Here is a 115,343-nt window from a genome sequence, read left to right on the forward strand (position 1 = left end):
CTTCGCGAACAAATCCTGCGGATCACGACCAGCCAGAAGCTGGTCCAGCATGGCCTTGTCGATCGCCATATCGATGGTCCTTCCTATCCATCTCTATGGCCTCGCGCACAAAATATCTGACAGTCCCTCTCACTGGCACCCCACCGCGGTCCCTGCGCGATCTTCAATATGTTCCAGGAACTTGGACACCGCCCGAGAGTTTCATGCGGGAGTGAACGGTCATGCCAAGCTGTTCCGGACAGCCGAGGATACGCGGACTGACCAACTCTGCACAGCAGATGAACCAAATCCAACGTGCGGCTCAAGCAATCGAGCCGTCGCCCGCGCCGACATGCCCCCTGTCCAGCGCGCGGCAAAAGCGAACCCACGAATCTCCCGATAACGCATTGATCAGGGCAGACCGATGCTGGCAGCACTCCCGCGCTTGACTATCAGGGATACTCTAAGAACAGTCGTTCGTTCAGGTGACGATAGATCCCGTGCAAAGCTGACAAACCCACTCGACGCATGGGCGAACCAGCTCGTCTCTGCCGCGCTCGCCGAAAATTGCCACACGATAAGCTGGTTCTATCAACACAGGTAACTTTTCGATCTGACGGCCAAACCGCCCCATCGCATGATCATCGAACAGAAGCCCGACGCCTAGGCCGTCTCGCACCATCTCGGCCAGAACATCGCCAAATTGCACGCGCGCGCCGATCTTCACTGGATAGATGCCGGCCTTTTCCAAAGAGCCGAGCACCCAGGACCGTGTGCGGGGGGTGGTGGGGAGGATGAAGGGGGTCTTATTGATGGCGTCAATGTCATCGCCCAGGTCGCGGGCGATGTGGGGCGCGGCGAAGAGACCGCAGGGGATGACCGAGAGGACGCGGCTATCGGCCAGATCGGGCGGCGGCAGCCCGCCGGTGTAGATGGCGAGATCGGCCTGGCGGGCACGGATCATGTCGAACATGCGGCCGCGCTCGTTCAGCACCTGGAATTCGAGCGACACCTCTGGAAAGCGCCGGACCAGTTCCGGCAAGGCGGGCTTGATGATGCTGTCGAGCAGATAGTCGCCGGTCAGAACCTTGAGCTTGTAGGGCCGCCGACCGCTCTCTTCCGGTTTCCAGCGCCGCTGCTGCGCGAGCAGGTCCTGCGCGCCGGCGAGCATGACCTCGCCATCCTCCGACAGAAAGGCAGCCGCCCCGCGCCGACGCTGAAACAGCACCTTGCCCACGCTCGCCTCCAGTGCCCGGATCTGCTTGCTGATCGCGGGCTGACTGATGCCGAGCCGATCGGCCGTCTTGCGGAAATTGCCGTCCACGGCCGCTTCCACGAAGATTTCGAGCTGCCGGAACGTGAAGGTCATGGCAAAGATATAACCGATCGTTCTTATTTGTGATAGCCTGCTGGGCCGTTGCTTGGCATCGCGCAGCTAACGCATCTCCCCAGTCGATAACCGACCGAAAAAAAGGGGAGAGAGAATGATCACGAGACGAGGGCTGCTTGCCAGCAGCACCGCGCTGCTGCTTGCTTCGATCGCCGTGCCAGCGAGTGCGCAGGAGGCCGAAACGGCCGCAGCAGCCGACGCGCCGGACGACAGCGGCGACATCGTCGTGACCGCGCAGTTTCGTGGACAGCGCCTGCAGGATACGCCGATCGCGATCACTGCCGTCAACGAAGCGATGATCCGCGACAAGGGCCTCGATCGTATCACCGACATCACCAACTCGGCGCCGAACGTCGTCATGAAGCCTTCGGGCTCGATCTACGGTCCCGCCGCGACCCTGTTCATCCGCGGCGTCGGCCAGATGGACTCCAGCTTCGCGGTCGATCCCGGTGTCGGCCTCTATGTCGATGACGTCTATCGCGGCATCACCTTCGGATCACTGCTCGACCTGCTCGATCTCGACCGCGTCGAAATCCTGCGCGGCCCGCAGGGCACGCTCGCAGGCAAGAACTCGATCGGCGGTGCGGTGAAGATGTTCACCAAGGCACCGACCGGCGACGGCCACGGCTATATCGAAGTCACGACCGGCTCGTTCCGCCGGATCGACGCCAAGGGTGCGGCTGACTTCACCATCGTGCCGGACAGACTGTTCGCCCGCGTCTCCGCCGTGACGCGGCACCGCGAAGGCTATCTCAAACGGCTCGACTATAATTGCACGCATCCGGGGCAGACCCAGGCGCCCACCGCGAGCGCGACGGACAGGGACTGCATTGCCGGTCGCGAGGGCGGTCAGGACTATACGGCCGCACGCCTCGCGCTGCGCTGGCTCGCGACCGACACGATCGAGGTCAACATCGCCGCCTCCCGCCTGGTCGATGACAGCGAGCCCACGGCAACCAAGGCGATCTCGCTCAATCCGGCAGCGGCCACGACGCCGGGCTTCCCGGATCGCTCGGTGTTCATCACGCCGCCCAATTCCTACACCAACTATTCCACCTATCAGATCCAGGGCTTCACCGATCCGCCGGCGCTGCTTGGCCAGCCGGGGGCGGGAACGCATCCCGCCATCGTCTATCCGACCAACAACCGCATCCGCGCCTGGGACATTGCGGGCACGATCGACATCGAACTGGCCGACAGGCTCAGCCTCAAATCGATCACCGCCTATCAATATACGGACGGGCGCTACAGCACGGACGCCGATACGACGCCGTTCGGCATCAGCGGCAGCATGAACCGCCAGCGCTACAAGCAGTTCACGCAGGAGCTACGCCTCAACGGCAGCATCGGTTCGCTGCTCGACTGGACGCTGGGCGGCTATTATTTCAACGGCAAGGGCTATCTCTTCACCTACAACATCATCTCGCCGGGCCTTCCTAACGAGACGGTGAACCTTGCCGACGACTATATTCCGACGACGAGCAAATCGGTGTTTGCGCATGGCGTCTGGCACGTCACCGACCGGCTCAACGTGACCGGCGGTATCCGCTACACGAACGACGAGAAGAGCTATTCCTTCCAGCGGCTGAACCCGTTCGTGCCGACGCTGCCTGCCTATACTTCCGCCGGCAAGATCAACGGGCTCAAATCGACCTTCAAGGGCGACCGATGGGACTGGCGCGTCAACGCCGACTATAAGCTGACCGACCAGATCCTGGCCTATGCCCAGTTCTCGACCGGCTATCGCGGCGGCGGCGTCAATCCGCGTCCCTTCGTCATCGAGCAGGCGCTGCCCTTCGGCCCCGAGACGCTGAACGCCTATGAGATCGGCCTCAAGACCGATCTGTTCGACCGGATGGTGCGGCTCAACCTGTCCGCCTTCATCAACGACTATAAGGACATGATCTTCAGTAACACGGCGCCGACCATCGTCAACGGCGTCGTGCTGAGCGCCGCCAACGGCACGCCGGTGAATGCCGGTGACGGCCGCTTCAAGGGCCTGGAAGCCGAACTGGCGCTGCGTCCAGCCGACGGCCTCACCATCGATGCCAATGTCAGCTATCTCGATTTTCAGCTCAAGCGCATCGGCGCGAGCGGCGCCACGATCACCGGCATCACGCTCGCCAACATCGCGCCCTATGTGACCAAGTGGAAAGCGGCGGGCGGCATCCAGTACCGCTTCGACATCGGCGATATGGGATCGCTCTCGCCCCGGCTGGACGTGGCGTATCAATCGTCCTTCTATACGAATATCGACAATAATCCGGCCTCGCTGACGCCCGGCTACACGATCGCCAATGCGCGTCTCAGCTGGCAGTCGCCGGACAAGGACTGGGAAGCGGTGCTTGCCGTCACCAACCTGTTCGACAAATTCTACTATCAGAACACGTTCCGCGGCCCCGCGATCTCGTCCGTCACCGGCCAGCCCGCGCCGCCGCGCGAGTGGTCGGTGAGCCTGCGGAAGAGCTTCTGACGGTCCGTGAGAAAGACAGCGCTCCTCCTGGCGGCCGTGGCGTGGAGCCCGGCCGCCCTTTCCCAGACCGATGCGCGCGCGGCCGCAGCGGAGGTTCTGCCGCACCCCGCGCCGGCCTATGAAGGCACGCTCGGGCGGACGATCGAGACATCTTCGCCGGCCCGTTATGCGCCGCTCGCGAAAGCGCCGAAGGGCGCGCCGAACATCCTGCTGATCCTGACCGACGATGTCGGTTTCGGCGCCTCCAGCACCTTTGGCGGCCCGGTGCCGACGGCCACGTTCGATAGGCTGGCGGCAACGGGCGAGCGCTACAATGCCTTCCACACGACGGCGCTGTGCGCACCGACGCGCGCGGCGCTGCTCACCGGGCGCAACCCGCACAAGGTCGGCTTCGGCACGATCACCGAGATGGGCACGGGTTATCCGGGCTACAACACGATCCTGCCCAAGAGCGCTGCGACGATCGGCGAGATTTTACGGCAGAACGGCTATGCGACGGCCTGGTTCGGCAAGAACCACAATACACCGGAGTGGGAGCAGAGCGCGGTCGGCCCGTTCGACCGCTGGCCCGACGGCCTCGGCTTCGACTATTTCTATGGCTTCATGGGCGGGGCGACGAGCCAGTATGCGCCGGCCCTGTTCGAGAACCGCACGCCGGTCGAGCGGCCTGTCGGCGACCCCGATTATATTCTCGACCGAGACCTCGCCGATCATGCGATACGCTGGCTGAAGACGGTGGACGCGGCGCAGCCGGACAAGCCCGTGCTGCTCTATTATGCGCCCGGCACCTCGCACAGCCCGCACCATGCGCCAAAGCACTGGATCGCCCGCTTCAAGGGCAAGTTCGACATGGGCTGGGACAAGATGCGCGAGGAAAGCCTCGCGCGGCAGATCAGGCTCGGCGTCGTGCCCAGGGGGACGAAGCTGACGCCGCGACCGGCCTCCATTCCCGCGTGGGACTCTCTCTCGGCCGATCAGAAGCGGCTCTACGCGCATATGATGGAAGTCTATGCCGCGGCGCTTGCTCATGCCGATTTCCAGATGGGGCGGCTGCTCGACGAGCTGAAGGCGCAAGGGCGGCTGGAGAATACGCTCGTCATCTACATTCAGGGCGACAATGGCGGAAGCGGCGAGGGCGGCCCGACCGGATCGATCAACGACATCGCTTCCATCAACGGATTCCGCGCCGATCTCCCCACGATGTTGAAAGCCATGGACCGGCTGGGCGGGCCGGATTTCTACAATAATTATCCGGTCGGCTGGGCCGGGGCGATGAACTCCCCTTTCCAGTGGACCAAGCAGGTCGCATCGCATCTGGGCGGCGTTCGCAACGGGATGGTCATCAGCTGGCCCGCGCATATCAAGCGGCCGGGCGGTGTGCGGCCGCAATTCCATCATCTCGTGGACATCGCGCCGACGCTGTACGAGGCTGCCGGGATCAAGGTGCCGACCAGCGTCAACGGCGTCGCGCAGATGCCGCTCGACGGCGTCAGCATGATGTACAGCCTGGACGCGCCGGATGCGCCATCGCGGCGCACACACCAGCTGTTCGAACTGCAGGGCAATGCGGCGCTCTATGCGGACGGCTGGTGGGCCAACAGCAAGCCGACGCGCGCGCCCTGGGACTTTGCGGGACCGGGCGGTCTGCCGACGGACGGGGTGTGGGAACTCTACGACATCGCGCAGGACTTCTCGCAATCGAGCGATCTCGCGGCGCGTTATCCCGACCGGCTGAAAGCCATGCAGGACCGCTTCTGGGCCGACGCGGCGGCCGGGCAGGTTCTGCCGATCGACAATCGCTCCTTTGCGCGCTGGAACACGGCCAATCGTCCGTCGCTGCTCGGCGAGCGCACCAGCTTCCGCTTCGGTCCTTCGCCGCGCCGCATCACGGGCGGCGCGTTTCCGGACCTGAGCGGGCGAAGCTGGCAAATCACGGCAAGCATCGAGATCGGCCGAGCGGATGCGGGCGGGACCATCGTCATGAATGGCTCCAATTCCGCCGGCTGGTCGCTGGGACTGGATGCCGGGCGGCCGATCTTCACGTATAAGGCGTCAGACGCGCCGGGCGATCTCACCCGATTGAGCACGCCGGCGCCGCTGGGGGAGGGCAGGCATAAGCTGCGGCTGCTGTTCGAGACGGAGACCCCGAAAGGACCGGGCGTCGCAAAGCTGTTCGTCGACGGCGTGGCGGCCGGAGAGGCGGCCATCCCGCATGTCGTGCCGGTATTGCTGCCGGACAATGCCACGATCGGCTGGAGCTTCGACATGATCGATGCCGGAACGCCCGCCGGGCCGTTCGACGGCACGATCCGCGACGTGACGGTCGACCTGCCGGGCGGCGAGAAGAAATGATCCGGCTGGGCGGCGGAACCTTCTGGATGGGCTCGTCCGACCATTATCCCGAGGAGGGGCCTGCGCGACGGGTGCATGTCGACCCGTTCGAGATCGACGCGGCGCCGGTGACCAATCGCGACTTCGCGGCGTTCGTCGCGGAGACGGGCCATGTGACGCTGGCGGAGCAGGCACCCGATGCGGCGCTCTATCCGGGCGCGGACCCGGCTATGCTGCGCGCGGGATCGTCCCTGTTTGTACGGCCGGACCGGCCGACGCCGCCGACCGATCCATTTGCCTGGTGGCACTTCTCGTTCGGTACCGACTGGCGGCACCCGCATGGGCCGGACAGCGGGATCGGCGGGATCGAGCATCATCCGGTCGTGCATGTCGCTTATGCCGATGCGCAGGCTTATGCCGCCTGGGCCGGCAAGCGCCTGCCCACGGAGGCGGAATGGGAATTTGCGGCGCGGGGCGGGCTGGATCGGGCGGCCTATGCCTGGGGCGAGGAACTGGCGCCGGGCGGCGCGATGCTCGCCAATTACTGGCAGGGCGCCTTTCCGCACCAGAACAGTCTGGCGGACGGCTATGAGCGGACCTCACCGGTCATGGCCTATCCGGCCAATGGCTATGGCCTCTACGACATGATCGGCAATGTCTGGGAATGGACGGCCGACTGGTATCTGGACCGGCGGGGCGAGGCGGCCTCCAAGCCCTGCTGCGTGCCGCGCAACCCGCGCGGGGGCAGCGAGGAAGCCAGCCGCGATCCGCACGATCCCGGCCATGCCTTCGGGCGCAAGGTCCTCAAGGGCGGGTCGCATCTGTGCGCCGACAATTACTGCCGGCGCTACCGCCCGGCCGCCCGCTATCCGCAGACCATCGATACATCGACCTCGCACATCGGCTTTCGCTGCGCGCGCAGTCCGGCCGACGAGGCGAGCAAGGGGAGAGAGCCATGACGAGACATTTCCGGACGCTGGGAAGCTCCGCGCTGGCCCTGACGCTGGCGCTCCAGTCCGTCGCTGGGGCGGCGCAGGGTGAGGCCAGGGACTGGCGGCATTTCCCCAAGCCGATAACGGCTCCCAAGGGCGCGCCCAATGTACTGCTGATCATGACCGACGATGTCGGCTTCGGATCGACCAGCACCTTCGGCGGGCCGATCCCGACGCCGGTGTTCGACGAACTGGCCGCGAAGGGCCTGCGCTACAATGCGTTTCACACCACAGCGATGTGCTCGCCGACGCGCGCGGCCCTGCTGACCGGGCGCAATGCGCATGCGGTGGCGAGCGGGTCGATCACCAATGTGGCGGTGGACGAGGCGGGCTATACCTCGGTCATCCCGAAGAGCGCGGCGACGATCGGCCGGGTGCTGCGCGACAACGGATATGACACCGCCTTCTTCGGCAAGAACCACAATACGCCGACCTGGCAGACGGGGCCTATGGGGCCATTCGACAATTGGCCGAACGGTTGGGGCTTCGATTATTATTATGGCTTCAACGCGGCGGCGGAGGATCAGTATCGCCCGGCGCTGACCGAGAACCGCAACGCCATCGAACCGCCCGCCGATCCGGACTATATCTTCGACAAGGACATGACCGATCATCTGCTGAACTGGCTGCGCGTCAAGCAGAGCCAGAAGCCGGACAATCCCTTCTTCATCTATCTCGCACCCGGCACGATGCATTCCCCGCATCAGGCGCCGGACGACTGGATCGCCAAGTTCAAGGGCAAGTTCGACATGGGCTGGGACCAGATGCGCGCGCAGATCTTCGCGCGGCAGAAGGCCATGGGCGTGATCCCGAAGGGCGCGAAGCTGACGCCGCGGCCCGACGCGGTGCCGGCCTGGGCAAGCCTCAGTCCCGAGGCCAGGCGTACCTATACACGGCAGATGGAAGTGGCGGCCGCGCAGCTCGCCTATTTCGACCATCAGACCGGCCGGATCATCGCGGAACTCAAGGCCAGCGGGCAGTATGAGAATACGCTGATCATCTATCTGCAGGGCGACAATGGCGCGAGCATGGACAGCCGGCGCGGCGCCGTGCAGGAATTGCAGAGCCTGATCGGCATCGAACCGACCGAGGAGGAACTGATCGCCACCGGCGAGCAGAACGGGACGCGGCACAGCTATTCCAACTATAATTCCGCCTGGGCCTGGGCACAGAACGCGCCCTTTCCCTGGGGCAAGCAGATTGCCTCGCATCTGGGTGGTCTGCGCGACGGCCTGGTGATCAGCTGGCCGAAGCGGATCAAGGCGCAGGGCGAGGTGCGCAGCCAGTTCCACCATGTCATCGATGTCGCGCCGACCATCTATGACGCGGCCGGCGTCACCGCGCCGGAACAGGTGGACGGCGTTGCGCAGCAGCCGATCGACGGCGTATCAATGCTCTACAGCTTCGACAATGCCACCGCACCATCGACGCGCACGGAGCAATATTTCGAGATGCTGGGAAACCGGTCCTTCTACAAGGATGGCTGGCTCGCCTCGACAACCCCCGGCGGCCCGCCGTTCGGTCGCCCGGCCAAGCCGCTCGATCCGCTGAGCTTCAAATGGGAACTCTACAATCTGACCGTCGATTACTCACAGTCGACCGATCTGGCCGCGAAGAATCCGCAGAAGCTGGCCGAACTGCAGGCCGGGTTCGATGCCGCGGCCAAGCGCTACAATGTCTATCCGCTGGCGGCGGACCTGATCGGCCGGGCCGGGCCGGGCAATCGGCCGTCCCTGCTCGACGGGCGCGATCGCATGGTCTTCCGTCCCGGCGAAACGCGCTATCCGCAGGGCACATTTCCGGGGCTAGCGCCGGGCTGGAACATGACGGCGTTCCTGACCATTTCCGATGGAGCCGCACAGGGGCCGGTCGCGATTGCCGGTGACGAGGCGGGCGGCGCGGGCCTCTTCATCGAGGAAGGACGCCCGATCTATCGCTACAATGCGACGGCACGGGGCGCGGAGCGCTTCACTCTCGGCGGCGCGCCGCTCGCCCCCGGCGATCACAGCATAACCATCGCAGTGACTGCGATGCCCTTCGCCGGGCCACGCGCGGCGCGCCTCGCTATGCTGGTGGACGGACTGGAAGTGGCCGCGCGGGACATACCGACATTTTACGCGGTTCGTGGCGGCGGCGTGGTCGGTCGCTATGGTGTGCGAACCTTGCTGCCCGATTTGCCGAACCCACCCGTGCGAGGTCTTGCAATCGACCGGGTCGAGTTCACGCGAGGAACCCGCTAGGGCGAGGGCAGTACGAGGCCGAAGCTGGGCTTCGGCGCGTCGAACGGCTGTCACCGGCCGCAGTGCCCGCTTCGCCCGCCGGCAGCGCGACGGGCGCACTTCGCTCCAGTCTGATGACGGTGACCGCGTCGCTGACATGGACGGTGGGCTGGTGGATGAGGACGCCATTGCTGATCTCGATCCACTCCGCCTCGGCTCTGCCATTGATGGCGAGCACGAAGCTCATGCTCGTCCGCGAAGAGAATGATTTCCCGTTGACCGGTTCCTGCCAGTCAGCCTGGCTACGTCAGGTGGCCGCGGCGCCGGCCCCAAACCCGAAGACCTCCGGTCCACTTTCGTTGATGGTCGTGCGGCGCATGTCGCGCTTGTAGCGGTAACGGTCGAACGGCGTGGCGCTATGCATCGAGCAACGGTTGTCCCAGATCACCATGTCGCCCGGGCGCCACTTGTGCGAGTAGATGTACTCATCCCGGGTTGCAAATCTGTACAACTCGTCCAGTAGCTGTTGGCCCTCCTCCTCGCCCCAGCCGACAATGCCGACGGCATGCCAACCCAGATAAAGTGTTTTCCGACCGCTCGCGGAGGTGCGCACGAGCGGATGTGACATGCGCGGATAGGACTTGCGCATCTCGTCATTCGCGAACTCGACGCCGTTACGCTGAAGCGCGCGGAACAGATCGTGCTCGGCCTTGAGGTTTTCGATCTGGTCCCTGGTCTCTCGCGGGAGGTCCTCATAGACGGCGCGCATGTCGATATAGTCGGTATTGGCGCCCTCGGGCGGCGTCACATAGGCCAGCAGAAGCGACCATTTCGTCGGCAGCGCGTTGAACGGGCTATCGGTGTGGAAGAGTTCGAAATCCGTTGGTTGAGGACCGTTGGGATTGGGTGGCTTGATCTCGCCATCGGCCCCAAGATTGCCGACATCGAAAATCTCCGGTGCGATCCGCTTGCCCGGCGGCGGCAACTCGAGCGGTCCGAAGGCGCGGCTGAAGCGGAGGTGATCCGCATCGCTCAGGCTCGCGTCGCGGATAACGCAGACCCCGTATTTCGCCATCGCGTCCTCCACGAATGCAATCGTTTCGGATGTGATCGGCGCTGAGGTGTCCAAGCCAACAATCTCGCCGACAAACCGAGCGTGAAGCTGGGTGATTTGCATAGTCGCGCCCTTCTTTCCCTGCCACCCTCTGTTGGCAAACCCGGTTCTTCATTTGCAGGCTGCCGCCTTCGCCGGGCGTGAAAATAGTGCTGTCATTTTGAGCGCCATCAGTGGCGGTACGCCGATCACTGCCGCAGCGCTGCCTCGCCGCTCAGGCACATTCCCGCCGAGCTCGCTACCCTCGATTGGCGACGACTTCGGGCGCGATTGCGCCCATGAACCCGGCATCTTGTCGCAATTAACAGCACTATTTTCACCCCTCCCCAACATCCCAATCCGTCAATCGGAGAAAAATGGGTGCCGAAAGCACATGCGACCTGCCCCTGGAATCGAGTGGGGCGCAGTCAGCGATGGCGGATGCACCTCATGGGAGGATGGATATGGCGGCGGGTAGCAAAGGTCATGCACGCAATCTGAGCAGGGCTGTCTGCCCGGCGCTTCTGGGAAGCGTTTCGGCACTGGCCTGGGTCGTTCCGGTTCATGCCCAGGCCGTTCCGGCTACCGCGGAAGAGACGCGATCCGTCGATGGCTCGCCGTTGCCGGCCACGTCGGAAGTGATCGTGATCACCGGCACGCGCATCGGCGGCGAAGCGCCTGTCGGCACGGCGCTGGTGCAGATCGACCAGGAAGATATCCAGGCAACCGGCCTTACCAGCGCGGCCGACTTGCTCAATACCGTGCCATCGATCCTGAAGCTGGGCAGCGGTGACAACTATGCCGGCGGTCAAGCGCAGCAGGCGAACACCATCAACTCGTTCAACTTCAACAAATCGCCGAACATTCGGGGTCTGGGGGTGGGTGCGACGCTCAGCTTGGTCAATGGTCACCGCGTTCCATACGAAGGCGGTAACATGAACTCCTTCGACGGCGACAATTATCCCGTGCAGATGATCCAGCGAATCGACGTGGTGCAGGATGGCGGTTCCGCTCTCTACGGCGCCGATGCGATCGCCGGCACGGTCAACTACATCCTGAGGCGGCCGGAGGACACGCTCGAGGCCTATGGCGGCTATCGCAAGAATGACGGCCAGGAAGCGTGGTTCGTCACCGGCATCGGAGGTCTGCGATGGGGCGAGGGCAGTGAGATGGAGGGAGGGATCATCGCCTCGTATCAGCACTCCTATCAGAACCCTTTCAAGGCATCGACGCGGCCCGATCTCTACAATGATGATCTTTCGCCCTACGGCGGACCACCGCCATCGCTCTACGCCGCTCCCGGCAATGTCGTCGTCAACGGCAGCTACTACGGAATCCCGGCCGGGCAGGACGGAAGAAACCTGACACTTTCTCAGCTCAAGTCGACGCCCAACTACTTCAATACCTGGACGGGTATCGAGGTCATTCCGGAGGTCGAAGCGGATCGCGTCTCGGTCAATTTCGAGCAGAAGGTCACCGATTGGCTCCGACTATTCGGTGACGCGCTTTACGTCCGTCGCGCATTCGCAATCAACGGGCCGAATTCCTCGACCAGCAACCGCGTGACCAACTTCGGTCAACTGCCCGGAATCCCCAACACCAATCCGTTCAGCCCCTGCAACCCGAGCCACTATCCGGGTGGTATCGTCACCGGCCCCGCAAACCTCGTGGCCGCCTGCCAGGCCGGCTCGCTCGCCGTCGCTTATAGTACGGTCTATGATATCGGCTCGCCGAGCAGGAAGGGGACCACTGAAACCTGGACTTATGGCGGCGGCGCCGACATCGATCTTCCCTTCGACTGGACGGTCACGCTGTCTGCCTTTGCCGGGACGCACGACGCCCCATCTGTCACCACGCAGACCGGCGGTGCGCCGGCGCCGGATTTCGCTACCTTCAATTTTTTCTGTGACCCGACGTCGTTCCAATGCACCGATCCGGCGACCGCCCAGTCGATCCTCGCACGGTCGATCAATCTGGTGAATCGAACGAAATATGACATGCAGGTCTATTCCGCGACGGCCAACGGCCCGCTATTCTCGCTGCCCGCTGGCGAGGTCAAGCTGGCGCTGGGCTTCGAGCAGTATGAGGGATCGCTGCTGAACCAGAATAATTTCGGCGGTAACAACTTCAATCCGCGCAGCATCTCGTCCTTCTTCGGCGAGTTGTTCGTTCCGCTCGTGAGTCCGGAAGCGAACATCCCGGGCATTCATGAACTCGAGTTCAACGTTTCCGGGCGGCTTGACGAGTATAGCGATGCCGGCTCGACGACCAATCCCAGGATCGGCTTCAACTGGTTGCCGACGCAGGGGCTGAAGCTTTTCGGAAGCTGGGGCACCACCTTCCGGGCACCGGGCCTGGCCGACAACGATCCCTTCTCGCAGACCGGCGTGATTCCGATCGTCGCCTCCGGCGCGCAAATTTCGCCAGCGATCTGCGGCGCCTGCCAGGCCATTCCGTTCGGGGCAATCTACCAGCCGATCGGCGGCGCCAATCGGAACCTTATGCCAGAGACCTCCGAGACTTATGCTTTCGGCGCCGACTGGACCCCGGACTCGGTGCCAGGCCTCCTCATATCGGCCAAATATTGGTGGATCAGCTACGAGGCGCAGATTTCGACGCCGGCGTTCAACGTGGGCAGCGTGAACGCGATCAACCAGCAGATTTACAATTCGCAGATCATCTACAACCCTGCACTTTTCCCGGCCCTCGCCGCCAACAACCCGACCGCGTTCTTCGGCGATTTTCCGACCATCAAGGCGAATAATCCGGCTTGTGCCGCGGTGATCGGCCAACGTGTCACCACGCAGGCGCTCTATGATTCGATGGTCACCTGCTACAACACAGGTGGCGAGACCGGCGGGTTGTTCGGCCCGCCGACGGCGCCTGGCAACGTGTTCGCTCTGGTCAGCGGCCGCCGGATCAATGCCGGCAAGACCGTCGGCAGGGGGATCGACTTCACCATCGCCTATACGTTCGACACCGGTATCGGCACCTGGGACCTGGGAGCCGTGGGATCCTACACGCTCGGCTGGAAGGTTTCGCCGCTTCCGGGCGCGCCGGCGGTCGAAGAGGTGAATGATCTCGGTTTTCCGCTGACCTTCCAAGCACGCGGACAAATCGGCTGGAAACGCGATTTCGGCTTCGGCCGCCTGTTCGTGAACAGCTTCGTCAACTATCGGAATTCCTATGAGATTGACGCCGCGCAACTGCCGATCGGGGTCAATGCCTCTTATGCGAAAATCGATTCCTACACGACCGTCGACCTGAGCTTCGGGTTGGATACCGGCAGCGCGCTCGATTCATGGCTGGCGGACGACATGACCCTGATCGTGAGCGTGCAGAACCTGTTCGATGTCGATCCGCCTCTGGTGGTCAATCAAAGCGGCCTCGCCGGCAGCGCCATCAGGTTCGATCCCACCTATGGCAGCCCGCTCGGCCGCGTCTTTCAGGTTCAGCTCGGCAAGAAATTCTAGGTCCCGCCTCGCAATGAGAGAGGACCTGACCGGCAGGCGGGAGAGGATCATGACGCGCGCCATGGGTTTAGGAGCCGCTGCCTGCTTGCAGCTCTTGGCGTGCGATGCCGCGACGGCCGGGACGTCGCGAGCCGTGTCGCTCGCCCCGCCGCAGCTTTCGGGCGCCGGGCCTGGTGCAGTGGAGGTCTCGGCCCATCCCACCCCGCTTTCGCTGCTCGAGGATGAGGATCCGGTGCTCGCCGCCAACAAGCGCCTCGTGTTCGATGCCTGGCGCGGGATCGTCAACGCCGGCCATGTGGAATTGGCGGATGATCTGCTCCGCGAAGACTATATCCAGCACAGCCCGGTCCTGCCGACGGGGCGCGCGGCCTTCAAGAAAGTGTTCTCCGCCGTGGAGCGGCGCGAGATTCCGGAACTGGTTTCACCTCCTCTCGTGACGATCCTCGCAGAAGGCGAGCTGGTAGTCATGGCACTGCGCGAGGAATTGCCCCAACCCGGCGGTGAGGGGCACTACACCACGACGCATTTCAACCTGTTCCGTATCGAAGACGGACGTCTTGCCGAACATTGGCATTCGGTTCAGGCCGCGCCCGGCCCCCACCTGCCCTCCGCCGCGGAAGGTGGGCCGCAACCGGTAACCGGTGTTTCGGGCAGCGCCCAATTTGCTCTGTTGCAAGCAAAGGACGCGGCGCTGGCGGCCGACAAACGCCTCGTCTTCGATGCGTGGCGATCGGCAGCCGATAGGGGAAGCGCGGGAGTGGCCGATCGGTATGTCGGCGAAACCTATATCGAGCATGATCCCAATGCCGCTGCACGGCCGGAGGTTGCGCTTCAGGGACCACTCGTCGCGATGATCGCGCAGGGCGATCTGGTGGTGATGGTGACGGCGCGCGAGCATCCCCACCCGAGCCGTGCGGGGGAGACTTATACGACCACCTGGTTCGACATGTTCCGGATCAAGGACAACCGGCTGGCGGAACACTGGAACGGTGACGTCAAGTCAGGCGGTCCGGCCGCGAAATACGGCGGTTAGATTGCCGGTGCAGGAAGGGACTGACGTGAACGAGATGACGGCGGACCGGCCCTCGGTTCGCGAGGTATCGACACCGGACGAGGCGGCCTGGCCGCCGCTGCGCCAGGCCTATGTCGCGGCGTGGATCCTGGCGGCAGTCCAAATGTGTGCGATGCTCAACAATGGCGTGATGATGCTGTTGGTCGAACCGGTGAAGCGCGATCTGCAACTGACCGACATGCAGATGAGCTACCTGCTCGGCTTCTCCGTGGTGCTGTTCTACGCCTTCATCGGCATCCCCGCAGCGCGGCTGGTGGACCGCTACAACCGCAAATGGCTGATGACCTGGTCGATCGCGCTCTGGAGTCTCGCAACCGGGGCGTGCGGTTTCGCGCAAAGCTTCTGGCAGTTCTTCGCGGCACGGTTCTGGATCGGCACCGGGGAGTCGATCAACGGCCCGCTCTCCTATTCCTTGCTGGCGGACTATTTTCCCCCCGAGAAACTGCCCCGGGGGATCGCGATCTACAATGTCGGTATGCAGGCGGGCGTCGCGCTGTCGTTGTTGTTCGGCGCATTCGTCCTTCACATATTGTCCGGTACGCCCGACCTCGACGTTCCGTTTCTGGGGAGGGCCGCCGACTGGCAAGTGCTGTTCATCCTTACGGGCGTGCTGGGGGTTCCGGTGGCCTTCCTCATGGTCAGCGTCGCCGAGCCGCGCCGTCGCAACTCGGGTGCTGTATCCCCGATCGACGACAAACGTCGCGGCGCGGGGCTTCGGCAGGTGCTGGCGTATCTGTGGCGCGACCGGCGGCTCTACGGACCGATGTTTCTTGGCCTGTGCTTCACCTCCATCCACATGATGGGCCTGGGCGTATGGAGCGCCGCCTTCTATTCGCGGACCTACGGTTGGAATCCGGCGCAGATCGGTTTCTATCAGGGCGTGCTCAGCCTGGCGCTCGCGGGCCCGGGCCTGTTCGGGGCGATCTGGCTGAACGACTGGTTCCGCAAGCGCGGCCATGCCGATACCAACATGCGCGTCATGGCCATCGGCTTGACGGCCGCCGTTCCTTTCATGATCGCCGCGCCGCTGATGCCGTCGCCGTGGATGGCGCTCCTGATGTTCGCTGTGGGTCCGACCATCATGCTCATGGCCGCGCCCTCGCTGAACACCGCACTCCAGATCATCACGCCAAACGAGATGCGGGGGCAGATGACGGCGATCTACCTGTTCATCGTTCTCGCCGCCAGCCAAGCTATTGGACCCACCTGGTTTGCGTTCCTGACGCAATATGTGTTGGGTAACGAAGCGCTGCTGCGCTTCTCGATCGCCATATCGGCCGCGATCCTGTTTCCCGCGACCGCGATTGCCTATTGGCTGGGTCTGAGGCCCTACCGCGAGCGCATCCTGACCATGCGGACACAGGGCGCCAGCGTATAATACGGTCCCGAGCAGCGTGCGGTAATGTGACCACTATTTTTGCGCACTCGAAGCGCAAGAACCGGTCCCGCTGGCAACACCGACCAAAGGGATCGAGGAATGGCAAACAAAGGTGCAACAATCGTCATCGTCCATGGTGCCTGGGTCGGCGGATGGCGCTGGCGGGGCGTGGCGGACATCTTGATCGAGCGCGGTCATCAGGTGTTCACTCCGACCCTCACCGGCCTTGGCGAGCGCGAGCATCTGACGAGCCGCGCCGTCAACCTCTCGCTGCACGCGCAAGATATCGCGAATGTCGTCACCTATGAACGGCTGGAGAATATCCTGCTGGTCGGACATTCCTATGGCGGCATGCCGATCTCGGCGGCGGCGGAACTCATACCCGAGGGCGTCGTCCAGTCGATCATGTACATGGATGCCTTCTTTCCCGAGGACGGCGAGAGCCTCAACGATCTCGTTCCGGGAGAGCCGCATTTGCCGGCGGATTCCGATGATTATCTGGTTCCGCCGCCTCGCTCCAATCTGGTGGGATTCAACGCTCATATGGATCCTGCGGCGCGTGCAGCCTATGAGGATCGCCGAACGCCGCAATCCGTCTTTTGCTTCGCTGAAAAGGCGCGCCTCACGGGCGCACGCGACCGGATTCCCCAAAAGACCTACGTGCTGGCGACAGGGTATAAGAACGACACCTTCGCCCCGGTTGCCGAAAAATTACGGCGGCGTGAAGGATGGCGTGTGGAAGAAATGCCTTACACCCACGACCTGCAGCACGTCGCGGTCAAGGAAACCGTCGATATGATCGAAAGCGCGCTTCCGAAATAAGAGCGAAGCCGATCATCCCATCGTTCGCGGATTGTAAGCACTATTTTCGCGTCTCGATGGTGAGCAGATATTTTCGCAGTTGAGTTTGAACGAGCCCTAGGGCGGTGATCGCAGGCGCGAAGCTGCCCGTAGGTCGCCCGAAGCGGACGGTTCCTGCCGTCGAGGAGAACCCGTGGAAAGTGTAGCAGCAGCGGCATCGCGCCATATCTTTGTCGAGAGTTTCATCCGCTATTCGGAGCGTGCTGCGGATGGCGGCTGGATCGAAAAGAACGGCAGCTACTCGTTCGGGATGGAGGACCATGCCATGCATGTGCGAAACGCGCGCATGGCGGAAACGTCATTCGACACCCACGGCTTCGCGCTCGTAAAGCATCCTGTCGACATCGATTTCGCTGACATGGCCGATGTTGAAAAACGCTACTATCCCCAGGTCTCGCGGATTGTGAAGGAAATGACCGGGGCCAGCGAGGTCTTCCCCTTCCTCGGCATCTTGCGCGGCGGTGAGGATGCGAAGGGTGGTGGCCCTGCGCTCAGCGCTCATGTCGATTTCAACGAGCCGGCGCTCCGCGAGTGGGCGGCCCGGCTGATGCCTGATCGGGCGGATGAATTTGCCGGAAAGCGCCTCGTGAACATCAATGTATGGCGCGGCACTATCCCGGTTGAGAACATGCCGCTCGCGGTGTGTGACGCGCGCAGTGTCGAGAAGGGGGACTTCCTGCGTGTCGCCCTCGGCGAACCCCAAGGAGGGTTCGCCGAGGGCATGCCGGCGGGCCTGAACATGGCCTATAGTTCGAAGCACGAATGGTACTACTACCCCGATATGCAGCCCCACGAGGCACTGGTGTTCCGGCTCTTCGATACCGGAAACCCGGATTGGAAGATGTCCGGGCATACCGCATTCATCGACCCGACAAGTGACCCGGCCTCGCCCAAACGGCAGAGTTTCGAGGTCAGGACCATCGCGGTTCTTGGCGAATGACCGTGACGGCGAGGCCATTCGCTAGCTGCCGGCAGGAAGAGTCATCCGCTCGCGGCGCCCTGCGGAGCGCCGATACGGAACTGGGCCTCCTCCAGCCGGACCAGCCCGGCATGTCCGTCCTGCTGCCACGGGTCGTCGGCAAGGCGTGCGCGCACCTCTTCCTCGCTATCCGCCAGGAAGACGAACAGCACGTCGCTGGAATCCTGAAGCAGACCGGCCATCGCGATGATGCCCTCTTCTTCCAGCCGGCCCATATAGGCCGCGTGCTGCGCAAAGCCGTCCTGTTCCTGCGCGAGCTTCGAATGATCCCAGGCCTCCATGCGCTTCACGAGGGCGACGAACGTCTTCTTCATGAGAAACCCCTTCCGTTTATCCATTAGGTCGCAGAATATTGATGGTATTTGAAGAAATCAATAGAATCTCGGAGAGAATGAAATGAAGGTCTTTGTATTTGATTGGACGGCCTATGGGGAAAGCATAGATAAATTCCGCGTAAACGGTAAAATTCCTCGGCTAGTAAGGGAAAATTTTGAGTCAGAAGTTGCAATCAATACTTACAAGAATCACATTAAAGCTTGGGTTGAACTCGAAAAGCAGGGCTTTGACGGCGTCGCGATCAACGAACATCACGGCACGCCATTCGGGCTCGGCAATTCGCCGAACCTCATGGCCGCGGCACTTTCTCAACTCACCGAGAAGCTGAAGATTCTGGTCTATGCCAATTTGCTGCCGATCCATGAGCCGCTGCGTCTGGCCGAGGAACTGGCGATGCTCGATTGCATGACCAACGGCAGGCTGATCGCGGGTGTCGCCCGAGGCGCGCCGCGTGAATACAACATCTTCAACGTGCCGATGAGCGAATCGCGCGGCCGCTTCAATGAAGCCTTCGACGTGATGCACGGCGCCTGGACCGAGGATCGCTTCTCCTTCGATGGAGAATTCTACAAATATCGCGACGTATCGATCTGGCCTCGTCCTGTGCAACAACCCCATCCGCCGATCTGGGTGCCGCTGACCGGGTCGAAGGAGACGATCGAATGGGCGGCCGCCCATGATGCGACGATCACGCCCGGCGTGTTCGCGGGCCCGATGCGCGAGGACACAATCCGCTATTTCGCGGAGTGCCAGGAAAAGCACGGCCGCAAAGTCCAGTCCGACAAGATCTGTATCATGGTGGATTGTTACGTGGCGGATTCGAAGCAGCAGGCCGTCGACGAATATGGCGAATATCTGATGTACCTGTTCAACACGCTGCTCGGCTACGACCAGGTGTGGCAGGACGAGGTCAACAAGAAGGGATATTACAGCTCGACCGCCTTCGAGCACCTGCGCGAGGGCACAAAGGGCACGCTGGCCGAGGACGGCACCGTCTTCAACGAATGGACGATGGATACGGTGCGCGCCGCCGCCGAACATATGCCGATGGGTACTGCCGACCAGGTGGTCGAACGGATCATCGCCGAATGCGACGATGCCGGCGCGAACAATGTCCTGCTGGTCTGCAATCGCGGCCATATGCCGCATGAAATGTACCTCAACCAGATCCGGCGGATCGGCAAGGAGGTCCTGCCGAAGCTGCAGGCGCATCATGTGACGTTCGTGCCGCACGCCGAGCAGCGGCTGGCGGCCGAGTAGATGCGGATGGGACCTGCGTGGGGCGCCTCCGCATGACCGATCCAACCTTGGCCTTGGCAGACGGGGAGGGGCCGAGATCGGCAGCGTCCGGTGGCGGACATCCGCTGCTGCGCGCCGGCTACAAGCGGTGGGTCGTTTTCGTCCTGCTCCTGGTTAGCATCGTCAACTTCGCCGACCGGGCTATCCTCGCTGTCCTTGCCCAACCGATCAAGGAAGACCTCAACCTCACGGATACCGACCTTGGGCTGCTCCAGGGCCTTGGCTTCGCCATCCTCTACTCCGTCCTCGGTGTGCCGCTGGGCATGCTGGCCGAGCGGGTAAACCGGACGCGGCTGATCGCGATATGTGTCGCCATTTGGTCGCTGATGACCATGGCTTGTGGCTCGGCGACGGGCTTCTTCACGCTGTTGCTTGGCAGGATCGGCGTCGGGATCGGCGAGGCTGGCGTGCAGCCGCCGACGTCGTCGCTGCTGTCCGACCATTTCCGGTTCGACAGGCGGGCGTCGGTTTTGGCGATTGTCATGCTTGGCGCGCCCTTCGGATTTCTGCTGGGCCAGTCAGTCGGAGGCTGGGTGGCTTCGGCATGGAATTGGCGCGTTGCCTTCTATGTGATGGGTGTTCCGGGCATCCTGATCGCCCTGCTTGTCTGGCTCACCTTGCGCGAGCCACCGCGCGGGCTCGCGGACGGGAACACGGCGGCCTCCCCGGCGCCGTCGCTCGCGACAGTGGTTCGCTACCTGCTGGGCAAGCCGACATATCTGCATCTCCTCGCCGGCGGCACGATCTCGGCCTTTGCCTTGAACGCGATCGCCATCTTCGTGCTGCCCTTCTATCTGCGCGGTTTCGACATGCCGCTGGCGGTGCTTGGCGTAGTCTTTGGCGTGGTCACTTTCACGTCCAACGGGATCGGAATGCTGCTGGGCGGGTTCGGGTTCGACCGGCTTTCGAGGAGGGACGTCCGGTGGGCCTTGTGGGGCCCCGCCGTCGCCCTGCTCTTGTGCATTCCGGCCTATTTCGGGGCCTTTGTAAGCCGTGGGATCTATGCTTCGCTGGTTTGCGTGTGGCTCGGCAATCTCGTGCTTATCAGCTACCTCGCGCCGACCGCCGGTACCATGCAGAATCTGGTAGGGTCACGCATGCGCGCTACGACCTCGGCGCTAACCGCTCTGGTGAGCGGCCTCTTCGGCGCGGGTCTGGGCCCGACAGCGATCGGAATGGCCAGCGACTTCTTCGCCGCAAGGTCGTTTGCCGGCGCCGATTTCATTGCCAGCTGCCCGGGCGGGCGAGGGCCGGGTGGGACGGGCACGGCGCTCGACATGGCCTGCCGGTCGGCGTCAGCCGAAGGACTGCGCAATGCCTTGATCAGCGTGCTGGCGCTCTTCCTTTGGGCAGCAGTTCACTATCTGCTCGCCTCGCGCCACCTGAAGAACGATCTCTATGATGCGGATAAAGAGGCCTAGGATTGGCTCAGATCGGTCGATTCTTGCTCATCGCCAACATGACTCGCGAAGATTCCTGTTTGGCCCAGTCTAATCTAGCTTTGTCTGCCGGATCCATTTCGGCCAGCAGCCGCCGAAGCAGATCAAAATACTCAGCTTGCATGCCCGCAGCCAGGCGCTCGACGAACAAGGGATGAAAGCGCGCTTCATAGGCCGCGACACAGCGTGAAAACAGATCGATGATCGGACTGTTCGCGAGTTGCGAAACATATTGAACAAGCCGCAGCAGATCGTAGCGGTCGATCAGGTCACCATGCTGAATATGATCGAGCAACGTCATGAGCCGCTCTCGCTGCTCCCCATTTGCGCGGCTTATCGCCAGCGCGGGTATGAAGCGATTGAGTTCGAACAGAATCGTGCCTGCCACCATCGGGTCCATCTGGCGACTGATGAGGAACGCGACGACTAGTCGGATGCTGCCTGGCCCGCGCACGTCCCGCACGATGAGGCCATTTCCACGGCCCCGGCGGCATTCCACCAGACCATTATCCTGCAACTGCCGGATCGCCTGGCGCAGGGTCGCCCGGCCTACGCTGAACCGTTCACACAGGTCCCATTCCGACCCCAGTCGCTGGCCGGCGCTCGCGCTGCTAAGGATTTGTGCGGAAATCTTGCGCGCAACGAGGGTCGAGAGCGTGCGATCGTCGGCCATTCGCGTGGTCTCGATCCCGGGCGGCTCGAGTGGGGAGCTCTCTCGCTGAAGCCGATTATCCAGCCTTTCACCGAGTGCTGCGGCTGCGGTCATGGCCGCATCGACATCGCCCTTTTCCAGCGCCTCGCGCATCAATTCGCTGTCGCTTGCAGCGCGGCTTCCCCCTTCCGGCGGCGTGCATTCGGAGTCTAGGAATTCAGTGGTGAGATCGTTGAGACATTCGACAAAAAGTTGGGTGGCAGGTTCGCCGGTGAGTTCGGCGATGGCAGCGCATATCTGCAAATGCCCGCCGAGCCCATCGTCACCATTGCAGGACAGCAGTTCCGCGATCCGCGACGCATCGGGTTCGGCCGACACGGCAAGGCGGGCTGCCATCGGGTCCACCGCGTCGCGGGCGTCCTTCAGCTGTGCGAGCGTTATCCCCGTCATGCGAAAATAGTTGGCCAATTCCGTGCCGATTGCCTGAGCCTCGGGCTGAGCCACGATAAAGCCCCCACACGGCCCCGGGCGCAGGCGGCCCAGTCCTCTGCGTTCCAGCAGTCCGACCGCTTCGCGTGCAGCGGCCCTGCCAACGCCGTAGCGATCCGACAGCTCGCGCAGCGACCCCATTGCGCCACCGGTCGGCACGCTGTTCGACGCAATGTCGTCTTCAATCCGCCTCGCCAGCTTTTCAGCCAGCCGGGCTGCAGCACCATCTTCGTTCGTGGATGCCGAGTAAATTCTCTCCGCGGTACTCATCCGATCCTCTCGGCGCGGATTGAAGCCCTTGTGAACCGCAGTTGCAAGCCAAAAACCTGTTTGGCGCCAGTATATTTTCGTGATGAAATGTCAGTACTATTTTGCTGTTCCAACCTCTCTTTTGGGAGGGCCTCCAAGGCATTTAAGGGACTCGCATCGGCAGGATGGGCGGCGTTCACCCGCTCCGTGAAATTCGCATATCCATCGCCTTGTTGCTGATGCCGCCGAGCCGCTCCAGACTTTTTGGCCGATGGTATATTTGATGGTGGGCGGGGACTACAGCACCTTGCGTCCACACAGCAGTCGTGTTGCAGGTTGGCACCCGCCGAGTTAACAACTGCCCACGCCAAGGGCGTATGGACGACGAAGCGAAGTTATCTAGCGGCCTGAAAGCGGGGAGCGGGTCAGATGTCACCACGGACCACGCGAAACTTTGCAGATCCGGCCAGATTGGGGTTCTCGCCCGCGCTTTGAGGATCTTGGGCGCGCGCCGGCTTGCCAGGTCGTCCAAGATTGGCAATGCTCTTCCGCTGACGACCCCAAAACTGCCTGGAGAGTCGGCCAATGGCCTGGATGTCGATTGCTCCGCGCGCTGCGACAGAGGCGCGACATGTGGAAATGCTCGTCGAGCATCTCGACGATGAGCTTTTTGATGCAACTCTGCTTGATATGTTTCACGAGATCGCGCCCGTCGCTGAAGTGAACGGTTTTTGCCTGGAGGACCGGGCGCGCGACCCACGGCCCGTGGGCTGGTGTGGACTGCGGGCCGGCACCGCTCGGCGCGTCGAACGCTACACGCATGGTTTCTATCGACTCGATCCCACTCTGCAGTCGCTTCCTCCCGCTCGTCAGCGACGTGACACGCTGATTCACATTCTGGCGGCCGAAAGTGTGGGTAACGACGTCTATCGCCGCACATGCTTCGAGGAACCTTCCTTCAGTCAGAAAGTCTCGATCGCGCAAGGCGGTTGCAACGATTCCTGGACGATCATGAACATCTATTTCGGAGAGCCCTGTAGCCGCTCCAGCACCATTCAGCAGGTTGTCGACTTCGGCTTGCTGGTCGCGCCTTTCCTCCGGCGGCGTGCCGTCGCTCCGTCCGCCGTAAAAAGCTCCGAGCGCGTCGATGATCGGGTGGACCGACGCTTGCAACGCCGCTTCCCCCTCTTGACGCCGCGCGAGCGTCGCGTGTGCGCCTTGACCATGATCGGCAAATCTTCTGGAGAGATTGCCACCACATTGGGTATTCGCCCCGGAACCGTCCTTACCTACCGTCGACGGGCTTACGACCGTCTGGGCGTCAGCAGCGCTGCTGCTCTCGTCGCCGAGATACTCTAGGTCGGATCGACATTCAGCGCTCGCCATCATCTGAACGTCGATCCGCCCTAGATCGGGGCTGAATCGGCGTCAGGTTGCTGGTCCGGTGCCGCAAGGCGGAACGCATCGATCTGATTGGCCCGCGCGGCTATATCGACCAGCTTGGGAAACATCGAGAGATCGACGCTGAAACGCCTGGCAGAATAGATTTGGGGGATCAGGCAGCAATCGGCGAGGCTGGGATGATCGCCGAAGGTGAAGGCGCGGCCATGCCGATCAACCAGTTGTTCCAGCGCCGCGAAGCCAGTCTCGATCCAGTGCGCAATCCAGGCCTGTATCGTCGCTTCGCTGGCATGCACGTTTGCTCGCAACGCGCTGAGCACGCGAAGATTGTTCAGGGGATGAATATCACACGCAACAAGCTGTGCCATGGACCGGACAATGGCACGGTCATAGCTCTTGGCTGGCAGCAATGCTGGTTCGGGCCAACGCTCCTCAAGCCATTCCATGATCGCCAAGCTCTGCGTCACATGGTCGCCGTCGATCGCCAGCGCAGGAACCAAGCCCTGAGGCGAGAAATTGAGAAAAGCGCTGGCGCGTTGGGCGCCGGTCCGAAGATCATGTGTCACCTGACCATAGGTCAGGCCTTTGAGGCCCAGAGCGATGCGAACCCTGTACGAGGCCGTCGATCGCCAGTACCCATGCAGGGTAATGGTCATGTCACAGCAGGCTGCACGACTGCGCGGCACTCGCCAAAGCCGATACTTGCAAATCCCTCTCGCTCAGCCCTCGCGCGCAAGATGATCTCGTCGCCATCCTCCACAAATGTCCGGGTTTCCCCCGTCGGCAAGGTTACTGGCTCCGCCCCTCCGCTGCTGATTTCCAGCAAACTGCCAAAAGCATCGCGCGTCGGCCCGGAAATGGTGCCTGTTCCGAGCAAATCTCCGGGATTGAGATTGCATCCGTTGGAAGCGTGATGCGTCACAATTTGGGCGGCGGTCCAGTACATATGTGAGGTCTTCGTCCGGCATAGCCGCTTCGGAGAGATGCTGTTCGCGCGCATGCGCTCAGTGCAAATCAGGACCTCCATATCCAGAGCTAGACCGCCCTGATGTTGATCGCTTTCATCCCAAAGATAGGCAAGCGGTCGCGGCTCACCTTCGGAACGCGCTGGCTGCGCCTGTCGAAACGGAGCCAGCGCCTCGGGCGTAATTATCCAGGGCGAGATCGTTGAATGGAAATTCTTGGAGAGGAAAGGCCCGAGTGGCTGATATTCCCACGCCTGGATGTCGCGTGCGGACCAGTCGTTCAAAAGACAGAAGCCGCCGATGTGCTTCGGGGCTTCGCCGATCGGGATCGGTCGGCCCAGCTCATTTTCGCCGGCGATCCAGATGCCCAACTCCAGTTCGAAATCAAGCCGCCGAGAAGGACCGAATGTGGGCTCCTCCTGCCCGGCCAGTTTGAGCTGGCCATTTGGCCGGCGCACTGGCTGTCCGGACGGTCTGATCGATGAGGCCCGGCCATGATAGCCGATCGGGATATGGCGATAGTTCGGCAGGAGCGGCGCATCGGGCCGAAACAGGCTGCCGACATTGAGGGCGTGGTGAATGCCCACATAGAAATCCGTATAGTCACCGATGGTTGCCGGAAGTCCCAGCGTGCAGTCCGCGCCCGCGACAAGATGGGGCAGAAGCGCCGCCTCGTAGCCCCTGTCGCTCAGAAGGAAGGAAAGCCGGTGGCGCAAGCGGCGTCGTGCGGCGGGCGTGAGCGCAAGAAGGTCGTTCAATGTGGCGGACTGGAGGACGGCGATCAAATCTGCATCGACAAGGCCGAGATCGGCGACGGCCGCGAGGTCCAGAATCTGCTCGCCGATGGCCACGCCGATACGAGCGCGGTCGTCGCCACGACGAAAGATCGCATAAGGGAGATTTTGCACGGGGAAGTCCGAATGACCGTTGGCCGAAGCGACCCAGGCGACCAGGGCGGGATCATGTGTTTCATCGATATTGCAGGTCATGCCGGTAGCACCGCCTTTTGAAATCTGGACCAGCAGTCATCATAGTTTGACTGCAATGTCGGTGTTTCCATTGCCCAGGCCGTAGGTCGGATGACGGCGCGGCTCTCGAACATGAATGCCAACGTATTTTCGATCTTGTGCGGCGCGAGGGGGGCAGCGACGGCCCGTTCATAGCTTGCGCGATCGGGGCCGTGGCTGCTCATCTGGTTGTGCAGCGATGCGCCGCCCGGCGCAAAGCCCCCTTCCTTGGCGTCATATTGCCCGTGGATGAGTCCCATGAACTCGCTCATGACATTGCGATGGAACCAGGGGGGACGAAACGTGTCCTCGGCAACCATCCAACGGGGCGGAAAGATCACGAAATCCACATTGGCCGTACCCGGCGTATCGGTGGGCGACGTCAGCACGGTGAAGATCGAGGGATCAGGATGGTCGTAGCTTACCGTGTTGATTGTGTTGAAGCGCGTCAGATCATAGCGATACGGCGCCAGATTCCCGTGCCATGCGACCACGTCGAAAGGCGAGTGATCGAGCGTGGTGGACCAGAACCGACCTTGGAATTTCTGGATAAGCTCGACGGGCTCATCCTGATCCTCAAACCATGCAGTCGGCGTTTCAAAGTCTCGCATATTTGCCAGGCCGTTGGAGCCGATCGGTCCCAGATCCGGCACCCTGAAAAGGCTGCCGTAATTTTCACAGACATAGCCCCGCGATGGACCTGCCACCTCGATCCGAAAGCGGACGCCGCGCGGAATGACCGCGATGTGCAAAGGCGGAGCTTCGACAATGCCGAACTCGGTCACGATCCTGAGCGTGCCCTGCTGCGGGACGATCAGCAATTCGCCGTCCGCCGACATGAAGATGCGCTGCATGGAGCAGTTGCAGGCGTAGAGATGAACCGCCATGCCGACGCCGTCCGCGACATGCCCGTTGGCAGCGTATGAGATCATCCCGTCGAGGAAGTCGGTTTTATCTTCCGGCATGGGGAGCGGATCCCAACGAAGGCGGTTAGGCGACGCTGGTTCAAGAGCGGATGGTGCTGCCGAGAGCCGATCGAACCCCGGCAGCATCGCAAACCGACCATGACCGGCTGTCGGGCGCAGTCGATAGAGCCAGCTGCGGCGGTTTTCCGCTCGCGGCGCTGTGAAGGCCGTTGCGGAAAGCTGTTCCGCGTAGAGGCCGAACGGTACATGCTGCGGCGAATTGCGGCCGATAGGAAGCGCACCAGGGACAGCTTCCGTGGAAAAATAATTGGAGAAGCCGGTCATATACATGGGGATCAAGTCTCCGATTTGCGGGTGCGCGCCGCATAGTGGATAGCCTCGCGGATGAGCTGGGGGTCGCCAATGGCATTGACGAGCAGCAGGATCAGCCGGGCATTGAACCGCATGCTTTCCGCGTCGCTTAGGCCTTCATGCGCGTTCACCAGCCAGTGATAGACATCATCGACGGACGACGGACTTAGATTCGGAGTCACCGGCAGCTTGTTCATGCCAAGCCTCGTGCGCGGCGCAAAGCATCCGAAACCAAAGCGGGCGTCGGGGTCCGCCAGCGTGCTGCCACATATTGATCCGGACGGATCAGACAGGCCGCACCTGGGGAGAAATCGAAGCGACGCCGGATCAACTGCAAGGTTTCGGCGGCGATCCCGACATCAATAATCTCGACGCCGTCCGGAGCCGGACCCTGCCATCCATCAGCCAGGACAACGAACCGGTTGCCCAGCCTGTCCAGCAGCCAGCGGTTGCCGATGGGAACATCAATCACGGGACTACCAGGGGCGACCCCGCCGACCCACCGGTCCATGTCTGGCGTATTAATTCCGCTATCGGGATAGCTTATCGCCGTCGACAAGCGTCCAGAATTCACGAACGGGCGGGCGAAGGGAAAATCCTGCGCCAATTCGAGCACCGCATCCCGAAAAGCCCGGCTGGTTTCGGATTTCGGCGTGATGAAATCCGTTGATCGTGTCGAGTTGCGAATATTCTCATCCGCGGTCACGATGGCTTCCTCATCATATGTCTCAAGAAAGCTCGCCGGCGCTTCGCCGCGCAGAATGAGATCCAGTTTCCAGCCGAGATTATCGATGTCCGCAAAGCCGCCATTGCAGCCTCTGGCGCCGAAGGGCGAAACGAGGTGCGCGCTGTCACCCGCGAAGATCACATGACCATGGAGAAATCGCTCTATGCGGCGACACTGGAATGTATAGATGCTATACCATTCTCGCGAAAACTCGACGTCGGGGCCAAGCATGGCGCGCACCAGCGGTTCGACATTCTCAGGTGCGACCGCCGCTTTCCGATCGATGTTCCATCCCAGCTGGAAATCCAGCCGCCAGATATCGTCCGGCTGCTTGTGCATGAGCGCTGACTGCCCCGGATTGAAGGGTGGGTCGAACCAGAACCAGCGCTCCGAAGGATGGTCCCCCTTCATCCTGATGTCGGCAATCAGAAAATTATCCTCGAAGATCCGGCCCTCAAATTCGAGGCCGAGCATGGACCGGATCGGCGATCGACTTCCGTCGCACGCGATGACCCAGTCCGCCCGAACCTTATAGCTGTTCAGGCTTGTCCTGACCTCCAGGTCGACGCCGTCATCATCGGGCAGGACGTTCGTCACCTCATGACCGAACCTCATATCGATCGAGCTCAAGGTCGACGCGGCATCGAAAAGAATGTCTTCGACATGATATTGCGGGATGTTGAGGAAGCCCGGCCGCTTCTGTTCCTTCACCGGCAGCATGTCGAACTGGTAGACCGGATCAGGCCGGTCGCCCCAGAAAACCTTTCCGACATTCCAGCTGACGCCTTTTTCCACAATGGCGTCACCAACACCGAGCCGGTCGAAAATATCGAGGCTTCGCTTGGAGAAACAGATTGCCTTGGATCCGGCGGAAATGAAGTCGGGCCGGTTCAGGAGCAGAACCTGATGGCCTCGTCGTCCAAATTCGAGGGCCATCGCCAATCCCACGGGACCGGCGCCGACAATGGCGATCGTGACGCGCTCCTGCCCGGATGGCGGACAGGGCGCTTCACCAATATGTCTCCAGACGGGAATGTCTGACGGTCTGCCCATCGCGGTCAGTCCTGCAACTGCGCCCAAACCTCGCGGTCGCGTTCCATGGTCCAGATACGCGGCCAGTCGATCCCGTCAAACTCATCCCACAGGCGCTGAACGTCGAACGGCAGGCAATGTTCGAAGATCGGCCAGCAACCGAACTGCGGTTCGAGCGCCATATGGGTTTCGAGAAATGCCTCCTTCAGCGTCCCGCCCCTTTTGTGGACCTTGCCCACCCGATCGATCATGACGTTCAGGAATTCGCGCGTCTGCTCGATCGCTGCGTCAGTGGCCGCAAGACCCTTGGCGACCGGCCCGCGCCCGCCGATCAGATTGACGGCGCGGAACGTCTTCAGATTGTCTAGCGTGCCGGTGGACCAATCGAAATGGAAAGCGTCTCCGGTGTAGAGGGCCGCTTCGGCCTCCACCAGATCGCCCGCGAACAAGGTGCCCGACTTCTCATGCCAGGCCACGATGTCGCCGGCCGTGTGACCACGACCGCAGAAGCGCAGGTCGATGCGACCGCGATCTCCGCCGAGCTCGATCTGGAAATCATTTTCAAACGTGATGGTCGGCCAGGTGAGGCCGGGAATACCCTCCGGCTCTTTGAAGAGCCGCGGCATTCGGCCATATTCGCTGTCCCAATCCTCCTTGCCGCGCTCTTCGATCAGCTTGCGGGTCGTCTCGCTCGTCACGATCTCGTCGGCCTCGAAAGCGCTGGCGCCCAGGACGCGCACGGCATGATAGTGAGTCAGGACGAGGTAACGGATGGGCTTGTCGGTATGTTCGCGCAGTTTGACGAGCCAGTCGCGTGCGGCGGCCGGCGTGGCCCGTGCCTCGAAGCAGACGAGAAAATCCTCGCCTTCGATCGCGCCGACATTGGGATCGCCTTCCGCCGTCAAGGCATAGACACCCCGATCCAATATCTCGAGAGTCTCTGTTTTTGGTGCCGTATCGGCTGACGAGGCGAAGGGCTTGGCCATAAAAACTCCTAAAACTGCAGCCGCGCGGTCGGCATGCGGCTTTGCGACGTTTAGGCCTTCCCGGCAGCTTGTCTGTCTCTAGACCTGAGGACAGACAAGGCTTTGAGTCCGTGCCAAATCTCCCTGTTCACTGTGCGGGTCGATCTGCGGAAGAAGGGCGCCTGATGCATAAGCTCTCCTACGATCCCGAGCTCGCACTCCTGGAATATGATCTCACGGGCTATTGGTCGATCGAGGAGTTTCGACGCTTTGAGGCGGAGCTTCGCGCCTTCCATGTCCAAATTCGCGGAGATCGGACAAGCTACCGGGTCTTGGCGAATGCGCGCGATTTTGCCGTTCAGTCAGCCGAGGTCAGGACTGCCTTTGAGGCGCTTTTCGAAGCTCTGAGCAGGGAAAATGCTGGACCCTTCGCTGTCGTCGTTTCTTCCGCGCTCAACAGCATTCAGGCCAAGCGGGCTCTGCCGCTCGCCAGGGTCCGCACCTTCAATGACGATGGCGAGGCTCGGCATTGGCTGCTGGCTGGCAACAGCCTCCCGGAATAGCGCGGTTCGCGACGCTCGACGATGACGGTAGGCCTCCGCCAATTGACCTAATCTGCCAAGAAGATCGCACCACGCTGCGCCAGTCTCCTTTCCGGGCGCAGACTGGAAGCAGGACGACATGACTGTCCTCGTCACAAACATGCTGACCCTGCGCGGCGAGGGGCGGCCAGTTTCCCGCAGTCGTTAACGTCAATAATCTCCGTCGCGAAGAGCGCGCACATCATTCTGCGAGAAAAGGCAACGCCATGAAAATCATGTCAAAAATCATAGCTTCACTGTTGCTTGGCGTTGCTCTGCCGGCGGCCGCTCAGCTCAATGGCATGCAGGAAAAGCCGGCCCCGGCGCCAGCTGACACCATCCTGACCAACGGGCATATCTACACGCCCAAAGGATGGGCTGAAGCGCTGGCTATCTCGCGCGGTGCGATTGTCGCCGTGGGGGATGCTGCATCCGTTACGCCTCATAAAGCGACGAAGACGCGCATTGTCGATCTGAAGGGCGCCACTGTTCTTCCAGGGCTTCACGACATGCATGTCCATCCGATCGGGGCGGGTATCGACCAGTTTCGATGCGCCATTCCGCATGGTGCATCGCCGCAACAAATCTTCGATGTCACCGCTGCCTGTGTCGCGAAGGCCAAGCCTGGCGAATGGGTGACGGGACGCGCTTATGAGGTAGCCTCCTTCGGCGCCAATCCGCCCCACAAGTCGATGCTCGACAAGATCGCTCCGAACAATCCGGTCGTTTTCGAGGACATAAGCGGACACAGCAGCTGGGCCAATTCCGCAGCCTTGAAAGCGGCCGGCATCACGCGGGCAACGCCGGATCCAAAAGGCGGCATCATCGAGCGTGACCGCGCGGGCGAGCCGACGGGGGTCTTGCGTGAAAGTGCAGCCGGATTGGTGCGGCAGCATGTGCCCGCGCCGAGCCAGGAGCGCTATCTCCAGGCGCTCAAATGGTCGGTCGATCTGATGGCAAGTTACGGCATTACCGCGTTCAAGGATGCCGGCCTGAGCACGCCCGGCGCGATTGCCTATGCCGATCTGGCAGATCGCGGAGAGCTCAAGCAGCGCGTGATCGGCTGCATCATGTACCGGGATGAAGATCTGATCACGCAGCGGATATTGTATGCGCGCGATCGATTCAGCCCGACCTGCATCAAGATCTTCCTCGATGGCGTGCCGACGGATGGTCATACTGCGGCGATGGTCGATGACTATGAGCCGCTCGATCATGGCGCACATGGCGGCGGGCGTGAAAAGGGCATCCTGATGATCCCTCAGGACCAGCTCGACACGATGGTGACCCGGTTCGATGCCATGGGCATGACTGTCAAGTTCCACGCCGCCGGCGATGCGGCGGTGCGAGCTGCCCTGAACGCTATCGCTTCCGCCCGGAAAGCCAATGGCTTTTCGGGCTATTATCATGATGTCGGACACAACAGCTTCGTGCAGATGAGCGACATCACCCGCGCCCGGTCGATCGAAGCCGCTTTCGAATTCTCGCCCTATATCTGGTATCCTTCGCCCATCATCGCCGATATTCGCAAGGCCGTTGGCGAAGAGCGCATGAAACGCTGGATTCCGGTCAAGGATGCGCTGGACGCGGGTGCTTTGTCCGTCCCCGGGTCGGACTGGTCGGTCGTGCCATCCGTCAACCCCTGGATCGCCATCGAAACACTGGTGACGCGGCAAGTTCCGGGCGGTGGTGGCGAAATTCTTGGTGCGCAGGAGCGGATCAGCCTGAAGCAGGCGATCGACATGTTCACGCGCGCATCGGCGCGGCAGGCGAACATGGATGCGGCAACCGGCTCGATCGAGACCGGTAAGTGGGCGGACATCATCGTGATCGACCGCGATGTCTTCGCAATTCCCGCGACAGACATCCACAAGATCAAGGTCCTGCGAACCTTTGTCGGCGGTGAGGAAATCTACACCGCATCGGGAGCGGCTTCCAGCAAATGAGCGATCATGCGTCGCGGGTCGTCGGTTCATCCTCAAGTCGGGGGGGTGATCGCCGGCCTGGCGAAGGAACTCACAAGGGCAGCCTTGGCGCGCCTCTTCCCCAATGCGGACCCGAAGGCCATTGCCGAGACGCAAATGGCTGACTGCGAGGAACGATCGCCGACAGTATCCACATCTTTCGGGGCGTGCCCTATGGCGCGCCCACTGGGGCCAGTGCCCGTTTCCAACCCGCCGGAAAGCGCCATCCTGGTCCAACATTCGCGACGCGCTGGCCTATGGCACCATGTGCCTCAGCAGTTGGTTCAGCTCGAAGGTTAGCACCGCACGGCTTGCGCGCGATACGATCTGACCGGCGTTGGGCCGGATGGGCGCGCTTTGGCTGCCACGACGAGCACTGCCTGGCGTCAGATTGAAGCACGTCGCTCGGCCACCCGGGGCTGAGGATCGCGTCCAGGATCTCCACTTCCACCTTTGTCGACACGATCAAAAAATGTCCGTCGGACTTGAGACATGAAATCCGACGGGCAGAGGAAGAGTTCTCCTTGAGGGAAGGCGACCAGATTAGCGCGTCACGCCGGCGAGGGAAGGCGGCGGCGCTTCACTGTCGAAGACTTTCTCACCGGCGATAAAGGTCCACCGTGCATGGATCTTGTGGATCGCTGTTTCTGGAACGCTGAACACGTCACTGTCGGTCACGACAATATCGGCCAGCTTGCCAGGTTCAATGGTGCCGACAAGATCCGCATGGCGCATGACCTTTGCGCCATTCAGTGTGAAGATACGCAAGGCATCGGCGAGCGCGATACGCTGACCCGCGCCGAGCGTCGCTGCGCTCCCGCCAGGCTGCTGCCGCGTCACCATCGTTTCGATTGCAAGCCAGGGATTGATCGATGGGACGACCGACCAATCAGAACCGGCGCCGACCAGATTGCCGGCCTTCACAGCATCTGCGATCGGAATCCATCGCACCATCCGTTGGTCGCCAACGGCCGCGACGATGTCGCGCGTGATGGTCGAGGGATACCAGATATAGGGCGAAAACTCCCAACTCGACGACAGGTCCGCGACGCGCTTGATGTCGGAGGGATCGACGAAGCTGGCGTGCGCTACATCGTGCAGGGGACCGCCCGGGCCGTTCGCCTTGCGCGCCGCTGCAATGGCGTTGATTGCATTGCGGACAGCGGCATCGCCCGCGGCATGAAACTTCACATGGAGACCCTGCCGGTCGAAGTTGATGATCGCCGGATGCAGTACTGAGGCTGCGATGCTGCTCATGCCTTTCTCGCTCGATCCATGATAGGGTTCGAGCATGGCAGCGGTATGGCTTTCGGTCGGTACGCCGTCGAGCCCGACCTTGACGCAATCCGCCTTGAACCTGGCAGTTTCGAAGCGTTGCCGACCTGCAATCATGGCAAGGCTCTCGCCCTCACCGCCCCGGTCAGTCGGGTTCCATCGCATGCATCCGCGCACACGTTGTTTCATGCCGCCCGAACGAGACAGATCCGACATGACCTTCAAGCTTTCCGGAACCAGGCCGGCATCGGAGAAAGAGGTGATACCATAAGACAGCATGAGATTGCTGGCGACTTCGAGCCCTTGCGTCATGCGCTCCGCGCTGGCTGGCGGCACCACCGCAGCGACCAACCCCATCGCGGCCTCGCGCAACACGCCGGTCGGCTCGCCTTTTCCATCGCGCTCGATCTTGCCGTTGACCGGATCCTTCGTCGCGCGCGTGATCCCCGCGGCCTTGAGAGCTGCGGAGTTCACGAAGGCGCTATGGTGGGATTCGTCGGAGAGTATCACCGGATTGTTCGGCGCGACCTTGTCCAGAAACGCGGCCGTCTGCTGCCCTTTGGCGAAGACGTTGGCGATCCAGTTGCCGCCCTGGATCCACTCGCCGGGCTTCGCTCTTTGAGCGCACGCCGCGACGGCCTTGCTGATTTCGGCCGGCGGCGCGGCCGGACGGAACCGGCAGCTGAATTGCTCGAGACCGCCGCCAATCGCGTGAACATGCAGGTCATGCAGCCCGGGCAGTACGGCGCCGCCATTGGCGTCGAAAATCTTCGTCGTCGGGCTGGCCAGGCTGGAAATATCCGCGGTCGTACCGACCCTTGTGATTACCCCGTCGTCGATCGCGACCGCTTCGGCCCAGCCATCGGGCGTCATCACTTTTCCATTGATGATCAGCATATCAGGCGCGGCAGACGGCGCCTGGCCCCACACCGGTGCTGCACTCGCCAGAGCGAAAAGGCTCAGGGTCAGATAGGCTTTGTTCGGTGAGATTTTCATTGGTCTTTTCCCATCCCTTTATCGACGAAGACATGCCATCACAGTCGACGCCCGAACGCTTGGCAGAAGCGGACAACCGCAACTTCGCTCACAATCCCTCATGCTTGGCGCGGCAATGGATGGGTTCGTCCGACGAATGTCGTATTGACCGGTTTTCCGCTGAGCGGGTGGTGGGAAAAGTCAATTACATGACCGAAAATATCAATACGTTTCGGCCGAATGAATTTGAACTGTCACAAATATCAGGGGGAAGAGGGGAGCGGTCATGTTCGAGTCGCAAGTCTCGAAATCGGCCTTGGACGTATGGCTGGGAGAGTCAGACGTCATGGCCTCGGTGCGATCATGCGGGCGTATCGCGACCGTATCGCTGGGCGACTATGTCGCGACGACGGAGCGGATCGCGCAGGAGCGCAGTTGCCGCTCGCTGGGGTGGCGAATTGGCGATGCCTTGTCCCTCCCGCATCTGGGCGACATCGGCGCCGCCATCCTGGCGGCAAAGACCCTGCGGACGGCGATGAAGCGCATGTGCGCCTTTTTCGAGTTGTTGCAGGATTCCTCTCAACTCAGCCTGGAGGAAACAGACGATCATTGCTTCCTCGTCTATCGCATTCTCGATCCCGATATCTGGCCGCGCCATCAGGACGCCATTTTCACGCTAGCGCTCAAATCGGCCCTGTTGCGGAAGCTTTCCAACGTCTCGGCCAAGGAAATCGAGATCATCCTGGAGACGGACGATCATCAGGCGGCGCACGACCTAGAGCGCGAGACCGGGGTGACCTGCATCGCCGATGGCGAGTTCAACGCGATCAAGTTCCCGCGACGATTGCTCGATCTGCCGATTGTGTCGGACGGCGAAGTCGCATCGCTGCCACTGCCGGACCTTAACTCGCTGCTGGTCGCCAAGCGCCGCTCGGAGCCGGTTTGCGACAAGGTCCGGCGGCTGATCTACCGGGATCTGGGCGCGAGGCCGATTAATCAGGAGATCCTCGCGCATGAGCTCGGCCTGTCCTGCCGCACGTTGCGACGGCAACTGGCGGCATGCGAACTATCCTTTCAGGAACTGCTCGACCAATGCCGCATGCGTCAGGCCATTCACGAGATCCAACGAGGCCGCGCAACACCGATCACGCAACTCGCGCTGCGCCTGGGCTATTCCGAACATAGCACCTTCAGCCGCGCGTTCGTGCGCTGGAACGGCGTGGCGCCGCTGGCCTATCTGAGGCACCACAGCAAACCCGCGCCCGCCCATCTCGTCACTTGACCAAGGCCATGCACCCGGTCACCCTGATTGCAATGGAGAGTGGCGCACCACAAATATCGATCGATATCCTCAACTATATCGTCGATTGGCTGGAGGCTAACGGCACCTGCACCGGGCCCATATTGGAGGCGGCAGGGATCAGTCGGACGGTGCTTATCTCGCGCGCCCCGTTCATCGATCTGGCCAGATATGTGCATTTCTTCGAACTCGCGGCCGAATGCTCGGCAAGTCCCAACCTCGGTCTCCATGCCGCCCGCTTCAAGGACCCCGGTAGCCTGAGCGCACTCGGCTATTTGTTCATGAGCGCGCCGACCCTGCTCGATGCCGTGCTTTACGTCTCGAACCATCTCAAGGCGCTGCAAGGGGGAACGGTCCATCGGGTTATCGCCACCCAAGGCTCCGTCCGGGTAGAATATCGCATCATCGATGATGGCATCGTTCACCGGCGGCAGGATGCCGAATATTCCATCGCGGCGATCGACAACCTCATCAAAATCTATTCCGATGGAAAGGTTCGCCCGCAAGAAGTGCATTTTGAGCATAGCCTCACCGGCCGCTACGGCAATTACTGGACGCATTTCGGCTGCGAGACATTCTTCGAGCAAGAGAGCAATGCGATCATCTACGCCCGGGACGGTTTTGAGATGCGAAGTCCCCTGCGCCAGGGCATGTTGACCAACATCATCGCCAACCATCTCGAAACGCTCGCGCGTGCCAGAACCGGGCAATATTCGACCAGCGATCAGGTACGGGAATTGATCGTGGCGGGCCTTCATTCGGAAACGCAGATCGCGGACCGGCTCGCAATCTCCGTTTCGACGCTCGCCCGCCGGTTGAAGGCCGAGGAAAAGCCCTTCCGGCATCTTCTGGCCGAGCATCGGATCTCCAACGCGAAGCGGATGCTCGCGACCTCGGACCGGACCATCGCCGACGTTGCGCTCGCGGTCGGTTATTCAGAGAGCGCGAGTTTCATCAGGGCTTTTCAGCAGCGTGTCGGATTGAGCCCCTCGCAATATCGCGAGGCGTCCGCGCATGATTGATCGGTGTTGCGCGACGATGTGCGGTTTTTCGCAAAGAACCAACTTTTGACCAATGTTCGCGTCCGCCACGGAGCGCCATCAACGGCCTGACAACGAGCAAAGACAGAGGCGACTTGATGCGCAGCAATGTTGATCTCCTGGGTCGCCGCATGACCGCATTCGGGCCGAACGCGCCGCTTTTCTACGATCGGCCCCTGGACCTCGTACGCGGCGAGGGCTGCTGGGTCTGGGACGCGGAGGGCACGAGATATCTCGATTGCTACAATAATGTGCCCCATGTCGGCCATTGCCACCCCCGCGTCACGCAGGCGCTCTGCGCACAGGCCGGTCGGATCAATGTGAGCACCCGCTATCTTCATGAAGCGATCCTCGACTATTCGGAGCGGCTCCTCGCCACGTTTCCTGTGGCGCTCGACCGGGCGGTATTCGTCTGCACCGGGACGGAGGCGAACGAGCTTGCCTTGCGGATAGCGCGGACGCAGAGCGGCCATAGCGGCGTCATCGTCAGCGATTTCAGCTATCATGGCAATTCGTCCGGACTTGCCGAAATCACCACTGGCCTTCCGCATCCCGAGCCATTTTCCGCGTCTGCCCGGGCCGTGGCTCTGCCCGATCCCTCCCGGTGGGACGGCTCATCGGAGGAGATGGTCCGTCACCATCTTGCCCTTGTCGATACCGCGATAGGATCGCTGCAGGAGGCAGGATATGGCGTGGCAGCCGTCTTGTTCGATACCGCCTTTTCGACAGAGGGGCTGCTCGACGTGCCCCCGGCTTATGTGCAGGGCGTTGCAGACCGGGTGCGGGAGGCCGGCGGCTTTTTCATTGCCGACGAAGTTCAAGCCGGCTTCGGGCGGATGGGCGATGCGATGTGGGGTTTCGAAGGCTTGGGTATCGTGCCGGACCTCGCCACCCTCGGCAAGCCCATGGGCAACGGTCATCCCATCGGCGCCGTGGTCACGAGGGCTGGGCTTGTCGATCAATTCACGAAGGATGCATTATATTTCAATACGTTCGGGGGAAATCCCGTCTCAGCTGCGGTGGGCCTCGCCGTCCTCGACGCTCTGGGCGAAGACCGGCTCGTCGAGCGCGCGCATGAGACCGGGCAGTATCTGCAGCAGCGCCTGTCAGACCTGTCGTCCCGTTTCTCGTGCATCGCCGATGTGCGTGGTCGGGGCCTGTTCGCCGCCGTCGAAATCATCGACTCCAAGACATTGCCCGATCCCGTCGCCTGCCGCGCCATCGTCAACGCGATGAGAGACCGGCATGTGTTGATCAGCCGGATCGGCCCCGCGGACAATATCCTCAAGATTCGTCCCCCCATGCCGTTCGGCATGGACGAGGTAGATCTCTTCATCGATGCGCTTGAAGCGACGCTTGCCGGACTCGATGGTGCCGCGCGATGACCGATTTCTATGACTGGTCGACGGACCGCCAGATCGCGGCGCTCGGTGAGCTGGCACGAACCGCGCTGACGCAATATCGGGGATGCTTCGCCCAGCCGGCGCTCATCAAATATCGCGAAAATGCTATCTTCAAGGTGACGCGGGACGATGGCGCGGTGTTCGCCCTGCGCATCCACCGTTATGGATATCATGATGATGCGGCGCTGGTGTCGGAATTGGCCTGGATGAATGCCCTGGCGTCCAGCGGTGTCGCGGTGCCGGATATTATCCGGAACGAACGGGGCGACCTGCTGACCTTCGCCCGGTCGCCGAGTATTGCCGAGCGTCGCCAGATCGACATGCTCAGCTGGCTCGACGGCGTCCCGCTTGCCGTTCTCGAACGGGGCGGTGCGCTCTCGGTGGCGCAGCGCCGCGCGCACTACCGCAAGGTCGGGGAATTGCTGGCGACGCTGCATGAACAGGCGGCCAACTGGACAATGCCAGCCGGCTTCTTGCGACCTGACTGGTTCGCGGAAGCGCTGGTAGGCGAAAATCCGCACTGGGGACGCTTCTGGGAGCTCGACAGGCTGACGACCGGCGAGCGGGCGCTCTTGGTGCGAGCGCGGGAGGCAGCCGCGAGTGCGCTCAAGTCCTTCCCGCAGACGGCGCACAATTCCGGGCTGATCCATGCCGATCTTCTCGCGGACAATGTGCTTGTCGATGGCGCTCAGGTGCGGCCGATCGATTTTGATGATTGCGGGTTTGGCTGGAACCTGTTCGATCTTGCAACCAGCATCTACTTCACGCGGGACGATGCCGATCATGATGGCCTAACAGACGCCCTCATAGCGGGCTATCGCACCGTGCGGGACCTGCCGGAAAGCGATCTCGACGCTCTGCCGCTATTCCTGTTGTTGCGTGCGACCACCTATCTCGGCTGGGTCAGCACGCGCGCCGAGACAGCGACCGCCCGCGAACTGGCTCCCATGCTGATTGAGCGATGCTGCAGGGAGGCCGAGGCATTTCTCTCTCGTCCGTAGCTGCTGCCTCGCGTCCCGCCATGAGCAATTTCGCGGTCAGGTCCGCGCGCGATGCAGCGCTCGTCTTCTCGAAGATGCTGACAAGATGCGCTTTGACCGTCGAGATGCTCACGTCGCACTGCTCTGAAATCTCCTTGTTGCTCAGCCCGCGAACGAGCAGCGCCGTGACCTCGCGTTCCCGCCGTGTCAGCGCCTTGATCAGTCCGGAGGATTCCCAGCTCATTTCCGGCTTTGCCTGATTGAAGCGATCACCGACGGCCAGCTGGAGCAGCGGCATCGTGCGCCGGAGCATCGCAAAATCGGCGGCGCGGAACATGCCGATCCTGTCATCCCGGAAAAGCCCGACGCCCGCCACGATCCGGCCACCGCTATCGCGAAAGAAGAGTTCGATCTCGTCGCAAAAGCCGTGCCCGCGCAGAAAACCTTCCTGATAGGGGCGGGGGTCGATCGAGCGATAAGCCTGATCGGCGGCGATGACGGTTTGCGTGTCGCCGTCATGACGGGCCGGGTGAAAGGGGTCCGTCATATGGAAGCGGCGGCGATAGTCGCGCAACTGCGCGAGAGGCATGCCGCTCAGCCTGTGCCAGATCGGGTTTCCCTGTTCGTCGACAGCGTAACAGCTCGCTCCGGCCAGCGGCAGAAGGTTGCGAATTGCCGCCAGAAAAGCTTCGGCAAAATCAGGATCGAACAGGCGCATTGCAGGACTTCCTCGCTGGCGATGATGGACCGCTGTCGACAAGGCGACGCCGGCTAGTCGAGCCGGTTTTCCGGCAGCAAGGCGCCGCCATCGACGATGATCGTCTGCCCCGTAATGAAGGCGGCTTGATCCGACGCCAGGAACAGCATGGCATAGGCGATGTCTTCGGGCTGGCCGAAGCGCTTGAGCGGAATGGCTGTCTGCATCCGGCTCAACCGAAAAGCGTCTCCGAGCGCATCCAACGCATCGGTCTGGATCAGCCCCGGCTCCACGCCGTTCACCGTTATGCCCTCCGCCGCGAACTCCATCGCGGCCGACCGGATGAACCCGTTCAGACCCGCCTTGGACGCTGCATAATGGGCGAGTCCGGGCAGGGCAACACGGGGACCCGTCACGGAGGAGGTGAAGAGCAGGCGCGGCGCGGGCGAGCGTCGCAAGTGCGGCAAGGCCCCCTTCGTCAGCCAGAAAGCCGATTTGAGGTTGATGGCCAGCGTTGCGTCGAGCGTGTCGTCTGCAAGATGTTCGATGGTTTCGGACGGGAAGATCGCGGCGTTATGCAGGAGAATGTCGAGGCCGCCAAAAGCGCCGGCAGCCTCTTCGATCAGGTCATGGCATGCGGAGGAGGAGCCAACATCGGCCGTCACGAGGCATGCCTCGCTGCCCATCGCCCTGATCCGGTCGACCGTTTCACGACCGGCTGCCTCGGTGCGCGTCGCCACGACGACCCGGGCGCCTGCCCACGCGAAAACCAGTGCGATCGCGCGCCCGATGCCACGTCCGGCGCCAGTGATCAGCGCGGTGCGGCCCGTCAGTTGAAATATGGCATCGCTCATGGCGTGTCCTTTCCCCAGCCCCTCGCTTGGCAATGCCCGAATGCTGGCCCCCGATTGACGACGACTCTGTCTCGCGACACGCTGGCGGGACAATGGCCGATTTGGCCAAGAAGGCATCGCCGGAGCTTCATAACCTCATGAAGATGGCTGCCGTGGCGAACCTCCAGAAGTCGGCAATCGGAAGGGACGGACTTGGGCGACGAGTTTGAGGCATTGACCGCTGATGGACGGCGTGACGGCGGATCTTCCTGGGCAGCCATCCTGCTCGGAACCATTGGCGTGCTGGGGTTCATCGTCCAGCCAGGTCTGGTCCAGGGCTTCGTCACCGAGCTGCGCGTGGACCCGGCCGTCGCCAATGATCTTGCCTTTCGCGAGATGCTCGGCATTGCCATCGCCACCATCCTCGCCACCCTGATCGGCGATCATGTATCATGGCGACTCCAAACTGCGGTCGCCCTGGTCGTGGCGAGCCTGGGCAATATCCTGTCCGCGCTCTCGCCGGAGCTGGAGATGCTGTTTCTCGCGAGGCTTCTCGCCGGCTTTGGCGCGGGATTTGTCATCTCGATCAGCTTCACCGTGATCGGGACGGGGCCGCGCCCGGAGCGAGGGCTTGGTCTCTATCTCGTGTCGCTGCTGACCTATGGTGCGATCGGTCTCTGGGCGATGCCCAGCGTTCTCGCCACATTCGGATTGCAGGCCATTTTCTGGGCCTGGGCAGTTGCAAGCGGGGCGGCGGTCTTCGCCGCCTTCGCGCTGCCCGCTGATATGCGGTCGCAAGGCCGGGGCGAGATCCATGCGACGCAGACCTTGAAGGACGCGCCTATCGTCATCATCCTGGCGTTCCTGCTGGGTGTCTTCGTCTATAATACGGCGGTCAGCATCGCCTGGGCCAATCTCTTCTTGATCGGGCTTGATGCCGGAATCGCGGAGCAGGACGTCGCCAACGCCTTGTTGATCTGCCAGTTCACGGCGATCGTCGGCGCATTGGCGGCAATGTCTCTGGCCGAGAAATTCTCAAGCATCGCTTCGGTCGTGGTCGGAACGTCGGGCGGGGCGGCCGTTCTCGCTCTTGTCTTGGGAGCACCGTCTTTCGCCCTGTTTCTCGCGACGGTGATCCTCTTCAACACGATCTGGAACTTCGCGATGCCCTTCATTCTGGGCCTCGCGCCAACGCTGACGGCGTCCGGCCGACTGATGTCGGTGGCTGTGGCGGTTCAGATGGCCGGCCTTGCTTTCGGCCCTTTGCTGGCCAGTGCGCTGCTGGGCGAAACCGAAGGATTTGAGACGATCAAATGGTTCGCCATCGCGCTGATGCTGGTCGCTCTGCTCCTGCTTGTTCCCGCGATGATTGACCGCCGCCGCCGCGCGAAGGGGGCCGCGTGATGTCTCCGCAGCTCGCTCGTCGCATCCTGTAGCCACTAGGCCGATGCCCGCTGGAGATTTTCGTAAGTCCAAAGCACTTTGGGAGGACAGAATGAAGTATAGATCACTGGCGCTGTTGGCATTGGCCGGAGCGGCCCTGCCGGGAATGGAGCACCGGGGAGCGGCGCAGTTCACGGCTGCGGCGGAGGTGAAGCCGATTATTGCCGACCTCATCGTCGAGGACGCGAAAATCTACACGCCGCAGGGCTGGGCAAGCGCCATGGCGATCGCCAAGGGCACGATCGTCGCCATCGGCGATGCGGCATCGCTCTCCAAGCATCGCGGCCCAAGCACGCAAGCGATCGACCTCGATGGAAAGCTGATCATCCCTGGCCTGCACGATATGCATGTCCACCCCTCCGGCGGCGGCATGGCGCAGTTTCGCTGCATGATCCCGCAAGGGGCAAATGCCAAGGCGTCGCTCGCCGTGATCGCGCAATGCGTCGCCAAGGCGAAGCCGGGCGAATGGATCGACGGCGGCGGCTATCAGAATGACAGTTTCGGCAAGACGCCGCCGACGATGAAACTGCTCGACAGCGTCTCGCCCGATAATCCGGTGCTGTTGCGGGACATTTCCGGCCACAGCGCCTGGGGCAATTCGCTGGCGTTCAAGGCCGCCGGCATCGTCGACAAGACGCCTGACCCCGAGGGCGGAATCATCGAGCGCGATCATGCCGGCAAGGCCACGGGCATTTTGCGCGAAAGTGCCGCAAATCTCGTGTCGCGCAACATTCCCGGGCCATCGCCGGAGCGCAGCGTCGAGGCGCTTGGCTGGGCACTGAATAATATGCTGGAATTCGGCATCACGGCTTTCGACGATGCCGGCGTCGCTCGCGGAACGGCGGAGGCTTATGCGAGCCTCGCCGACAGCGGGAAGCTCAAGCAGCGCGTGCGTGCCTGTCTCTGGGGGCAGGATGCCACCTTGATCACCGATCGCATGTTCTATGCGCGTGATCGTTTCTCCCCCTCCTGCGTGAAACTCGTTCTGGATGGCGTGCCGACCGACGGGCACACCGCAGCGATGCTGGACGCCTATGAACCGCATCATGCGGCGGCGGCGAGCGAGACCGATCGGGAGAAGGGGCTACTGCTCATCCCGCAGGATGAGCTCAACAAGCGCGTGACGCAGCTGGATCGCGCCGGCCTGACCGTCAAATTCCATGCTGCCGGCGATGCGGCGGTCCGGGCAGGTCTCGATGCGATCGAGGCGGCGCGCAAGAGTAATGGCGCGAGCGGCGCGATGCACAATGTCGGGCATAACAGCTTCGTCAACCTGTCGGACATTCAGCGCGGTGTCCGGATCGGCGCGGCCTTCGAATTCTCACCCTATATCTGGTACAATTCGCCGATCATCGCAGACATTCGCAAAGCGGTCGGCGAAGAGCGGATGAAGCGCTGGATTCCCATTAAGGATGCGCTCGATGCCGGTGCGATGGTCGTGCCCGGCTCCGACTGGAACGTCGTGCCGAGCGTCAATCCCTTCATCGCGATCGAAACCCTGGTCACGCGGCAGGTGCCGGGCGGCGGCGGCGAGGCTTTGGGCGAGGCGGAACGCATTACACTGCCCCAGGCAATCGACATCTTCACCCGCCAGTCTGCCCGTCAGATGAATTTCGACCATGCCACCGGCACGCTGGAACAAGGCAAGCTTGCCGATTTCATCGTACTCGATCGGGATATCTTCACAGTACCGATCACCGATGTTCACAACACCAAAGTGCTGATGACCTTCATCAATGGCGAGAAGGTCTATCAGGCGGCCCAGCGATAGGAGTGCGTGGGCTCGACGGGTGCTGGCCCGGGCATGGCGCCCGTCGAGCAGGATATGCGGCAGCGGACCAGCCGATGGCCCGCCGCACAAGATATTTGGAGGCTTAGGATGGGCTATTCCGGTCCGCACGAGATCGAATCCAGCGTCACGTCTTTTCTGGCGCGCGACCATGCATTGTTCATCGATGGACAGTTCGTCCGGGCGACGGGCACGGACCAGATCGCCGTTGACGATCCCGCGTCCGGAAAGGTGATTGCGCAGGTCTCGTCAGCAAGTTCTGCTGATGTGGATGCCGCCATATCCTCGGCGCACACAGCCTTCGAGGATGGCCGGTGGCGGAATCTGCGTCCGGCAGATCGTGAGCGTATCCTCCTTCGTCTCGCGGACCTTCTGGAAGCGCGCGCCGAAGCATTCGCCCAGTTGGAGACGCTCGAGCAGGGCAAGTCCATTCACATGTCGAGGGCGATCGAAGTAGGCGCATCGATAGAATGGATCCGCTATGCGGCCGGCCTTACCACCAAGATATCCGGCCGGACCTTCGACGTCTCGCTGCCCGGTGGCCCCACCAGATGGACGAGCTACACGCGGAGGGAGCCGGTCGGTGTCGTTGCCGGCATCGTGCCCTGGAATTTTCCGCTCATGATCGCCCTGTGGAAAGTCCTGCCCGCCCTGGCATCGGGCTGCAGCATCGTGCTCAAGCCATCGGAGATAACCCCTCTCACGGCCTTGTGGCTGGCCGAGCTGGCCCGGGAAGCCGGTGTTCCCGATGGTGTCTTCAATGTCGTCACGGGAGGCGGGGAGGTGGGCCGGTGGCTGTCTGTTCATCCGCTCGTAGCCAAGATCAGCTTCACGGGATCGACCGTGGCAGGCAAAGCCGTCGGCACCGCCGCGATCGACGGCATGAAGCGGTTTACCCTGGAACTGGGCGGCAAGAATCCCGCCATCGTGCTGGAGGATGCCATTCTCGACAAGGTCGTGCCGGGGTTGCTGACCGGGGGACTGCTGAACGGCGGCCAAGTGTGCGCGGCCGTCTCGCGCATCTATGTGACGCGCAATCGGTTCGATCCGCTCTGTGAAGCGCTGGAGGCCGCGATCCAGGCCATGGTCATGGGCAGCGGCATGGATCCGGCCGCACAACTGACCCCGCTGGCGTCGGCGACGCATCGCGCGAAAGTCGAGGCCTCCATCCAGCAAGCGGCCGAGGCTGGCGTGCTGATACGCCGCGGCGCGCAGGCGCCTGCCGAGGGACATTTCGTGTCGCCGGCATTGGTCATCGATCCTGACGAGAAAACGCCGCTCGCCCGGCAGGAAGTGTTTGGCCCGATCCTGAGCATCACGCCCGTGGAGAGCGAGGAAGAGGCTTTGCAGCGGGCCAATGACTCCACCTACGGGCTGGCGGCGAGCATCTGGACGCAGGATATCGACAAGGCGATGGCCATCTCCCAGCGCGTCCAGAGCGGGACCGTCTGGATCAACAGTCACGTCTTCATCGACCCCAACATGCCATTTGGGGGCATGAAAATGTCTGGCATCGGCCGAGACTTTGGATCGGCCTGGCTCGACGGTTATCTGGAAGAGAAGGCCGTCTGCATCGCGCATTGATGACCGGAATTGCCAAGCCACCTCATGCCGCTTCCTCCACCATGGCTGGGTAAACATATCTGGGCGGAGGGCGCCGACTTCATGTCGTTCGATCTCAGGCAATGGAAATCGGTTTGATGAATAAGCATCGGTCTCGCCTCGACGCAGTCAATTACTACACGGCCACCAGGAAATATGACGTTCAATATCCGCGCCTGACGCAGGATCTGGATGTCGATGTTGTCGTGATCGGCGGTGGCTTTTCCGGCGTCAACACGGCGCTGGAGCTGGCCGAAAAGGGCATTGCCAACATCGCGATCCTGGAGGCGCGCCATCTGGGCTATGGTGGGACCGGCCGCAACGGCGGTCAAGTCATGGCCGGGATCGGCCATGATATCGACGCGATGGAAAAGCATGTCGGGCCTGACGGCATGAACATATTGTTCCAGATCGCCAGCGAAGGGGCGGGCATTCTGCGGGCACGGGCCGAGAAATATGGCATCAATGCCGATGTCCATCGCGGTTACGGATATCTGGCCGTCAATCAGCGGCAGGCGCGCACGTTGCGAAAATGGGAGAAGGAATTTCGCGACGCCGAACCGGATGAAGATATTCAATATGTCGATGGCCCTGCTGTGCAGGGCATCGTCGGATCGGATGTCTATTGCGCCGCCATTCGCCATATGGGCGGCGGCCATGTTCACTCGCTGAACCTACTTCTGGGGGAGGCACGGGCGGCGGTCAGCCTGGGCGTGAAGATTTTCGAGAACAGCCCGGTCACCGCCGTGGAATATGGCGACACGATCATCGTGCGGACGAATGCCGGAATCGTGCGTGCCCGCAAATTGCTCTGGGCCTGCGACAGTTTTCTCGATGGTCTTGAGCCGGAAATCTCTTCCCGGACGATAAATACCTATTCCTTCCAGATCGCGACGGAACCCCTGTCCGACGCCGTCTGCGCGCAGATCAGCCCTTTTCGCGGCGCCTACTCCGACATCAGCCCGGTCATCAACTATTTTCGGGTGACGGCCGAGAACCGATTGCTGTTTGGATCGGCCACCCGGCTGGTCGAATATTTTCCGGCTGATTATGCCGCATGGAACCGTGATTTGCTGCGCGGCCTGTTCCCATATCTGGCCGATGTGAAGATCGACTATGCCTGGGGCGGCGCAATGGCGTGCAGCGCCAACCTCTTTCCGCAGATCGGCTCCTTGTCGCGCTGCCGCAACGCCTTCTTCGTACAGGGCTATTCGGGCTTCGGCGTCACGCCGTCCCATATCGTCTGCAAGGTGCTGGCCGAAGGTATATCGGAAGGTTCGGCGCGATACGATCTCATGAGTTCGATCCCCCATGCCAGAATCTTGGGACGCGACAAGGCCCGGCCGGCGATCATGACCGCAGCGAAGAGCTGGCACCAACTCAGCGGATTCTTCAACGGCCGTTAGCGGCCCTATCAGAAAGCAGTCAGAATGTTTGCAATCAAGCAAGGCGACCCTCTCCCGGAGCTCGACGCATGGGGTACCGTGGCCGATCTGGGATCCGAAATTCTAGAGGGCGATTGCCTCGCATTTGGTCGCATGGTGTACGGCACGCCCGACGCACCTCTGTCCTGCGCCTTCTTTGCCGTGACGAAAGGCAAGTTCGCGATGACTTATCCATTCACCGAACATGCCGTCGTGGTTGAAGGCCATCTCACACTCACCGATCAGAACGCGGGCGTGTCGACAAGCTATGGCCCTGGCGACGGCTGGTTCGTCGAAAAGGGCACTGCCGTGCTGTGGGAAATCCACAGCGAGCGGTTCACGAAAAACTATATCGCCATAGCCTGATCGATCGACTGCCGGGATGCCCCTCATCGCCGTCCGGGCAGGGCGGCGAATGACGGCGCATCTTCCTTTTGATCCGGAACAAGTCTCCGCCGAACGCCAGCTCTCGTCGTGCCTGGCGCCCTCCGTTTCGCGCCGCCTGCCGGCTAGGACGCAGGACCGTCGGCGGGCACGCTGTGCGCAGGATGCCTTGGTGGTGACGCGACGGATTTGAATCCTCAACAAGTTGTCCGCTTCTGCAAAGCATCGAGATGCGAACTTCCCGAACATGTCTCTCAATGTTGGAGGCGACCTGTCTCCACAGGCCGGGACAGCCCCGGTGAAACAGCCGGGCCAGAGAGCGCGGCTGAAAGTTCAGGTGAGTTGGCGGCAGCTCAATCCAAAAAGAGGGCCGGCGCCACGGGGAAGGGAGACGCAAGATGAAGCTCTATCCAGTAACAGCAAGACGCGCCTTGATCATGACGAGCGCGATGACAGCCTTGGCATGGTCGAACCTGGCTAATGCGCAGGACGTCGCAGGCGACACGTCGGATAGCGCCGGCGGCGCAGATATCGTGATCACGGCACAGCGGCAGTCGCAGGCCCTAAGCAAAGTGCCGATCAGCGTCGCGGCGTTTGATGAAAAGACGCTGGATCAACGGGGCGTCCGCAGCATCGACGACGTCTCGCAAATTTCGCCCGGCCTGACGCTGCAGCGATCAGATTCACGAAACGGTGCAGCCGCCCGCATCTCGATCCGCGGCATCAACTCGGCCGCCGGCGCCGCGACCACGGGCATCTATATCGACGATGTTCCGATCCAGGCGCGAAGCCTGGGCTATTCGAGCTTCAGCGTCTTCCCGCAAATTTTCGATCTGGAGCGTGTGGAGGTGCTGCGCGGGCCGCAGGGAACCTTGTTCGGTGCGGGTGCCGAAGGTGGCGCGGTTCGCTTCATTACGCCGGAGCCGTCGCTGACCTCCTTTAGCGTCTATGGTCGTGCCGAAATCGGTACAACCGAAAAAGGCGCCGAGAGCTGGGAAGTCGGCGCCGCCGTCGGCGGTCCCCTCATCGAGGACAAGATCGCCTTCCGGCTGAGCGCCTGGCATCGCCGCGACGGCGGCTTCGTCGACAGGATGCAATATGACCGGCCCCGCGGCGGTGGACCCTATATTTCTGCCTTCTTCCTCAGTCACCCCTATTTCCAGGCCGCCTTCCCCGGGGTGACGCCGATCGACGGTACGCCGCAGCCGACAACCGGCAAGGTGGTGGAGGCCGACTCCAATTATGTCGATACCGATATCGTCCGTGGCGCGATCCGCTTCAAGCCGACCGAAGAGCTCGATGTCACCGCTTCGCTTTTCTACCAGAACTCCTACGTCAATGACTCGAGCGCCTACTGGCTCAACCTTTCCAAGGTTACAGAGAATGACTTCATTCAGGGGAATAACCAAAGTCAGCCGAGCAGCGACGAGTTCTATATTCCCTCCCTGACCGTCGAATATGATGCCGGTCCCTTGACGATCACGTCGACCACATCCTTCTTCAAGCGCGATCAAAGCGCCTTCAATGACTATACCGCGTTCGAGCACTCGCTCTATTATGGTTCCTATCTCTCGAGCGTCGGTGACTCGACTGACGCCTATCAATTCAACGAGCAGGAGAATTTCACGCAGGAACTGCGCCTCCAGTCGAATGGGAATGGCCCACTGAATTGGATCGTCGGTTTCTTCTACACGAAGAATTTCCAGGAGGCCCGGCAGTATAACGACATCAGCACTGTGCCGGTGTCTTTCCCAACGGCCGGTTGCCCTGCCAGCCCGGTACCGCCGTTCATCGTGACGCCCCCCTTCTGTTATGGTGCGCCAGTGGCGGGTAGTGCCCGATCGCCGGTGACAGGTCAGGTGCTCGGCAACGCGCTCGACCCGATGACCCTGGACGAGACGCAAGCGGCGATCTTCGCCCAGATCGACTATGATGTTACCGAAAAACTGAAAGTGACGGCCGGCGTCCGCGTGGCGCAGACCGAAGTGGAAATCTCATTCAACAATTATGGACCGATCGTCGGACCTGTCCCCGTGACAGCTTTTGCCCAACAGAAGGAGACACCTGTCACGCCGAAATTCGGCGTCTCCTATCAGGCGACTCCCGATACAATGCTCTACGCGAGCGCGGCCAAGGGCTTTCGGACCGGTGGTGGTAATCCGCAGGTCGGCCAAGGTTGCAATCTCAATCTCGCGGCGCTTGGTTACTCGTCCTACAAGTCGGACAGTCTCTGGAGCTATGAGGTCGGTGCAAAGGGCAAATTCCTCAGCAACAAGTTGCAGGTCAATGCCAGCGGCTACTATGTGGACTGGAAGAATATTCAGCAGAATATCGGACTGCGTTGCGGCTTCCAGTTCGTCATCAATGGCGGTTCGGCGGTCAGCAAGGGCTTTGATGCCGAGCTCGCCTTGTGGGCGACCGACCAACTCCAGCTATCGACGGCGATCGGCTACAATCATACCGAGTTCCAGGCGAATGTCGCGAATGCCGGCGGTGCAGGCAATCTGCTCTCCAAGGGGGATCGCGTCGCGGGATCGCCATGGCAGGTGAGCAGCAGTGCGCTTTACGAATTTCCGATGGGCTCAAACAAGGCCTATGTCCGAGCAGATTGGCAGTATCTGTCCGGTTTCCCGGACAAGCAGATCGCTCTCAACCCATTGAACCTCGCGTCCTATAATCCGGCGCTGCGCGTTCAGCAGGGTTATCATCAGGTCAATCTGCGTATCGGCGCGACATTTGACCGGTTCGATATCTCGGTTTTCGCGAAGAACCTCTTCAACGCGCGCCCCGAAATCGGATTGGGCGAGTCTCCGACGCCATTCAGCGGCGCGGGGCCGAACCTGTTCCAAGCCGTGTCATTACGGCCGCGGACCATCGGTCTCACCTTGACCGGTCGCTACTGAAGATCGGGGTGAAAGGGGGCAACCATCGCCCCCTTTCATCTCAAGACATAGTTGCGGAGACATGCGCGCGCCTCTCCGCGCGATGAAAGTACTGAGGTCGAGTCAAGAGAACGCGAAGCAGCTTGGCGCGAAGCGGCACTATGTTGTTGCCCAGCCTGGCCGTTCGCCTCGAGGGGTGGTAAGGATTATTATCATAATTACAGTGACTTACTCAGTCAATTCGACTCCGTCCCCGGCACCATCTCCTTGTCCATGGCATCTGTTCAGCGTCGAACTGGTGCGACATCCCGATCGATAATCGACGTCCCGATAATCGCGCAGACGGCGATGACGGTGAGGACGACGAAGAACGGCGCAATGCTGTCGCCGGCGAGTTCGAGAAGAGCGCCGCCGACCATCGTCGTGGCGATGCCGCCGGCGCGGCCGACCATGAGCGCGAAGCCGATGCCGCTTGCCCGGCACGCCACGGCGTAAGCAGACGCAAGCAGGACATAGACGGCGGCGATGCATGCGCCGGTCAGACCACCGACCATGCCGCTCGCGATCATAATGATCAGGAAATGCGTGCTGTCGGCAGGCGAGTGCTGATGGCTTATGACGCCGAACGCCATCAGCAGGACAGCGAGCAGGGTGCCAATGCTGGTGAGCAGCATGAGGCGGCGCGGGCCGAGGCGGTTGACCGCGGCCGCGGCGGTGATCGCGGCGGCGACGGCGCAGAAGTTGAACGCGACGGTCGCCTGCACCGCCTGAGCGAGCGGGATACTGACCATGGTGAGCAGCACGGGCGTCCAGGCGGCGAACGTATAGGCGACGAACTGGATGCTGAAGAAGGCGAGCCAGACGCCGAGATTGAAGCGGCGATTTTCGCGCGCGAAGAGGCGGGCTGCGCCTTGCTCGGGCTGCGGCTCGACCCGCGTCGCGACAGGGTGTGCAACGATCTCCTTGCGGGAGACGAACCGCTCGAACAGCCGGTGCGCCTGCCCAGCGCGGCCGATGCGCACAAGGAACGAGGGGGATTCCGGCAGCGTGACGAGCATGATCACCGCGAGCAGGATCGTCAGATGGCCGCAGGCGATGAAGCAGCCCTGCCAGCCATAGATGGGCGCGAGCGACAGGACGGTGGTCGCGCCGAGCATGCCGCCGAGCGGCGTGCCGATCGAGAGCAGCGCCGAGGACATGGCGCGATAGCGGCCCGGCAGCCATTCCGAGCAGAGCGCGATCGCATTGGGCGCGGCGGCGCCGAAGCCGAAGCCGCTCACGAGCCGCAGCAGCGCCATTTGCCAGACGGCCTCGGAGAGGCTCGCCGCCGCCGTCGCGAGGCCGAAGCTCAGCATGGCGGCGATCAGCAGGCGCTTGCGGCCAAACCGGTCGCCGAGCGATCCGCCGATGCTGGCGCCGAGCGCCATGCCGATGAGAGCGGCGGAAAGGGCAGGGCCGAAGCTCGCCTTGTCGATGCCCCATTGCGCGAGAATGAGCGGGGAGACGAGCGCGAGCAGCTGGATGTCCAGCCCGTCGATGATGAGCGCCAGCATGACCAAAGCGAGAATGCCGAACTGGCGAGCGGAAGGCGCCCGGGTTTCCAGCAGCCGTGCGAACTGGTCGGATGCGGGAGACGTCACGGCCAGAGTTCGGCCGTTGCCAGCTTCGCCCCCTCGACGAGGGATTCGAGCTTGGCCCACATGATGCTGGGATGGACGCGGCGCACGAACGGTCCCTGCGCGAAGCCGCAGTCCGAGCCGCCGATGACATTCTCGCGGCCGACGACGCTGGCGTAGCGGACCAGCCGCTCGGCGACTAGCTCGGGATGCTCGACGACATTGGTCTGGTGGCTGATGACGCCGGGGATCAGCTTGCGCCCCTCGGGCAGCTTGACGTCCTTCCAGACTTTCCATTCATGCTCGTGACGCGGGTTGGCCGCCTCGATGGCGTAGGCGCCGACTGGCAACTCCAGCAGCAGGTCGACGATTTCCCTGAGCTCGACGTCCGAGGCATGCGGGCCGTTCCAGCTACCCCAGCAGATATGATAGCGCACCTGTTCCTCGGGAATGCCCTTGAGCGCTTCCTTGAGCGCGTCGATGCGGGGTTGCGCCCAGGCGAAATAGTCGGCGCGGGTACCGTTGTGGACGATGCGGTCCCACATGAAGGGCAGATGCGCGTCGTCGATCTGCACGAACAGGCCGGCCTTGGTGATGCCGAGATATTCCTCGCGCAGCGCCTTCGCGCCGGCTTCGATATAGGCCTCGTCGGACGGGTAATGCTGGTTGGGTGAGAGCGAGAAGGCGCTGGCTGGCGCCGCGACCGGAAGGAAGCCGGTTTCGACGCCCGCCGCAGCCATGCCGCTCTTGATGTTGTCGATATCGCGATTGAGCTCGTCGAAGCCGGTATAGGCGATCTCGCCGATACAGGGGTAGATCGCCTCGGGATGCTCCTGCGTCGGCCAGAACTCGCGGTAGAAATCGGCGAAGCGGCGCATGTCGCCGGTCGCGACTTCGGCCATCGAGGCCTCGGACATTTCGGCGCCGAAGCCGGAGAGGCGATCGAGCACATATTGCTCCCAGCCGCCGATCTTCCCGTATTCGCCGTCGCTGACGATATCGATGCCGACCTCGGCCTGCTTCTTCACGACCCAGGCGACGGCCTCGCGCAGCGGCGCCTCGAAGGCGCCGTCGGGCAAGTCGCCCGCGACTTTCTTTCGCAGCACCGCGGTAAAGTCGTCGGGGCGCACGAGGCTGCCGACATGCGTGGTGAGGATGCGATCGACCTGTGCCATGACTGCCTCTCTCCTTGTTCAGTCCGATCGGACGGCGCCCGTCGCGGCCGGATGATTCGTCCGCCATCGGCCTGAACCTGTCTCTGGATAGGCCGTGTTTCGCCGGTCTTCTTGATCGTATGCGACAGAGGCTGGGGGCGATGCGACAGCGCGGGCGCCGCGACGGCGGCAATGCTTGCCAAGGTCCCTCCTGTCATAATAGCCTCCGATCAGGCTCGCGGGGACGGGCGCGCAAGCGCAGCCGATGGGCCAGGAGAGAGACATGCAACAGGCGACGTGGGACAAGTTCTCCACCGATTCCGTGCTGCCGACCCAGCGCGTCCATCGCTGGAACGACTATGGCAGCGAGACGCTATGCAATCTGACGGTCGATCCGTGCGATCGCGAAACTTTCCAGGCAACATTGTCGCGCGTCGAATTCGGCCCGCTCGGGCTGATCTCCATGGTGTCCACGGGCGCTCGGGCAAGCAGCGGCATGGGCGGGTGTGGCGAATGGGCGGTGCCGGAGAAGGATGCACTGCTGCTAGTGCTTCCCGAAGAAGGGCACGGCCTCTGCCTGCAGAACCATGTCAGTATCGCGGTCGCTCCCGGCGATATTTTCTTCCAGGATCTGACGCGCCCCTGGGTTCATAGCTGCCTGGGGCCGATGCGGCAGCTGATGCTCAAAATTCCGTTCTCGGCACTGCTCTCGCGCGTCGAAGACCCGACATGCCTGCTCGGCGTTGCCTTCTCGGCCAGGCGGCCGGCGGTGGCGATGGCGGCCGATGTCGTGCGATCGGTTCATCGCACGCTCGTCGCCGAGCCGGAGGGCGAATGGCATGGCGCTCTCTCCGACATGGTACTCGATACGGTGCGGCTGCTGCACCAGAGCATCGCGAGCAATGGCGGCTGGGCGCAGGAGCGGCAGCAGCGCGCGACAGTTCGGCGCGATGCGATGCGCTTCATCATCAACCATCTCGACGATGCGGACCTCTCCATCGCCAGCGTCGCGGCGGCCCTCGGTGTCGGCCAGCGCCGCCTCCAGCGCGCCTTCATCGAGGCGGGGGAGACGCCGAGCCAGTTCATCCTCTCCCAGCGCCTCGACTGGGCAGCGCGCGAGCTTTCCCGCGCACAGGGCGGCAGCCGCAGTTCCATCCTGGACGTCGCCTTCTCCGTGGGCTTCAACGACGCCAGTCATTTCAGCCGCTCGTTCGCCCGGCGCTATGGCGTCTCGCCGCGCTCCTACAAGGGCACGCTGCCGCTCTGACCCTCGCGACTGTCGCTGTCGCATGGCGTCAAGAGGTCGACGGGTCAGTCCAAGAATTTCGCCGCAAGGTCCGTTAGCTCCTTCACGAAGGGCAAAAGCCCGAACGACAAGGGGAGGAATGGACGATGCACACGAAACTGACGGGCTGCTCGGCCCTCGCGATCGCACTGATGAGCGCCGGCCCGGCGCTGTCGCAGGACACAGCGGCGGATCAGGGCGAACAACAATATTCCGACACCGACATCATCGTGACGGCGCAGTTCCGCTCGCAGCGGCTGCAGGACACGCCGATCGCTATCTCGGCAATGGATGCGCGGCTGCTCGACCAGAAGGGGGTGACCGACATCACCGGCGCCGCCAATCTCGCGCCGAACGTCCAGCTCTCGGCCAATGCTGGCAATTTTGGCGGCATGGCGGCGATCTTCATTCGCGGCGTCGGCCAGGCGGACCCGCATTTCGCGGTTGAGCCGGGCGTAGGCATGTATGTCGACGACGTCTATTTCGGCGTGCTGACCGGCTCGATCTTCGAGCTGCTCGATATCGACCGGGTCGAGGTGCTGCGCGGGCCGCAGGGCACGCTGGCGGGCAAGAACTCGATCGGCGGCTCGGTCAAGATCTTCTCAAAGCGGCCCGGCCCGGACCTCGACGGCTTCGCGGAAGTCGGCTACGGATCGCGCAACAGCGTCCTCGCCCGCGCCGGCAGCAACTTCACCTTGGTCGACGGCAAGCTCTACGGCCGCATCTCGCTGGGCGCTAAATATAGCGACGGCTATCTCGACCGGCTCGACCATGCCTGCGTGACCGGCAGCGCCGGGGCGACGCGCCGCACGGACACGAGCTGCAAGCTCGGCGAGCAGGGCGGGCAGAATGTGCTCGCCGCCCGTGCCTCGCTGATGTGGACGCCGACCGACGGCATCCGCAACACGCTGATCGCCGACATCACCCATGACCGTTCGCAGAACCCGGCCGCCAAGACGCTGACCCAGTCGCCGCTCTGGGCCGGCGCGGCGAACTATATCACGCCGTGGGGCAGCTACACGAACTACGAAGATTATGTGAGTACACCCACGGGCGGTTCCAGCGCGGGCGTTCCGTTCGTCATGCCGGATCGCACGCCGCTGGACGCCTGGGGCGTTTCCAACCTGCTCAACATCGCGCTGAGCGATTCCCTGACACTGGATTCGATCACCGCCTATCGCGGCTCCAAGGCGACGTTCGCGTCGGCCGCGGATGGTTCGCCGGCCGCGATCAACGATCAGGTCTGGACGCTCGATCACGAGCAGTTCACGCAGGAACTGCGCCTGTCCGGCGAAATCCAGACGCTCGCGGACTGGACGCTGGGCGGGTTCTACTATCATGCCAGCGGCTCGTCGGGCGGGCGCGTCAACATTCCCGGCGGCCTCGCGCCGGGCGGTGGCGGGCTCAATCTGGACATCCTCTTCCATGATCCGGTGAAGACCGAGTCCAAGTCCGTGTTCGCGCATCTCGTGCTGCACCCGATCGAGGGACTGAACGTGACCGGCGCGGTCCGCTACACGGACGACAGCAAGAAGTTCACCTTCAACCGCCTCGACCCCAATGGAAGCCCGCACCCGCTCCTGGGCGCGCTGGTCAACTTCCCGGTGACCTATGCCGGCGACCGCATCGACTATCGCATCGGCGCGGACTATCGCTGGTCGGACGACTTCATGACCTATGCGCAGGTTTCGACCGGCTACAAGGGCGGCGGCGTCAACCCGCGCCCCTTCTTCACCTCGCAGGCGATCCCTTACAATCCCGAGACGCTGACTGCGTATGAAGCGGGCTTCAAGAGCCAGTTCGCGGACCGTCGCGTCAACTTCAACGGCGCCGTGTTCTTCAACAAGTACAAGGATTTCCAGAGCACGCTGCGGGCCTGCGACTCCATCTCTCCGTTCCCCGGCGCGCCCTGCGCGCAGTCCACCAATGTCGGCGACGCGGAGATCACGGGTGTCGAGGCCGAGCTGTTCGCGGAACCGGTCGATGGACTGCGCTTCGACGGATCGGTCGGTTATCTGGACTTCAAATATACGCGCGTGAACCCGGCGACCGGCATCTCGCTCGCGATGAAGAACGTCTATACGCCCGAATGGACGGCGGCAGCCGGCATTCAATATGAAATCCCCATCGGCGACGCGGGATCGATCACGCCGAGATTCGACCTCAGCTATCGGTCACGGGTCGAGGCGGACGCGATCAACAGCGCGATCAGCTCGCTGCCGGGCCGCACTCTGCTCGATGCCAAGATTACCTGGCGCAGCGAGGGCGGCGACTGGGAAGCGAAGCTCGCGGTGAGCAACCTCGCGGACAAATTCTACTATAACTCGATCTTCGCCCTGCAGAACGCGCCCTATTTCACCGGCGTTGGGGTGCTCGGCGCGCCGCGCACCGTCATGTTCTCGATCAAACGCAATTTCGACTGAGCCGAGGAGGTCTCGACCCATGTATCCCTTCAAGGACGGCTGCTACGCGCCGCGCAACGGCTGGTATGTCGCGGCTTTCAATCATGAGGTGAAGCGCGAACTACTCTCGCGCTGGATCCTCAACGAGCCGGTTGTGCTCTATCGCACTGAAGCAGGCGAGCCGGTCGCGCTGGACGGGCGCTGCCCGCACCGGCACTTCCCGCTCGGCAAGAGCTGCCTCATCGGCGACGAGATCCAGTGCCTCTATCACGGCATCACCTTTGGCCCGGACGGCAAATGCACGCGCGTCCCCTCGCAGACGCATGTGCCGCAGACCTACAAGGTGAAGAAATATCCGGTCGTCGAGCATGGGCTGTGGCTGTTCATCTGGCCGGGCGACCCGGAGTTGGCGGACCCGGCCCTGCTGCCCGATCTGGAGCCGAGCGGATGGAGCGATCCCGAGTTTCGCTTCCAGCCCTTCTATTCGCTGGAAGTAGAGGGCCGCTATCAGTTGCTCAACGACAATCTGCTCGACCTGACACACCTCGCTTTCCTGCACGGCACCAGCATTGGCGTCGCAGGCAATGCAGAGGCGCCGGAGGAACGCGTGGAACTCGCGCATGTGCTCAAGAGCCGGCGGAACATGCGGAACGTGCCGATCATGGCGACGCAGCGCGGCCGGTTCGACTATGACGGGCCGGTCGACCGGCTGGCGGGAATGGATTTCTATCTCCCCGGCTTCCACGCCGGGCTCGACGAGATGCGCATCCCCGAAGATCATCCGACGCGCGGCGGGGAGCGGCTGACCTGCCACCGCGTGTTCCACGCCGTAACGCCGGCCAGGCTCAACAGCTGCAACTACTTCTTCGGCATGGGCGGCATCATGAGCGACGAGGAGTTCGATGCGACGCGCGAGCATCTCTGGCCGGTGATCGAGGAAGATGCGATGGCGACGCGGGAAATCGAGGCAATGCTGAGCACGCTCGGCTATTATCCCGACGAGCTCATGCTGAAGAGCGACACCGGCGCCGTGCAGGGCCGCCGCCGACTTCAGGCCATGATGGACGCCGAAGGGCAAGTCGCGCGGTGATGACGATGAGGAGAGACATATGAGCCGCATATTGACCACGCATGTCGGCGCGCTTCCCGGACCGGAGGACGTCTGGCACGTGGCCGGCGCGTCGAAGGCCCGACGCGAGGAAGCGGTCGCCGAAGTCGTGGCGAAGCAGCGCGCGGCGGGCGTCGACATCGTCAACGAGGGCGAGCTGACCAAGGTCGGCAGCTGGTCGACCTTCATGCGCAAGCGGCTGAGCGGGTTCGAGGTGGCCGACGAGCAGCAGACCGAGGAGATCAACGTCCGCGCGCTCTACAGCTCGATTGATCGCGAGGAATTCGCCGAATTCTACGCGGCCGCCAATGCGCGCGGAACCTTGTTCGAGCAGACCGGCACGGCCAAGCAGTTCGAGGGATCGGATCTGCGCGCACGGGTCTGCACCGCGCCGATCACTTATGTCGGCCAGGAGACGATCGCCGACGCCATTGCGGCGCTCAAGGCGGGGCTTGGTGACCATCCCGCCGATCAGGCCTTCCTGACGACGGTGGCGCCAGCCAGCTTCGAGCCCGGCGTCGGCAATGCCTATTATGACAGCGAGGAAGCCTTCCTCTACGCGATCGCTGATGCGCTCGCGGTCGAATATCGCGCAATCATCGATGCCGGGTTCATCCTGCAGGTGGACGATGCCTATATCCCCGCACTCTGGGAAAGCATCGGCGTGCGTGTCGGCCTCGAGGAATATCGCAAGTTCGTCTCGTTGCGCATGGACGTGCTCAATCACGCGCTGAAGGGCTTGCCGCAGGACCGGGTGCGCTATCATCTATGCTGGGGCTCGTGGCACGGGCCGCATGTCCATGACCTGCCGCTGGCCGACATCATCGACATGCTGCTGCGCGTCGATGCGGGCGGCTATCTGATCGAGTCCGCCAATGTGCGGCACGAGCATGAATGGCGCGTCTGGGAAGAGACCGGACTGCCGGCGGGCAAGGTGCTGATCCCCGGCGTGGTGAGCCATGCGACGACGCTGGTCGAGCATCCGCAGCTGGTGGCGGATCGGCTGGTGCGTTTCGGCAAGATCCTCGGACCGGAGAATATCATCGCCTCGACCGACTGCGGCCTCGGCTCGCGGTGTCACCCGCAGATTGTCTGGGCCAAGCTCAAGGCGCTGTCCGAAGGGGCTGCGCTGGCGAGCAAGGCTCTGTTTGCCTGATACTTTCGACCGTCGCCACTCGCAATATATCGATGGTTGAAGTGAGCCGGCTCGCTGATTGGCTGGTCATGCCCCGAACGACGATCTGATCGTGAAGGCCAGTCTCGGCGCCCGGCGCATCGCGGCAGGCGGCTTCGACAGCCGGTTCACGCGGGATGACTATGCCTGATTGGCGCCTGCGGAGCGCGCAAGATGGACGCCGTCGAGATACACGCCGACCGCCGGGTCGATATTGAAGGGGAAGTCATTGGAACCGATGCCGCGAATGGTCGCACCGAGCCTGCGGTGGAACCGGAAAGGGGCGTGCTGGGATCGAGCGTGACGTTGGGGGCGATTCCGGACAGGACGGAGACGTCCGAGACGGCGCACTCCTTCAGGGCGCTGGATGTGAAAGCGCTGATGGCGATCGGGACATCCTGCACGTTCTCGGCGCGCTTCTGCGCCGTCACGACGATTTTCTGAATGCCGCCTTCCGGGCCTTCGTCATGAGACCCCTGCGCCTGCGCGAGCGCCGGTCCCGCCAGCAGAGCTCCGGCCGATGCTGCGGCGATGCCTCGCCACCAAGGCTTGCCGTTTCGAGCGATGCCGGTTGGCAGACAGGTACGCCATCAGGCAAGCTCGATCAGATCTTCTTCCGTCAGAACCACGCCTCCAGCGGCGACATTCTCTTCCAGATGAGCGACCGATCCAGTTCCAGGGATCGCGATCATGACCGGCGACAGCGCCAGTAGCCATGCTAAAGCGATCTGGTTTACGGTCGCGCCATGCCGACTTGCCACTCGCGCGAGACGGCCGTCGTCGATCGTCGTGGTCCCTCCGCCCAGCGGGAAAAACGGACTGAACGCGATATTGCTGGCCTCGCAGGCCTTCAGCAGCGCCAGGTCGTTCCGCTATGCAATGTGGAAATTGTTCTGAACGGCCGCCACCGGGGCAATCGAGCGTGCTTCCTCGAGATGGTCGATATCGATATTGCTGATTCCGAAGTGACGGATCAGACCTTCCTCGCAAAGGGCGGCCAATGCTTCGAAACGCTCCGCCAAAGACTCGCCATGGGGCACTTCCATCAATCCGATGCGCAGGTAGACGAGGTCGAGGCAGTCCAGTCCAAGGCTCTGCAAATTTTCCTCGACCAGCTTCCGCATGTCGGCGCCCTTGCCATGAGTGAAGCTGCCGTCGGGGAGGAAGACCGGCCCGACCTTGGTGGCGATCACCAGGTCTGAAGGGTAGGGAGAAAGGGCTTCGTGGATGAGCGTGTTGGCGCGAACCGTTCCGTCGCCGCTGCGATAGAAGTCAGCGGTGTCTATGAGAGTGACGCCTAGTTCCACTGCCCTACGCAAGACCGCGCGGCCGGTTGCCGGATCGCGGGACGGACCGCGAAATCCGTTCGTCGGCAGGCGCATCGCTCCGAACGCGATGCGATTGACGGAAATCTCACCGCCGAGGAGGAAGGCTGCTGATCTGCGAGACTGCATGCTAGGCACTCCAAGTTTCATCCATCATGCGCCGGACAGCGATGGGCGGGCTCCAGCCCCGCTTCCTGACACTGCGAAACGCCTCGGCGTTCAGGCCGGCACGGGAAATGTGAGCACGGTCCTGCCTGCGGGTCGGTCGCCACTTTCAGCCTCGGCAAGGGCCGACAGGACCTTAGTGAATGGCGCATAGCGCCCGATGGACGGCCGCAGCTGCCCTTCCCCGGCGGCGTGGGCGATCGCCGGCAGATGCTTCAATCCCATGGACGCAAAGGCCAGCTTGTAGCGCCGCGAAAACATTCCCCGGAGCATCCTTCCGGGCGTCACGTTGATATCGACGAAGACGCCGCCGGGGTTGAGCATCGTCAGCCCCTGGCCCACGCCCAAGGTTCCCAGCGTATCGAAAATGGCATCGAAATTCCCGTCTCGCGCGTAGGCGTCCGGATCGGAATAATCGAAAATCGCTTCTATGCCTGCGGCTTTGACGCTTTCTCGCGAGGCTTTGCCGCAGGATCCGGATACATGGGCACCATGGGCAATCGCCAGTTGAACGGCAAAGGCGCCGACCGCGCCGCTGCACCCGTTGATGAAGATGCGCGATCCGGCATCGATCCCTGCCCTGTCCAGAACCGCCACCCATGCGGTCATGGCCGGGATAGGCAGGCAGGCCGCTTCGCTGAACGAAAGCTTTGCCGGCTTCTTCGCCAGGTTCGCGGCGCTCACGATGACGGCTCCGGCGAAGGCGCCCGATCGTCTGAAATCGGTCGTACCGAACACCTCGTCACCAACAACCAGGTCCGTCACGCCACCGCCGACGGCCTCTACGACGCCCGCAAAGTCAGTTCCCATGGCTTTGGGAAAGCGCCTGCCGGTCAGCATCTTCATGACCCCCTGGCGGAGTTTCCAATCCAGAGGATTGACCGCGGCGGCTCGGACGGTAACTCGCACTTCGCCGCTCCCCGGTTCAGGCAGGGCGAATTCCCCTATGTACATTTCTTCTGGCCCGCCGTGGCGGTCATATTGCACACGCTGCATAACGTCCTCGACTCTGTCTCTGTTCGACTGATATATTGCATAGAGTGCGATTTTACAATGAGTGTAATTTTGAGATTTGCCCAGACATGATTCAGCACCGTTCCGATCAGGAAGGCTTGCGGCAGAGAAAGCGGCGCGAAACGCTTCAGCGCATTACGGAGTCGGCCCTCCGGCTGTTTGCGGACAGGGGTTATGAAGCAACGACATTGGACGCCATCGCCGATGCGTCCGGCATCTCGCGGCGGACTTTCTTCTACTATTTCAAGTCGAAGGAGGAGATATTAGCTGCTTGGCAGAAAGGCTTGCCCGAGGCATTTCGTGCAGCCATCATGAGGGAGTCCCCGGATCAGTCGCCGATCGATGCCGTCCGCAACGCGCATCTGGGGCTGCTCACGCATTACGATGCCGCCCGCGCCCTGATCATCGACAGGATCATCCGTTCCAGCGACCTGCTCCGGGCAAGCAATCAGATGAAATATCTGGAACTGGAGCGAGCGGCTTTTGAAGCGCTATGCGAACGCTGGCCCCAGAAAACGCGCGAGGAATTGCGTGTGACCGCTATGGTATCTGTGGGCGCACTCCGTCTCGCGATCGACGCTTGGGCCGAGGAAGATGGACGGAGACCGCTCGAAGACCATCTGGCGGAAGCGTTCGTCCATTTAAAAATCAAATGAACGAAATCCTGGATTTCCGGGTCTTGTTTCCTTGCGACGTCGCGGATGAAAAAGGCGAAATCCCGCGTCGAGCTTCGGGAATGGTGATAATGAAACGAGCCTCGATGCCGCCCTAGTGCTGAACTCGCCAGCGGCTCGGCGTGGTGCCGAAGCGCTGGCGGAAACATCGGGTGAAATAGCCGCTTTCGCTGAAACCGAGTTCGAAGGCGACGTCTGTGATGCTCATCTTTGGATGGACGGACAGCATCTCGGACGCACGGGCGAGACGGCGGGCCAGGATGTAACCACTCGGCGTCGTTCCCATACCTGCGAAGATATTCTGCACCGTACGGACTGATACACCCAATTCAGCCGCGATGGTGGCCGAGCCGAGGGCGGGTTCGCCAAGGCAGGTCTCGATCACGCGCAAGGCGCGCTCGCGCTGCGCGTGCGCGCCGTCGAGCGACACATTCGCACCGCGCACCGCAAGCCCGATGAGGTCGAGGAGAACGTCCGCGATGCCTTGCTGCCAATCCGGCTCGGCATTGCTCTGATCCCCCTGCTGCCAGAGCGACAGGAAGAAATTGTGCATGAGCCGACTGCCCGCCGCCGCGCCGGAAATTCGCCGCGCGATCAGGTCATCGAGCCCGTCGATGCGGGGTTCTAGGGCGGGGCGGGGGATTTCGACGACGAGGAATTCGTGACTGCTCAGGTCGAGTCGGTAGGGCGACGCGGTGCTGCACAGGGAAAAGTCGCCGGTCGACAGCTCCGCGATCCGGCCGCGCTGCTGATGGCTGCCGTGGCCGCGATGCAGCAGATGCAGCACGATGCCCTCCGGCTCGTCGCGGCCGGGCTTGCGCGTGACGACCGATGCGTTGGCGCGCGGCCGGATCATCGTCAGCGCGCCGAGGCGCCAGCGCAGCATTTCCGCGCGAAAGCCGTCGCCGCGCTCATCCACGCTCGTGCCGGGATAGGTCTCGTCCGTCAGCCGGTTCCAATATTCGAGGCGCTCGCTGGGCCGGATCTGATCCGTGGCGAAACGTTCGATCGTGCCCATCTCGTTCTCTCCCTCGCGACCTTATCCGGCGCTCGGCACGGTCCAGCCGCCATCGACCTTGAATTGGCTGCCGGTCACGTATCGCGCGTCCTCGCTCGCCAGAAAGGCGATCATCGCGGCGACATCCTCCGGCTCGCCGCGCGCGCCGAACGGAATGTCGGCGCATATGGCGGCCTCGGCCTCGGCGGGGCTCGCTCCCGTCATCGCGGCATAGCTTTCAACGATGCTGTCGGTCATGCGGGTGCGAATGACACCCGGATGCACGGAATTGCAGCGCACTTGCTTGCCGTCGCGCGCACCCACGATCGCCAGCGTCCGGGTGAGCTGCTCGACGCCGGCCTTGCTGATGCCATAGGCCAGACCGGACGGCGACGCCATGAACGACACGGCCGAGGAAATGTTGACGATGCTGCCCGAACCGATGGCCATCATGTGCCGCATCACGGTCATGCAGCCGAGAAATGTGCCATCGAGATTGACCGACAGCACGTTGCGGTAATTCTCGTAGCTCGTCTCGAGACCGCCTTCGGCGATATTGCCCTCGATACCGGCGGCATTGACCAGCACGTCGATCCGCCCCGCAATCTCCAGCGCGCGGTCGACGACGGTGCGCCATTCGGCCTCGCTCGAGACGTCGTGCGACAGGAACAAGCCGCCGGTTTCCCGCGCCAGCGCCTCGCCGGCCGCCCGGGCAAGATCGGTGATGACGACCCGCGCCCCCTCGCTCGCCAGACGGCGCACCGTCGCGCCGCCCAGGCCGCCCGCGCCACCGGTGACGATCGCGACCTTGCCGGCGAACCTGCTCATATCGAAGTCCTTTCGCGGATGGAGAAGCCCGCATAGCCGGCGGCGGCGACCTCATCGCACCGGACGCGATAGGTGCCGACGCCGCCGACATAGGGCATGAAGACTTCGCGGCCGTCGCGCGTGCGGCCCTTGTACCAGCTGTCCGCGCGCGGAAAGAGCGTCTGCTGCGCGACCTCGTCGGTATGGGCCATCCACGCCTGCTCGGCATCGGCCTCCGCCTCGATGATCGCGCCGCCGCGCGCGCGCAGGGCGGCGAGACATTGGGCGATCCAGTCGACATGCTGCTCGATCGAGATGACGACATTGCTGAGCACGGACGGGCTGCCGGGGCCGGTGATGGTGAACAGATTGGGAAAGCCGGCGATCGCCAGGCCGAGATAGGCGCGCGGCCCATTGTCCCAGTCATCGCGCAGCGACAGTCCGGCGCGCCCGCGAATGTCGATCGACTTGATCGCGCCGACGCAGGCGTCGAAGCCGGTCGCGAACACGATCACGTCGGCGGGGTAGCCGCCGCTCTGTGTCACGATCGAGTCGGCGGTCATGTCGATCACGGGATTTTCCCGCACATCGACGAGCGTCACGTCGTCCCGCGCCATCGCATCGTAGAAGCCGATTTCCGAGCACATGCGGCGCGAACCGAGGGGGTAGCCGGTCGGCGTGATCGCGCGGCGCTTGTCCGGATCGGCCACGATGCCGGCGATCTTGTCGCGAATGAACTGCGCCGCGAAGCCATTGGACTCCTCGTCGAACAGCAGATCCTCATAGGCAAGGAGCATGCCCGCCGTCCCGGCACCCCATTGCTCCTCGAAGCGTTGCGTGCGGGCGGCGGGGTCCTGCGCCTTGGCCGCGCCGGGACGCGGTGCGCTGAAGAAACCGAGTGGTGAGTGGCGGGCCGCTTCCCGGTCGGCCCGCAAGGTCCTGGCGGCGGTTGCCCGGTCTTCATCCGTGAGCGGATGGTTGCCGGCGGGAACCGCGAAGTTCGGCGTTCGCTGGAACACGGTAAGCTGCGCCGCGCGCGCCGCCAGTTGGGGGATCGCCTGGATGCCCGACGATCCGGTGCCGAACACAGCCACGCGCTTCCCATCGATCGCCACATCGTCGCGCCAGAGCGCTGTATGCAGGATGTCGCCGCGAAACTTGTCGAGGCCCGCCAAGTCCGGCGTCTTCGGCGCGGACAAGGCCCCAGTCGCGAGGATCAGATGGGGCGTCGGCTGCGTCGAGCCGTCGTCCAGGGTTACAGCCCAATGCCCGGCCGCGTCATCCCAGTCGGCGGCCATTACGCGCGTGTCGAAGCGAATGTCGCGCCGCAGATCGAACCGGTCGGCGACATGGCCGAGATAAGCGAGGATTTCCGGCTGAGCGGCATAGCGCTCGGTCCAGCGCCAGTCGCGCTCCAGCTCCGGGCTGAAGGAATAGCTATATTCGATGCTGGGAATATCGCAGCGCGCGCCGGGATAGCGATTCCAGTACCATGTGCCGCCGACATCCGAGCCGGCCTCGACGACCTGTGCGCGAAAGCCGAGCTCACGCAATTTGTAGAGCATATACAGTCCGGCAAAGCCCGCGCCCACGATCAGGACATCGATATCTTCCGATCCGGCGGCACGCTGGTCCCGCTCCGGTCGCTCCCCTTGCATCTTCTTTCTCTCCTTGCCGAAGCCCTGATCCCGACCGCGAGTCTCCCGTCACCCGGCAACCGACTTTGACTCGCGTTTGGGCCCCTGTCTCGGACTCATGCGCAACCGACCCGTACAGCCATGCAGTTCATGCGCTGCGGGGCACTGATTGCTTCAGCCCGGGACGGCGCGCAGCGGGAGTCGCGCGAACCCATAGGCAATATTGTTGACGATGCGCTCCGGCTCGCCGACCAGTTCGAAGCGCGAGACCCGCTTGGCCAGAGCCGTGAAAACCGCTGAGAGCTCCATCCGCGCCAGCCCCTGGCCGGCACAATTATGCGGCCCCTGGCCGAAGCCGAGATTCTGGCGTTCGCGCCGGTCGATGCGGAAGCGATCCGCCTCCGCGAACTGACGCTCGTCGCGATTGGCGCTGCCATAGGAGATGATCGCCCAACTGCCGGCCGGAACGACGGAGCCGTCCGACAGCCTCGCATCGCGCGTCACGAAGCGCGCGAATTTCTGAAGCGGGGATTCCATGCGCACGATTTCGTTGGCGGCGCTCATTGCCAGCCTGGGATCCGCGCGCAGCTTGTCCCATTCTTCCGGATTGGTGGCGAACAACCAGGCGCCGGAAGCCATGGCCGCGATGGTCGTCTCGAAGGCGGCAACGATATAGCCCGCGAGCAGGCCGATCGCGGTTTCGCGGGTGATATGCCCCGCGCGCGAGGCTTCGACGAGTTGCGCCGCATAGCCGTCCGGCGTCACCCGGTCATTGTCGTAAATGTCCGCGATGAGGTCCATCATGGCCTGCAGCGTCTGCAAGCCGGAATCGGTGCGCGGTCCCGCCGGGCCGGCGCCGTTCCAGGCGCTTTCGGCGATGGCGAGCAGGCTGGGGCGCACGTCGATCGGCCAGCCGATCAGCTCCATCACGACATTGATCGGCAAGTCGCAAGCCAGATCGGCAACACCGTCGAAGCTGCTCCTCGCGGCGAGCCGCTCGGCAAGCTCGTCGGCGCGCCGCTCGATCGTGTCAGTCACGGACTTGAGCGCCCGCGGCCCGAGGGCGGTGGAGAAGAGTGCGCGCCGCTCGGTGTGAACGGGCGGATCGGTGCAGATGAGTGCTTCCCGCCAGGCGTCGTTGATGACCGGATTGAGGCCGATCCCGCTGGCCGAGGAGAAGGTCTCCCAATCGGTGAGCGCGGCCGCGACATCGGCATAGCGGCCGATGAAGCAGGCGTCGTAACGATCGAGATAGACCGCGGATCCCAGATCGCGCAGCGCCTTGTAGGCGGGATGGGGATTGGCGAGCGCCGCGTCCCCGTACAGCTCGATATCGGAGCGGGGCAGGCCCGCCATCGTGTCGATCACTGCCGCCATTTCCCTCTCCCTCCGCTTCTGTTCGCAAGGTCGTCTTGACCAAATACTACAAAATGTAAAATTTGGATCGGAATAGCCGAATCCGACATTTTGTCAAGTTTGGTCTCGGATTCTCAGTCGGGGGAGGAGAGGAGCGGGAGCGGCCGCCGAACGATCCTGTCGGCTTCATCGGACGCGACACCGAGGCCGACGAGAATGCTGCGCACCATCAGGGCCGGATAGGCCTCGCCAGGATCTTCGCGCACGATGGTGGTGATCGCGGCGAGCGAGATGCCGAGCACGATGTCGCGCCCGATGGCGGCGCTTGGCACGTGGAACTTGCCGTCGGCCATGCCTTCCTGAACCGTCAGCCTGGCCTGCTGATGCGTTTCGGCGCCGAACAGGATGCCGTTGGCGCTGAGGTTGATGATCGACCGGCCCCATTCGAGGTCCTGCCTGGCGCGCTCCAGATAGAATCTGATAGCAGCCGACGCCCGCTCGCGCGGATCGGCCAGATCGGCAATGGTGCGGGTGACGGCGGTCAGGAAATCATGCGTGACTTCATAAGTCACCGCGTCGCGCAATTCCGCCATGCCGCTGAAGTGGTTGTAGAAGGTCGGTCGGGTGATGCCCGCCCTGTCGGCAATGTCCTCGATGCGCGTGTAGAGGCCGTCCTCTTCGCCGAACAGCGAGAAGGCGGCCTCGATGATCCGTGCCCGCGTGCGGAGGCGGCGCTCCCGGCCGATCTCGATCCGCCGCTGCCGGTCTGACGCGGCCGTGACCAAGCGATATGTCCTAGCCGAGATGCCGGCGCAGGAACTGGCCGGCTTCCTCGATCGCCGCGCGGCCTTCCGGCAGCATGAAGGCGAAGGCGTGCCAGACATGGATCATGTCCGCCCAGATCGCGAGCCGGGCTTCCACGCCGGCGAGGCCCGCGGCCCGGGCCACGGCGATCGCATCGTCGAGCAGGATTTCCGCCGTGCCGACCTGGATGAGCAGCGGCGGCAGGCCGGCGAGATCCGCAAAGGCGGGGGACGCGCGCGGATCGCGCGGATCGGCGTTCGCCAGATAGAGCCCGGCCATCGCGCTCAGCCCATCCGCGGTCAGCGCCGGGTCTTCCTGCGCCTTGCCGAGAAGCGTCGCTGCCTCGCCCGTGAGGTCCGCCCAAGGCGATAGCAAGAGCGCGGCGGCCGGCAGCGGATCGCCCGCGTCGCGCAGCGCCAGAAGCGTTGCCAGCGTCAGGCCGCCTCCCGCCGAATCTCCCGCGATCACGATGCGCGAAGCGTCGAACCCCTCGGCGAGCAGGGCGCGGTAAGCAGCGGCCGCGTCCTCGATCGCAGCCGGCATGGGATGTTCCGGGGCCAGGCGATAATCGATGGAATAGGCGACGGCGCCGGCGGCGCGGGCGAGCTCGGCCGCGAGGCTCCGATAGGCCTGCGCGCTGCCGATCACATAGGCGCCGCCATGGAGATAGAGAAGCGCGGTTGCCGGCTCCGCATCCGGGCTCGCCATGCGCAAGCCGGGAATGCCGCCGAGATTGATCGCGTCGCACGACAGATCGTCGGAAAAGGGGACCGCTGCCAGCATCTCCTCGAATGCGGCGCGGACCTGCGGCGGCGGCGCCGTCAGATCGGGACCGTTCGCGCGAAGCCCTTCGATCAATCCAGCCAGTTCCGGACTCGCCATAATGCCTCCCATCCTGCTCCGACCACCCCGGCCGCTCGTGAGACCGGCAACAACGAGCACCGATCGATCGTTCGCACGCGATGGCCCAGCAGGTCGCCCGGGGTCAATGGGAAAGCTGCGGGCAAGGCCCGGCGCGGCGAGTGAGGCTCAGCGCTCGCCGGACAGAATGCCTCACGGCGCGGCGTCGAGAAACTCCACGTCGCCGTTCTCGTTGATCGGATTGCGATCATTCTGGGCACAGATGAACTCGAGCTGGTCGAGATGGCGTTGGCGCTTGAAATAATAGGTCGAGTGCCAGGGGGCGGCGAGGGCGATCGGATCCTCGAAGCTATTTTCGACGACGAGCAGGTCCTTGTCGGCGGGGTCGAGGCGGATGCGCTCGGTGAGTGTCATCTTGTCGCTGTGCGTGATGCCCCAGCGCCCCATCACGCCCCCGTCGCGCAGCCCGGTGGTGGTGACGACCAGCGTGTCGCCTTCCCAATGGCCGATGGAGAAGCCGTTATAGGTCTGGTCCGGGTCGTCCGGCAGCGGGCGGCCGTCGGTGAAGATGCGGCGCACCTGCATATAGGCTTCCTGGATCATCGTGACGCGGCCGGGCGTGAACAGGAACTCGATATTATAGGGCTGGGTCATGATGCCCGGCATGCCGGGAGGCTCGCAGGCAGAGGCGCGGCGCTCGACCTTCAGCAGCGCCTCGGGATCGCGGCTGGCGATGAGCGTCTGGATCTCGTCGTACAGCGCCTTGTACTTGCCGAGCAGGCGCGGACTCTCGGGCCTGGGTGCCAGGCGAGGCTGCGGCGCCCAGAGGCCGCGCCAGTCCGGCAACGCCTGCAGCGCCCCGAAATCGACCGCCGGCGCCGAAGCGGGCCAGACGGTCTCGGGCAGATCGGCGGCAGCGTTCTGCTCCTGAGCCGAGACCGGCGCGGCGAACAGGCAGGCAAGCGGCAAGGCCGCGCCCGTCCACGCAGATGCTCGGCGCACGCCCTGTCCTTCTCAGCGGTTTTCGAGCACCGTGCCGCTCGGCAGCACGACCTTGACCAGCGCGCCGCCGGGCTTGCCGTTGACCAGCGGATGATAGGTCACCGTGACCTTGTCGCCCGGCTTGAACGAGCTGCGCCGCCAGCCGCTGCGCACCAGCGTGTTGGGGCTGGTCATTTCCAGCGCCCAGGTGGCCTTGGTGCCCTTCGCATCCGTGATATCGACATGCATCCAGGCGTGCGGGTTGGTCCAGCGGAAGTCCGAGACGACGCCGACCGCCGTCACGTCCTTCTTCATGTCGAACATGGAGAAGCTGTGGTGTGCCAGCGCCGTGCCCGAAAGGGCGGCGAGAGCGGGAACAATCATGGGTATCGCGCGCATCGCTCGGGTTCCTCAGTTACCGGGTCGGGACGTTGATAGGCCCGCTGTTGGAGGGCCGCCCGTCATTGAGCGAGCGCCCGTCAGCGAAGACCACCTTGTTGAACAGCCCGCCGGATTTGCCGTTGCGCAACGGATTGAACGTCACGGTCACGGTCTCGCCCGGCTTGAGCGAGGAACGGCGCCAGCCCTGGCGAGTCAGGTTGTTCGGGCTGTTGAGCTCGATGCTCCAGCGCACGACCTTGCCCTTGCTGTCCGTCACGTCCAGCTCGATGAAGGCATGCGGATTGGTCCACTGGAACTGGGCGACCTGGCCCTTGAGCGACAACGCTTTCGTCTGATCGAACATGGCGAAGCTGTGATGTGCGCCGGCCGGCGCGTAGCCGATCGACGCGGCGAGCGCGGCGAGCGCCAGGATGGACTTGCGGATCGTCACGTCATTCCTTTCGGTCATCATTGCGCACCTTCGCGCTTGTTCAGCTCTTGCTGGCCGCGATCCGTGCCGGGGATATTGGCGTTGCGCGCCTCGGTGCATTCGACTTCGCCGATGTCGGCTTCCAGGACGCGATCGAAGCGCTTGGTGTTGCGCCACTCGCCTTTCCAGTTCTTCGGATCGGTCATGATATATTCGATCTCGAGCGTGTTGCCGTTGTTCACCTTCTTGATGCGCTCGATGATCCTGAATTCCTCGCTGACGGGCAGGCCGATGTCGATCCAGTGATGATCCGTCTCGAAGCCCTGGGTCTCGACGACCAGCGTGTCGCCTTCCCAATGGCCGATGGACTCGCCGTTGTAGGTCGGCACGTAGAGGTCCGGATCGGTATGCGTGCGCCCGTCCAGATAGATGGCGCGGAAGCTGTTGGTGAAGCCGGCCACCATGTAGATTGCCGTCGGCAGCTGGATGAACATGATCGGCCAGACGCGCGTCATGATCATCGGCATGCCGGCCGGATAGCATTGGCCGATGCTGTCGCGATAATTCTCGCCGCGCGCGCGGGCGGCGGCGCCTTCCGTGAACGCCTTCTGCCCTGCCTCGTAAAATTCCGGATAGGGCGGGCCGAACATGAATTTGTTGAAGCCTTCCGAAAGATCGACGAACCATGTGCCGGTCATGTCGAACGGCGGCTTGGGACGCGGCTTGGCGAGATTATCGGGATCGAGCGCGCCGGGAAGGCCGGGGTGACGCTGCTGCATGATCTCGAGCTGCTCGGGCGTCAGGCGCCGGCTGCGATCGGTGTTCTGCGCAAGCGAAGGCGCCGTCAGCGACACGGCGAGCGCGGCGCAAGCCAGCCATTTGCAGTATGTCCGCGCCATCGTCCCTTGCCTGACCATCATGCCCTCTCTCCTTCGTGTCGCGGTGCCGGTCATTTTGCCGGATGGCGCCGACTATCCGCAACGGATCGTCGCAAAACAACGATTCGTGATAGTTGACAAATCAGCATTTTTGTTGATGAGTCAATACAGGGGAAGGCGATCGCGCAGGGGTGCGCGATCCGGGCAAGGCAAAATGAAGGCCGCCCCCCTCGAGTGCGACGTCTGTCGCGCTCGCCATGGGAGAATGCCGCGCGAGCGGCCAAAAGGGGGAGAGGACCTTGACCACAGACTCGACGCGCGCACGCTCCGTTTTTCGCGCATTCCGCATGCTGGCGCTCGGCAGCACGGCCATGTTGTGCAGCCAGATCACGCTGGCCCAGACGGCCGATGAGGACGCCGACGAAAACGCCACGATCCAGGACATCATCGTAACCGCCGAGCGCCGCGCCACGAACCTGCAGGACACGCCGCTGTCGATCCTCGCGGTGACGCAGGAAGCGGTCGAGGCGAAGGGCGTGCAGGATCTTCAGGATCTTGCGAGTATCACGCCGAACCTGACCATCACGCCGACGCGCGGTGGCGGCAACAACACGGCGAACTTCGTGATCCGCGGCATCGGCGGCGGCGGCGGCGCAACCGGCGAGCGGGGCGTCGGCCTCTATGTCGATGGCATCTACATGCCGCGCACCAGTGGCGCGATCCTGCGCGTGCTGGATATCGACCGGATCGAGGTGCTGCGCGGTCCGCAGGGCACGCTCTTCGGCCGCAATTCGACCGGCGGCGCCATCCGCATCTTCAGCAAGCAGCCGGTCGATACCAGCGAAGGCTATCTGAAGGTGACCGGCGGCAACCTGGATCGCATCGACGTTGTCGGCATGGTCAACATGCCGCTCGGTGAAGGGGTCGCGATGCGCGTGCAGGGCGCCTATCTGTCGCAGGGCGGCTATGTCTCGCGCGGCACCGAGATGCTCGGCGAGCAGCGTGACATCGTCGCGCGCGGACAATTGAAGTTCGAGCCGTCAGACAAGTTCCGCGCGACGCTCGGCGTCTTCTACAACGACTCGCATCAGAACGGCACGCCCTATGTGTTCGAATCCTTCGACATGCGACCGGGCATCGAGCCCGGCCCCGGCTTCGCCGGCGTGCAGGGCAATTATGCCGACTGGATCAACGATGGCTTCAAGCAGGCGGGGCAGGCGCCGCTGGCGGCCTATAACGATCCGCGCATCGTGAAGGGTGAGTTCTCGGCGCCCGATCTCTGCTTCATGGACGATTTCAACCCGGATTATGACGCGGCCTGCAACCAGTTCAGCGACGATGAATATTGGCAGGCCGACCTCAACATGTCGCTCGACCTGACCGACAATCTCTCGCTGACCTCCGTGTCCGGCTATGGGAAGCTCAAGCATCGCGGTCTGACCGACTATCAGGTGCTCGGCACCGAAACCCGCACCGAGAATGTCGATTCCGAAGTGCTGTATCAGGAGTTGCAGCTGAATGCGTCGTTGGGGTCGGTGATCGATCTGGTGGCCGGCGCGAACTATTTCCGCGAGGAAGCAGAGTCGCCGAATTTCATCGTGACCCGTCGCGGCACGAGCATTTATCCTGCCAATCCCGGCAACCTGGCGCCCAACCCGCCGGGAACGCCGGCCAACGGCGATGCCGGCCTGTTCCGCACGGCCGACATCTTCATCAGCCAGGTCGCCAAGTCCTGGGGCGTCTTCGGGAGCGCGACCTGGCACATCGTCGATGGGCTCAACCTGACCGGTGGCCTGCGTCAGGCGTGGGACAGCAAGGCCTACCTCCAGACGCGCAACCAGGCGACCGACCTCACAGTGGCGCCCGGCACGACATCGACCACTGTGACCAGCAGCGCGGACTTCAAGGCACTCGATTATCGCGCGACGCTGGATTACCACTTCAACGATGACGCCATGATCTATGCGACGGTGTCGAAGGCCTACAAGGCAGGGCAGTTCAGCTACACCATCGTGGGCTGGACCCAGGCCAACAATGCCACCGGCGCCGCGCAGAGCGCCGGTATCAAGCCGATCCCGAACGAGAAGGTGATCAACTACGAGGCGGGCCTGCGCTTGTCGCTGTTCGACCGTCGGGTGCGGTTGAACCCGACCGTCTTCATCATGGACTATACGGACCGTCAGGCAGCGGTGCAGGTCAACTGCGCCACGGCCGGCATTCCCGCGGCGCAATGTCCCGTGGGCTTCGTGATCCAGGTGCGGAATCAGGGCGACGTCCGTCTCAAGGGCATCGAAATTGACGGCCAGATCGCCATCACGCCGAACTGGACGATCGATGGCAGCTTCGCGATCACGGATCCCGAACTGCGCAATCCGCCGGCGGGCACCGACAACCTGTTCCCGGACGTGGCCTCGCCCACCGGGACGATCGGCGGCACCTATACGCGGCACGAATCGTTCGGCGACGTGACCCTGAACCTCAACTTCACCTATGTCGGCAAGCAATCGACGCACCCGTCGCAGGGCACGGATTCGGCCTATACGCTGGCTTCCTATGGCCTGGTGAACGGCCGCATCCAGTTCAAGCTGGACAAGGTGCCGCTGACGATATCGGCTTTCGCCAACAATATCCTCGACCGGACCTATTCCACCTATGCGCAGCGCTTCGGCGGCGGCTTCTGGGATTCCGGTTCAGGCGCCGGCGTCGCGGCGCCGCCGCGCAATGCCGTCTCGCAGGTTCGCGGCCGTCCCCGCGAAGTGGGGGTCACGCTGCAATACAGCTTCTGATCCAACGGGAGGAGGGCGCCCCACACGCCCTCCGATCCCCGCACTCTCACCAAACGGAACAGACCATGATAGAATGGCTAGAAGGGCTGAGCGCCTGGATCGAGACGACGCGCCTTCACCAAACGGTGCAGACCGTCGAATGGGTGGTGCCGACGGTGCAGACCGTCCATCTGCTGGCGATCGCCGCCGTGTTCGGCTCGTCGCTCGTGCTGGCGCTGCGCATGCTGCGCCTCGCGGGCACGGACTGGTCGCCCGCGCAATGGCAGCGGCGGCTCGGCGGCTGGATCGGCCTCGGGCTGGTCGTGTTGCTGCTGTCGGGCAGCCTGCTGATCGTGGGCGAGCCGGGCCGCTCGCTGCTCAACTTCACGTTCCAGCTCAAGATGGGGCTGCTGATCGGCGCGATCATCGTGCTGATGCCGCTCGCTGGAGGCATGAAGCGGCTGGACCGGCCCGACGCCAGGGCGGCGATGAGTCTGCGCCTGCTGGCCGTGCTGCTCATCCTGCTCTGGCTCGCGATCATCGCCTGTGGGCGGTGGATCGCCTACTCCTGACTGACCCGGAGGAAAGTCGATGAACGAATTGTTTGAAGCCATCGGGTCGAGCGCCATCGGGGATTTCATGGCAGTGAATCCCTATGCCTTTCCGGCGGTCGAGACGTTGCACGTCATTGCCATCACGGCGGTGTTCGGCGTCATCATGATCGTGGACCTGCGCCTGCTCGGGCTTGCGGGGATGAGCTATGCGGTGACGCGCATGAGCCGCTCGCTGCTGCCGGCGACCTGGATCGCGTTCCTGATGGCGGTCGTCACCGGCAGCCTGCTCTTCACCTCGCAGCCGGTCACCTATGCCGGCAATTTCTCGTTCCGCATGAAACTGCTGCTGATTGCCGCAGCGGGCCTCAACATGCTGATCTTCCACTTCGTGACGATGCGGGGGATCGCGGCCTGGGATAAGGACGCGCCGGTACCGACGGCGGGGAGGATCGCCGGTGGCCTGTCGCTGCTGATCTGGGTGTGCGTGGTCGCATTCGGGCGCTGGATCGGCTTCACCATGTCGCCCTTCTGAGCGTGGCAGGCGGGGTCAGTCCGCGTCCTGGCGCCGCTCGTCCACACGCATGGCGACGGTCTTGATCACCGTGTCGAAATGCTGGCGCTCCTCAGGCGTCAGATCTTGCAGGATCCAGGAATAATATTCCTGCCTGACGGCTCGCCCACGCTCGAACAGGGCGACGCCCTTTTCCGTGGCGGTGATCTTCTTCTGCTTGCGGCTGTTGCGATCATAGTCGCGCTTGACGATGTCGGCGGCGATCATGCGCACGACCGTCCGGCTCACTTGCGCCGAGTCCGTCCCGAAGGTGGCGGAGACATCGGCGGCGCTCACATTGGCATATGTGCAGGCAAGGGCCAGCACTTGCCATTCCGCCATGGACAGGCCGCACGACGCGGCAAGATCGCGCGCAGTGTCCCGCTCGATCATCCGCGCCAGCAGCAGCAGCCGATACGGAATGAAATATTCGCCGGTCTGGCTCCAGGTGCTTGGAAGAGGCATCGACCCATTCGATGCCGGGTCCGCCGCCAAAATGCAATGGAGATCGGCGGTTTTGCTGGGGTCGCCTGTCCCTTGCGCGGATTTAGAGCGGGAAGGGGTCCGCCGGCGGGGCGGTCGAGAGATCGACGACCACGGTCTTCACTTCGGTGAAGGCGCGCATCGCGTCGAAGCCATTCTCTCTTCCGATGCCGCTCATCTTGTAGCCGCCATAAGGCAGCATGTAGTGGACCGGTCGGAAGGTGTTGACCGAAACCAGACCGGACTCGATGCGCGCCGCCACCCGATGCGCGCGGCCGACATCGGCCGTCCAGAGTCCGCCCACGAGGCCATAATTGGTGTCGTTGGCGAGCGCGATCGCTTCTTCCTCGCTCTCGAACGGCATGACCGCGGTGACTGGGCCGAAAATCTCCTCCTGCGCGAGGCGCGAGCGATTGTCCGTGTCGGCGAAGACGGTCGGCTCGACATAATAGCCGCGCTCCAGATGCGCGGGCCGCTTGCCGCCGGCGAGGAGCCGCGAGCCGCCCTCGAGGCCGATGGCGATGTAGCTCTGCGTCTTGGCCAGCTGGTCGGCCGAGGTCTGGGGGCCGATATGGGTCTTCTCGTCGAACGGCGCGCCGACGCGGATGCGTTGCGCGCGGGCGGCCAGTTCCTGCGCAAAGGCTTCGTAGATCGAGCGCTCGACGAAGATGCGCGAGGCCGCGGAACATGATTGCCCGGTCGAGCGGAAGGCGCTCTGCGTCGCGATGTTCAGCGCCTTCTCGATGTCGGCATCGGCGAAGACGATGAAGGGCGACTTGCCGCCGCACTCGAAGCTGCAGCGCTTCAGCGTCGCGGCGCCGCTCTGCATGATCCGCGCGGCGGTCGCCTGTGAGCCGGTGAAGGAAATCTTGTTGATGCCGGGATGGGCGGCGAGCAGCGCGCCGACCTTGCCATCGCCCGGCAGCACGTTGACGACACCGGCGGGGAAGCCTGCTTCCTCGACCAGCCGCGCCAGCGCGACCATGCTGGCCGGCGTATATTCGGAGGGCTTGAGGATCATAGCATTGCCCGCCGCGAGGCCCGGGCCGAGCTTCCATGAGGCGAGCGAGATCGGCGAGTTCCACGGCAGGATGGCGGCCACCACGCCGACCGGCTCGTAACGCGTATAGGCGAGCGCATCGACCGAATAGGGGATCTGCTCGCCATTCAGCTTGTCGGCCGCGCCCGCGAAGAAGGTCAGCCAGTCGGCCGCGCGCTGCACTTCGCCGACCGTGTCCTTGATCGGCTTGCCATTGTCGCGGCTCTCGATCTCGGCGAGCAGCTTCGCGTCGCGGCGGACGAGGTCGGCGAACTTTGCGAGCAGCGCGCCGCGCTGGCTGGGGCTGGTGCGCCGGCCCCAGGCGCCGTCCATCGCCGCGCGCGCTGCCGCCACCGCCTTGTCGACATCGGCGGCGTCGGCGGCCGCGACATCGGTCCAGACCTCTTCGGTCGAGGGGTCGAAGCTTGCGATCGCCCCGCCCGAGGCGGAGCTGAGCCATTCGCCGCCGATGAACAGCTTGTCGAAGGTCACGAGGCTTTCCGCAGCGCCGCATCCGGCGACACGCAGGCCAGCAGATCGGCGAGCTTGGCCGTCTCCGGCATGGCGCCCATCCTTTCGCCGGTCGCGCGCGCATCCGCGCCCAGCAGCCAGCGCGTGTTGCGCTCGAATTTGTCGAGCACGTCGTCGCGCGTCAGTGCCGCTTCCGGCGAGCCGGGATGATAGGGCACATGGCTGAAATAGGTCTTGCCCCTGGCCTTCACCGTCAGGCGCGCCGGGCAGTGCGCCGGATAGTCGCTGAGCGGGTCTTCCGCCGCCTCGGTGACGGCGGCGAGCTTCAGGATCGCCGGATCGGAGAGGCGGGCAGGCAGGAAGGTCTCCAGCCCGACATCGCCATCGACGAACGCCGCGGCGACGCCGAAGAACAGGCTGAAGCGCGCTTCATGCGGCGTCTGCGGCGTCTTCTTGCGCTCACGCGGCTCGGTGACGAGGGTCAGACCCGGCTCGGCCAGCTCGCAATGGATCGAGCTGATGTCGTCGATGCTGGTGCCGTCCTTGGCGAACTCGGCGAGGATCTCCCGCGCCGCCACGACGAAGGCATGGAGCAGCTGGCAGCAGGGATAGGGCTTGTAGGCCGTGTCCGGAATATACCAGCGCTCGCCCAGGCCGGTTGCCGGACCGTCGAAGTCCAGCGCGCCGGTAATCGGCGTCAGATGCGTCTCGAAGAAGCCGAACTTGCCTTCGAACACGCTCGACGGGCCGCTGATGCCGGCTTGCGCCAGATCGGTCGCGAGCATGCCGGCATGGGCGCCCCAGCCGCCGTGCAGGATCTTGGAGGTCGATCCGGTGCGGGTCGATTCCTGGATGCCCGATGCGAAGGTGCCGCTGATGCCCATCGCATCGACGATGGTCGAGGGCGCGACGCCCCGGAAGCGACCGATGGCGGCCGCGACGCCGAACGAGCCGATCAGCGAGCTGGTATGATAGCCGCGCTCCAGGAAGCGCGGGCCGGCGACGAAGCCGAGCCGGATCATCACTTCATAGCCGACCACCGTGGCGTCGATCGCCTGTGCGATGGTCGCGCCACCGGCTTCCGCCGCCGCCAGCACCGCCGGGATCACCGTGGAGCCGGGCCGGGCGAGCGACGAGCCATGCTTGTCGTCCATTTCCAGCGCCTGCGCGAGCGAGCCGTTGAGCATCGCCGCCAGCTCCGGCCGCGCTTTCGCGCCGAGGCCGAGCATGCTCGCGCCGCTGGGCGCCGACCAGCCGGCGATGAGCTTGGCTGCTGCCTTGCCGCTTTCCTCCTGCGGATTGGCGCCGGCGATGGAGACGCCGATCGAGTCCACAATGTGCCAGTGCGCCGCTTCGCGCACGTCCGCTGGCATTTTCGCGCCCGGATAATTGGCGGCGAAATCGGCGAAGGTCTCTGCCAAGGTCCCAGAGTTGTTCTGCGTCATGATCAGCGCACCTGCTGGAGCAGCGCACCGAGCTTCGGCGCCGGCTCGGGCTCGTTTTCGAGATTGTCGATCACCTTCTCGATGCCGGCGATGGCCTCGTCGGTCAGCACGCGCGAGGCGAGATCGCGGAACTTGGCGGCCAGATCCTCCTCCGGGATCGGGTTCGCCCAATGGCCCGAACGATAGGTCTGCTCCCATTTGTGGCTGGAGCCGTCCTTCATGATGACCTCGACACGGACGGCGCGCATCTCGTGCGGGCCACCGGCGTCCAGCTCCGGATCGACATAGACCTCGATGCGGTTGGCGAGATCGATGATCGTGGGATCGTAGAGCTTGGAGTCGACATATTGATCGACGAAAGCATTGCCCTCGAGCAGCGTGACCGCCGCGGTGAAGGGCAGGTTCATCTGCGCGGTGATCGTCTCGCCGTTCGGCTTGTAGGGCCAGCCGCAGTGGACGAAGACCATGTTGGTCGCGCCGATCCGCACCTTGGCGACGTCCTTGCCGTGAATGCCGTCGCGCTTGATGATGCCGCGCAGCGCATCGACCGAAGTCTGGCTGCTGGCAAGCGAGCTATACTGCTTGAAGCCGTTCTTGCGCATCTCCCACTCGCTGCCGAGGCCATTGGTCGCCCAGCTCAAGTCGTATTTCTCTGAGTAGGTCGAGCAGAAACCGCCATAAGGCGCTTCGAGCACATCGCGCACGCCGGTCAGGCCCTCGCGCGCCGAGAGCGCCGCGATGATGCCGTTCTGCGCCGCCTTGCCGGAGTGGAAGCGCTTGGCCATCGCGCCGAACTGCGCCGCCATGAGGCCCGCTGCCTGCGATCCGGCGAGGCCGAGCGCGCTCACATATTGGTCGGCATCGAGGTTCAGCATCTTGGCGATCGACGCGGCCGAGGCGAACGTGCTGGTGAGGCCGCAGGGGTGGAAGCCGCGATGGAAAGCACTGGGGCTCACCGTGTTGCCGATGCGCGTGCCGATCTCATAGCCGGCGACGGTCGCGAGGATGATGTCCTGCCCCGAGAATGTGCCGAAACCCTCGGCCGAAGCAAGCACCGCCGGGACGACGCCCGCGCCGTAGTGCGACATCGACTGGTCATGGCAGTCGTCGAGCTCGAAGCCCTGCGCGGCCGTGCCGTTGATGAAGGCGGCGCCGAGCGGATCGGCCTTGAGCTTCATGCCCCAGGCGCTGGCGCCCTGCTTCTGCCCGAGCGAGGCGACCACGCGCGCGACCGACTGCGTCCAGGGCTGAGGGGCACCATAAGCACCGCAGCCCAGGCTGTCGCGAATGCACTGCTTGGCATTGGTCAGCAGGTCCGCCGGCAGATCCTTGAACTGCAGGGACGCGCCGAATTCGGCGACCTCGCGCGTGGTGTTGGGGACAGTGATGTCGGCAGGTGCGTTCATGGATCGACTCTCTGATTGAAGGCTTGGAAAAGGGATCAGGCCGCGGTGACGGCTTGCGGCTGGAGCTTGCGGGCATAGGCAGCGGCAGTGCCGCCCGCGAGACGGCCGAAGACCGCGCCACTGGTGAGGCCGCTGGCGCCGGGATAATTGAAGTAGAAGATGCCGCCGACCATCTCGCCGGCGATGAACAGGCCGGGGATGACGCGATCATTGACGTCGAGCGCTTCGCCCTCGGTCGTGATGCGCAGGCCGCCGAAAGTGAAGGTGACGCCGCACGTCACGGCATAGGCCTCGAACGGGCCGGTATCGATCGTGTTCGCCCAGTTGCTGCGCACCACGCCATTGCTGGTGGCGTTGCGGCCGTCCTTGATATTGGGGTCGAACGTCGCGTCGGTGTTCACCGAAGCGTTGAACTCGGCGATCGTGGCGAGGAGCTGGGTCTTGTCGACTTCGTCCAGCTTGTCAGCCAGTTCCTCCAGCGTGTTCGCGCTGATCTTGGTGACGTTGCGCGTGCGATATTCGTCGCGCAGCAGATGGACGACCTTGCTGTCATAGATCTGCCAGGCGACCTGACCGGGCTGCGCCAGCACGGCATGGCCATATTTGGCGTAGGTGTAATTGCGGAAGTCGGCGCCCTCGTCGACGAAGCGCTTGCCGAGCTGGTTGACCATCACGCAGAGCGGATAGCTGTGGCGCTGATATTGGGGCGTGATGGCGAGATCACCGAAGTCGGAGGCGTAGCGCTCCCACGAGACGGCATGGCAGCCCGACCAGTGACCGAACGGCTTGGCGCCGATCTTGAGCGCCATCGAAAGGCCGTCGCCGGTGTTGTACTTGGAGCCACGCACCTTGGCGAGGTCCCAGCCGGGGCCGAGATAGCGCGCGCGCATCTCGGCATTGCCCTCGAACCCGCCACAGGCGAGCACGACGGACGGCGCCAGAATGGTCTCATTGCTGCCGTCGGTCAGCGCGACGACGACGCCCTTCACGGCGCCATCCTCATAGACCAGATCACGCACCCAGCTTTCGTAACGGATTTCGATGCCGCGCTTCTCGGCCGCGCGGTAGAGCGCCTCGACAAGGCCAGGCCCGCCGGCCTGAACGGCGATCGTCGCGCCGCCCCAGAAGACGAAGCGGCCGTTGATCCGATAGGCCTGCCGGCCGAAATTGGGAAAGAAGCGTACGCCCTGATCGCGCATCCACAGGATCGTCTCCTTGCTGCGCGTGACGAGGATTTCGCACAGGTCCGGATCGGTGCGGTACTGCGTGATCCGCGCCATATCCTCGAAGAAGTCGGATTCGGTGTAGGCGCCGAAATCGCTGACCGCGACCTCGTCGTCGGTCAGGTCCGGGCAATAAGCGCGGATGTCGTCGGCGCCTTCATAGACGGTGCGCATCAGGCCATCGGTATAGGCCGTGTTGCCGCCGCGCTCCTCGATCGGCGAGCGCTCCAGCACCAGCACGCGCGAGCCGGCGTTGGCGGCGTTGATCGCCGCGCACAGTGCCGCATTTCCGCCGCCCACGACGATGACATCCCAGCTTGCGGCTTCCACTCCGGCCATGAACTTTCCCTTGTTTCGTAGCGTGCGGACGCGCGCTGCCCCAATGTCGCCGCGCGAGGGCATGGCAGTGCAAGAGTTGCTTCCGCCTGCCCGTTTACGTTCGGACAACGGCAAAATAGGGCATCCCGCTATGCACGCACGAAATATTACGGCATGCTGGCATGGCCTAATCGCATGGTGAGAGGTGTCGGGTGAAGCTGCAGCAATTGCGATATGTCGTCGAAATCGTGCGCCACGGAAACCATCTGTCGGCCGCCGCGGAGGCGCTGAATACATCGCAGCCGGGCGTCAGCCGGCAGATCCAGCTGCTGGAGCAGGAGCTGGGATTCGAGATCTTCCAGCGCACGCGGAACCGCATCATCGCGCTCACCGAGCCGGGCAATATCGTCTTCCAGATCAGCCAGCGCATCGGCACCGATGTGGCGGCGATCAAGACACTGAAGGAAGACATGTATTCCGGCAATCGCGGCGTCTTCACGATCGCCACGACGCATACACAGGCGCGTTATGTTCTGCCCAAGGTGGTGGAGCGGTTCATCGCCAAATATCCGGACGTGAAGCTGGTCATGAAGCAGGGCGACCCGGAGGAAATCTGCGCTTTGGTCGATGCCGGGCATGCCGACATCGCGATCGGCACGGAGACACGGCGCGGCTTCCCCGATCTGGTGAAGCTGCCCTGCTGGGAATTGCAGCGCTGCATCGTCGCGCCGCTTGGCCATCCGATCCTGACCGTGCCGGAGCTGACCCTCGCGGAGATCGCCAGATATCCGATCATCACCTATGACGCGCGTTATTCGGGGCGCTGGAAAGTGCTCAAGGCCTTCGCCGACGCCGAGCTCGAACCCAAGATCGTGATGAGCGGCATCGATGCTGATGTGTGCAAGACCTATGTCGAAATGGGCCTCGGCATCGGCATCCTCGCGGCCATGACCTACGACAAGGATCGCGACACCGGCATCGGCGTGCGCGATGCGAGTCATTTGCTGCCCTCCAGCACCATTGCCGTCTCGCTGCGACCCAACACATATTTGCGGCCGTTCCTGCTCGACTTCATCCACTCGGTCGCACCCTCGCTGACGCCGTTCCGGGTGAAGAAGGCGGTGCGGGAGTTTCAAGGGAGTGGTGAGGAACGGACAGGCTCCGTTCCGGATGAGCAGCCGGCGGGGGACGACGAGGAACTTTGATCCTCCTCGCATGACAAACCCGCCCGTCGAGGGATCGACGAGCGGGCCTGGGAGAGTGTGCCGAAGGGCTCCCATGTCGGCCGGTCGGCGCTTTCTGGCGCTCGACCGGCCCGGTCACGGCATGACGGTGCGGCCCCCTAGAATTTCGCCCGGATGCCGAGTTTGTAAGCGCGGCCCACCGGATCGAAGTGGAGCGCGTTGCCGAACAGGCGGAGCGTCGAGGGCTCATCCTTGTCGAACACGTTGTTGATGCTGCCGTAGATCTCGAAATCGCCGCCAAGGCCGATATCGGGCAGCTTCACCTTCGCGGCGAGGTTCAGATAGTAGCGCGCATCCACATAGTTGAGGTTCACGCTGTTCGGATTGTTGATGTCGTAGCCCGGATCGCCGGGGGCGATCTTTGTCGGATCGAGGATGCCCCTGGGAATGTAGCGGTGCTGCGTCGTCAGGGTCACATTGCCGATCGTGTAGGCGATCAGCGCGTCGATCTTGTAGCGCGGCACACCCTGGATGTTGGTCACCGAGCCGTTGTTGCCGGTCCAGTCATCGAGTTGCGTGACGAGGCCCGTACCGCCGATCGTGCTCAGATCGATGACATAATTGGCATTGAGCTGGAGATCGACCCGGCCGCCCAGCGCGTCGAACCGGTAATCCGCCACGAGTTCGAGGCCCTCGGCATGTAGCTGGCTGAGGTTCTGGAAGTTCGCGAAGATCGTGTTGATCGATCCATTGGCGTTGAAGACGATCTTGTCACAGAGGAGGTTCAGGTTCTTGCAGGCCGTCGAGGTGGCCGGACCCGTCAGAGCGTCGATCGCGCCGCTCACCTTGATGTCATAATAATCGATAGAGAGGTTGAGGCCGCTGATGAAGCTCGGACGCAGCACCATGCCGGCCGTGAACGTGTTGCCCTTTTCCAGCTCGAGGCCGGGATTGCCGCCGGTCACGACGAACTGGTTGGTGTTGCCGCCCACGAACGGATCGGGCAGCGGAAGCTGGATGCGCGTGGCGTTCGGGCTCGATTCCTGCGCTGTGGGCGCGCGAATGTCACGGGAGCGTGTCACGCGGAACGTGATGTCCGAGACGGGCGTGTAGACGAGGCCGACTTTCCACGTCGTCGCATCGCCGAACGGGTCATAATGGGTGAAGCGGATCGCGCCGTCGATGTCGAGCGCTTCGCCCATCGGCGAGTCCTTGAGCAGCGGGACGCCGGCTTCGAGATAGCCCTCGACCACTTCGGTCTTGGTGAGCGGCAGCGCCGTCGTCTGCGGATTGATGAAGTTGCCGGCCAGCGTGTTGGCGTCGGCTGTGCCGCGCGCCGTGTCGCGCCGCCACTCGCCGCCGACCGCGACCTGCACTTCGCCGGCCCAGGTGTTGAACGGGGAGCCGCGCAGGTTCACCGCCGCGACATGCTGGCGATAGGTGCGGGTCTGCCATTCCGGCACGATGTAGCGCGCGGCCGCGGCCGGGCTAATCGTGCCGAACAGATTGATCGGAATGCAGCCATTGGTGGGCGCGGTGAGCGTCGTGCGGCAGACGATGCTGCCGAGCGCAAGGCCGGACGTGCCGACATTGGCCGCCGTCACACGCACGGCGTCGATTGCGTTGTTCCATTCGCGCAGGCGGTTGCCCTTGTCGTCGATCATCGAATTGACGCGGCCGTAGGTGTAATAGACGTCCCAGTTCCAGCTGGCGCCGAACTCGCCCTTCAGGCCTGCCGCGAACCGATAGGTATCGATCGACGTATACGCCACGTTGCTCGGGCCGAGCGCCACCGCGCCATGATTGACGTTGAGCCGGGTGATCGTCGGGTCCGCCGCCAGGATCGTGGCGCGCGTCGCGTCCGAGATATAGGGATTGTTGATGTCAAGGCTGGCCGGGCCATCCAGCGGAGGCGTCGAGACGGCGGGGCCGCCATAGACATGGGCGTACATGCCTTCGCCCCACCAGGTGATGGTGTCGGTCAGCTCATATTCGACATGGGCCATGGCCGAGACATGCTCGGTCGGCACCATCAACGTGGTCGGGCTCAGGCCGAGCAGATAGGGCTGCGTCGGGTCGGATGTTCGCTGCTGGAACAGGCCGCTCAGCAGATTGCCGATCTGATAGTCGACGAGATTGCCGTTCGGATCGAACATCTTGTTGCGCAGCGCATTGGGCAGGGACGTGGCGCCGACATTGAGCACCTGCTGCCCGAGCGTGATCGTGGTGCCGCCCGCGCCGGGCTTGACTGCCGAGGCGAGAATGCCGTTGTCGTTGTAGAGGAAGCGGATGTTGTCGAGCACGAGCGTCGCGGGCAGGCCATTGGTGCTGGTGCGGGTCGTGGTGTTGTAGCCGGGGTTCGGCACATAATTGGTATATTTCGCGCACCAGCTGCGCACTTCGCACGGGCCCATGCCCCATTCCCTGGAATATTCGATACCCGCGACGACATGGCCGCGACCGCCCGCGAAGCTCGTGCCGCCGGCAAGCGCGGCATAGAAGGTCTCCGCATCGCCCCGCTCGCTGACACCGCCGCTGATGTCCGCCTTGAAGCCGGTCAGCTTCTTGTCGAGGATCAGGTTGACCACGCCTGCGACCGCATCCGCGCCGTAGGCGGCCGAGGCGCCGCCGGTCACGACCTCGGCGCGTTGCACCAGGATCGAGGGGATGGAATTGATGTCGACCGAGCCGTTGTCGGCGCTGGGCACGAAGCGCCGGCCGTCGATCAGGGTCAGCGTGCGCGTGACGCCGAGGCCGCGCAAGTCCATGTTGCGCGCGCCGATATTGCCCGAGACGCGGAACGAGTTGGACGCCGGCGTGGTGATCGCGCGGAAGGACGGGATCTGGTTGAGCGCCTCGGCGACGTTGGAGATGCCGAGGTCCTGCATGCGCTCTTCGCCGATCACGTTGACCGGCGTCGGCGCGTCATAGCCCACGCGGCCGAGGCGCGAACCGGTGACGACGATGGCCTCGTCTTCCGCCATCCCCTCCGCGGCCTGTTCCGCGACTTGAGGTTCCGTCTGTGCGAAAGCGGCCGGGCCATGAAGCGTCACGGCCAGAGCGAACACGGCGCTCGATGTGCGAAGCAGTAGCCCGAAGTTCCTGTGGGTCATTTCAATCCTCCCCCTTCGATCGTCTGTCGCCCTCAAGTTGGCGATCCTATACGATGCAGGTGTGATACCGGTATCTTTTGGTGCGTTTCGAGTCAATTGCCGGCATGGCATTTTACGAGACATTGTTCCGTTACCGGCATATCAATTTGCGCTCCTGCGCCCTGTGGTGTGCATAGTGCCGCGCCGCTTCCGCATGGCGGAAAGTGGGCAGACGAGGATTGCGCCATCGAATACGCATGAGCGTGTGGAAACAATGGAATCATGCGACATTGAACCCAGGAGATGTGGCAGCTACTTTTCGCTCCGCGGAAAGCTTTTGGAGGTCGATATTGCGCCGATTCGAAGCGCCGGGATCCTCTGCCGATATGCACCCTCATTTGATGTAAGCCGATCCGCGCCGGTCGCCCCGACACCGGAGCGCATAGCGGTAACGGTAACAACGAAACGTTGTTACCTTCCGGTCTCGTCAAATCCGGCTTCCGGACAGGGCCGCGCCGCTACCGTTCCGATAGCCGGAAAGTGGAAGACGGAGTGTTCCCAGACGGCAGCAATGATGGTCGTCGCGCGCAGGGAGTCTCGCCCGGACATGCCTCGGGCTGACCGGTCCCGGTGGAAGCGAAACGTTCGCTCTAACCGGTGACGACGCTGTGACTGAGGGTCATGCGCTTCAGCGCGTCCTCGTCGAGCACGAGGCCAAGGCCCGGCCCGGTCGGTACCGCGACGGTGCCGTCCACGATCCGGAAATTGCCCTCGGCGACCAGCGGATCGTCGCCGAGCACACCGGCGCCGAAGACGAACTCGGCCGCGCCGAAAGTGCGCCCGGCCGGGATCGACGCGCAATAATGCGCGGCGGCCGCCGCCTCGAACCCGGACGCGACGGCGAGGCCACCACTGTTGATGCCGATGTCGTTGGCCTGCGCGATCGCGGCCATGCGGCGCGCGTTGAGCAGGCCGCCGACCTTGTAGAGCTTGATGCAGAACACGTCGGCCGCGCCCGCCTCGACGATCTGTGCGGCGTCCTGCACGGTGAACAGGGCTTCGTCGACCATCATGGGGACGCCCGCCGCCTGACGGCGTATCTCCGCCATGCCGCGCAAATTCCTGCGCTCGACCGGTTGCTCGCAATAGCCGACGTCCATGTCGCGCATGGCATTGAGCGCGAGAATGCTGTCGCTGACCGTCCAGCCGGTATTGGGATCGACGCCGATCATGATGTCCGGCCCGATGGCCTTGCGCACGGTCTCGAAATTGCGGACGTCCTGCCGCCAGCCGCCCTTTCCGGCGGCCTTGAGGCAGATGACCTTCATGCCGAATTCCTGCGTCGCGCGCAGGGCGTCGTCGACCATTCCTTGCGGGTCCTCATAGAGGCTCACCGACCATTCGAGCGGGATGCTTTCGTTCGAGCGTCCGCCGAGCAGATCATGCACGGGCACGCCGAGCGCCTTGCCCAGCGCATCGTGCAGCGCGATGTCGAGCACAGCGCGCGCCGCCGGATTGCCGGCAAGGCGCGAGGTCAGCAGCGCATCATGGCCCTCGAAGTCCGCAAGGCGCCGGCCGATCAGCAGAGGCCCATAGATGTCGCGGATCGCGGCGACCTGGCTATGCACCGTATCGGCGACGAAATGGCCGGGGCTGATCGCGCGGATCTGCGCGACGCCGGTGACGCCGCCGGCATGGATCTTGACCAGCACCGGCTTGCCGAGCAGTTGCTCCGGCGCGCCGGTATCGTAGCTGCCGCTGGAGAAGGTCCGCTTCAGGCGAACCGGCAGCTCGGTGACGAAAATCTCGATGCGGTCGATCTTCATCAGGATGCCGCCTTCAGGTCATTGCGCCAGCTTTCCAGCACCATCTGCGCGCCACGCTCGCCGAGTGCAATGGTCGGCGCATTGGTGTTGGACGAGGGGATGGTCGGGAAGATCGAGCTGTCCATGACGCGCAGGCCGCTGATGCCGCGCACCCGCAGATCCGGATCGACCACCGCGTCAGGATCGGTCCCGGCCTTGCAGCTGCCCACGATGTGCCAGGTGGTCTGCGTCGTCTCGCGGATATAGGCGAGGATTTCCTCGTCGCTCGCAACGCCGGGGCCGGGCCGCGTCTCCTGCACGATCATGCGGGCGAGGGCGGGGTGGCTGGCGATCTTGCGCACTTCCTTGATGCCGGCCATCAGCACGTTGGCATCGTGCGGATCGTCCAGATATTTGGGGTCTATCTTCGCCTGCACCGTCGGGTCGGCCGAGGCGATGTGCGTCCAGCCGGCCGAGCGCGGGCGCAGGCCCATGACGCCGATGGTGAAGCCGCTATGCGCATCGAGTCCATCCTGCGGGCGGCGCGCATAGCGGTCCTTGCCGGAGAAGGGCTGGAGCTGGAGCTTGAGGTCCGGGCGCGGCTCGTCGGGTGAGCTGCGCATCACGGTGTGCGCCACGGCCGAGCAGATCGACAGCAGGCCTTTCCCAAACAGGCCCCATTTGAGCGCTTCCTTCACCTTGACGGTCGGGCGCTGCAGCACGTCGTTGATGGTGATCGGCTTGGTGCATTCGAAGGTGAGGCGCGTGTTGGGGTGATCGCGCAGATTCTCGCCGACGCCGCGCAGCTCCTGCACCACCTCGATGCCATGCTCTTTCAGGATTTCGCTGCGGCCGATGCCGGAGAGCTCCAATATCTTGGGCGAATTGACCGGGCCGGCGGCGATGATGACTTCCCGCGTCGCGGCGATCCGCACGCGCTCATTGCCGCGCAGTATCTCGACGCCGGTCGCGATGCGGTCCTCGATGACGACGCGGGCGACCAGCGTATCGACCAGCACGTCCAGATTGCGGCGACCTCGCGCGGGCTTGAGATAACCGACCGCCGATGAAGAGCGCCAGCCGCGCCGTGTCGAATATTGGAGGTAGGACGCGCCTTCATAATGGCCGTCATTATAGTCCGCGACGATTGTGTGCCCGGCCTCGCCGCTGGCCTGCACATAGCCGTCCGCCAGCTCGTCGAAATTCTTGAGGTTGGTGACACCGATCGGGCCATTGTGCCCGCGCAGGGCCGGGTCGCCCGGCGCATAGCTCTCCATCTTCTTGAACCAGGGGAGCATCTCGTTCCAGCCCCAGCCGGGCAGGCCGTCCGCTTCCCAACTGTCGAATTCTCCCGGATCGCCGCGCACATAGACATTGCCGTTGATCGAGCTGGAGCCGCCGAGCATGCGGCCGCGCGTCCAGAGCTGCGTGCGGTTGTTCAGCGCGGCCTGCGGCTCGGTGACGAGCGGCCAGATCACGTCCGGATCCTTCAGCAAGTTCACGACCATCAGCGGCACATGGATGCTGATCTTGTTGTCGCGCGGCCCCGCCTCGATCAGCAGCACCCGATAGCGGCCATCCTCGGACAGGCGATTGGCGATCGCGCACCCGGCGGAGCCGGCGCCCACCACGATGAAGTCATAGCTGTCGGCATGGGCCTGATCGGAAACTGGCAAAGCGCGCCCCTCGTCCTCAAAACTATTCGGGTCTTAGGGTGGCCCGGCATGCAATCCAATATCATTAGGCGTGACGGGCATAATGAGCAGATATGCTATTCCCTGGCCGGCACGCCTGCCTGCATCCACATTCCATGGGCGAGCGGGGGCACCACGCTCCGAAAAATCGCTGTCCTGCAACTCCATGCCCATGGCATCCCGGACCGGGTCTTTCTCACGTTCGAACATCCCTTCCGTTGCCATCAATCCAAAAGCGGAAAGACAGGCGCGATGGTGTGACCTTCGTGTGACCTTGGGGTCGGCTTGGGGCGGTAACAAAGACGATTAAACAGCTCGGAAGCCGTTTTTATGTGACTTGGTTCGAGAGCTTCAGGCAGACCTGTCGTCGCCACCGGAATAACAGCCAAGAGCCATTCACGTCGTCGCCATGCTGTCCGGTTATTCTTGATCGGCATTACTTATTGGAGCGGGGTCTGCCGCTCCCTACAGCGGGCGTGCAACGAGAGGATGCGGCGTGGCGGCACTGACGGACTGGGACCTCTACATCGACGGCGCCTGGGTGCCGCCTTCCTCCGGCGAGCGGTTTCCCACGCTCAATCCGTTCAACCAGCAGGCCTGGGCGACGATTTCGCAAGCCGATGAGGCCGATGTGGCGGCGGCGGTCGCAGCGGCGCGGCGCGCCTTCGAGCATGGCTGGCGGCAGACCTCGGGGCTGGAGCGCGGACGGCTGATGAACCGGCTTGCCGATCTGCTGGAGCGCGATGCCGACCGCATGGGCACGCTCGAATCCACGGACAACGGCAAGATCGTGCGCGAGACGCGCTCGCAGATGAAGTTTGTCGCGCGGACTTTCCGCTTCTTCGCGGGCTATGCGGACAAGATCTTCGGCAAGGTCATCCCACTCGATCGGCGCGACATGTTCGATTACGCCTCGATGGAGCCGCTCGGCGTCATCGGCATCATCACGGCGTGGAATTCGCCGATCGCGCTGATCGGCAACAAGCTGCCGGCGGCGCTGGCTGCGGGCAATAGTGTGGTCATCAAGCCTTCCGAACATGCCTCGGTCACCACGCTGGAATTCGCCAAGCTGGTCGAGGAAGCAGGCTTTCCCAAGGGCGTCGTCAATGTCGTCACCGGCGACGTGCGCACCGGGCAGGCGCTGGTGCGGGGCGGGGGCCTCAACAAGATCAGCTTTACCGGCTCCAGCCACGGTGGGCGGCAGATCGCCTCGGAAGCGGCGCTCAACCTGACGCCTGTGGTGCTGGAGCTGGGCGGCAAGTCGCCGAACATCATCTTCGACGATGCGGACATTCCCAAGGCGGTGGCGGGCGCGCTCGCTGGCATCTTCGCGGCAACCGGGCAGACCTGCATCGCGGGATCGCGCCTGCTGGTGCAGCGGCCGGTCTATGATCGCGTCGTCGAGGGGCTGGTCGCGCGGGCGAAGACGATCAAGCTCGGCAATCCGCTCGATCTTGCAACCGAGATGGGCACGGCCGCCAACGAGCCGCAATTCGAGCGCATCCTCTCCTTCATCCGCTCCGCGCGGGATGATGGTGCTGAGCTGCTCGCCGGCGGCGATGCGGCGCGCGAGGGCGAGCTCAAGGACGGGCTGTTCGTGCAGCCGACCATCTTCGGCAATGTCAGCAACGACATGAAGGTCGCGCGCGAGGAGATTTTCGGCCCCGTGCTCTCGGTCATCCCGTTCGAGACGGAGGAGGAGGCGCTGGCTATCGCCAACGACACCAATTTCGGTCTCGCCTCGGGCATCTGGACCGAAGGGCTGAAGCGCATGCACCGCGTCTCGCGCGAGCTGCGCGCCGGCATGGTCTGGGTGAACACCTATCGCGCCGTTGCCGCGCAGACGCCGTTCGGCGGGGTCAAGGACAGCGGCTTCGGGCGCGAGCGCGGGGAGGAAGGCCTGAAGGAATTCCTCACCACCAAGAATGTGATGATCAACCTCTCAGACGATGAGCGCGATCCCTTCGCGGTGCAGACCTGATGGCGCGGCTGCCCTATCCGGATCTGGAGACGATCGCGCCCGAGCGGCTGGCGATCCTGGGATATCCGCCCAATCGCCCGCTCAACATCACGCATATCGCGCTGCACATGCCCGAGAAGCTCTGGCGCGGTCATATCGCGCTCAAACAGGCGATGACGCGCGACACCACGATGGATCACTGGCTGCGCGAAGTGCTGATCCTGCGCGTCGCGCACAATGCCGGCTGCGCCTATGAGCTCCATCATCACGATTCCATCTCTGCCAATCTCGGGTTCACGCCGGAGAAGCAGGAAGCGATCCGCACGCGGGATTATGACAAGCTGACCGACGCGGAGCGCTCGGTCGCGATTTTCACCGACGAGACATGCAAGCTTTCCGTCTCGGACAAGACGCTCGCCGATGTCCGCGCGATGTTCGGCGATGCACTGGTCATGGAGATGGCCGCGATCATCGCCAGCTATTGGGGCACGGCGATGATGGTGGCGGTCACCGGGGTCGAGCCGGATGCTGAACCGGTCAAGAGCTGGGCAAAACAGGAAGAGGATTAGGCAGATGTGCGAGCAGTGCCCCGTCGTGCCGACCGGCTGGATCGGCTGGATCGACCTTCCCGAGCCTGCTCCGCTGACCCCCGCCGGTCCCTGGGTCGATCTCACCCATCAGGTCGGGCCGGACATGCCCTGCGCCTCGATCTTCCCCAAGCCGAGCTTCAACAAGCTGCGCACCTTGCCGGACGATCCCTATAACGTGACCGAAATCCATATGGTCGCGCATGCCGGCACGCATGTGGACGCGCCGCTCCATTATTTCGCGGACGGGCCGGACATGTCGTCCATCCCGCTCGACCGGATGAGCGGGGCGGGTGTCGTCTGGCACATCCCCAAGGACAATGACGAGATCATCGACGTCGCCGATCTGGAGGCTGCGCGCCCGCTGCTGCAGGAAGGCGACATCGTCGCGGTCGATACCGGCTGGGCGCAGCATTTCGGTACGCCGCGTTACGAGAGCCATCCAAGCTTCAGCCCGGAAGCGGCGGCGTGGCTGCTGGCGAAGAAGATCAAGCTGCTCGCCTGCGACTTCGCGACGCCGGACCTCGTCTATCATCTGCGCGAACCCGGCTTCGACTGGCCAGTGCACAAGCAACTGCTCGCGAACGGCATCCTCATCTGCGAGCATCTGACTGGCCATGCCGCGCTCGCGGGCAATCGTGTCGAATTCCTATTCACCGCACTGCCGCTCGCCGGGGGAGATGGCGCGCAGGCGCGCGTGGTCGCAAGGAGGGTTGCCTGATGTACGACAATGTGACGGGCGCGGCGGCCGGGACGGTGCGCACGGGCAATCGCTATCTGGCCGAGGCGATGGCGAGCAGTGGCCTCGATCATTTCTTCCACATGCCGCTGATCCTGCCCGATGCCGTGAAGGACATGCATGCCGTCGGCGTGCGCCCGGTCGTGGTGCATAGCGAGAAGGCGGCGGCCTATATGGCGGACGGCTATGCCCGCGCTTCGGGCAAGATCGGCGTCTGTGCGGCGCAGGCGATCGGCTCCTCCAATCTCGCGGCCGGCATGCTCGACGCCTATATGGCGCATGCGCCGATCCTCGCGCTGACCGGCGGCGGCACGGCCGACACGCGCTATCGCAACAATTATCAGGAGATCGACCAGCAGCCGATCTGGGGTGCGATCACCAAGGCCAGCATGCGGGTTGAAGGCGGCCATCGGCTGCCCGAGCTGCTGGGGCAGGCGATGCGCGTGGCCACCAGCGGCGCGCCGGGGCCGGTGCATCTGGAGCTGAACGGCTTCACCGGCGGCGTGCTGGCGGACGATACCGCCGGGGCCGCGCTGCCCGATGTACGCTATGCGAGTGCGCCGTCGGTGCGGCAAGCGGCACCGGCGCAGGATGTCGAGGCGGCGCTGCGCGTGATCGGCTCGGCGAGCAAGCCGATCATCGTCGCGGGAGCGGGCATCCGGCAGAGCAATGCCTTCGAGGCGTTGCGCGCCTTCGCGCATCATCTGCGCATCCCGGTCGCGACCTCGCTCGATGCCAAGGCGGCCCTGCCGGAAAGCGATCCGCTGCTGGTCGGCTGCGTCGGCACCTATTCGCGCGAGACGGCGAACAAGGCGGTCTCCGAAGCCGATCTTATCCTCTTCGTCGGCACCACGACCGGCAGCATGGTCACGGCGACCTGGCGCGTGCCGGTGCCGGGCGTCCGCGCGATCCAGATCGATGTCGATCCACGCGAGCTTGGCCGCAACTATCCGCTGGAGGCGGGCATGGCCGGCGATCCGGCGACGGTGCTGGATCAGCTGCGCGCCGCTGCCCCGGCGCAGCCCGATCGCTCGGCCTGGCTGGGCCGGATCGCCGATCTCAAGGCCGATTGGGCGAAGACACTGCAGACGGAGGAATTTTCCAAGGCGGTGCCGATCCGTCCCGAGCGGCTGTGCCGGGTGCTCTCGGACGTGCTGCCGGAGGATGCGGTGCTGCTGGTCGATACCGGCCATGCCGCGCATTGGGCCTGCCGTCACATTCACCTGAGCAGCCCGCGCCAGACCCTGCTGCGCCCGGCGGGCTCGCTTGGGTGGTCCTATCCTGCCTCGCTCGGCGCCAAATGCGCGGTGCCGGATCGCCCGGTGGTCTGCTTCACCGGCGACGGCGGCTTCCTCTACCATCTTGCCGAGATGGAGACGGCCGTGCGCTACGGCATCAACACCGTGACGATCGTCAACGCCAACAACAGCCTCAGCCAGGAGCGCAATGTGTGGGGCGGGGTCGACGCGTTCGATGAGTATTGGCGCTTCTCGCCGGTCGATTATGCGGCGGCGGCGACAGCTTTCGGGTGCAAGGCCTGGAAGGTCGAGCGTCCCGAGGACATCGCGCCCGTGCTGCGCGAGGCGCTGGCGGCCAATGCGCCGGCCATCGTCGAGGTGATGACCGACGACCAGATCCTCGCGCCGACGGCCTGGGTGCCTTGACGCACAGCCTGCCAAACACGCGCCGTGCTCCTGCGGAGGCAGGAGCCCAGGGCCGTTAAGGTCTTCGGTTGGGCTCTGGGTTCCTGCCTTCGCAGGAACACATGACAGCGCTATTCGGGCAGGTACGGCTACCTAAAAGAAAAAGGGCTCCCGCTTTCGCAGGAGCCCTTCTTGCAGCAACTGGAGAGGAGCTTACTCCTCGATGCCGAGAAGACGCAACGGATTCTTCGAGATCATCTTCGTGATGTCCTCATCGGTATAGCCCATCTGGATGCAATTGCGGATGACTTCGCGGAAGCCATAGACCGGGTGGTCGTTGTTCTTCTGGCCCATGTCGGAGGCGAGAATGGTGCGATCGACGCCCGCGGCCTTGATGAGCAGGTCCAGCTCTTCGGGCGGATACATGGGCTTCGGGCGCCGCGTCAGCTCGATATACATGCACAGCGAGTGCTCGATATAGGCGTCGTACAGGCGGACGATCTCGCTGATATCCTTGTGCGTGAACTCGAGGATGAAGGTCGGGTGATTGACCAGCAGCTTCTTGACGCCGCGCTTCCTGGCTTCCTCGAACACCTTGAAGATTTCCGAGACGTGCATGTGGCCGCCCGAGAGGATCACGTCATATTCCGCGACCAGATCGAGGACTTCCTTCACCTCGTCCTTGATGTTGCCATTCTCGTCCAGCGGGGTCAGCGGCTCGAACGGGATCATCTTGGTGATCGTGTGCGGGAAATTGGCCTTGATGCCATAGGGCGAATCGATGTGGTTCTTCGACGAGAAGGTCGGCATCCACACCAGATTGGCGCCGAGTGCGCAGCCCGCATCCACCGCATGCTTGTTGAAGCCGCCGTTCGAATTGTTGAGCGGCACGCCCGAATAGAGATCGACGCCGAGATGGCCATGCGTCTCCTTGAGCAGGCGGACGATCGGCGTCGCGGAATAATAATGATCCTTGATCAGCATGCCGCGGAAGCCCGCCGCAGCCACTTCTTCCATCGCTTCGACATGGTTGATGTCGCGCGCCATGACCGAGGGACCGGAATGGCAATGCAGATCGACCGCGCCGACCAGCAAGTTGTCGATGCGCTTTTCGAGCGAGGCAGGTTCAGCTGTGATGGTATCGGTCATGTCAGGAGTCCGTCCTTCTTGTGTCCGCCTTGGCGGATCTCACGTGAATTCAGGCTAGTGCCGCCGGTCAGCAGCGCACCAACTGTTTCGGCATGAGAAATGCCGGTCGGGCATGCTCGGCGCGGCATAGCCGGTTTTTCGTTACACCGTCTCGCTGAATGGAACAAGCAACGGTTGTCGTGATTGTCTTACTGCGGGGACGCGCGGCCAAAATGTCCCTGCGCGGCAGCACGTCTTTACCAGGGCGGAAAACCACCGTCTTTCCTTGATATCGGCGCCGCGCGGCGTGACAGGAGGCCGACAGAGTTTTGAGGAGACGGGGGCCGTGGCATCGCCGATCATGCTGGTTACCGGGGGGAGTCGCGGCATTGGCGCGGCCATCGCCCGCCTTGCCGCGCAGCGCGGCTTCGATGTGGCGCTGACCTATGTGAGCCGTCCGGAAGGGGCCGAGGACGTCGCGGCGGAGATCCGCGCGGCCGGGCAGCGCGCCCATGTCATCAAGGCGGATGTCTCGAAGGAAGCTGATCTCATCCGCATGTTCGACGAGACCGAGGCCGCGCTTGGGCCGGTCACAAGTCTCGTGCTCAATGCCGGCATCCTGCCCAAGCCCTCGAAGCTTGCCGATGCCGAGTGGGACAATCTGCGCGAAGTGATCGAGGTCAATCTGGTCGGCACGCACATTGCCTGCCGCGAGGCGGTGCGCCGCATGTCGACCAAGCGCGGCGGCGCGGGCGGCAATATCGTGCTCATGGGCTCGCGCGCGACCTTCTATGGCGCGCCGGGCCGGGCCATCGTCTACGCGACGTCCAAGGCCGGTCTCGAGGCCTTCTGCTACGGCGTCGGCAAGGAAGTCGCGGCCGAGGGCATCCGCGTCAACATCGTCTCGCCCGGCCCGATCTCGACCGATATGAACAATGAAGTGAGCGCGCCGCAGCGCATCCACGAAATCCCGATGGGCCGCTATGGCAAGGCGGAAGAAGTCGCCGCCGCCGTCCTCTTCCTCGCCTCGGACGATGCGTCGTTCGTCTCGTCCGCCAGCCTCATGGTCAGCGGCGCCCGCTGAGCCAGCACAGGAGAACCGACATGTCCGCACCTGTGATGCTCATCGCCGCGGGAAGCCGCAGCATCGGCGGCGCCATCGCCCGCATGGCGGGGGAGCGCGGCTATGACGTGGCCGTCAATTATGTGAACAACCGCGAGGCGGCGGAAAGCGTCGCCGAGCACGTCCGCGCGCAGGGCCGCAAGGCCGCCGTCATCCAGGCCGACATGGGCAAGGAGGACGACATCCGCCGGATGTTCGCCGAGTTCGATGCACAGTTCGATCGGCTCGACGCCTTCGTCTACAATGCTGGGGGCTTCGGCGGTCCGCCGTCCAATTTCATCGATGTCTCGGTCGAAACCTTGCGCCGCGCCTTCGACTTCAATCTGCTCGGCGCGCATTTCTGCGCTGCCAAGGCGATCAACCGCATGTCGGTCAACAAGGGCGGGCAGGGCGGCAACATCGTCTTCATCGGCTCGCGTGCTGCAGAGAATGGCAGTCCTGGCTTCGGCGTCTGGTATGCCGCCGCCAAGAACGGCCTGCATGTGCTCTCGACCGCGCTCAGCAAGGAAGTGGCCGAGGACGGCATCCGCGTGAACACCGTCTCGCCGGGGCCGATCCATACGGACTCCAACGACCCGACCAAATGGCCCGAGCGCGTCAACACGATTCCCCTGCGCCGCTTCGGCAAGCCGGAGGAAGTCGCCGAGGCCGTGCATTTCCTTACCTCGCCGGCGGCGTCCTTCATCACGGGCACGGTGATCAACGTCTCGGGCGGGCGCTGACATTATCGGAGCGTTTCGCTAGGGGCGAAGTGATCCGTTACGACAGAAGGAGCAGATCGGCATGAAGGCTTTCGCCTATGACAGCGCGCATGCGCTCGAGGATTTCGCGCTGGAGCTGCGCGATGTGCCGGACCCGGTCATCGGCCCCAAAGATCTGCTCGTGGCGGTCAAGGCGTTCGCGCTCAATCCGGTCGATACCAAGCTGCGCAAGGTGCGCGGCGGGAGCGATGCCGGGCCGGCGATCCTCGGCTGGGATGCGGCGGGCGTGGTCGAGGCGGTCGGGGCAGACGTCACCGGCTTCGCGCTGGGCGACGAGATCTATTATGCGGGCGATGTGACGCGCGCGGGCAGCTATGCGACGAAGCAGGCGGTCGATTACCGGATCGTTGCGCGCAAGCCGGGCTCGCTCGATTTCGCCGATGCTGCCGCGTTGCCGCTGACCGCGCTCACCGCGCATGAGGCGATGCTGGAACGCGGCGTCGCCTATGCGGCGGACAGCCAGGTGCTGGTCGTCGGCGGCGCGGGCGGTGTCGGCTCGCTCGCAATCCAGCTGCTCAAGGCGCTGACACCCGCGACGGTGATCGCGACGGCCACACGGCCCGAGACGATCGCCTGGGCGAAGGATATGGGCGCGGATCATGTGATCGGTCGCGCGCTTGGCGACGAGCTGGCCCGGATCGGCATTTCCGGACTGCACGCGATCTTCATCACGACCAGCACGGGCGACTATTGGGATGCGGTGCCGGGCCTGCTCCGCCCGTTCGGCCATCTCATGGTGATCGACGAGCCGGCGACGATGGACATGAAGCCGTTCAAGCAGAAGGCGCTCACCGTCCACTGGGAATATATGTTCGCCAAGGCGATGTTCGGCTTCCGGCCGGAGGAGCAGGGCGCGATGCTGGCGGAGCTGGCGGCTTTGGTCGATGCGGGGAAAGTCCGGACGACGCGCACGCAGACCTTGCCGGCCACCGCCGAGAATCTGCGCGCCGGCCATGCCGCGCTCGAAGGCGGGACGGCGATCGGCAAGATCGTGATGTCGTGGACGTGATCCCCAACCACGTCTGACCTGGCCATCCTCCGGAGACCATCAGCCGCTCAGGTGTCTGACCACTGCCGTAGCAGATTGTGATAGACGTTGGTGAAGCCGTCGATGGACTCATGGCCGGGATGATCGGCGGTCAGCGTCTGGATCGCGCTGTCGAGTTCGAAGAGCTGGCGGCGATGCGCGTCCGATCGCACGAGGCTTTGCGTCCAGAAAAAGGAGGCATAGCGCGTGCCCTTGGTCACCGGCTCGACGCGGTGCAGGCTGCTGCCGGGATAGAGCACCATGTCGCCTGCCGCGAGCTTCACACGCTGCTCGCCATAAGTGTCCTCGATGACGAGATCGCCACCTTCATATTCGTCCGGGTCGCTGAAGAAGACGGTCGTCGAGACATCGGTGCGCAGGCGCAGCGGCGTGCCCGGGATCGGGAAGATCGCATTGTCGACATGATTGCCGTAGGTGCCGCCGCCTTCATAGCGGTTGAAGCGCGGCGGATAGATGCGCAGCGGCAGCGCGGCGGCGATGTAGAGCGGCGTGCGCGCCAGCCGGTCGATGATGCGGTCGCCCAGCGCCTTGGAGACGGGATGGTTCTCGGCAAGCTGGAGATTGTCCTTCACGCCCACGGCGCGATGCCCTGCTGTGATGCGGCCGTCCTGCCAGTCCGCACTTTCCAGAACGGCGCGGAACTCGCGCACTTCGTCGGCGGAGAAGAGGGAGGGGATCTGGAGGAGCATGGTGTCTTCTAGACCTCATGGGTGCGGAAAAGAAAAGGGGCGACGGCTCCCACAGCCGTCGCCCCCGAGGGAACCGGTCGATGATCCTCAGAAATTATAGCCGAGCGTCAGGACCGCCGCGGCGCGCTCGCCGACGCGGGCCCATTGCGCATTGGTCGTCGCGCCGTTGCGCACGCCGGTGAAGTAGAGCTCGTCAGTGAAGTTCTTGGCGTTGAGCTGGACCGAGAAGCGATCGCTGACATCATAGGCCAGGAAGGCGTTGTGGATGAGATAGTCCTTCACCTGGTAGATGACCGCGGCGCCGGTGCCCGAGTTCAGGTCGAACTTGCCCTGATAGGTGAAGCCGTAGCCGACGCGCAGGCCGAACGGGAAGGCATAGGTCACGAAGGCCGAGCCCGAGTGGCGCGGTACGTTGGTGAGCGTCGCGCCCGCCAGCGGATCGATGACGCCGTCGCGCACGCTCTGAAGGATCTGGCTGTCCAGATAGGTATAGTTGGCCGTAATCGCGAGCTGCGGCGTGATCTGGCCATTGGCGCCGAGTGCGATGCCGTTGACGCGCGAGGTGCCGTCCAGCACTTGCTCACCGGTCGGGTTCTGCGGCGTGATCGGGCCATCGACCTTGTAGTTGCTGCGCTCGTTGCGGAACGCGGCGGCGGTGAGCAGCACGCCTTCGCCGACCTCGGCCTTCACGCCGATTTCGTAGTTCTTGGCGCTTTCCGGGTCCACATTGCAGGTGGTCGCCGAGCAGGTGCCGTTGACCGAGCTCTTGGACGGCGTCTTGCTGGTGCCATAGGCGGCGTAGATGCTGATTGCCTCGATCGGCTTGTAAACCAGGCCGACGCGATAGGAGAAGAGATCGTCGCTGTTGGTGAAGGTCGTGCCGGTCGTGACCACGCCCGGGCTGGTCGAGGTGGCGCCGGCGATCGTGTCCGCCCGATTGGTGCCCTTGTTGTGCTCGTAGCGCAGGCTGCCGCTGAGCTCGAACTGCTCGGTCAGCTTGATCGTGTCGAACAGATAGACGGCGTAATTGTGCAGCTCGCCGTCGGTCGTGCCGGTCCTGGTGAAGTTGATCGGGCCGGTATAGACATTGCTGCCATAGACGCCGCCGGCAATGGCCGGACCGGCCACGATCGCCGCGGGATTGGCGATGTTGATATAGGGCAGATGCGCATCCGCGCTCGGCGCGAGCGGATTGAACGCAACGGGGTTCGATCCGTCTGCGGCGCGCAGCACATTGCCGGAATTCAGGTGATATTTCTCCCAGCCGACCGCCGCGCCAAGCACCAGCGTGTGCTCCAGGCCGCCGGTGTCGAACACCGCCTTGAGATCGACCTGGCTGAACGCAAGCTCGTTGCGGCTGTCGCGCGTCGTGCCGCGGGGGCCGGTCGGCATGTAATAGCCGGCGGGGATCGTGATGTTGAACACCTGGCCGGTGCCGGTGCGTGTGTCGAGATCGACGACGCAGGGATTGCCGTTCGGCTGCGTGCCCGAGGCCATGCAATAGGTGCCTTGCGGCGGATTGACGATCGAGAGCGCTTCCACATTCTGGTAGCGCGTCAGGTTGCGGATGCTGACCGTGTCGCTGAACTCATGGTCGAAGATGGCGGTGAGTTGATCGACCGTCGTCTCCTGCGTATCGACATTGCTGTAGCCATAATAAGCGCTGGCGCTCGCGCCCGGCAGCAGGCCGCCCAGCGCGTTCACATAAGGCGCGCCGTACTGCGGGATATTCTTGTCGTACTGGTGCAGATATTGCAGCGTCAGACGGGTCGGGCCATCGATGCCGAAGGTGATCGACGGCGCCACGCCCCAGCGCGAATAATCCTCGACGTCGCGGCCGGGCACGTCGTTCTCGTGGAACATGGCATTGAGGCGGAAGGCGATGAAGTCGCTGGCGCGGATATTGGCGTCCACCGTGGCGCGATAATAATTGTCGGTGCCGATGCCGGCATTGGCGACGATCTTCGTGTCCGGCATCGGGCGCTTGGTCACGATGTTGATCGAGCCGCCGACCGAGCCGGCGCCTGCTACCGAGGAGTTGGCGCCATTGGTGACTTCCACCTGCTCGGTGTTGAAGGAGTCGGTGCGCGAATATTGCGCGCTGTCGCGCACGCCGTCGGTCGTGATGTCGGTATTGGCCGAGTAGCCGCGCAGCGTGATGCTGTCGCCATAGCCGCCGCCGCCCTCACCGGCGCCGAAAGTGATGCCGGGGACGGTCGAGAGCACGTCGCGCAGGGTCAGCAGGTTCTGCGCCTCGATGACCGCATTGGTCATGATCGTCACGGTCTGCGGCGTGTCGCGGACGGTGCGGGTCGCCTTGGGCGTTTCCTGCTGGCGGCCGCTATTCTCCTCGACGTCGGTGTAGCGCACTTCCTCGCCCCCGAGCGATTCCTGCTCGCCGGTCTGCTGCGCATGCGCGGCAGGGCTGATGAGCGCGCCGACACACGACAATGCGAGAAACGCCTGGGTCTGGCGCGAGCGGATCTTGGACATGAATTCCCCCGTCTGGATTGATCTTCGGGGCGCTCGTTATTGCGAGTCATTATCGACGTCAATTGTTATTGCGAATAATTCGCATATCTGTCGCGCAATATTTCAGTGAGACGCCGACGCGCGCAATCATCGGCGCGCAAGCACGCCGCGATCGGCTTATTGGTCAGACGTGGTCGTCGGGCCGCAGGCCGTCACGATCGAAATCGCGGTCGCCCGGAGGTCCGCCATCCCGGTCGCCATGATGTCCCCGGCCATGGCCGCGGCGACTGCCCCGGCCGTCGTCGCGCTCGCGGATGAAGGGAATGCGCACCATGCCACGCACCATCACCGGCTGGCCGCTGCGGACCAATGGTGACCAGCGCCAGTCGGCGACGGCTTCCAGCGCGGCCCGGTCGAGCCGGGGGAAGCCGCTGCTGCTCGCGACCGAGATATCGGCGACGCGCCCGTCCACGGAGAGGAGCACGGTAAGGACGACGATGCCTTCTTCGTGCGCGCGACGCGATTCCAGCGGCACGCGGATCGGCTTGCGGAATACGACCTGCGCGGACAGGTCGCCGACATTTTCCGGACCTTTGGCGATCACCGCCGGGCCGGGCCCCGGCGCTGCCTTCGGCGCGGGCGGGGCAGGCTGCGGCATGGGCGGCGGCGCGGCGATCGTCGGCGCGGCGGCCAGCGCCACCATCGGCACCGGCGCGACCACGGCCGGTTGCGGCGGCGGCGGAGCGTCGGGCGGAGGTGGCGGCGTCTCAGCGGCGGGCGGCGGATCGTCCGGCAGTTCGAGCATGGCGACGATGGTCGCTTCGCGCTTGTCCTTCTTCACGAAGACTGGATTCATCCAGGCAAACGCGCCCACCGTCGCGAGACCGAGCGCCAGCGCGCCGATCGTCGCGACCGGGTCAGCGCCGCGCGAGCGACGATAGGCGGAGCGCTCGACGGGCGTCGGCAATTCCCCGTCCTCGACGCGATAGGCCGTTTTGAAGTGCGCGTTCATCCCCTGCTCGCCAGATTCCAATTGATGTAACTGCGAGTCATTCGCATAGTTGGTCCGCCGGTTCGCGTCCAGTCCGCAGAATCCCTTAGTGACACGCTGAACGACGACTCTTGCGAATGCCTCGCAATATGGGCAAAGAGCCTGGAACGACACGACGATTCGAGCGCTTCCGGCCATTCAGCCGGGTCCGTTCATCACGAGGACCGAAATGGACGCCCGAACCTTGGACGGCGGAACGAAACCCGATGGCGGTGCCACCCAGGCGCCCTCCAGGCCTGCCGTCGCCAGGGGCAACAAGAAGGCGCGCATGTGGTGGCTCAAGCAGCTGCACACATGGCACTGGGTGAGCGCCGCCATCTCGCTGGTCGGCATGCTGCTGTTCGCGATCACCGGCATCACGCTCAACCACGCCTCGACCATTTCCGCCGAGCCGAAGGTGACGCAGGGCTCCGCGACCCTGCCCGCGCCGCTGCTTGCCCAGCTCAAGACGACGCCTGCCGAAGGCGCGCCGCTGCCGGACGCGGTGGCGGATGATGTCGAAGCGAGAGTCGCGCTGGCTGCGCATGGCAAGCCGGGCGAATGGTCGGAAGAGGAAGTCTATGTCGCGTTGCCCGGCCCGGGCCGCGACGCCTGGGTCAGCATCGATCGCGCGACCGGCGCCATCACCTCGGAACACACCGATCGCGGCTGGATCTCCTATTTCAACGATCTCCACAAAGGCCGGAACAGCGGCGACGCCTGGTTCTGGTTCATCGACGTGTTCGCGCTCGCGTGCGTCGTCTTCACCATCACCGGCCTGTTCCTGCTGCAGCTCCACGCCAGGCATCGCCCATCGACCTGGCCCTTGGTCGGCCTGGGGCTCGTCATCCCGCTCGTCATCGCCATCCTGTTCATTCACTAGAGGTTCCCGAACGCTCATGAAGAAGACGTCCCTCCTGATCGCCGGTCTGGCTTCCGCGCCTGCCTCGGCCGCCAGCGTCAGCATCACGATCCCGCAGCTCAAGGTCGCCGAATATCACCGGCCTTATGTCGCCGCCTGGGTGGAGCCAGCCGGCGGCGGCGCAGCGCGCACCGTGTTCGTGTGGTACGACATCAAGCTCAAGGGCAACGAGCCGGGCACCAAGTGGCTGGCGGACCTGCGCACCTGGTGGCGCAAGGGCGGCCGCGCGCTCAAGCAGCCGGCCGACGGCATCAGCGGTGCGACCCGTGCGCCGGGCACGCACAAGGTCGCGCTTCCGGCCGATCTCAAGCCCGGCCAGTATACGCTCTATGTCGAGGCGGCCCGCGAGACGGGCGGCCGCGAAATCCTCTCCCTGCCGCTCGCCATTCCCGCCGCCCGTGGCTCGGTCTCGGGCAAGAGCGAACTCGGTGCCATCACTCTCTCACGCTGAAAGGTCCCATCTCATGCGCATGAAGACACGCCTGATTGCCGCCGCGGCCCTGATCGCGGTTTCGACCCCGTCGCTGGCCCATCGCGGCTGGCTGCTGCCTTCCGCAACCATCTTTTCGGGCGCCGAGGACTGGGTGACGGTCGATGCCGCCGCCTCCAATGATCTGTTCTTCCCCGATCACCGCCCGATGCAGCTTGGCGGCGTCAAGGTCTGGGCGCCGGACGGCAGCGAGGGCAAGATCGCCAATCCCTCCACCGGCAATGTCCGCTCGACTTTCGACGTGCAGCTGAACAAGCCCGGCACCTGGAAGATCGGCACGGCCCAGTCCGGCGTCGGCGGCACGTTCAAGGTCGATGGCGTCGAGTGGCGCCTCGGCGGCCGTCGTGGTCCGCCTCCCGGTGCTGCGCCGGGCCAGGGTGCGCCGGGCGGCCCGAACATGAACCAGGCTGGCCCCGGCCCGGCCCCGCGCTTCGTGGGCAGCATCGACGAAATTCCTGCGAACGCGACGGACATCAACATCACCGAGACATCCGGCCGCAACGAGATTTTTGCCACGGCGGGCGAGCCGACCACCACAGTGTTCCAGCCGACCAACAAGGGCCTCGAAATGCTGCCGGTCACCCACCCGGCCGAGCTCGTGCGCGGCGAGCCCTCGCAGTTCAAGTTCCTCGTCGACGGCAAGCCGGCGCAGGCGCTGAAGGTCACGATCGTGCCCGGCGGCAAGCGCTATCGCGATGGCGACGGCTCGTTCGAGGTGATGACCGGCGCGGACGGCGTCGCGACGGTGAACTGGCCCGAGGCGGGCATGTTCTGGCTGAACACGACGCTCGCGGACAAGAGCCCGAGCATCGCCAAGGCCACCGGCCGCCGCATGAGCTACACCGCCACGCTCGAAGTGATGGCGCCCTGAGCGTCACGGCTTCGACGGAACGGATCGCCGTCCCTGCGGTGATCGAGGCAAGCGCGCTGACCGGGTTCGACCCGGCGGCGCGCATCTCCGATCTTTCCGGTGAGACCATGGGCACCAGTTGGGCCGTGCGTCTCGCCACCGGGCCGGACCCGGACTTGCCGGCCCTGCGCGCCCTCATCCAGGCGCGGCTTGACGGTCTCGATGTCGAGATGAGCCATTGGTCGGATGCGTCGCTGCTGCGCCGTTTCGACCGGTCGCCGGGCGGGAGCTGGACCTTGCTGCCGCCCGATTTCGCGCGCGTCATGCAGGCGGGGCTCGCTATCGCCGAGCGCAGCGATGGCGCGTTCGATCCTGCGGCCGGCCGCCTGACCGATGCCTATGGCCTCGGTCCGCGATCACGCGAGGATGAGCCGGGCGAGGGCGAGATCGCGCAAGCCCAGCGCCTTGGCGGCTGGGAGCGACTGGTGTTCGATGCCGCGGCCGGGCGCCTGCGCCAGCCCGGCGGGCTGTGGCTGGATCTGTCCGGCATTGCCAAGGGCTATGCCGTGGATGCCGTCGCCGATCTGCTCGGCGAGCACGGCCTGCGTCATTGCCTCGTCGAGATCGGCGGCGAATGCGCCGGGCGCGGCCTGCGTCCCGACGGAGACCCCTGGTGGATCGCGCTGGAAATGCCCCCGGACGTGCGCCTGCCGTCGATCCGCGTCGCGCTCTGCCAGCTCGCCGTTGCGACTTCGGGCAACTATGTGCGTGGCGACCACACGCTTGATCCACGCACCGGTACGCGCGTCCGCAACGGCATCGTCGCCGCCAGCGTGCTGCACCAGCGCGCCATGGAGGCCGACGCCTGGGCGACCGCGCTCACCGTGCTGGGCTATGAGGATGGGGCGGCGCTCGCCGTGCGCGAAAATCTCGCCGTCCGCCTCGTCCGGCGCGAGGGGGCGATGGCGCGGGAATGGATCAGCCCGGTGCTGGAACAGATGCTGGCGGACTGACGCACGTCCCGCGCCTCTCGCTTCATCTGGCGTGCGGACCCGAAATCCCGCACTGTGCGTTCGAGCGTGGAGAAGGAGACCAAGCCATGGACGTGAGGACCAGCCGCAGCAGCGCGGGCATGTATGAGATATTCCCGTTCCTGCTGATCCCGGTGCTGATCTACAATTTGCTGGCGCTTTTCTCGGCACCGTCCGTTGCCGGAAGCGCCGAGCCGAGCTTGCTTGCCACCTTGCGCGCCGAGGCGTTCGTCATGCCGATGCTCTCGGGCACGACCCTCTCGCTGGGCTGGGGCGATCTGCTGATCCTGCTCTCCATCGTCTTCCTGCTTATCGAGGTGATCAAGGCGCCGCGCACCGCCTCCCCCTCGATCATCAACCACATGCTCTCGATGGGCGTGTTCATCCTTTGCCTGGTGGAGTTCCTGCTGCTGCCCAGCTTCGGCACCTCCACCTTCTTCCTGCTGACGATGATCGTGCTGCTCGACGCAATGGCCGGCATGGCCGTGACGATCATCTCCGCGCGGCGTGATCTCGATGTGGGCGGTGTGGCTGGTGGCTGATGAGTGGAGAGCCTAGACCTGCGCCCCAGCCGCCTCGTCAGCTCCGCTCTCCGACCCGTCCGCCACGAACTCCAGCACATCCCCCGGCTGGCACTGCAGCACCTCGCAGATTGCCTCAAGGGTCGAGAAGCGGATCGCGCGTGCCTTGCCGGTCTTGAGGATCGAGAGATTGGCGAGCGTGATGCCGATCCGGTCGGACAACTCGGTGAGCGTCATGCGCCGCGCGTAGAGCAGGTCGTCCAGCTTGACGGCGATCGCCACCTCAGATCGTCCCGCGCAGGTCTTCGCGCATCAGCGTGCCCTCGGCGAAGATGCGCGCCAGCACGAAGGTGAGGAACACCGCCAGCCAGCCGCTGAGCGAGAAGCCGGCGTCGAGCGTGACCGGATTTTTCGGCGTCGAGATCGCCTCGCCGATGAAGCCGATGACCATACTGAGCAATTGCAGGCAGAGCAGCGCGATGGCGATGCTTTGCAGCCGATAGGCATTGGCCGCGACGAACGGATCGCCCTGCCGCACCGTCTCGACGATCTGCACGAGCTTGCGCAGGATCGCATAATTGAACGGCACGGCGACGAGCCCCAGCACGGCGATGGCGCGCAACCCCATCATCGGCGGGAAATTGCCGGGATCGATGCCGAGCGCCTTCATCGTCCATGCCTCCGCTACGACTGTCGATACGAGCAGCGCAAGCACGGCCGCACCGCCGATCCAGTTCAGCAGGATGAGAATGCGCAGCATCACATAAGCGATCGGCAGTGCGGGTGAATCACGATGGGCCATGTCTCGACTCCTGTATTATCGATAAACGATAATTTAGATATCGATTTACGGCAAGGCAATTCCATCGGCCCATCTCGTCATTCCCGCCTTCGCGGGAATGACGACGGGGTACGAAAGGACTGTCCTACACCGCAGGCCTCTGGCATGGCGGCCCGTCACCGCTCTTTGACCCCGTCCATACCCCCCGCCCGCTGCAACCCTTTGGCATCCTTGCCGGTTTTGCCTTCATGCCGGAACCGCACCAGACCGCCATCGTCACCACCAGCGTGCCCGCGCGGCTCGATCGCCTGCCATGGGGCCGCTTTCACTGGCTGGTCGTGATCGCGCTCGGCATCACATGGATCCTCGACGGCCTCGAGGTGACGCTCGCGGGCTCCGTCGCCGGGGCCTTGCGCGAGAGTCCGGCGTTGCGCTTCACACCCTCGGATGTCGGCCTCGCCAACAGCGCCTATCTGGCCGGCGCGGTCATCGGCGCCCTGTTTTTCGGCTGGCTGACCGATCGTCTCGGTCGCAAGAAGCTCTTCAGCATCACCGTGCTGCTTTATCTCGCCGCGACCGCCGCGACGGCCTTTTCGTGGGATCTCGCCAGCTTCGTCCTGTTCCGCTTCCTCACCGGCGCCGGCATCGGCGGCGAATATAGCGCGATCAATAGCGCCATTCAGGAGCTGATCCCGGCCCGCCGCCGCGGCTGGACCGATCTCGTCATCAACGGCAGCTTCTGGGTCGGCGCGGCCATGGCCGGCGGCCTGTCGATCCTGCTGCTCGATCCGCGCGTGATCGATCCCGAGACCGGCTGGCGGCTCGCCTTCCTCGGTGGCGCGGCGATCGGCCTCGCCATCCTGTTCCTGCGCCGCTGGATCCCGGAAAGCCCGCGCTGGCTCATCATCCATGGCCATCCGGAAAAGGCCGAGCGCATCGTCGGCGAGATCGAGGCCGGGTTCGAGCGCGCTGGCCATGTGCTGGCCCCGCCCGAGCACGAGGCTCGCCTCCGCAGTCGCCGCACGACGCCGCTTGGCGACGTGTTCGCCGCCCTGTTCCGGCTCTATCCGCGCCGCACCCTGCTCGGCCTCATCCTGATGGCGAGCCAGGCGTTCCTCTACAACGCGATCTTCTTCACTTATGCGATGATGCTGACGGACTTCTACGGCGTCCCGTCTGATCAGACCGGCTATTATGTGCTGCCCTTCGCTCTCGGCAACGTCCTCGGCCCGCTGCTGCTTGGCCGCCTGTTCGACACGATCGGCCGCAAGACGATGATCGTGCTGACTTATGCCGCCTCAGGCATCCTGCTCGCGATCAGCGGTTGGCTCTTCCAACAGGGACATCTCGATGCGACGACGCAGACGCTCTGGTGGAGCGTCACCTTCTTCTTCGCCTCGGCTGCCGCCTCATCGGCCTATCTGACGGTGGCGGAATGCTTCCCGATCGAGGTGCGCGCGCTGGCCATCGCGATCTTCTATGCGTTCGGCACCGGCATCGGCGGCGTGCTCGCGCCCTGGGCATTCAGCCTGCTCATTGAGAGCGGCTCGCGCGATCAGGTGTTCGGCGGCTATCTCTTCGCCGCCGCCCTCATGGGCCTCGCCGCACTGGCGGCGGCGCTACTCGGCATAAGGAGCGAGCGCCAGCCGCTGGAGAGCGTCGCGCGGCCGCTGTCCTGGCATGACGACTGACCGCGACGGCGGCTGGTCAGGTCAGAGGATCGCCTTGGCGCCCTCGTTCAAGGCGGCATCGATATCGGCAGCGCTGTGGCGCTCGGCGAGGCCGCCCGGCGCGCCGCTGTTCACCAGCCGGCCGCGCTTCACGCCTTCGCGCGCGTTCATCGCGTCCACCCAGCGGTCGACATGCTTATACTCCTGCACCTGCAGGAATTCGGCACCCTGATAGGCATTGCGCATGATATTCCCGTACCAGGGGAAGATCGCGAAATCGGCGATGGTGATCTCGTCGCCGATGATGAACTCCTTGTCGGCCAGCTGCCGGTCGAGCACGTCGAGCTGGCGCTTGGTCTCCATCGCATAGCGATCGATCGCATACTGGATCTTCATCGGCGCATAGGCATAGAAATGGCCGAAGCCGCCGCCCACGAACGGCGCGGAGCCCATCTGCCACATCAGCCAGTTGAAGGTCTCGGTGCGCTTGCGCAGCCCGGTTGGCAGGAAGGCGCCGAACTTCTCGGCGAGATAGACAAGCATCGATCCGCTCTCGAACAGGCGCAGCGGCGGGTCCTGCGAATAGTCGAGCATCGCAGGGATCTTGCTGTTCGGGTTGATCGCGACGAAATCGCTGCCGAACTGGTCGCCCTTGCCGATGTTGATGAGCCAGGCGTCGTACTCCGCATCATGGCCGGCGGCGAGCAGCTCCTCGAGCATGATCGTGACCTTCTGGCCATTGGGCGTGCCCAGCGAATAGAGTTGCAGCGGATGCTCGCCGCGCTGGAGCTTGACCTCCTCGCGGGCGCCCGCAGTGGGTGCGTTGATGCCGACGAAGGCGCCGCCATGGCCCTTGTCCCAGGTCCAGACCTTGGGCGGTTCATAGCCGGTCGGGAGGTTCTGGGAGGGGTCGCTATCGGCCATGATCTATCTCCTTGCGGGACTCGTTGTCCTTAGCAACCTAATCTAGCGCCTGCGCGCGCGCTGGCTAGCGGGCAGGCGGGATGACTATTCTAGGGTGTGAAATAGCGGGGCTTTAGAGCGTGGCCGCGACCGTTCAGAACGGCAGCCAGTTTCGCTTCTCGGAGAACTTCATATAGCCCGCATTGATGCCGAGCCGGTAGCCGACGCCGAGCCGGATCGGGATCAGCACGACATTGCCGCGGCGCAGATAGCTCGCGTTGAATCCGCCGACGAGATAGGCGGCGCCTTCGCCGGCCGGATAACGCTTGTAGAGATTCTGGCTGTCATAGAGATTATAGACCAGCACGAAGGTCTTGGAGGCGTTGCCGCCGAGGTCGAAGCCGAGCGACGGACCGGTCCAGTAAACGTCGCGCTGGCCCTCGACCTTGTGGAACATCTCGCCCGAGCCATAGCGCAGGCCGACACCGACCGCGCCGGAGGCCTCGCGCCCAGCGATGTACGCGACCGGCTCACCCTGATCGCGCAGGATATTTTCGAGGATGCCGGCCAGGCCTTCCGCACCCTTGCCGAACACGCCTTCGGCCGCGCCGATCAGGTCGTCCTTCTTGTACGTGGTCGATGCCGCGCCCGCGGGTACGCCGGCCGCCGCGACGGACTCGCTGGCGCTGCTGCTTGGTGCGGGCGCCGGCGTGCCGGTCGCTGTGCTTGCCGTCGAAGCGGGTGGGCTGGCGGGCGGCGGAGCCGTGTCGGCCGGCGGTGCGCCGGTGATCCCATTGTCGCTCGCGGGCGCACCTGGAACGAGGTCGGCGTCGATCGCGCTATTGGGGTCGACCGTCCCGACCTGCGCCATTACCGGCGTCGCGCTCATCGCGGCGACCGCGACGAGCGTCAGGCCGATGCCGATCCGCTGGCCGAGCATGGATGTGATCCGGTTCATTACGACATCTCCCGCCGCTGTGCGCGGCCTGTTTGCGCGCGCAGCGCGACCCATTGTTGTCGTTTGTATCCGCGCCTGCCGATGAAACGACAATGAACGAACGGCGAACCGAATCGATTTCGCGCCAGACCGAGTCGAAAAAGTGCCGTTCGGTTTGCCGACGCTGCTGCACGGGCTGTCCTACAGGCGGACGTCCATGGCATGCCCCTGATTCGGTCGCGCCTCAGCGGCCAAGCTGGCGGGAAGGAGCCGGAAAAAAATGAAGGCCGACCCCCGAACTTTCCGAACTTTCGAAAGAAAATTACGCGATCTCGTCCCGACGATTGAGGACGTTGATCGCGGCGTGGACGCGCGCTTCGGCTTCCGCCCGCGGCAGACCGGCCGGGATCGGCTCGCCGAACCGATAGGTGATCGTGCCCGGGCGTTTCAGGAAGCCGTGGCGGGGCGAGAGCCGCCCGCTGTTAATGGCCAGCGGGATGACCGGGCAGCCGAGCACGGCATAGAGACCCGCGAACCCGGCCTTGAGCGGCGGCGAAGCGCCATGCTCGACGCGCGTCCCTTCGGGATAGAGAAGCACCGGCCGGCCGAGCGCGAAGGCCGCGCGCGCCTTCGCGCGGATGGTCCGCAGCGTGCTCGCACCGCCCTCCCGATCGACCGCGATCAGTCCATAGGCCCCGGCGATGGCGCCCCACACCGGGATGTCGATGAGCTCGCGCTTGGCGGCGATGACAGGCCGATAGAACAGACAGAGGGCATCGAGCGTCTCGAACATCGATTCATGCTTGGCGACGATGAACAGGGGCTCGGCCGGCAATGTGCCTTCGATGACGATCTTCTGGCCCAGAACCCAGCGGATCAGCAGCCTATGGATGCGCGACCAGCGCTCGGCGACCCAGGCGACGCTGCGCCAGCCGCCGGGCAGAGCGACCACCGCCGCGAGCACCAGCACGACGGTCATGCCATAGAACAGCACGGCGAAGATCGCCGACCGAACAGCAGCGAGGAGGAGACCAAACCGGGACAGGGGTGGCATGGCGCGCGCTCAGATGCCGATCAGGCCGGCCGCCCGGCGCAGCAGATATTTGTGATATTCGCGCATCAGCACCGTCAGGCTCGGATTGGACCGCACGGCGTCCGGCACGATCGTCACCGGCTCCTCGACCTGCCGCGACAGCTCGTAGCGCGCGCGGCGCATGTGCCAGTCGGCCGTGATGATCCGCAAGGACTTGTACTTTCGCCGCGCAAGCCAACGGCTGGTCTCGACCGCGTTGGAGCGCGTGTCGATCGCTTCGCGGCCGAGCGTCACGCAGCAGTCCATCAGCCTTTTGGGTACGCCATAGGCCTTGGCGAATTCGGACGGGCGGACATCCTGATCGACGCCGGAGACGAGCATCTGCTCGCTTTCTCCGCGCCGCAGCAGCGCAAGCCCGCGATCGATCCGCCCGGCCGATCCGGTGAGTACGACGATCGCGTCGGTATGCTCGTCGCCATGCGGCTGCGGCAGGAGCAGCGCGAACCAGGCGAAGCCGAGCGCCCAGAGGATCAGCGCAAGAGCGAGGAGGCGCCGGGTCATAGCGACCGCTTCAAGGCGCGCTGCAGCGTGACGCGCGCGGAAAGCCAGGCGACGGCGACGCCGAGGAGCGGCAGGAGCGGCAGCAGCACCCATGCGAAGACCGGCAGCGAGACGCTCTGCACCAGATCGGAGGCGACCGCCGCCATGGATCGGCCGACGAGGATGATGACGATGACGGCGACGGTGAAGCCGATCACGGCGCCGAACAGCGCGTCCAGCATCATGCGCCGCTGGAACAGGCGGACCACCTGCGCATCCGTGGCTCCCAGCATGTGCATGATGTCGATGGTGCCGCGATGCGTGGCATGCGCGCCGCGCGCCGCCAGCACGACGACCGCGCCCGTCGCGATCGCCATCAGCGCGACGGCGCCGAACGACAGGATGCCGATGACGCCGACAAGGCGCGCGAGTGGCGTCAGATAATTGGCATGCGGCTCCACGCGCGCCTGTTCGTTGATCGCCTTCACGGCCCTGTCCAGCGTGACGAGCCGCTCCTCGCGTTCGCCCTCCTCCGTTACCAGATCGGCATCCACCAGCGCGGGGATGGGAATGTCGCTGATCTTCATGTCGCTGCCGAGCCACGGCGCGAGCTGGGCGGAGAGGGTGGCGTCGGGTACGACCTCGATATTGCCGACACCCTCGGTCTCCTCGAGGAGCGTCACGATGCGTCGCACTGCCCGGCCGCGCAACTCGCCATCGGCCTCGGCGATCTGGATGGTCACGCGATCTGAGACGTCAGCGCTCAGTGTCCGCGCGGCATGATCCAGCGCGATGCCGGCCGCCGTCGCCAGCACGGTCAGGAACATCATGATCGCGATCACCCACGGCATGGGCCCTGTGATGCGGCCCTGCGGCAGCAGCGATCCCGGCGTATAGGGGCGGGGCGGGGCTTCGCTCGGCTCACGCGCCATGGTTCAGTCGACCCCCGCCGGACGCGGCGGATAGCGCAGGGCGCCAGTCGGATCCGCCATGCGCCCCTTCTCCAGCCGAAGCATCTGCGCGTCGGCGACCTTGCCGAGCAGGTTGAAGTCGTGGGTGGCGACGACGATCGTCGTGCCAAGCTTGTTCAGCGCCTCGAACAGCGTGATGAGGCGCGAGGCCATTTCCTGATCGACGTTGCCGGTCGGTTCGTCCGCCACCAGTAGTTCCGGCCGGCCGATGACGGCGCGGGCAATGGCGACGCGCTGCTGCTCGCCGCCCGAGAGCGTGGCGGGATAGGCATTGGCGCGATCCGAAAGCCCGACCCAGTGCAGCATTTCCTCGACCGGCGGGCGCAGCTGATCGTCGGACACGCCCGCGATGCGCAGCGGCAGTGCGATATTGTCGAATGCGGAAAGATGCGGGACCAGCCGGAAATCCTGGAACACCACGCCGATGCGGCGGCGAAAGCCGGGCAGGCGGGCACGGGGCAGGGTGACGATGTCGGCATCAAACAGGCGGATCGCTCCGCGGCTCGGCCGCTGCGCCAGATAGAGGAGCTTGAGCAAAGAGGTCTTGCCCGCACCGGAGGCGCCGGTGAGGAAATAGAAAGTGCCTTCATCGAGCGAGAAGGTCAGATCGGAGAGCGTCTCGGGTCCGGGCCCGTAGCGCAGCCCGACATTCTCGAACTGGACAATCGTTGCCATCGCGGCGCTGCGCATCCCCGTTGCCGGGCGCCTCACCTGGTGCGGCGCCCGCTGGTCGTTTCATCGTGCATGGCACAGGCTCATAGCGCGGGCAAGGCGCAGAAAGCGGCTCATGCCCTTCCGTACCAACATGGTAAACGCTCGCTTGCTCTTGCGCACAAAGCGGTGTTTATGGAGCAGCAATGATCCTCATTTGCCCGCAATGCGCCACGCGCTACGTCGTTCCGGACAGTGCTATCGGTCCTTCGGGGCGGCAGGTGCGTTGCGCGTCGTGCAAGCATAGCTGGTTTCAGGAAGGCGCGGAAATCCGCCGCCCGGAGCCCGCTATGGCGGCGAGCGAGCCCGCACCGCCGGTCGCGGCTCCGCCGCCGCCTCCACCCCCACCGCCGCCGGCTGCCGCCGCGCCATCGCCCTCTCTGCCGTTCGAGCAGGAGGGGCGACCGGCGCCCTCGACGCCCGAGCAGACGGTGCCGCGTCACGATCCGGTCGATCCCGAGCCGGTCGCGCAGGCGAGCGTGCCCGCCGAGGAGTTCATTCACTATCCGGATGACGACTATGAAGCGCCCGTGCGTGCGCGCCGCAATCCGGCCAAGCTCTGGACGATCGCGGCGATCATCTTCTTCCTCGTCGTCAGCGTCGCCGGCGGGGCGCTCGTCTATTTCGGGCCGCCCTCATGGGCGGTCAATCTCGGCCTCTCCGCGCGCGATACCGAGGCGGGGCTGAACTTCTACCTGCCCAAGCCGCCCGAGCGCCGCAACCTGCCGACCGGCGAGGAATATTTCGCGTTCAGCGCGCGCATCCTCAACGACAGCGATCATGAGCTGACCGTGCCGCCGGTGGTGGTCGAGCTGCGCGACGATCAGGGCCGCCTTGTGTTCAGCTGGATGACCAAGGCGGACAAGGCCCGACTGCGGCCCAATGAGGAAGCGCGCGTCTCGGAGAGCCGGCTCGACATCCCCAAGAACGCGCGGAACCTGGAGCTCAGGTTCGTCGATAGCGCGAGCTGACCAGCCAGAAGCGACCGCCCTGGAGCAGCATGGCAGCGACCATCCCGAGCGCGGCGGCAGAGGCGAGACCGGCTGAGCCCCATCCATAGCTGTAGGCCGCCCAA

At 63.8% G+C, this 115,343-nt stretch carries 95 protein-coding genes and 2 pseudogenes (1 of these 97 running past the window's edge); 47 read left to right on the forward strand and 50 right to left on the reverse strand.

Annotated elements, in window-relative coordinates; all coding sequences use genetic code 11:
- Positions 1–460 precede the first annotated feature (460 nt).
- The gene (locus KM135_RS16870) at positions 461–1,348 is read right to left on the reverse strand and encodes a LysR family transcriptional regulator (protein WP_221715213.1); all 888 of its coding nucleotides are present in this window, start codon (positions 1,346–1,348) and stop codon (positions 461–463) included.
- Positions 1,349–1,463: 115 nt separating this feature from the next.
- On the opposite strand from KM135_RS16870, the gene KM135_RS16875 reads away from it, so the two are divergent.
- From KM135_RS16875 to KM135_RS16890, 4 genes are read left to right on the forward strand one after another with little or no spacing between them, the layout of a single operon-like run.
- On the forward strand, positions 1,464–3,842 hold the full coding sequence (locus KM135_RS16875) for a TonB-dependent receptor (RefSeq protein ID WP_221715214.1): 2,379 nt from the start codon (positions 1,464–1,466) through the stop codon (positions 3,840–3,842).
- 6 nt (positions 3,843–3,848) lie between these two features.
- Positions 3,849–6,194 (forward strand): sulfatase-like hydrolase/transferase, encoded by a 2,346-nt coding sequence (locus tag KM135_RS16880; protein ID WP_343228218.1) that lies wholly within the window; start codon positions 3,849–3,851, stop codon positions 6,192–6,194.
- The gene (locus KM135_RS16885) at positions 6,191–7,132 is read left to right on the forward strand and encodes a formylglycine-generating enzyme family protein (protein ID WP_221715215.1); all 942 of its coding nucleotides are present in this window, start codon (positions 6,191–6,193) and stop codon (positions 7,130–7,132) included. Before KM135_RS16880 ends, KM135_RS16885 begins: the two co-directional genes overlap by 4 nt.
- On the forward strand, positions 7,129–9,405 hold the full coding sequence (locus KM135_RS16890) for an arylsulfatase (protein ID WP_221715216.1): 2,277 nt from the start codon (positions 7,129–7,131) through the stop codon (positions 9,403–9,405). Before KM135_RS16885 ends, KM135_RS16890 begins: the two co-directional genes overlap by 4 nt.
- Here the strand turns inward: KM135_RS16890 and KM135_RS16895 are convergent.
- Complete coding sequence (locus tag KM135_RS16895) at positions 9,386–9,631, reverse strand: hypothetical protein (protein WP_221715217.1); 246 nt, start codon at positions 9,629–9,631, stop codon at positions 9,386–9,388. The genes KM135_RS16890 and KM135_RS16895 overlap by 20 nt on opposite strands.
- 60 nt (positions 9,632–9,691) lie before the next feature.
- Positions 9,692–10,561, reverse strand: a complete 870-nt coding sequence (locus KM135_RS16900; RefSeq protein WP_221715218.1) for a TauD/TfdA dioxygenase family protein — start codon at positions 10,559–10,561, stop codon at positions 9,692–9,694.
- Positions 10,562–10,941: 380 nt separating this feature from the next.
- Here KM135_RS16900 and KM135_RS16905 point away from each other — a divergent pair, with 380 nt between their 5' ends.
- The 5 genes from KM135_RS16905 (at position 10,942) to KM135_RS16925 (ending at position 18,201) form a co-directional block, all read left to right on the forward strand.
- The gene (locus KM135_RS16905; protein ID WP_221715219.1) at positions 10,942–13,950 is read left to right on the forward strand and encodes a TonB-dependent receptor plug domain-containing protein; all 3,009 of its coding nucleotides are present in this window, start codon (positions 10,942–10,944) and stop codon (positions 13,948–13,950) included.
- Positions 13,951–13,999: 49 nt separating this feature from the next.
- On the forward strand, positions 14,000–14,983 hold the full coding sequence (locus KM135_RS16910) for a nuclear transport factor 2 family protein (protein ID WP_221715220.1): 984 nt from the start codon (positions 14,000–14,002) through the stop codon (positions 14,981–14,983).
- Between the two features lie 34 nt (positions 14,984–15,017).
- On the forward strand, positions 15,018–16,400 hold the full coding sequence (locus KM135_RS16915) for an MFS transporter (protein WP_221715221.1): 1,383 nt from the start codon (positions 15,018–15,020) through the stop codon (positions 16,398–16,400).
- A gap of 99 nt (positions 16,401–16,499) precedes the next feature.
- Positions 16,500–17,222, forward strand: a complete 723-nt coding sequence (locus KM135_RS16920; RefSeq protein WP_221715222.1) for an alpha/beta hydrolase — start codon at positions 16,500–16,502, stop codon at positions 17,220–17,222.
- A 172-nt stretch (positions 17,223–17,394) separates the two neighbouring features.
- Positions 17,395–18,201 carry a CmcJ/NvfI family oxidoreductase gene (locus KM135_RS16925; RefSeq protein WP_221715223.1) on the forward strand — a complete coding sequence of 269 codons (807 nt, stop codon included), beginning with the start codon at positions 17,395–17,397 and terminating at the stop codon, positions 18,199–18,201.
- A gap of 41 nt (positions 18,202–18,242) precedes the next feature.
- On the opposite strand, the gene KM135_RS16930 is transcribed toward KM135_RS16925, so the two are convergent.
- Entirely contained in the window at positions 18,243–18,554 is a 312-nt protein-coding gene (locus tag KM135_RS16930; protein ID WP_221715224.1) for a YciI family protein, read from the reverse strand.
- A gap of 82 nt (positions 18,555–18,636) precedes the next feature.
- Here KM135_RS16930 and KM135_RS16935 point away from each other — a divergent pair, with 82 nt between their 5' ends.
- Together KM135_RS16935 and KM135_RS16940 are read left to right on the forward strand one after the other, a co-directional pair.
- Complete coding sequence (locus tag KM135_RS16935) at positions 18,637–19,836, forward strand: LLM class flavin-dependent oxidoreductase (protein WP_221715225.1); 1,200 nt, start codon at positions 18,637–18,639, stop codon at positions 19,834–19,836.
- A 32-nt stretch (positions 19,837–19,868) separates the two neighbouring features.
- Positions 19,869–21,296, forward strand: a complete 1,428-nt coding sequence (locus KM135_RS16940; protein ID WP_221715226.1) for a spinster family MFS transporter — start codon at positions 19,869–19,871, stop codon at positions 21,294–21,296.
- Positions 21,297–21,303: 7 nt separating this feature from the next.
- Here KM135_RS16940 and KM135_RS16945 read toward each other — a convergent pair whose 3' ends face one another.
- On the reverse strand, positions 21,304–22,725 hold the full coding sequence (locus KM135_RS16945) for a GntR family transcriptional regulator (RefSeq protein ID WP_221715227.1): 1,422 nt from the start codon (positions 22,723–22,725) through the stop codon (positions 21,304–21,306).
- A 564-nt stretch (positions 22,726–23,289) separates the two neighbouring features.
- Between KM135_RS16945 and KM135_RS16950 the strand changes: the two genes are divergently transcribed.
- Complete coding sequence (locus KM135_RS16950) at positions 23,290–24,063, forward strand: helix-turn-helix domain-containing protein (RefSeq protein WP_221715228.1); 774 nt, start codon at positions 23,290–23,292, stop codon at positions 24,061–24,063.
- Between the two features lie 47 nt (positions 24,064–24,110).
- Here the strand turns inward: KM135_RS16950 and maiA are convergent, their stop codons facing one another.
- The 6 genes from maiA to KM135_RS16980 are packed head-to-tail and all read right to left on the reverse strand — an operon-like array spanning position 24,111 to position 30,099.
- A complete protein-coding gene (maiA, locus tag KM135_RS16955; RefSeq protein ID WP_425517087.1) occupies positions 24,111–24,791 on the reverse strand; it encodes a maleylacetoacetate isomerase in 681 nt (226 codons plus the stop codon).
- On the reverse strand, positions 24,758–26,059 hold the full coding sequence (gene fahA / locus KM135_RS16960; protein WP_221715229.1) for a fumarylacetoacetase: 1,302 nt from the start codon (positions 26,057–26,059) through the stop codon (positions 24,758–24,760). The genes maiA and fahA overlap by 34 nt, the downstream gene beginning before the upstream one ends.
- Positions 26,056–27,327 (reverse strand): homogentisate 1,2-dioxygenase, encoded by a 1,272-nt coding sequence (hmgA, locus tag KM135_RS16965; protein WP_221715320.1) that lies wholly within the window; start codon positions 27,325–27,327, stop codon positions 26,056–26,058. Before hmgA ends, fahA begins: the two co-directional genes overlap by 4 nt.
- 11 nt (positions 27,328–27,338) lie before the next feature.
- Positions 27,339–27,551 (reverse strand): DUF2783 domain-containing protein, encoded by a 213-nt coding sequence (locus KM135_RS16970; protein ID WP_221715230.1) that lies wholly within the window; start codon positions 27,549–27,551, stop codon positions 27,339–27,341.
- Positions 27,548–29,134, reverse strand: coding sequence for an FAD-dependent oxidoreductase (locus KM135_RS16975; RefSeq protein ID WP_221715231.1), 1,587 nt, complete (start codon positions 29,132–29,134; stop codon positions 27,548–27,550). Before KM135_RS16975 ends, KM135_RS16970 begins: the two co-directional genes overlap by 4 nt.
- A 5-nt stretch (positions 29,135–29,139) precedes the next feature.
- Positions 29,140–30,099, reverse strand: a complete 960-nt coding sequence (locus KM135_RS16980; RefSeq protein WP_221715232.1) for an MBL fold metallo-hydrolase — start codon at positions 30,097–30,099, stop codon at positions 29,140–29,142.
- A gap of 164 nt (positions 30,100–30,263) precedes the next feature.
- Between KM135_RS16980 and KM135_RS16985 the strand changes: the two genes are divergently transcribed.
- Entirely contained in the window at positions 30,264–30,641 is a 378-nt protein-coding gene (locus tag KM135_RS16985) for an STAS/SEC14 domain-containing protein (RefSeq protein WP_221715233.1), read from the forward strand.
- A gap of 254 nt (positions 30,642–30,895) precedes the next feature.
- Positions 30,896–32,605, forward strand: coding sequence for an amidohydrolase (locus tag KM135_RS16990; RefSeq protein WP_246606265.1), 1,710 nt, complete (start codon positions 30,896–30,898; stop codon positions 32,603–32,605).
- A gap of 561 nt (positions 32,606–33,166) precedes the next feature.
- On the opposite strand, the gene KM135_RS16995 is transcribed toward KM135_RS16990, so the two are convergent.
- Positions 33,167–34,894: an amidohydrolase gene (locus KM135_RS16995; RefSeq protein ID WP_221715235.1), complete on the reverse strand. Its 1,728-nt coding sequence runs from the start codon at positions 34,892–34,894 to the stop codon at positions 33,167–33,169.
- A gap of 265 nt (positions 34,895–35,159) precedes the next feature.
- On the opposite strand from KM135_RS16995, the gene qhpR reads away from it, so the two are divergent.
- The 4 genes from qhpR to KM135_RS17015 all read left to right on the forward strand — a co-directional run bounded on the left by qhpR (position 35,160) and on the right by KM135_RS17015 (position 39,617).
- On the forward strand, positions 35,160–36,155 hold the full coding sequence (qhpR, locus tag KM135_RS17000; protein ID WP_221715236.1) for an AraC-like transcriptional regulator QhpR: 996 nt from the start codon (positions 35,160–35,162) through the stop codon (positions 36,153–36,155).
- A gap of 8 nt (positions 36,156–36,163) precedes the next feature.
- Positions 36,164–37,195 carry an AraC family transcriptional regulator gene (locus tag KM135_RS17005; protein WP_221715237.1) on the forward strand — a complete coding sequence of 344 codons (1,032 nt, stop codon included), beginning with the start codon at positions 36,164–36,166 and terminating at the stop codon, positions 37,193–37,195.
- Between the two features lie 149 nt (positions 37,196–37,344).
- The gene (locus tag KM135_RS17010; RefSeq protein ID WP_246606267.1) at positions 37,345–38,598 is read left to right on the forward strand and encodes an aspartate aminotransferase family protein; all 1,254 of its coding nucleotides are present in this window, start codon (positions 37,345–37,347) and stop codon (positions 38,596–38,598) included.
- On the forward strand, positions 38,595–39,617 hold the full coding sequence (locus tag KM135_RS17015) for a phosphotransferase enzyme family protein (protein ID WP_221715239.1): 1,023 nt from the start codon (positions 38,595–38,597) through the stop codon (positions 39,615–39,617). Before KM135_RS17010 ends, KM135_RS17015 begins: the two co-directional genes overlap by 4 nt.
- On the opposite strand, the gene KM135_RS17020 is transcribed toward KM135_RS17015, so the two are convergent.
- Together KM135_RS17020 and KM135_RS17025 are read right to left on the reverse strand one after the other, a co-directional pair.
- Positions 39,520–40,314, reverse strand: a complete 795-nt coding sequence (locus KM135_RS17020; protein WP_221715240.1) for a helix-turn-helix transcriptional regulator — start codon at positions 40,312–40,314, stop codon at positions 39,520–39,522. The genes KM135_RS17015 and KM135_RS17020 overlap by 98 nt on opposite strands.
- A gap of 53 nt (positions 40,315–40,367) precedes the next feature.
- On the reverse strand, positions 40,368–41,240 hold the full coding sequence (locus tag KM135_RS17025) for an SDR family oxidoreductase (RefSeq protein ID WP_246606269.1): 873 nt from the start codon (positions 41,238–41,240) through the stop codon (positions 40,368–40,370).
- Between the two features lie 99 nt (positions 41,241–41,339).
- On the opposite strand from KM135_RS17025, the gene KM135_RS17030 reads away from it, so the two are divergent.
- The 6 genes from KM135_RS17030 (at position 41,340) to KM135_RS17055 (ending at position 50,671) form a co-directional block, all read left to right on the forward strand.
- On the forward strand, positions 41,340–42,530 hold the full coding sequence (locus tag KM135_RS17030) for an MFS transporter (RefSeq protein ID WP_221715241.1): 1,191 nt from the start codon (positions 41,340–41,342) through the stop codon (positions 42,528–42,530).
- 91 nt (positions 42,531–42,621) lie between these two features.
- Positions 42,622–44,340 carry an amidohydrolase gene (locus KM135_RS17035; RefSeq protein ID WP_221715242.1) on the forward strand — a complete coding sequence of 573 codons (1,719 nt, stop codon included), beginning with the start codon at positions 42,622–42,624 and terminating at the stop codon, positions 44,338–44,340.
- A 33-nt stretch (positions 44,341–44,373) separates the two neighbouring features.
- A complete protein-coding gene (locus tag KM135_RS17040; RefSeq protein WP_246606272.1) occupies positions 44,374–45,942 on the forward strand; it encodes an aldehyde dehydrogenase family protein in 1,569 nt (522 codons plus the stop codon).
- 116 nt (positions 45,943–46,058) lie between these two features.
- Entirely contained in the window at positions 46,059–47,366 is a 1,308-nt protein-coding gene (locus tag KM135_RS17045; protein WP_221715243.1) for an NAD(P)/FAD-dependent oxidoreductase, read from the forward strand.
- A gap of 24 nt (positions 47,367–47,390) precedes the next feature.
- Positions 47,391–47,750, forward strand: a complete 360-nt coding sequence (locus KM135_RS17050; RefSeq protein ID WP_221715244.1) for a cupin domain-containing protein — start codon at positions 47,391–47,393, stop codon at positions 47,748–47,750.
- A 416-nt stretch (positions 47,751–48,166) separates the two neighbouring features.
- Positions 48,167–50,671, forward strand: coding sequence for a TonB-dependent receptor (locus tag KM135_RS17055; protein ID WP_221715245.1), 2,505 nt, complete (start codon positions 48,167–48,169; stop codon positions 50,669–50,671).
- A gap of 263 nt (positions 50,672–50,934) precedes the next feature.
- Here KM135_RS17055 and KM135_RS17060 read toward each other — a convergent pair whose 3' ends face one another.
- On the reverse strand, positions 50,935–52,290 hold the full coding sequence (locus KM135_RS17060) for an MFS transporter (RefSeq protein ID WP_221715246.1): 1,356 nt from the start codon (positions 52,288–52,290) through the stop codon (positions 50,935–50,937).
- Positions 52,287–53,441, reverse strand: a complete 1,155-nt coding sequence (locus KM135_RS17065) for a cobalamin-independent methionine synthase II family protein (protein ID WP_221715247.1) — start codon at positions 53,439–53,441, stop codon at positions 52,287–52,289. Before KM135_RS17065 ends, KM135_RS17060 begins: the two co-directional genes overlap by 4 nt.
- 262 nt (positions 53,442–53,703) lie before the next feature.
- Between KM135_RS17065 and KM135_RS17070 the strand changes: the two genes are divergently transcribed.
- The 4 genes from KM135_RS17070 (at position 53,704) to KM135_RS17085 (ending at position 59,371) form a co-directional block, all read left to right on the forward strand.
- The gene (locus KM135_RS17070) at positions 53,704–54,687 is read left to right on the forward strand and encodes an AraC family transcriptional regulator (RefSeq protein ID WP_221715248.1); all 984 of its coding nucleotides are present in this window, start codon (positions 53,704–53,706) and stop codon (positions 54,685–54,687) included.
- A 125-nt stretch (positions 54,688–54,812) separates the two neighbouring features.
- A complete protein-coding gene (locus KM135_RS17075; RefSeq protein WP_221715249.1) occupies positions 54,813–57,128 on the forward strand; it encodes a TonB-dependent receptor in 2,316 nt (771 codons plus the stop codon).
- 19 nt (positions 57,129–57,147) lie between these two features.
- Positions 57,148–58,197 carry a Rieske 2Fe-2S domain-containing protein gene (locus KM135_RS17080; RefSeq protein WP_221715250.1) on the forward strand — a complete coding sequence of 350 codons (1,050 nt, stop codon included), beginning with the start codon at positions 57,148–57,150 and terminating at the stop codon, positions 58,195–58,197.
- Positions 58,198–58,216: 19 nt separating this feature from the next.
- Positions 58,217–59,371 carry a cobalamin-independent methionine synthase II family protein gene (locus tag KM135_RS17085; protein ID WP_221715251.1) on the forward strand — a complete coding sequence of 385 codons (1,155 nt, stop codon included), beginning with the start codon at positions 58,217–58,219 and terminating at the stop codon, positions 59,369–59,371.
- Between the two features lie 165 nt (positions 59,372–59,536).
- Here KM135_RS17085 and KM135_RS19865 read toward each other — a convergent pair.
- The 3 genes and pseudogenes from KM135_RS19865 to KM135_RS17105 form a co-directional block, all read right to left on the reverse strand.
- Positions 59,537–59,922: pseudogene (locus KM135_RS19865) on the reverse strand (TonB-dependent receptor); the annotation flags it as partial.
- 57 nt (positions 59,923–59,979) lie between these two features.
- Positions 59,980–60,864, reverse strand: a pseudogene (locus KM135_RS19870) (aldo/keto reductase).
- 69 nt (positions 60,865–60,933) lie between these two features.
- The gene (locus tag KM135_RS17105) at positions 60,934–61,875 is read right to left on the reverse strand and encodes an NAD(P)-dependent alcohol dehydrogenase (RefSeq protein WP_221715254.1); all 942 of its coding nucleotides are present in this window, start codon (positions 61,873–61,875) and stop codon (positions 60,934–60,936) included.
- A gap of 86 nt (positions 61,876–61,961) precedes the next feature.
- Between KM135_RS17105 and KM135_RS17110 the strand changes: the two genes are divergently transcribed.
- Complete coding sequence (locus tag KM135_RS17110; RefSeq protein ID WP_221715255.1) at positions 61,962–62,549, forward strand: TetR/AcrR family transcriptional regulator; 588 nt, start codon at positions 61,962–61,964, stop codon at positions 62,547–62,549.
- Between the two features lie 112 nt (positions 62,550–62,661).
- Here the strand turns inward: KM135_RS17110 and KM135_RS17115 are convergent, their stop codons facing one another.
- The 10 genes from KM135_RS17115 to KM135_RS17160 all read right to left on the reverse strand — a co-directional run bounded on the left by KM135_RS17115 (position 62,662) and on the right by KM135_RS17160 (position 71,741).
- Positions 62,662–63,585 (reverse strand): helix-turn-helix domain-containing protein, encoded by a 924-nt coding sequence (locus tag KM135_RS17115; RefSeq protein ID WP_221715256.1) that lies wholly within the window; start codon positions 63,583–63,585, stop codon positions 62,662–62,664.
- 21 nt (positions 63,586–63,606) lie between these two features.
- Positions 63,607–64,392, reverse strand: coding sequence for an SDR family NAD(P)-dependent oxidoreductase (locus KM135_RS17120; protein WP_221715257.1), 786 nt, complete (start codon positions 64,390–64,392; stop codon positions 63,607–63,609).
- A complete protein-coding gene (locus tag KM135_RS17125; protein ID WP_221715258.1) occupies positions 64,389–66,029 on the reverse strand; it encodes a flavin-containing monooxygenase in 1,641 nt (546 codons plus the stop codon). Before KM135_RS17125 ends, KM135_RS17120 begins: the two co-directional genes overlap by 4 nt.
- A 153-nt stretch (positions 66,030–66,182) precedes the next feature.
- Positions 66,183–67,385: a cytochrome P450 gene (locus KM135_RS17130; RefSeq protein WP_221715259.1), complete on the reverse strand. Its 1,203-nt coding sequence runs from the start codon at positions 67,383–67,385 to the stop codon at positions 66,183–66,185.
- A gap of 113 nt (positions 67,386–67,498) precedes the next feature.
- A complete protein-coding gene (locus tag KM135_RS17135; protein ID WP_221715260.1) occupies positions 67,499–68,149 on the reverse strand; it encodes a TetR/AcrR family transcriptional regulator in 651 nt (216 codons plus the stop codon).
- 10 nt (positions 68,150–68,159) lie between these two features.
- The gene (locus KM135_RS17140; protein ID WP_221715261.1) at positions 68,160–69,050 is read right to left on the reverse strand and encodes an alpha/beta hydrolase fold domain-containing protein; all 891 of its coding nucleotides are present in this window, start codon (positions 69,048–69,050) and stop codon (positions 68,160–68,162) included.
- Between the two features lie 171 nt (positions 69,051–69,221).
- Positions 69,222–70,031, reverse strand: coding sequence for a hypothetical protein (locus KM135_RS17145; protein ID WP_221715262.1), 810 nt, complete (start codon positions 70,029–70,031; stop codon positions 69,222–69,224).
- 12 nt (positions 70,032–70,043) lie between these two features.
- The gene (locus KM135_RS17150) at positions 70,044–70,409 is read right to left on the reverse strand and encodes a DUF6152 family protein (protein WP_221715263.1); all 366 of its coding nucleotides are present in this window, start codon (positions 70,407–70,409) and stop codon (positions 70,044–70,046) included.
- Positions 70,410–70,425: 16 nt separating this feature from the next.
- Positions 70,426–70,863 (reverse strand): DUF6152 family protein, encoded by a 438-nt coding sequence (locus tag KM135_RS17155; RefSeq protein ID WP_221715264.1) that lies wholly within the window; start codon positions 70,861–70,863, stop codon positions 70,426–70,428.
- Positions 70,860–71,741 carry a hypothetical protein gene (locus tag KM135_RS17160; protein ID WP_221715265.1) on the reverse strand — a complete coding sequence of 294 codons (882 nt, stop codon included), beginning with the start codon at positions 71,739–71,741 and terminating at the stop codon, positions 70,860–70,862. The genes KM135_RS17155 and KM135_RS17160 overlap by 4 nt, the downstream gene beginning before the upstream one ends.
- A gap of 257 nt (positions 71,742–71,998) precedes the next feature.
- Here KM135_RS17160 and KM135_RS17165 point away from each other — a divergent pair, with 257 nt between their 5' ends.
- The 3 genes from KM135_RS17165 to KM135_RS17175 all read left to right on the forward strand — a co-directional run bounded on the left by KM135_RS17165 (position 71,999) and on the right by KM135_RS17175 (position 75,550).
- Entirely contained in the window at positions 71,999–74,485 is a 2,487-nt protein-coding gene (locus KM135_RS17165; RefSeq protein WP_221715266.1) for a TonB-dependent receptor, read from the forward strand.
- A 65-nt stretch (positions 74,486–74,550) separates the two neighbouring features.
- A complete protein-coding gene (locus tag KM135_RS17170; protein ID WP_221715267.1) occupies positions 74,551–75,036 on the forward strand; it encodes a DUF6644 family protein in 486 nt (161 codons plus the stop codon).
- 19 nt (positions 75,037–75,055) lie between these two features.
- On the forward strand, positions 75,056–75,550 hold the full coding sequence (locus KM135_RS17175) for a DUF6644 family protein (protein WP_221715268.1): 495 nt from the start codon (positions 75,056–75,058) through the stop codon (positions 75,548–75,550).
- Positions 75,551–75,565: 15 nt separating this feature from the next.
- Here the strand turns inward: KM135_RS17175 and KM135_RS17180 are convergent, their stop codons facing one another.
- The 5 genes from KM135_RS17180 to tcuA form a co-directional block, all read right to left on the reverse strand.
- Positions 75,566–76,033 (reverse strand): MarR family winged helix-turn-helix transcriptional regulator, encoded by a 468-nt coding sequence (locus tag KM135_RS17180; protein ID WP_221715269.1) that lies wholly within the window; start codon positions 76,031–76,033, stop codon positions 75,566–75,568.
- A gap of 82 nt (positions 76,034–76,115) precedes the next feature.
- Positions 76,116–77,582, reverse strand: coding sequence for an aldehyde dehydrogenase family protein (locus KM135_RS17185; RefSeq protein WP_343228220.1), 1,467 nt, complete (start codon positions 77,580–77,582; stop codon positions 76,116–76,118).
- Positions 77,579–78,982 (reverse strand): MmgE/PrpD family protein, encoded by a 1,404-nt coding sequence (locus KM135_RS17190; RefSeq protein WP_221715270.1) that lies wholly within the window; start codon positions 78,980–78,982, stop codon positions 77,579–77,581. Before KM135_RS17190 ends, KM135_RS17185 begins: the two co-directional genes overlap by 4 nt.
- A gap of 26 nt (positions 78,983–79,008) precedes the next feature.
- Positions 79,009–80,412 (reverse strand): MmgE/PrpD family protein, encoded by a 1,404-nt coding sequence (locus KM135_RS17195; protein ID WP_221715272.1) that lies wholly within the window; start codon positions 80,410–80,412, stop codon positions 79,009–79,011.
- 35 nt (positions 80,413–80,447) lie between these two features.
- On the reverse strand, positions 80,448–81,974 hold the full coding sequence (tcuA, locus tag KM135_RS17200; protein WP_221715273.1) for an FAD-dependent tricarballylate dehydrogenase TcuA: 1,527 nt from the start codon (positions 81,972–81,974) through the stop codon (positions 80,448–80,450).
- A gap of 191 nt (positions 81,975–82,165) precedes the next feature.
- Between tcuA and KM135_RS17205 the strand changes: the two genes are divergently transcribed.
- Positions 82,166–83,158, forward strand: a complete 993-nt coding sequence (locus KM135_RS17205) for a LysR substrate-binding domain-containing protein (protein ID WP_221715274.1) — start codon at positions 82,166–82,168, stop codon at positions 83,156–83,158.
- A gap of 137 nt (positions 83,159–83,295) precedes the next feature.
- Here KM135_RS17205 and KM135_RS17210 read toward each other — a convergent pair whose 3' ends face one another.
- The 3 genes from KM135_RS17210 to KM135_RS17220 form a co-directional block, all read right to left on the reverse strand.
- On the reverse strand, positions 83,296–86,250 hold the full coding sequence (locus tag KM135_RS17210; protein ID WP_221715275.1) for a TonB-dependent receptor plug domain-containing protein: 2,955 nt from the start codon (positions 86,248–86,250) through the stop codon (positions 83,296–83,298).
- A gap of 629 nt (positions 86,251–86,879) precedes the next feature.
- Positions 86,880–88,055, reverse strand: coding sequence for a mandelate racemase/muconate lactonizing enzyme family protein (locus tag KM135_RS17215; protein ID WP_221715277.1), 1,176 nt, complete (start codon positions 88,053–88,055; stop codon positions 86,880–86,882).
- Entirely contained in the window at positions 88,055–89,710 is a 1,656-nt protein-coding gene (locus KM135_RS17220; protein ID WP_221715279.1) for a GMC family oxidoreductase, read from the reverse strand. Before KM135_RS17220 ends, KM135_RS17215 begins: the two co-directional genes overlap by 1 nt.
- A 514-nt stretch (positions 89,711–90,224) precedes the next feature.
- On the opposite strand from KM135_RS17220, the gene KM135_RS17225 reads away from it, so the two are divergent.
- The 4 genes from KM135_RS17225 to KM135_RS17240 are packed head-to-tail and all read left to right on the forward strand — an operon-like array spanning position 90,225 to position 94,678.
- Positions 90,225–91,709: an aldehyde dehydrogenase gene (locus KM135_RS17225; RefSeq protein ID WP_221715282.1), complete on the forward strand. Its 1,485-nt coding sequence runs from the start codon at positions 90,225–90,227 to the stop codon at positions 91,707–91,709.
- Complete coding sequence (locus KM135_RS17230) at positions 91,709–92,257, forward strand: carboxymuconolactone decarboxylase family protein (protein ID WP_221715284.1); 549 nt, start codon at positions 91,709–91,711, stop codon at positions 92,255–92,257. Before KM135_RS17225 ends, KM135_RS17230 begins: the two co-directional genes overlap by 1 nt.
- 4 nt (positions 92,258–92,261) lie before the next feature.
- Positions 92,262–92,996, forward strand: a complete 735-nt coding sequence (locus KM135_RS17235) for a cyclase family protein (protein WP_221715286.1) — start codon at positions 92,262–92,264, stop codon at positions 92,994–92,996.
- Positions 92,996–94,678: a thiamine pyrophosphate-binding protein gene (locus tag KM135_RS17240; RefSeq protein ID WP_221715288.1), complete on the forward strand. Its 1,683-nt coding sequence runs from the start codon at positions 92,996–92,998 to the stop codon at positions 94,676–94,678. Before KM135_RS17235 ends, KM135_RS17240 begins: the two co-directional genes overlap by 1 nt.
- Before the next feature lie 192 nt (positions 94,679–94,870).
- Here KM135_RS17240 and KM135_RS17245 read toward each other — a convergent pair whose 3' ends face one another.
- Positions 94,871–95,806 (reverse strand): DUF6282 family protein, encoded by a 936-nt coding sequence (locus KM135_RS17245; RefSeq protein WP_221715290.1) that lies wholly within the window; start codon positions 95,804–95,806, stop codon positions 94,871–94,873.
- 325 nt (positions 95,807–96,131) lie between these two features.
- On the opposite strand from KM135_RS17245, the gene KM135_RS17250 reads away from it, so the two are divergent.
- From KM135_RS17250 to KM135_RS17260, 3 genes are all read left to right on the forward strand, one after another.
- The gene (locus KM135_RS17250; RefSeq protein ID WP_221715291.1) at positions 96,132–96,869 is read left to right on the forward strand and encodes an SDR family NAD(P)-dependent oxidoreductase; all 738 of its coding nucleotides are present in this window, start codon (positions 96,132–96,134) and stop codon (positions 96,867–96,869) included.
- A 20-nt stretch (positions 96,870–96,889) separates the two neighbouring features.
- Positions 96,890–97,630, forward strand: coding sequence for an SDR family NAD(P)-dependent oxidoreductase (locus KM135_RS17255; protein ID WP_221715292.1), 741 nt, complete (start codon positions 96,890–96,892; stop codon positions 97,628–97,630).
- A gap of 61 nt (positions 97,631–97,691) precedes the next feature.
- Positions 97,692–98,678 carry a zinc-binding alcohol dehydrogenase family protein gene (locus KM135_RS17260; RefSeq protein ID WP_221715293.1) on the forward strand — a complete coding sequence of 329 codons (987 nt, stop codon included), beginning with the start codon at positions 97,692–97,694 and terminating at the stop codon, positions 98,676–98,678.
- A gap of 47 nt (positions 98,679–98,725) precedes the next feature.
- Here the strand turns inward: KM135_RS17260 and KM135_RS17265 are convergent, their stop codons facing one another.
- From KM135_RS17265 to KM135_RS17275, 3 genes are all read right to left on the reverse strand, one after another.
- The gene (locus tag KM135_RS17265) at positions 98,726–99,406 is read right to left on the reverse strand and encodes a Fe2+-dependent dioxygenase (protein ID WP_221715294.1); all 681 of its coding nucleotides are present in this window, start codon (positions 99,404–99,406) and stop codon (positions 98,726–98,728) included.
- An 87-nt stretch (positions 99,407–99,493) separates the two neighbouring features.
- Positions 99,494–101,899 carry a TonB-dependent receptor gene (locus tag KM135_RS17270; protein WP_221715295.1) on the reverse strand — a complete coding sequence of 802 codons (2,406 nt, stop codon included), beginning with the start codon at positions 101,897–101,899 and terminating at the stop codon, positions 99,494–99,496.
- Positions 101,900–102,062: 163 nt separating this feature from the next.
- Positions 102,063–102,890 carry an energy transducer TonB gene (locus KM135_RS17275; protein ID WP_221715296.1) on the reverse strand — a complete coding sequence of 276 codons (828 nt, stop codon included), beginning with the start codon at positions 102,888–102,890 and terminating at the stop codon, positions 102,063–102,065.
- 307 nt (positions 102,891–103,197) lie between these two features.
- On the opposite strand from KM135_RS17275, the gene KM135_RS17280 reads away from it, so the two are divergent.
- The 5 genes from KM135_RS17280 to KM135_RS17300 all read left to right on the forward strand — a co-directional run bounded on the left by KM135_RS17280 (position 103,198) and on the right by KM135_RS17300 (position 106,743).
- Complete coding sequence (locus KM135_RS17280) at positions 103,198–103,791, forward strand: PepSY-associated TM helix domain-containing protein (protein WP_246606288.1); 594 nt, start codon at positions 103,198–103,200, stop codon at positions 103,789–103,791.
- A 16-nt stretch (positions 103,792–103,807) separates the two neighbouring features.
- Entirely contained in the window at positions 103,808–104,281 is a 474-nt protein-coding gene (locus tag KM135_RS17285; protein WP_221715298.1) for a DUF2271 domain-containing protein, read from the forward strand.
- 19 nt (positions 104,282–104,300) lie between these two features.
- Entirely contained in the window at positions 104,301–105,191 is an 891-nt protein-coding gene (locus KM135_RS17290; protein WP_343228221.1) for a DUF4198 domain-containing protein, read from the forward strand.
- Positions 105,192–105,229: 38 nt separating this feature from the next.
- The gene (locus KM135_RS17295) at positions 105,230–106,183 is read left to right on the forward strand and encodes an FAD:protein FMN transferase (RefSeq protein ID WP_343228222.1); all 954 of its coding nucleotides are present in this window, start codon (positions 105,230–105,232) and stop codon (positions 106,181–106,183) included.
- Between the two features lie 86 nt (positions 106,184–106,269).
- The gene (locus tag KM135_RS17300) at positions 106,270–106,743 is read left to right on the forward strand and encodes a hypothetical protein (RefSeq protein WP_221715300.1); all 474 of its coding nucleotides are present in this window, start codon (positions 106,270–106,272) and stop codon (positions 106,741–106,743) included.
- A 12-nt stretch (positions 106,744–106,755) separates the two neighbouring features.
- On the opposite strand, the gene KM135_RS17305 is transcribed toward KM135_RS17300, so the two are convergent.
- Positions 106,756–107,004, reverse strand: a complete 249-nt coding sequence (locus KM135_RS17305) for a helix-turn-helix domain-containing protein (protein WP_221715301.1) — start codon at positions 107,002–107,004, stop codon at positions 106,756–106,758.
- Between the two features lies 1 nt (position 107,005).
- On the reverse strand, positions 107,006–107,524 hold the full coding sequence (locus tag KM135_RS17310; protein ID WP_221715302.1) for a DUF2975 domain-containing protein: 519 nt from the start codon (positions 107,522–107,524) through the stop codon (positions 107,006–107,008).
- A 227-nt stretch (positions 107,525–107,751) separates the two neighbouring features.
- Here KM135_RS17310 and KM135_RS17315 point away from each other — a divergent pair, with 227 nt between their 5' ends.
- A complete protein-coding gene (locus KM135_RS17315; RefSeq protein ID WP_221715303.1) occupies positions 107,752–109,194 on the forward strand; it encodes an MFS transporter in 1,443 nt (480 codons plus the stop codon).
- A gap of 21 nt (positions 109,195–109,215) precedes the next feature.
- Here KM135_RS17315 and yghU read toward each other — a convergent pair whose 3' ends face one another.
- From yghU to ftsE, 6 genes are all read right to left on the reverse strand, one after another.
- Positions 109,216–110,097 carry a glutathione-dependent disulfide-bond oxidoreductase gene (gene yghU, locus KM135_RS17320; protein WP_221715304.1) on the reverse strand — a complete coding sequence of 294 codons (882 nt, stop codon included), beginning with the start codon at positions 110,095–110,097 and terminating at the stop codon, positions 109,216–109,218.
- 133 nt (positions 110,098–110,230) lie between these two features.
- On the reverse strand, positions 110,231–111,034 hold the full coding sequence (locus KM135_RS17325) for a DUF1134 domain-containing protein (protein WP_246606273.1): 804 nt from the start codon (positions 111,032–111,034) through the stop codon (positions 110,231–110,233).
- Between the two features lie 301 nt (positions 111,035–111,335).
- Positions 111,336–112,067 (reverse strand): lysophospholipid acyltransferase family protein, encoded by a 732-nt coding sequence (locus tag KM135_RS17330; protein ID WP_221715307.1) that lies wholly within the window; start codon positions 112,065–112,067, stop codon positions 111,336–111,338.
- A gap of 9 nt (positions 112,068–112,076) precedes the next feature.
- Positions 112,077–112,607: a YdcF family protein gene (locus KM135_RS17335; protein WP_221715309.1), complete on the reverse strand. Its 531-nt coding sequence runs from the start codon at positions 112,605–112,607 to the stop codon at positions 112,077–112,079.
- On the reverse strand, positions 112,604–113,518 hold the full coding sequence (locus KM135_RS17340; protein ID WP_221715310.1) for a cell division protein FtsX: 915 nt from the start codon (positions 113,516–113,518) through the stop codon (positions 112,604–112,606). The genes KM135_RS17335 and KM135_RS17340 overlap by 4 nt, the downstream gene beginning before the upstream one ends.
- A 3-nt stretch (positions 113,519–113,521) precedes the next feature.
- Positions 113,522–114,232, reverse strand: a complete 711-nt coding sequence (gene ftsE, locus KM135_RS17345; protein WP_221715311.1) for a cell division ATP-binding protein FtsE — start codon at positions 114,230–114,232, stop codon at positions 113,522–113,524.
- A 182-nt stretch (positions 114,233–114,414) separates the two neighbouring features.
- Here ftsE and KM135_RS17350 point away from each other — a divergent pair, with 182 nt between their 5' ends.
- Positions 114,415–115,239, forward strand: a complete 825-nt coding sequence (locus KM135_RS17350) for a zinc-ribbon domain-containing protein (RefSeq protein WP_221715313.1) — start codon at positions 114,415–114,417, stop codon at positions 115,237–115,239.
- Here the strand turns inward: KM135_RS17350 and KM135_RS17355 are convergent.
- Positions 115,214–115,343, reverse strand: partial view of an MATE family efflux transporter gene (locus tag KM135_RS17355; protein WP_221715314.1) — the final stretch only. Its footprint extends 1,232 nt past the window's final position; only the last 130 of its 1,362 coding nucleotides appear in the window; its start codon lies beyond the right edge, outside the window; it ends in the stop codon at positions 115,214–115,216. The two genes, KM135_RS17350 and KM135_RS17355, sit on opposite strands and share 26 nt — an antisense overlap.

Source organism: Sphingobium xanthum, from assembly GCF_019737615.1.
In the GTDB taxonomy this organism is placed as follows: domain Bacteria; phylum Pseudomonadota; class Alphaproteobacteria; order Sphingomonadales; family Sphingomonadaceae; genus Sphingobium; species Sphingobium xanthum.

Bases quoted from the DNA above. Each gene is read 5' to 3' on its own strand.
- KM135_RS16870 (WP_221715213.1), bottom strand. From the start codon at position 1,348: ATGACCTTCACGTTCCGGCAGCTCGAAATCTTCGTGGAAGCGGCCGTG.
- KM135_RS16875 (WP_221715214.1), top strand. From the start codon at position 1,464: ATGATCACGAGACGAGGGCTGCTTGCCAGCAGCACCGCGCTGCTGCTT.
- KM135_RS16885 (WP_221715215.1), top strand. From the start codon at position 6,191: ATGATCCGGCTGGGCGGCGGAACCTTCTGGATGGGCTCGTCCGACCAT.
- KM135_RS16890 (WP_221715216.1), top strand. From the start codon at position 7,129: ATGACGAGACATTTCCGGACGCTGGGAAGCTCCGCGCTGGCCCTGACG.
- KM135_RS16895 (WP_221715217.1), bottom strand. From the start codon at position 9,631: ATGAGCTTCGTGCTCGCCATCAATGGCAGAGCCGAGGCGGAGTGGATC.
- KM135_RS16900 (WP_221715218.1), bottom strand. From the start codon at position 10,561: ATGCAAATCACCCAGCTTCACGCTCGGTTTGTCGGCGAGATTGTTGGC.
- KM135_RS16905 (WP_221715219.1), top strand. From the start codon at position 10,942: ATGGCGGCGGGTAGCAAAGGTCATGCACGCAATCTGAGCAGGGCTGTC.
- KM135_RS16910 (WP_221715220.1), top strand. From the start codon at position 14,000: ATGACGCGCGCCATGGGTTTAGGAGCCGCTGCCTGCTTGCAGCTCTTG.
- KM135_RS16915 (WP_221715221.1), top strand. From the start codon at position 15,018: ATGACGGCGGACCGGCCCTCGGTTCGCGAGGTATCGACACCGGACGAG.
- KM135_RS16920 (WP_221715222.1), top strand. From the start codon at position 16,500: ATGGCAAACAAAGGTGCAACAATCGTCATCGTCCATGGTGCCTGGGTC.
- KM135_RS16930 (WP_221715224.1), bottom strand. From the start codon at position 18,554: ATGAAGAAGACGTTCGTCGCCCTCGTGAAGCGCATGGAGGCCTGGGAT.
- KM135_RS16935 (WP_221715225.1), top strand. From the start codon at position 18,637: ATGAAGGTCTTTGTATTTGATTGGACGGCCTATGGGGAAAGCATAGAT.
- KM135_RS16940 (WP_221715226.1), top strand. From the start codon at position 19,869: ATGACCGATCCAACCTTGGCCTTGGCAGACGGGGAGGGGCCGAGATCG.
- KM135_RS16945 (WP_221715227.1), bottom strand. From the start codon at position 22,725: ATGAGTACCGCGGAGAGAATTTACTCGGCATCCACGAACGAAGATGGT.
- KM135_RS16950 (WP_221715228.1), top strand. From the start codon at position 23,290: ATGGCCTGGATGTCGATTGCTCCGCGCGCTGCGACAGAGGCGCGACAT.
- fahA (WP_221715229.1), bottom strand. From the start codon at position 26,059: ATGACCTGCAATATCGATGAAACACATGATCCCGCCCTGGTCGCCTGG.
- hmgA (WP_221715320.1), bottom strand. From the start codon at position 27,327: ATGACCGGCTTCTCCAATTATTTTTCCACGGAAGCTGTCCCTGGTGCG.
- KM135_RS16970 (WP_221715230.1), bottom strand. From the start codon at position 27,551: ATGAACAAGCTGCCGGTGACTCCGAATCTAAGTCCGTCGTCCGTCGAT.
- KM135_RS16975 (WP_221715231.1), bottom strand. From the start codon at position 29,134: ATGGGCAGACCGTCAGACATTCCCGTCTGGAGACATATTGGTGAAGCG.
- KM135_RS16980 (WP_221715232.1), bottom strand. From the start codon at position 30,099: ATGGCCAAGCCCTTCGCCTCGTCAGCCGATACGGCACCAAAAACAGAG.
- KM135_RS16985 (WP_221715233.1), top strand. From the start codon at position 30,264: ATGCATAAGCTCTCCTACGATCCCGAGCTCGCACTCCTGGAATATGAT.
- KM135_RS16990 (WP_246606265.1), top strand. From the start codon at position 30,896: ATGTCAAAAATCATAGCTTCACTGTTGCTTGGCGTTGCTCTGCCGGCG.
- KM135_RS16995 (WP_221715235.1), bottom strand. From the start codon at position 34,894: ATGAAAATCTCACCGAACAAAGCCTATCTGACCCTGAGCCTTTTCGCT.
- qhpR (WP_221715236.1), top strand. From the start codon at position 35,160: ATGTTCGAGTCGCAAGTCTCGAAATCGGCCTTGGACGTATGGCTGGGA.
- KM135_RS17005 (WP_221715237.1), top strand. From the start codon at position 36,164: ATGCACCCGGTCACCCTGATTGCAATGGAGAGTGGCGCACCACAAATA.
- KM135_RS17010 (WP_246606267.1), top strand. From the start codon at position 37,345: ATGACCGCATTCGGGCCGAACGCGCCGCTTTTCTACGATCGGCCCCTG.
- KM135_RS17015 (WP_221715239.1), top strand. From the start codon at position 38,595: ATGACCGATTTCTATGACTGGTCGACGGACCGCCAGATCGCGGCGCTC.
- KM135_RS17020 (WP_221715240.1), bottom strand. From the start codon at position 40,314: ATGCGCCTGTTCGATCCTGATTTTGCCGAAGCTTTTCTGGCGGCAATT.
- KM135_RS17035 (WP_221715242.1), top strand. From the start codon at position 42,622: ATGAAGTATAGATCACTGGCGCTGTTGGCATTGGCCGGAGCGGCCCTG.
- KM135_RS17040 (WP_246606272.1), top strand. From the start codon at position 44,374: ATGGCGCCCGTCGAGCAGGATATGCGGCAGCGGACCAGCCGATGGCCC.
- KM135_RS17045 (WP_221715243.1), top strand. From the start codon at position 46,059: ATGAATAAGCATCGGTCTCGCCTCGACGCAGTCAATTACTACACGGCC.
- KM135_RS17050 (WP_221715244.1), top strand. From the start codon at position 47,391: ATGTTTGCAATCAAGCAAGGCGACCCTCTCCCGGAGCTCGACGCATGG.
- KM135_RS17055 (WP_221715245.1), top strand. From the start codon at position 48,167: ATGAAGCTCTATCCAGTAACAGCAAGACGCGCCTTGATCATGACGAGC.
- KM135_RS17065 (WP_221715247.1), bottom strand. From the start codon at position 53,441: ATGGCACAGGTCGATCGCATCCTCACCACGCATGTCGGCAGCCTCGTG.
- KM135_RS17070 (WP_221715248.1), top strand. From the start codon at position 53,704: ATGCAACAGGCGACGTGGGACAAGTTCTCCACCGATTCCGTGCTGCCG.
- KM135_RS17075 (WP_221715249.1), top strand. From the start codon at position 54,813: ATGCACACGAAACTGACGGGCTGCTCGGCCCTCGCGATCGCACTGATG.
- KM135_RS17080 (WP_221715250.1), top strand. From the start codon at position 57,148: ATGTATCCCTTCAAGGACGGCTGCTACGCGCCGCGCAACGGCTGGTAT.
- KM135_RS17085 (WP_221715251.1), top strand. From the start codon at position 58,217: ATGAGCCGCATATTGACCACGCATGTCGGCGCGCTTCCCGGACCGGAG.
- KM135_RS17105 (WP_221715254.1), bottom strand. From the start codon at position 61,875: ATGCAGCGTGTGCAATATGACCGCCACGGCGGGCCAGAAGAAATGTAC.
- KM135_RS17110 (WP_221715255.1), top strand. From the start codon at position 61,962: ATGATTCAGCACCGTTCCGATCAGGAAGGCTTGCGGCAGAGAAAGCGG.
- KM135_RS17115 (WP_221715256.1), bottom strand. From the start codon at position 63,585: ATGGGCACGATCGAACGTTTCGCCACGGATCAGATCCGGCCCAGCGAG.
- KM135_RS17120 (WP_221715257.1), bottom strand. From the start codon at position 64,392: ATGAGCAGGTTCGCCGGCAAGGTCGCGATCGTCACCGGTGGCGCGGGC.
- KM135_RS17125 (WP_221715258.1), bottom strand. From the start codon at position 66,029: ATGCAAGGGGAGCGACCGGAGCGGGACCAGCGTGCCGCCGGATCGGAA.
- KM135_RS17130 (WP_221715259.1), bottom strand. From the start codon at position 67,385: ATGGCGGCAGTGATCGACACGATGGCGGGCCTGCCCCGCTCCGATATC.
- KM135_RS17140 (WP_221715261.1), bottom strand. From the start codon at position 69,050: ATGGCGAGTCCGGAACTGGCTGGATTGATCGAAGGGCTTCGCGCGAAC.
- KM135_RS17150 (WP_221715263.1), bottom strand. From the start codon at position 70,409: ATGCGCGCGATACCCATGATTGTTCCCGCTCTCGCCGCCCTTTCGGGC.
- KM135_RS17155 (WP_221715264.1), bottom strand. From the start codon at position 70,863: ATGATGACCGAAAGGAATGACGTGACGATCCGCAAGTCCATCCTGGCG.
- KM135_RS17160 (WP_221715265.1), bottom strand. From the start codon at position 71,741: ATGATGGTCAGGCAAGGGACGATGGCGCGGACATACTGCAAATGGCTG.
- KM135_RS17170 (WP_221715267.1), top strand. From the start codon at position 74,551: ATGATAGAATGGCTAGAAGGGCTGAGCGCCTGGATCGAGACGACGCGC.
- KM135_RS17175 (WP_221715268.1), top strand. From the start codon at position 75,056: ATGAACGAATTGTTTGAAGCCATCGGGTCGAGCGCCATCGGGGATTTC.
- KM135_RS17180 (WP_221715269.1), bottom strand. From the start codon at position 76,033: ATGCCTCTTCCAAGCACCTGGAGCCAGACCGGCGAATATTTCATTCCG.
- KM135_RS17195 (WP_221715272.1), bottom strand. From the start codon at position 80,412: ATGAACGCACCTGCCGACATCACTGTCCCCAACACCACGCGCGAGGTC.
- tcuA (WP_221715273.1), bottom strand. From the start codon at position 81,974: ATGGCCGGAGTGGAAGCCGCAAGCTGGGATGTCATCGTCGTGGGCGGC.
- KM135_RS17210 (WP_221715275.1), bottom strand. From the start codon at position 86,250: ATGACCCACAGGAACTTCGGGCTACTGCTTCGCACATCGAGCGCCGTG.
- KM135_RS17215 (WP_221715277.1), bottom strand. From the start codon at position 88,055: ATGAAGATCGACCGCATCGAGATTTTCGTCACCGAGCTGCCGGTTCGC.
- KM135_RS17230 (WP_221715284.1), top strand. From the start codon at position 91,709: ATGGCGCGGCTGCCCTATCCGGATCTGGAGACGATCGCGCCCGAGCGG.
- KM135_RS17235 (WP_221715286.1), top strand. From the start codon at position 92,262: ATGTGCGAGCAGTGCCCCGTCGTGCCGACCGGCTGGATCGGCTGGATC.
- KM135_RS17240 (WP_221715288.1), top strand. From the start codon at position 92,996: ATGTACGACAATGTGACGGGCGCGGCGGCCGGGACGGTGCGCACGGGC.
- KM135_RS17245 (WP_221715290.1), bottom strand. From the start codon at position 95,806: ATGACCGATACCATCACAGCTGAACCTGCCTCGCTCGAAAAGCGCATC.
- KM135_RS17255 (WP_221715292.1), top strand. From the start codon at position 96,890: ATGTCCGCACCTGTGATGCTCATCGCCGCGGGAAGCCGCAGCATCGGC.
- KM135_RS17260 (WP_221715293.1), top strand. From the start codon at position 97,692: ATGAAGGCTTTCGCCTATGACAGCGCGCATGCGCTCGAGGATTTCGCG.
- KM135_RS17265 (WP_221715294.1), bottom strand. From the start codon at position 99,406: ATGCTCCTCCAGATCCCCTCCCTCTTCTCCGCCGACGAAGTGCGCGAG.
- KM135_RS17270 (WP_221715295.1), bottom strand. From the start codon at position 101,899: ATGTCCAAGATCCGCTCGCGCCAGACCCAGGCGTTTCTCGCATTGTCG.
- KM135_RS17275 (WP_221715296.1), bottom strand. From the start codon at position 102,890: ATGAACGCGCACTTCAAAACGGCCTATCGCGTCGAGGACGGGGAATTG.
- KM135_RS17280 (WP_246606288.1), top strand. From the start codon at position 103,198: ATGTGGTGGCTCAAGCAGCTGCACACATGGCACTGGGTGAGCGCCGCC.
- KM135_RS17285 (WP_221715298.1), top strand. From the start codon at position 103,808: ATGAAGAAGACGTCCCTCCTGATCGCCGGTCTGGCTTCCGCGCCTGCC.
- KM135_RS17290 (WP_343228221.1), top strand. From the start codon at position 104,301: ATGAAGACACGCCTGATTGCCGCCGCGGCCCTGATCGCGGTTTCGACC.
- KM135_RS17300 (WP_221715300.1), top strand. From the start codon at position 106,270: ATGGACGTGAGGACCAGCCGCAGCAGCGCGGGCATGTATGAGATATTC.
- KM135_RS17310 (WP_221715302.1), bottom strand. From the start codon at position 107,524: ATGGCCCATCGTGATTCACCCGCACTGCCGATCGCTTATGTGATGCTG.
- KM135_RS17315 (WP_221715303.1), top strand. From the start codon at position 107,752: ATGCCGGAACCGCACCAGACCGCCATCGTCACCACCAGCGTGCCCGCG.
- yghU (WP_221715304.1), bottom strand. From the start codon at position 110,097: ATGGCCGATAGCGACCCCTCCCAGAACCTCCCGACCGGCTATGAACCG.
- KM135_RS17325 (WP_246606273.1), bottom strand. From the start codon at position 111,034: ATGAACCGGATCACATCCATGCTCGGCCAGCGGATCGGCATCGGCCTG.
- KM135_RS17330 (WP_221715307.1), bottom strand. From the start codon at position 112,067: ATGCCACCCCTGTCCCGGTTTGGTCTCCTCCTCGCTGCTGTTCGGTCG.
- KM135_RS17335 (WP_221715309.1), bottom strand. From the start codon at position 112,607: ATGACCCGGCGCCTCCTCGCTCTTGCGCTGATCCTCTGGGCGCTCGGC.
- KM135_RS17340 (WP_221715310.1), bottom strand. From the start codon at position 113,518: ATGGCGCGTGAGCCGAGCGAAGCCCCGCCCCGCCCCTATACGCCGGGA.
- ftsE (WP_221715311.1), bottom strand. From the start codon at position 114,232: ATGGCAACGATTGTCCAGTTCGAGAATGTCGGGCTGCGCTACGGGCCC.
- KM135_RS17350 (WP_221715313.1), top strand. From the start codon at position 114,415: ATGATCCTCATTTGCCCGCAATGCGCCACGCGCTACGTCGTTCCGGAC.